74 protein-coding genes and 2 pseudogenes (1 of these 76 running past the window's edge) are annotated in these 83,941 nt (G+C 71.6%); 42 read left to right on the plus strand and 34 right to left on the minus strand.

Features of this window, described 5'->3' with window-relative positions; genetic code table 11:
* Nucleotides 1–708: the 5' portion of an alpha/beta fold hydrolase gene (locus ACBI99_RS32415; RefSeq protein WP_375074202.1), read on the minus strand. The gene continues 90 nt to the left of window position 1, outside the view; the window shows 708 of its 798 coding nt (coding positions 1–708); its start codon is at nucleotides 706–708; its stop codon lies beyond the left edge, outside the window.
* A 118-nt stretch (nucleotides 709–826) separates the two neighbouring features.
* Between ACBI99_RS32415 and ACBI99_RS32420 the strand changes: the two genes are divergently transcribed.
* From ACBI99_RS32420 to ACBI99_RS32440, 5 genes are all read left to right on the plus strand, one after another.
* Complete coding sequence (locus ACBI99_RS32420) at nucleotides 827–1,246, plus strand: nuclear transport factor 2 family protein (RefSeq protein WP_219506419.1); 420 nt, start codon at nucleotides 827–829, stop codon at nucleotides 1,244–1,246.
* Nucleotides 1,247–1,264: 18 nt separating this feature from the next.
* A complete protein-coding gene (locus tag ACBI99_RS32425; protein ID WP_375074203.1) occupies nucleotides 1,265–2,548 on the plus strand; it encodes an FG-GAP and VCBS repeat-containing protein in 1,284 nt (427 codons plus the stop codon).
* A 75-nt stretch (nucleotides 2,549–2,623) separates the two neighbouring features.
* Nucleotides 2,624–4,669 (plus strand): sensor histidine kinase, encoded by a 2,046-nt coding sequence (locus ACBI99_RS32430; protein ID WP_375074204.1) that lies wholly within the window; start codon nucleotides 2,624–2,626, stop codon nucleotides 4,667–4,669.
* Nucleotides 4,670–4,679: 10 nt separating this feature from the next.
* Nucleotides 4,680–4,916 (plus strand): AbrB/MazE/SpoVT family DNA-binding domain-containing protein, encoded by a 237-nt coding sequence (locus ACBI99_RS32435; RefSeq protein ID WP_375074205.1) that lies wholly within the window; start codon nucleotides 4,680–4,682, stop codon nucleotides 4,914–4,916.
* Nucleotides 4,913–5,917, plus strand: a complete 1,005-nt coding sequence (locus ACBI99_RS32440) for an alpha/beta hydrolase (protein WP_375074206.1) — start codon at nucleotides 4,913–4,915, stop codon at nucleotides 5,915–5,917. The genes ACBI99_RS32435 and ACBI99_RS32440 overlap by 4 nt, the downstream gene beginning before the upstream one ends.
* Here the strand turns inward: ACBI99_RS32440 and ACBI99_RS32445 are convergent.
* Together ACBI99_RS32445 and ACBI99_RS32450 are read right to left on the minus strand one after the other, a co-directional pair.
* The gene (locus ACBI99_RS32445) at nucleotides 5,914–6,276 is read right to left on the minus strand and encodes a peptidase inhibitor family I36 protein (protein WP_357585971.1); all 363 of its coding nucleotides are present in this window, start codon (nucleotides 6,274–6,276) and stop codon (nucleotides 5,914–5,916) included. The two genes, ACBI99_RS32440 and ACBI99_RS32445, sit on opposite strands and share 4 nt — an antisense overlap.
* Before the next feature lie 72 nt (nucleotides 6,277–6,348).
* The gene (locus ACBI99_RS32450; protein ID WP_375074207.1) at nucleotides 6,349–7,419 is read right to left on the minus strand and encodes a hypothetical protein; all 1,071 of its coding nucleotides are present in this window, start codon (nucleotides 7,417–7,419) and stop codon (nucleotides 6,349–6,351) included.
* An 82-nt stretch (nucleotides 7,420–7,501) separates the two neighbouring features.
* On the opposite strand from ACBI99_RS32450, the gene ACBI99_RS32455 reads away from it, so the two are divergent.
* Nucleotides 7,502–8,416: an SDR family oxidoreductase gene (locus ACBI99_RS32455; RefSeq protein ID WP_375074208.1), complete on the plus strand. Its 915-nt coding sequence runs from the start codon at nucleotides 7,502–7,504 to the stop codon at nucleotides 8,414–8,416.
* Here ACBI99_RS32455 and ACBI99_RS32460 read toward each other — a convergent pair.
* Nucleotides 8,407–9,816, minus strand: coding sequence for an MFS transporter (locus ACBI99_RS32460; protein WP_375074209.1), 1,410 nt, complete (start codon nucleotides 9,814–9,816; stop codon nucleotides 8,407–8,409). The genes ACBI99_RS32455 and ACBI99_RS32460 overlap by 10 nt on opposite strands.
* Nucleotides 9,817–9,891: 75 nt before the next feature.
* Between ACBI99_RS32460 and ACBI99_RS32465 the strand changes: the two genes are divergently transcribed.
* Complete coding sequence (locus tag ACBI99_RS32465) at nucleotides 9,892–10,512, plus strand: TetR/AcrR family transcriptional regulator (RefSeq protein ID WP_375074210.1); 621 nt, start codon at nucleotides 9,892–9,894, stop codon at nucleotides 10,510–10,512.
* Nucleotides 10,513–10,527: 15 nt separating this feature from the next.
* Here the strand turns inward: ACBI99_RS32465 and ACBI99_RS32470 are convergent, their stop codons facing one another.
* The 4 genes from ACBI99_RS32470 to ACBI99_RS32485 form a co-directional block, all read right to left on the minus strand.
* Nucleotides 10,528–10,704 carry a hypothetical protein gene (locus ACBI99_RS32470; RefSeq protein ID WP_364180675.1) on the minus strand — a complete coding sequence of 59 codons (177 nt, stop codon included), beginning with the start codon at nucleotides 10,702–10,704 and terminating at the stop codon, nucleotides 10,528–10,530.
* Nucleotides 10,701–11,888, minus strand: coding sequence for a hypothetical protein (locus ACBI99_RS32475; protein ID WP_364180677.1), 1,188 nt, complete (start codon nucleotides 11,886–11,888; stop codon nucleotides 10,701–10,703). Before ACBI99_RS32475 ends, ACBI99_RS32470 begins: the two co-directional genes overlap by 4 nt.
* A 165-nt stretch (nucleotides 11,889–12,053) precedes the next feature.
* Nucleotides 12,054–12,380 (minus strand): hypothetical protein, encoded by a 327-nt coding sequence (locus tag ACBI99_RS32480; RefSeq protein WP_357585977.1) that lies wholly within the window; start codon nucleotides 12,378–12,380, stop codon nucleotides 12,054–12,056.
* Nucleotides 12,381–12,497: 117 nt separating this feature from the next.
* Complete coding sequence (locus ACBI99_RS32485; protein WP_308125596.1) at nucleotides 12,498–13,067, minus strand: TetR/AcrR family transcriptional regulator; 570 nt, start codon at nucleotides 13,065–13,067, stop codon at nucleotides 12,498–12,500.
* A gap of 67 nt (nucleotides 13,068–13,134) precedes the next feature.
* Here ACBI99_RS32485 and ACBI99_RS32490 point away from each other — a divergent pair, with 67 nt between their 5' ends.
* The gene (locus tag ACBI99_RS32490; RefSeq protein WP_246643887.1) at nucleotides 13,135–13,596 is read left to right on the plus strand and encodes a DoxX family protein; all 462 of its coding nucleotides are present in this window, start codon (nucleotides 13,135–13,137) and stop codon (nucleotides 13,594–13,596) included.
* A 22-nt stretch (nucleotides 13,597–13,618) separates the two neighbouring features.
* On the plus strand, nucleotides 13,619–14,515 hold the full coding sequence (locus ACBI99_RS32495) for a VOC family protein (RefSeq protein ID WP_375074211.1): 897 nt from the start codon (nucleotides 13,619–13,621) through the stop codon (nucleotides 14,513–14,515).
* 58 nt (nucleotides 14,516–14,573) lie between these two features.
* Here the strand turns inward: ACBI99_RS32495 and ACBI99_RS32500 are convergent, their stop codons facing one another.
* Nucleotides 14,574–15,632 (minus strand): methyltransferase domain-containing protein, encoded by a 1,059-nt coding sequence (locus tag ACBI99_RS32500; protein ID WP_375074212.1) that lies wholly within the window; start codon nucleotides 15,630–15,632, stop codon nucleotides 14,574–14,576.
* Between the two features lie 77 nt (nucleotides 15,633–15,709).
* Complete coding sequence (locus tag ACBI99_RS32505) at nucleotides 15,710–16,942, minus strand: MFS transporter (RefSeq protein ID WP_308125597.1); 1,233 nt, start codon at nucleotides 16,940–16,942, stop codon at nucleotides 15,710–15,712.
* A 91-nt stretch (nucleotides 16,943–17,033) separates the two neighbouring features.
* On the opposite strand from ACBI99_RS32505, the gene ACBI99_RS32510 reads away from it, so the two are divergent.
* A complete protein-coding gene (locus ACBI99_RS32510; protein WP_375074213.1) occupies nucleotides 17,034–17,630 on the plus strand; it encodes a helix-turn-helix domain-containing protein in 597 nt (198 codons plus the stop codon).
* On the opposite strand, the gene ACBI99_RS32515 is transcribed toward ACBI99_RS32510, so the two are convergent.
* The 4 genes from ACBI99_RS32515 to ACBI99_RS32530 are packed head-to-tail and all read right to left on the minus strand — an operon-like array spanning nucleotide 17,622 to nucleotide 20,936.
* Entirely contained in the window at nucleotides 17,622–18,485 is an 864-nt protein-coding gene (locus tag ACBI99_RS32515) for an aminoglycoside phosphotransferase family protein (RefSeq protein WP_375074214.1), read from the minus strand. The genes ACBI99_RS32510 and ACBI99_RS32515 overlap by 9 nt on opposite strands.
* A gap of 36 nt (nucleotides 18,486–18,521) precedes the next feature.
* On the minus strand, nucleotides 18,522–19,037 hold the full coding sequence (locus ACBI99_RS32520; RefSeq protein ID WP_357585982.1) for a VOC family protein: 516 nt from the start codon (nucleotides 19,035–19,037) through the stop codon (nucleotides 18,522–18,524).
* Nucleotides 19,038–19,063: 26 nt separating this feature from the next.
* Complete coding sequence (locus ACBI99_RS32525) at nucleotides 19,064–20,020, minus strand: helix-turn-helix transcriptional regulator (RefSeq protein WP_375074215.1); 957 nt, start codon at nucleotides 20,018–20,020, stop codon at nucleotides 19,064–19,066.
* A gap of 22 nt (nucleotides 20,021–20,042) precedes the next feature.
* The gene (locus tag ACBI99_RS32530; RefSeq protein ID WP_375074216.1) at nucleotides 20,043–20,936 is read right to left on the minus strand and encodes an MBL fold metallo-hydrolase; all 894 of its coding nucleotides are present in this window, start codon (nucleotides 20,934–20,936) and stop codon (nucleotides 20,043–20,045) included.
* 82 nt (nucleotides 20,937–21,018) lie between these two features.
* On the opposite strand from ACBI99_RS32530, the gene ACBI99_RS32535 reads away from it, so the two are divergent.
* From ACBI99_RS32535 to ACBI99_RS32570, 8 genes are all read left to right on the plus strand, one after another.
* A complete protein-coding gene (locus ACBI99_RS32535) occupies nucleotides 21,019–21,894 on the plus strand; it encodes a LysR family transcriptional regulator (RefSeq protein WP_375074217.1) in 876 nt (291 codons plus the stop codon).
* Between the two features lie 30 nt (nucleotides 21,895–21,924).
* A complete protein-coding gene (locus ACBI99_RS32540) occupies nucleotides 21,925–22,524 on the plus strand; it encodes a dihydrofolate reductase family protein (protein ID WP_357585990.1) in 600 nt (199 codons plus the stop codon).
* An 82-nt stretch (nucleotides 22,525–22,606) separates the two neighbouring features.
* Nucleotides 22,607–23,320 carry an ABC transporter ATP-binding protein gene (locus ACBI99_RS32545; protein ID WP_219500027.1) on the plus strand — a complete coding sequence of 238 codons (714 nt, stop codon included), beginning with the start codon at nucleotides 22,607–22,609 and terminating at the stop codon, nucleotides 23,318–23,320.
* Nucleotides 23,317–24,060 (plus strand): ABC transporter permease, encoded by a 744-nt coding sequence (locus ACBI99_RS32550; RefSeq protein WP_219500029.1) that lies wholly within the window; start codon nucleotides 23,317–23,319, stop codon nucleotides 24,058–24,060. Before ACBI99_RS32545 ends, ACBI99_RS32550 begins: the two co-directional genes overlap by 4 nt.
* Before the next feature lie 33 nt (nucleotides 24,061–24,093).
* Nucleotides 24,094–24,456, plus strand: a complete 363-nt coding sequence (locus tag ACBI99_RS32555) for a hypothetical protein (protein ID WP_375074218.1) — start codon at nucleotides 24,094–24,096, stop codon at nucleotides 24,454–24,456.
* Nucleotides 24,457–24,641: 185 nt separating this feature from the next.
* Nucleotides 24,642–26,636, plus strand: a complete 1,995-nt coding sequence (locus ACBI99_RS32560; protein WP_375074219.1) for an ABC transporter ATP-binding protein — start codon at nucleotides 24,642–24,644, stop codon at nucleotides 26,634–26,636.
* 11 nt (nucleotides 26,637–26,647) lie between these two features.
* A complete protein-coding gene (locus ACBI99_RS32565; RefSeq protein WP_375074220.1) occupies nucleotides 26,648–28,465 on the plus strand; it encodes an ABC transporter ATP-binding protein in 1,818 nt (605 codons plus the stop codon).
* Between the two features lie 357 nt (nucleotides 28,466–28,822).
* Nucleotides 28,823–29,500, plus strand: a complete 678-nt coding sequence (locus tag ACBI99_RS32570; RefSeq protein ID WP_357585999.1) for a hypothetical protein — start codon at nucleotides 28,823–28,825, stop codon at nucleotides 29,498–29,500.
* 14 nt (nucleotides 29,501–29,514) lie between these two features.
* Here ACBI99_RS32570 and ACBI99_RS32575 read toward each other — a convergent pair whose 3' ends face one another.
* Together ACBI99_RS32575 and ACBI99_RS32580 are read right to left on the minus strand one after the other, a co-directional pair.
* Nucleotides 29,515–30,894, minus strand: coding sequence for an extracellular solute-binding protein (locus tag ACBI99_RS32575; protein ID WP_375074221.1), 1,380 nt, complete (start codon nucleotides 30,892–30,894; stop codon nucleotides 29,515–29,517).
* On the minus strand, nucleotides 30,891–32,495 hold the full coding sequence (locus ACBI99_RS32580) for a hypothetical protein (RefSeq protein WP_375074222.1): 1,605 nt from the start codon (nucleotides 32,493–32,495) through the stop codon (nucleotides 30,891–30,893). The genes ACBI99_RS32575 and ACBI99_RS32580 overlap by 4 nt, the downstream gene beginning before the upstream one ends.
* A gap of 18 nt (nucleotides 32,496–32,513) precedes the next feature.
* Between ACBI99_RS32580 and ACBI99_RS32585 the strand changes: the two genes are divergently transcribed.
* Together ACBI99_RS32585 and ACBI99_RS32590 are read left to right on the plus strand one after the other, a co-directional pair.
* Nucleotides 32,514–32,852 carry a hypothetical protein gene (locus tag ACBI99_RS32585; RefSeq protein WP_375074223.1) on the plus strand — a complete coding sequence of 113 codons (339 nt, stop codon included), beginning with the start codon at nucleotides 32,514–32,516 and terminating at the stop codon, nucleotides 32,850–32,852.
* 60 nt (nucleotides 32,853–32,912) lie between these two features.
* On the plus strand, nucleotides 32,913–35,498 hold the full coding sequence (locus tag ACBI99_RS32590) for a hypothetical protein (RefSeq protein ID WP_375074224.1): 2,586 nt from the start codon (nucleotides 32,913–32,915) through the stop codon (nucleotides 35,496–35,498).
* Here the strand turns inward: ACBI99_RS32590 and ACBI99_RS32595 are convergent, their stop codons facing one another.
* The gene (locus tag ACBI99_RS32595) at nucleotides 35,499–37,046 is read right to left on the minus strand and encodes a CBS domain-containing protein (RefSeq protein ID WP_375074225.1); all 1,548 of its coding nucleotides are present in this window, start codon (nucleotides 37,044–37,046) and stop codon (nucleotides 35,499–35,501) included.
* Between the two features lie 273 nt (nucleotides 37,047–37,319).
* Between ACBI99_RS32595 and ACBI99_RS32600 the strand changes: the two genes are divergently transcribed.
* A complete protein-coding gene (locus ACBI99_RS32600; RefSeq protein WP_375074226.1) occupies nucleotides 37,320–37,448 on the plus strand; it encodes a hypothetical protein in 129 nt (42 codons plus the stop codon).
* A gap of 162 nt (nucleotides 37,449–37,610) precedes the next feature.
* Here the strand turns inward: ACBI99_RS32600 and ACBI99_RS32605 are convergent, their stop codons facing one another.
* Nucleotides 37,611–38,777, minus strand: a complete 1,167-nt coding sequence (locus ACBI99_RS32605; RefSeq protein WP_375074227.1) for a DUF418 domain-containing protein — start codon at nucleotides 38,775–38,777, stop codon at nucleotides 37,611–37,613.
* A gap of 143 nt (nucleotides 38,778–38,920) precedes the next feature.
* On the opposite strand from ACBI99_RS32605, the gene ACBI99_RS32610 reads away from it, so the two are divergent.
* A complete protein-coding gene (locus tag ACBI99_RS32610; RefSeq protein ID WP_246643891.1) occupies nucleotides 38,921–39,610 on the plus strand; it encodes a ThuA domain-containing protein in 690 nt (229 codons plus the stop codon).
* On the opposite strand, the gene ACBI99_RS32615 is transcribed toward ACBI99_RS32610, so the two are convergent.
* A complete protein-coding gene (locus ACBI99_RS32615; RefSeq protein ID WP_219500044.1) occupies nucleotides 39,611–40,048 on the minus strand; it encodes a DUF1772 domain-containing protein in 438 nt (145 codons plus the stop codon).
* A 148-nt stretch (nucleotides 40,049–40,196) separates the two neighbouring features.
* On the opposite strand from ACBI99_RS32615, the gene ACBI99_RS32620 reads away from it, so the two are divergent.
* The 4 genes from ACBI99_RS32620 (at nucleotide 40,197) to ACBI99_RS32635 (ending at nucleotide 43,945) form a co-directional block, all read left to right on the plus strand.
* Nucleotides 40,197–40,391: a hypothetical protein gene (locus tag ACBI99_RS32620; RefSeq protein WP_357586009.1), complete on the plus strand. Its 195-nt coding sequence runs from the start codon at nucleotides 40,197–40,199 to the stop codon at nucleotides 40,389–40,391.
* Nucleotides 40,392–40,484: 93 nt separating this feature from the next.
* Nucleotides 40,485–40,697, plus strand: coding sequence for a DUF4190 domain-containing protein (locus ACBI99_RS32625; RefSeq protein WP_375074228.1), 213 nt, complete (start codon nucleotides 40,485–40,487; stop codon nucleotides 40,695–40,697).
* A 92-nt stretch (nucleotides 40,698–40,789) separates the two neighbouring features.
* A complete protein-coding gene (locus ACBI99_RS32630) occupies nucleotides 40,790–43,339 on the plus strand; it encodes a polysaccharide lyase family 8 super-sandwich domain-containing protein (protein ID WP_375074229.1) in 2,550 nt (849 codons plus the stop codon).
* Nucleotides 43,340–43,378: 39 nt separating this feature from the next.
* The gene (locus ACBI99_RS32635; RefSeq protein ID WP_219500053.1) at nucleotides 43,379–43,945 is read left to right on the plus strand and encodes a DinB family protein; all 567 of its coding nucleotides are present in this window, start codon (nucleotides 43,379–43,381) and stop codon (nucleotides 43,943–43,945) included.
* Between the two features lie 6 nt (nucleotides 43,946–43,951).
* Here ACBI99_RS32635 and ACBI99_RS32640 read toward each other — a convergent pair whose 3' ends face one another.
* Complete coding sequence (locus ACBI99_RS32640; RefSeq protein WP_219500055.1) at nucleotides 43,952–45,118, minus strand: acyl-CoA dehydrogenase family protein; 1,167 nt, start codon at nucleotides 45,116–45,118, stop codon at nucleotides 43,952–43,954.
* Nucleotides 45,119–45,196: 78 nt separating this feature from the next.
* Nucleotides 45,197–45,361 carry a hypothetical protein gene (locus ACBI99_RS32645; RefSeq protein WP_357586017.1) on the minus strand — a complete coding sequence of 55 codons (165 nt, stop codon included), beginning with the start codon at nucleotides 45,359–45,361 and terminating at the stop codon, nucleotides 45,197–45,199.
* Between ACBI99_RS32645 and ACBI99_RS32650 the strand changes: the two genes are divergently transcribed.
* Nucleotides 45,360–46,007, plus strand: a complete 648-nt coding sequence (locus tag ACBI99_RS32650; protein WP_281426743.1) for a YciI family protein — start codon at nucleotides 45,360–45,362, stop codon at nucleotides 46,005–46,007. The genes ACBI99_RS32645 and ACBI99_RS32650 overlap by 2 nt on opposite strands.
* Nucleotides 46,008–46,032: 25 nt before the next feature.
* On the opposite strand, the gene sigJ is transcribed toward ACBI99_RS32650, so the two are convergent.
* A complete protein-coding gene (sigJ, locus tag ACBI99_RS32655) occupies nucleotides 46,033–46,941 on the minus strand; it encodes an RNA polymerase sigma factor SigJ (protein WP_375074230.1) in 909 nt (302 codons plus the stop codon).
* A gap of 101 nt (nucleotides 46,942–47,042) precedes the next feature.
* Between sigJ and ACBI99_RS32660 the strand changes: the two genes are divergently transcribed.
* Nucleotides 47,043–47,477, plus strand: coding sequence for a hypothetical protein (locus ACBI99_RS32660; protein ID WP_219500061.1), 435 nt, complete (start codon nucleotides 47,043–47,045; stop codon nucleotides 47,475–47,477).
* A gap of 7 nt (nucleotides 47,478–47,484) precedes the next feature.
* Here ACBI99_RS32660 and ACBI99_RS32665 read toward each other — a convergent pair whose 3' ends face one another.
* Nucleotides 47,485–47,613, minus strand: a complete 129-nt coding sequence (locus tag ACBI99_RS32665) for a hypothetical protein (protein ID WP_375074231.1) — start codon at nucleotides 47,611–47,613, stop codon at nucleotides 47,485–47,487.
* An 82-nt stretch (nucleotides 47,614–47,695) separates the two neighbouring features.
* Between ACBI99_RS32665 and ACBI99_RS32670 the strand changes: the two genes are divergently transcribed.
* Nucleotides 47,696–50,878 (plus strand): hypothetical protein, encoded by a 3,183-nt coding sequence (locus tag ACBI99_RS32670; RefSeq protein WP_375074232.1) that lies wholly within the window; start codon nucleotides 47,696–47,698, stop codon nucleotides 50,876–50,878.
* A 24-nt stretch (nucleotides 50,879–50,902) separates the two neighbouring features.
* Here the strand turns inward: ACBI99_RS32670 and ACBI99_RS32675 are convergent, their stop codons facing one another.
* Genes ACBI99_RS32675 through ACBI99_RS32685 form a run of 3 tightly spaced genes read right to left on the minus strand, consistent with a single transcriptional unit; the run spans nucleotide 50,903 to nucleotide 53,926 of the window.
* The gene (locus ACBI99_RS32675; protein ID WP_219500065.1) at nucleotides 50,903–52,408 is read right to left on the minus strand and encodes a tripartite tricarboxylate transporter permease; all 1,506 of its coding nucleotides are present in this window, start codon (nucleotides 52,406–52,408) and stop codon (nucleotides 50,903–50,905) included.
* Nucleotides 52,409–52,428: 20 nt separating this feature from the next.
* Nucleotides 52,429–52,890 (minus strand): tripartite tricarboxylate transporter TctB family protein, encoded by a 462-nt coding sequence (locus ACBI99_RS32680; RefSeq protein WP_357586027.1) that lies wholly within the window; start codon nucleotides 52,888–52,890, stop codon nucleotides 52,429–52,431.
* Nucleotide 52,891: 1 nt separating this feature from the next.
* A complete protein-coding gene (locus tag ACBI99_RS32685; protein ID WP_375074233.1) occupies nucleotides 52,892–53,926 on the minus strand; it encodes a tripartite tricarboxylate transporter substrate-binding protein in 1,035 nt (344 codons plus the stop codon).
* 147 nt (nucleotides 53,927–54,073) lie between these two features.
* Between ACBI99_RS32685 and ACBI99_RS32690 the strand changes: the two genes are divergently transcribed.
* Complete coding sequence (locus ACBI99_RS32690; RefSeq protein WP_219500071.1) at nucleotides 54,074–54,748, plus strand: response regulator transcription factor; 675 nt, start codon at nucleotides 54,074–54,076, stop codon at nucleotides 54,746–54,748.
* A gap of 6 nt (nucleotides 54,749–54,754) precedes the next feature.
* Nucleotides 54,755–56,155, plus strand: coding sequence for an ATP-binding protein (locus ACBI99_RS32695; protein WP_375074234.1), 1,401 nt, complete (start codon nucleotides 54,755–54,757; stop codon nucleotides 56,153–56,155).
* A 5-nt stretch (nucleotides 56,156–56,160) separates the two neighbouring features.
* Here ACBI99_RS32695 and ACBI99_RS32700 read toward each other — a convergent pair whose 3' ends face one another.
* Nucleotides 56,161–57,084, minus strand: coding sequence for a TAXI family TRAP transporter solute-binding subunit (locus tag ACBI99_RS32700; RefSeq protein ID WP_219500077.1), 924 nt, complete (start codon nucleotides 57,082–57,084; stop codon nucleotides 56,161–56,163).
* Between the two features lie 44 nt (nucleotides 57,085–57,128).
* Between ACBI99_RS32700 and ACBI99_RS32705 the strand changes: the two genes are divergently transcribed.
* Nucleotides 57,129–57,641: a hypothetical protein gene (locus ACBI99_RS32705; protein ID WP_375074235.1), complete on the plus strand. Its 513-nt coding sequence runs from the start codon at nucleotides 57,129–57,131 to the stop codon at nucleotides 57,639–57,641.
* A 3-nt stretch (nucleotides 57,642–57,644) separates the two neighbouring features.
* Here ACBI99_RS32705 and prfH read toward each other — a convergent pair whose 3' ends face one another.
* The 3 genes from prfH to ACBI99_RS32720 form a co-directional block, all read right to left on the minus strand.
* Nucleotides 57,645–58,253, minus strand: coding sequence for a peptide chain release factor H (prfH, locus tag ACBI99_RS32710; protein ID WP_375074236.1), 609 nt, complete (start codon nucleotides 58,251–58,253; stop codon nucleotides 57,645–57,647).
* Nucleotides 58,250–59,392 carry an RNA ligase RtcB family protein gene (locus ACBI99_RS32715; RefSeq protein ID WP_357586036.1) on the minus strand — a complete coding sequence of 381 codons (1,143 nt, stop codon included), beginning with the start codon at nucleotides 59,390–59,392 and terminating at the stop codon, nucleotides 58,250–58,252. The genes prfH and ACBI99_RS32715 overlap by 4 nt, the downstream gene beginning before the upstream one ends.
* A gap of 148 nt (nucleotides 59,393–59,540) precedes the next feature.
* Nucleotides 59,541–59,759, minus strand: coding sequence for a hypothetical protein (locus tag ACBI99_RS32720; RefSeq protein ID WP_219500086.1), 219 nt, complete (start codon nucleotides 59,757–59,759; stop codon nucleotides 59,541–59,543).
* A 310-nt stretch (nucleotides 59,760–60,069) separates the two neighbouring features.
* Between ACBI99_RS32720 and ACBI99_RS32725 the strand changes: the two genes are divergently transcribed.
* The 5 genes from ACBI99_RS32725 (at nucleotide 60,070) to ACBI99_RS32745 (ending at nucleotide 68,104) form a co-directional block, all read left to right on the plus strand.
* Entirely contained in the window at nucleotides 60,070–61,398 is a 1,329-nt protein-coding gene (locus tag ACBI99_RS32725) for a cellulose binding domain-containing protein (RefSeq protein ID WP_219500088.1), read from the plus strand.
* A 465-nt stretch (nucleotides 61,399–61,863) separates the two neighbouring features.
* Nucleotides 61,864–62,901 carry a ketoacyl-ACP synthase III family protein gene (locus ACBI99_RS32730; protein WP_219500090.1) on the plus strand — a complete coding sequence of 346 codons (1,038 nt, stop codon included), beginning with the start codon at nucleotides 61,864–61,866 and terminating at the stop codon, nucleotides 62,899–62,901.
* Complete coding sequence (locus ACBI99_RS32735; protein WP_375074237.1) at nucleotides 62,898–63,167, plus strand: phosphopantetheine-binding protein; 270 nt, start codon at nucleotides 62,898–62,900, stop codon at nucleotides 63,165–63,167. The genes ACBI99_RS32730 and ACBI99_RS32735 overlap by 4 nt, the downstream gene beginning before the upstream one ends.
* The gene (locus ACBI99_RS32740; RefSeq protein WP_219500094.1) at nucleotides 63,164–64,207 is read left to right on the plus strand and encodes a ketoacyl-ACP synthase III family protein; all 1,044 of its coding nucleotides are present in this window, start codon (nucleotides 63,164–63,166) and stop codon (nucleotides 64,205–64,207) included. Before ACBI99_RS32735 ends, ACBI99_RS32740 begins: the two co-directional genes overlap by 4 nt.
* Nucleotides 64,208–64,294: 87 nt before the next feature.
* Nucleotides 64,295–68,104, plus strand: coding sequence for a type I polyketide synthase (locus ACBI99_RS32745; RefSeq protein WP_375074238.1), 3,810 nt, complete (start codon nucleotides 64,295–64,297; stop codon nucleotides 68,102–68,104).
* Nucleotides 68,105–68,192: 88 nt separating this feature from the next.
* On the opposite strand, the gene ACBI99_RS32750 is transcribed toward ACBI99_RS32745, so the two are convergent.
* A complete protein-coding gene (locus tag ACBI99_RS32750; protein WP_375074239.1) occupies nucleotides 68,193–68,900 on the minus strand; it encodes a hypothetical protein in 708 nt (235 codons plus the stop codon).
* 325 nt (nucleotides 68,901–69,225) lie between these two features.
* Here ACBI99_RS32750 and ACBI99_RS32755 point away from each other — a divergent pair, with 325 nt between their 5' ends.
* From ACBI99_RS32755 to ACBI99_RS32765, 3 genes are all read left to right on the plus strand, one after another.
* Complete coding sequence (locus ACBI99_RS32755; RefSeq protein ID WP_375074240.1) at nucleotides 69,226–69,768, plus strand: hypothetical protein; 543 nt, start codon at nucleotides 69,226–69,228, stop codon at nucleotides 69,766–69,768.
* Nucleotides 69,769–69,834: 66 nt separating this feature from the next.
* The gene (locus tag ACBI99_RS32760; protein ID WP_375074241.1) at nucleotides 69,835–70,689 is read left to right on the plus strand and encodes a hypothetical protein; all 855 of its coding nucleotides are present in this window, start codon (nucleotides 69,835–69,837) and stop codon (nucleotides 70,687–70,689) included.
* Entirely contained in the window at nucleotides 70,686–74,627 is a 3,942-nt protein-coding gene (locus ACBI99_RS32765) for a CHAT domain-containing protein (protein ID WP_375074242.1), read from the plus strand. The genes ACBI99_RS32760 and ACBI99_RS32765 overlap by 4 nt, the downstream gene beginning before the upstream one ends.
* A gap of 159 nt (nucleotides 74,628–74,786) precedes the next feature.
* On the opposite strand, the gene ACBI99_RS32770 is transcribed toward ACBI99_RS32765, so the two are convergent.
* Together ACBI99_RS32770 and ACBI99_RS32775 are read right to left on the minus strand one after the other, a co-directional pair.
* The gene (locus ACBI99_RS32770; protein WP_375074243.1) at nucleotides 74,787–75,665 is read right to left on the minus strand and encodes a hypothetical protein; all 879 of its coding nucleotides are present in this window, start codon (nucleotides 75,663–75,665) and stop codon (nucleotides 74,787–74,789) included.
* Nucleotides 75,666–75,877: 212 nt separating this feature from the next.
* Nucleotides 75,878–78,898: a DUF3427 domain-containing protein gene (locus ACBI99_RS32775; protein WP_375074244.1), complete on the minus strand. Its 3,021-nt coding sequence runs from the start codon at nucleotides 78,896–78,898 to the stop codon at nucleotides 75,878–75,880.
* Between the two features lie 1,058 nt (nucleotides 78,899–79,956).
* On the opposite strand from ACBI99_RS32775, the gene ACBI99_RS32780 reads away from it, so the two are divergent.
* On the plus strand, nucleotides 79,957–81,417 hold the full coding sequence (locus ACBI99_RS32780) for a S1 family peptidase (RefSeq protein WP_375074245.1): 1,461 nt from the start codon (nucleotides 79,957–79,959) through the stop codon (nucleotides 81,415–81,417).
* 776 nt (nucleotides 81,418–82,193) lie between these two features.
* A pseudogene (locus tag ACBI99_RS32785) lies at nucleotides 82,194–82,379 on the plus strand (IS5/IS1182 family transposase); the annotation flags it as partial.
* A gap of 72 nt (nucleotides 82,380–82,451) precedes the next feature.
* Here ACBI99_RS32785 and ACBI99_RS32790 read toward each other — a convergent pair.
* Nucleotides 82,452–83,685: pseudogene (locus ACBI99_RS32790) on the minus strand (IS256 family transposase).
* Nucleotides 83,686–83,941 lie beyond the last annotated feature (256 nt).

Genomic DNA, 83,941 nt, shown 5'->3' on the forward strand with positions numbered 1-83,941 from the left:
CAGCACGCGGGCCAGGTCGGCGGCGCCGTTGCGGATCCAGGCCGGGCTCTTGCCGCCGTCGATCACCAGCGCGGGCACCTTCACCGCGTCCCACTCGTGCTCGGGAAGCGGCTTGCCCTGCCCGAAGCGCGCCACGAACGCCGCGTCGTAGGCCAGCGTGTGGGCGATCGCCTTCATGCCGGACCAGCCGGGCATGAGCCGCATCATGGCCACCATGATGCCCGGCAGCCCGACGCCCGTGCGCATGAAGTAGCGGATGGCGTCGGCCGGGCGGCCGGCGGCGATGAAGCCGCGGATGCGCTCCTCGTAGTCGTGGGGCATGGGAGCGCGGGTGCCGTCGACCACGAACGGCGGCTCGTACACGGCGACCTTGGTGACCGGGAGCCCGGCGGCGGTGGCGGCCAGGGCCAGCGCCGCGCCGGACGAGATCCCGTACAGGAAGACGGGCTCGCCGATCGCCTCGATCAGCGTGGCGAGGTCGTCGATCTCGCGCTCGACCGCGAACGGCGCGGTGTCGCCGCTGCCGCCGCGCCCGCGCCGGTCGTAGGTGTAGACCGTGTGGCTGCCGGCGAGCTCGGCCGCCAGCGCGGGGTTGGGGCCGGAGGCGCGGTGGCACATCGCCCCGTCGACGAGGATGACCGCCGGCCCGTGGCCGACGCGGGTGTAGGCGATGGTGGTGCCGTCCTGGGAAGTGACTGTGTTCTCCATGCCCTGAGCGTCTCACCGACAAATAAAATTGTCAAGGCGCTTACCTGCGACGTAATGGCGCCCCGGGCCGCGCCCCTGCCAGGCTTTCCAGGTCGTCCAAACGGGGAGGAAGCACCGCATGTCCACACGTGACGTCGTCCAGGAGCTGCTGCGCAGGATCGGCGAGGGCGACCCCCGGCGCATCGCGGAGCTGTACGCCGACGACGCCGACTGGAAGCTCGACTGGCCGGAGGCCGAACACGGCCGCGCCGCGACCCCGTGGATCCGCCACCGCGTCACCCGCGCCGACGCCGAGGCGCACTACCGGGAGATCGCCGAGCACCACGTGCCCGAGGAGGTCGCCACGGTGGTCGAGCGGGTGCTCGTCGACGGGGAGCACGCGGTCGTGCTGGGGGAGATCCGCCAGACCGCCCGCCCGACCGGCCGCGCCTACCGGTCCAGGTTCGCGCTCCACCTCACGGTGGAGGACGGGCTGGTGACGCGGCACCACGTGTACGAGGACAGCCTGGCGGTGGCGCAGGCCTTCGACGGCGCCTGAGCCGTACGATGGGCGGGTATGAGGCGAGTCGTCGGCGCGGTGCTGCTGCTGGTGACGCTCGCCGCCTGCGCACCCCCGCCCGAGACCCGCAACCCGCCCGCCACGTCCGGCCCGCCTGTGACGTCCGGTCCGCCTGTGACGTCCGGCCCGCCCACGACGTCCGGCTCGCCCACGACGTCCGGTCCTGCGACGCCCGGCCCGCCCACCACGTCCGGTCCGCCCGCGACCTCGTCCGGCCCGTCGGCGGGTGAGCCGGTTGACCGGGGCCGGCCCGGCGACCTTGACGGCGACGGCTATGCCGACCTGGTCTTCGCCTCGGGTGACCGCCTCGACGTCGTCCGCGGCTCCCGTACCGGCCTGGACCCCGCCACCCGCGTGTCCGTGCCCGCCGACCGGTTCCGGGTGTGGCTGATCAGCCAGAGCGTCCATGCCGACCTCGACGCCGACGGCTACGGCGACGTCGTGGTGCACGGCGGCCCGCCCGAAGGGGAGATGGCCCCGCACGTCCTCTGGGGCGGCCCGCAGGGCGTCGGCCTCGTCCCCGTGCGCGTGGGCAGGAAGAGCCTGCTGCACCCGGTGACCGGCGACTTCGACGGGGACGGCGTGGCCGACGTGGCGGCCCCGGCCTCGGGGCGCACGGCCCTGGTGCTGCTGTACGGCCCGTTCACGCGCGAGGGCGTTCCGGCCCGCGAGGAGACCCGGCCGTCCCCGTCAGGCGGGGAGTTCTGGCGCCTGGCCGCCGGGCCGATCGGCGCAGGGCGCCGTACCGGGCTGCTCGTGTACGAGGGCGACGACGGCGAGCAGGTCGCGAGCCGGCTCGTCCGGGGGCCGGGGGAGCCGGTCCGCAGGCTGAACGCGGGGATGGCGTCGGCGTTCGGCGACTTCGACGGCGACGGCCGGGAGGACGTCGCGGTCGGCGACGACGGCGGCCGCAACAACGAGCCCGGGTTCGAGACCGAGCCGCCGGGCGTGGACCGGACCCTGACCGTCTACTACGCGGGCGGCCGCGTCGAGAGCCTGCGCGGGGCCAAGGGCGGGGCGGTGGCGGGCGACTTCGACGGCGACGGTGACGACGACGTGGCCTTCGGCGGGTTCTGGCCCGACACGCCGTCGGGGCCGCGCCTGTTCCGGGGTGGTCCCGGGGGGTTGCGGGACGCGGGGCCGATCGGCGCGGGGCGCGGGCTGTCGCCGCTGACCGCCGGGGACTACGACGGTGACGGGGGCGACGAGCTGGTGCTGGCGTCGGAGAAGAGCGTCGCGGTGTCGGACGGGCGGGGGGCGATGAGGTCGTTCAGCAGGTGAGCAACCTTTTTATGACGATTTATCAATACGAAGCCGTGCATAATGCGTCCAGCTCCAGGAGAGGCAGGGACCAGCATGGCTCGGAACGCCATCGTGGCAGCGCGGGCCGCGGCCGTCACCTTGGCGGTGCTGTCCCCGCTGCTCGAACTCGCGGCGCTGGCGATCTGGCGGTCACTGCCGCCCGAGTGGACCCCGGCGCAGACCGCGACCCCGCAGTCGGCCGCCGCCCTGGCGTTCCCCGTGGTCGGCGCCGTCCTGATCTTCCACCGGCCCAAGCTCGGCATGGCGTGGGTCATGTGCCTGGGCGGGCTCGCCGGCGCGGCCAGTGACATCACCAACGCGCTGCTCTTCCACTACGCCGACCTCGGCCGCTACGAGGTGTCGAGCTGGCTGCGGATCGCGACGCTGATCCCGTGGGGGATCTGCGGGGCGACGCTCACCGCCGTGCTGCCGCTCTACTCGCCCGACGGCCGGCTGCTGTCGCCGCGCTGGCGCTGGGTCATCGTCCTCAGCGTCGCCGGGCTCAGCCTGAACATCCTGCGCGCCGTCGTGCGCCCCGACCCGTCCCTCGCCGACTACCCGTACCCGGTCGTCATCACCAACCCGCTGGCGGTGCCCGCGCTCGGCCCGTACCTGCAGGTGATGACCGTGGCCGGGTGGACGCTCATCTACACCTCGATGGCGCTGGCCGCGTGCTCGATGGCGTTGCGGATGCGGCGGGCCGACCCGGTCGGCAGGCGGCAGATCGGCTGGCCGATGTACGCCTTCGCGGGCTACATCGTGTTCCTGGTCGTGGGCGGGGCCGTGCCGGAGCTGATGTGGCTGTCGATCACCTGGGCGGCGCTGATCCCGGTCGCGATGGCGTTCGCGGTGATGCGTTACCGGTTGTACGGGATCGACACCGTGGTCAGCCGCACGTTCGTGGCGGCCGGGCTGCTGGTCGTGGTGAGCGCCGTGTACTTCGGCGTGGGCGCCGTCTCCTCCGTGCTGGTCTCCGGGTACGACCAGATCGCCGGTCTGGCCTCGGCCCTGTTCGCGGGGGCGTTCTTCCAGCCGTTGCGGCGGTGGTTGCAGCGGCTGGTGGACCGGATGCTGTACGGCAGGGTCGGTGACCCCGCCCTGCTGGCCGAGCGGCTGACCCAGGCGATCCGGCGCGGTGATCCCGCCGAGGCGCTCACGTCGGTCGTCGCGGTGCTGAAGGACGGGCTGGCGGTGGAGGGCGTGGCCGTCGAGGTCGCCGACGGCGAGCCGCGCTACGTCGAGAACGGCCGTGTCGGCGCAGCGCCGCGGCGGGTGCCGCTGGTCTGGCACGGTGAGCAGGTCGGCCGTCTGCTGGTGGGCGCGCCCGGTCCGCGGCGTTTCCCGGCCGCGCACAACGAGCGCGTGCTGGCCACGCTCGCCCCGTACGCCGCCGACGTGGCCCACGCCGTGCGCATGGCCGCCGACCTGCAACGCTCACGCGAACGGATCCTCAGCACCCGCGAGGAGGAACGTCGCCGCCTGCGCCGCGACCTGCACGACGGGCTCGGCCAGAGCCTGTCGAGCATGGCGATGATCATCAACATCGCGCGCAGCCGGCTCAAGGACTCGCCCGATTCGGCCGACGCCCTTCTGCAGGATCTGCGTACCGGCATGGACGCGGTGGCCGGTGACGTCCGCGAGCTGGTGCACGGGCTGCGCCCGCCCGCGCTCGACGATCTGGGCCTGGCCCGCGCGCTGCGTGAGCTGGCGGGGCCGCAGGTGCCGGTGCGGGTCGAGGGGGCGCTGTCGGATCTGCCGGCGGCCGTCGAGGTGGCCGTCTACCGGATCGTCCAGGAGGCGCTGACCAACATCCGTCGGCACGCCGAGGCCGAGACCGTCACCGTCACGCTGCGCCGGGAACGGTGCGTGCTGCGGGTGACCGTCACCGACGACGGGCGTGGCCTGCCCGAGTCCCACCGGCCCGGCGTCGGGCTCTCCTCGATGCGGGAGCGGGCGGCGGAACTGGGCGGCATCTGCGTCATCACCGGCGAACCTGGCCGGGGGACGCGGGTGGAGGTGATGCTGCCCCTGCCGACGACGGTCTCGGCGGGGGTGCCGGCCGGGGCGGCGGTGCGTGCAGAAAGTAGGAAAAGTAGGTAAAGTCATACCCATGACCGGAAAAATGATCGAAGGGCCGGACGGCCGGTACATCGTGGGCACCGTGAAGATCAGCGAGAAGGGTCAGATCGTCATCCCCAAGGACGCCCGTGACCTGCTCGGCATCGAGCCCGGCGACACGCTGCTCGTCCTCGTCGACCCCAAGCAAGGCATCGCGCTCGTCGACAACGAGAGGTTCCGGCAGTTCGCCACCGGAGTCCTCGCCGCGCAGAGCGAGCCGGACCAGTGACCCCACCGGTGAACCCCTACCACGGCCTGCGCGAGCCGCTGCCCGCCGCGCTGTCCGGCTTCCGCCAGGAGTCCGCCGAGCTCGACGGCGTGCTGATCAACTACGTCCGCGGCCCCGAGTCGGGTGTCCCGCTCCTGCTGATCCCCGGCCAGATGAGCCTGTGGAGCAGCTACCGCAGCGTCATGCCCGAGCTCGCCCGCCGCTTCACCGTCTACGCCGTCGACGTCCGGGGCCACGGAGCCTCCTCGTGGACCCCGGGCGACTACTCGTGGGACTCCGCCGGCGGTGACCTGGCGCGATTCCTGCGCGACGTCATCGGCAGGCCCGCGATCGTCAGCGGCAACTCCTCAGGCGGCGTCCTCGCCCTGTGGTGCGCCGCCAACGTCCCCGACCTGGTCGCCGCCACCGTCCTGGAGGACCCGCCGATCTTCTCGGTCGAGATGCCGCGCTTCCGCGACCGCGACCGCTGGGTCTACGCCAGCCTCGTCCACACCGCCGAGGTCGCCGAGAACGGCCGCCCGGCCGACATCTTCCGCCAGGACATCCCGATCGCCGAGGACAAGAGCATCCGGATGCCCGACCGGTTCGTCGACCTCCTCGACCGCCTGGTCACCCGGCACGCCCGCCGTCACCCCGGCCGCCCCGCGAGCCTCGGCGTCCGCTGGCTGCCGCGCTCCCTGGACGAGACGATCCGGGCGGTCTCGATGTTCGACCCCGACTTCGCCAGGGCGTTCGTCGACGGCCGCTTCTACGGCGACTTCTCCCACGAGGCCGCCCTCCGGGCAGTGAGCGGCCCCGTCCTCCTCATGCACGCCAACTGGAACCGCTTCGTCAAGCACGGCCTCGTCGGCGCGATGGACGACGACGACGCCCGCCGCGTCCGCGACCTCGCCCCCCAGACCGTCTACCGCCGCATCGACGCCAGGCACGTCATCCACGACGACAAACCCCGCGCCTTCCTCACGGCCCTGACGGACTTCGCCTCACACGCGCGGGTCTAGCACTCCCCGCGCCACGTCACCTTGGTCACCGTACGGATCGAGGCCGGCGGCGCCGAGATGTTCCCCTTGCCGTCCGGGTCACCGAAGTGCACGCACCGCGTCCCGACGAACGCGACCGTGAGGTTGACGTGGTCGTAGCCCTCCTGCGCGTAGGCGTTGTTGAAGTAGGACCGGGCGGAGACGCTGCCGCTCCAGTTCTGGTTCGTCTTGTACGACATGCCCTCGCTCTGGTTGTAGCCGTAGTAGAAGCAGATGTAGCCCTTCGGGCAGCTCTCGGCGGCCTGCGCCGCCGACGGCACCACCGCCAGCCCCCCGAACGCGACGGCGGCGGCCAGTGCGGTGAAGACTCGATTACGCATGTGTCACCCTTCTCGGTAAGAACCCCGTGAGGTGATCTTCACGCGCCCCGCTTCCCCTGTGAACCTGTGTCCTTACAGGGGGATCACCCTGGGCAGGATCGGGGCGTCGAACCAGGTGGGCTTGTGCTTGCGCAGCAGGGCTTCGCCGTCGCGCTGCCAGGAGAAGCCGGGCTTGTTCAGCAGCTTGCGGAAGACCTGGTCGGCCTTGGCCGGGTCCGGGGCGGCCAGGCGGCGCAGGATGCCGGGGCCGGTGTCGGCGCCGCGCAGGTAGCCGCTGATCACGTCGCGGTACGGGCGCCGGACCAGGAGCGACGGGTCGGCGAACGCCGCCTGGGCGAGGTCGAAGCCCGGGAAGAAGCTGAGCCCCTCCTCCTTGTCGAAGACGACCGCGAGGCTGGGCGCGCCGGACAGGCCGAGGTCGGGCAGCTCGGGCTCACGCCATGCGCCGGGCTCGCCGCCGTTGCGTTCGTGGTCGTGGCGGTAGAAGGCCAGGATCGTCTCCTGGACCGCGTCGCCGGCGACGATGACCAGGTCGCTGCCGTACAGGTCGATGAAGGAGGCGCGCTGCCGCGCCTGGAGGGCGCGGGCCTGGGCGAGCTTGTCCGGGTTGCGGAAGACCATGCGCGGGTTCTGCAGCTGGAGGGTGCGCACGCCGGCGAGGACGGCGGCGACGTCGTCGGCGGAGTAGGCCGTCGCGGCGCCGCTGATCATCCAGTCGTCGCCGACGGGCACGAGGCCGCCGACCATGACGACGCCGGGCGTGAGCTGTTCGACGCCCTCGGCGCCCATGTTGGACCTGATCCGGTAGGTCAGCTCGTCGACGTGGTTGACGGCGATGACGCCGTCGTCGCCGTACGGCTCCTTGATCTCGAACACGCCCTGGACGTAGTCGGCCCACGACAGCAGCAGCGCCCGGTCCGCGCCGGTGAAGCGCTCGGCGAACGAGCTGAGGACGGTCTGGCCGCCTTCGAGGCGTTCGGTGAGGACGAAGGCGTCGAGAGCGGTCGAGAAGACCATCTCGTCACTGACCCCGTCGGGGAACGCGCGCTGGATCATGTTTCTGGTGGCCCGCTGGAACCTCGGCGACCTCGCATACTCCGACAGCTCGCCCTTGAGCTCCCCGGCCCGCTGCATCAGATCCATGCGCCCAACCTAGCGCCGGGCCGTCGCCGAAGTCCGGGAAAAGATGACAGACGCTGTCGGGTATCGCGGTTACGTTCGGCTCATGCACAACACGTTGAAGGGCAAGGTCGCGCTGGTCGCCGGGGGGACGCGGGGCGCCGGTCGGGGCATCGCGACAGAACTCGGGGCGGCGGGGGCGACGGTGTACGTGACCGGCAGGACCACCGGCGAGAGCCGCTCGGAGTACGGCAGGCCGGAGACCATCGAGGAGACCGCCGCCCTGGTGACCGAGGCAGGCGGGGAGGGCATCCCCGTCCGGGTGGACCATCTCGAACGCGACGAGGTGCGCGCCCTCGTCGAGCGGATCGAACGCGAGCAGGGGAGGCTGGACGTCCTGGTCAACGACATCTGGGGCGGCGAACTGCTGGCCGAATGGGACACGCCGCTGTGGGAGCACGACCTGGACAAGGGGCTGCGGCTGCTCCGTCTGGCCATCGACACGCACATCATCACCAGCCACTACGCGCTTTCGCTGCTGATCCGGCGGCCGGGCGGCCTCGTGGTCGAGATGACCGACGGGACGAAGGCGTACAACGACGACAACTATCGGGTGTCCTTCTTCTACGACCACGCCAAGAGCGCGGTGATCAGGCTCGGCTTCGCGCAGGCGCACGAGCTGCGGCAGCACGGCTGCGCGGCGGTGACGCTGACGCCGGGCTGGCTCAGGTCGGAGATGATGCTGGACCTGTTCGAGGTGACGGAGGACAACTGGCGCGACGCCACCGCCCGCGAACCGCACTTCGTGATCTCCGAGACGCCCCGCTACGTTGGCCGGGCCGTCGCCGCGCTGGCGACGGACCCGGACGTGATGCGCTGGAGCGGCCAATCGCTGTCCAGCGGGCAGCTCGCCCGCGAGTACGGGTTCACCGACGTGGACGGCTCCCAGCCGGACTGCTGGCGCTACCTCGTCGAGGTGCAGGACCCGGGCCGCCCCGCCGACGCCACCGGCTACCGCTGAGCGGGCAGGGTCAGGATCACCAGCACGAGCGCCAGGGCGGTGATGCCCAGGCCGACCGTGAAGGCGGCTCCCATGCCGTCGGCGACGGCGACGGCGCTCCCCGTGCTTCCGGCGCTTCCCGTGTTCCCGGCGACCGAGGCGTACACGCTGGACAGGATCGCGATGCCGAGTGACGCGCCGGTGAGCATCGCGGTCTGGAGCACCCCGGCGGCCGCGCCCGTGTCGGCGGGGGCGACGGTGGACATGATCGCCAGGTTGAACGGCACGACGACGAGCCCGAGCCCGGCCCCCACCAGCAGCAGGGGGCCGGCGATGCCGGGGACGTACCCGGTCGTCGCGGAGATCGGGACCAGCCAGGCGACGCCCGCTCCGATCAGGGCCACGCCGGTGATCGCGACGGCCCTGGCGGTGAGCCGGGTGATCACCCTGGGCGCGCTCTGCGCGGTCAGCAGCATGCCGAGCGCCATGGGCAGGAACGCCAGGCCCGCTTGCAGCGCGTTGTGGCCGAGGACTTCCTGAAGGAACTGCACGATGAGGAACTGCGTGCTCATCGTCACCATGGGGAGCAGCAGGAGCCCGGCGAAGGCGCCGGCGCGGGCGCGGTCGGCGAACAGCCACAGCGGCAGGATCGGCTGCCGCGCCCGCGCCTCGACCCGGACGAAGGCGGCCAGCAGCCCGGCGCCGCACGCCAGCGCGACGAGCGCGGCGGCGTCCCGCCAGCCGTGCTCGGCGGCGCGGGCCAGCGCGAAGGCCACCGCGCCGAGCCCGGCGACCGAGGTCAGCGCCCCTGCCACGTCGAAGCGCCCGGGCCGGCGCGGCGCCTCGGCGAGGACGCGCGGCGCCAGCGCGATCACGACCAGCCCGATCGGCACGTTGACGAACAGCACCCAGCGCCAGGACAGCGCCGTGGTGATGATCCCGCCCAGGACCAGCCCGAGCGTCATGGCCGACGCGGTGACCGACGAGTAGACGCCGAGCGCCTTCGCCCGGCCCTCACCCTGGAAGTTCGTGGTCAGCAGCGCGAGCGTGCTCGGCGCGGCCAGCGCGGCGCCGAGTCCTTGCAGGGCGCGGGCGGCGACGAGCCATCCGGGAGCGGTCGCCAGCCCGCCGGCCAGGGAGGCGACGGTGAACACCGACATGCCCGCGAGGAACATCCGGCGGTGGCCGAGGATGTCGCCCGCACGGCCACCCAGCAGCAGCAGACCGGCGTAGACGAGCAGGAAGGCGTTGCTGACCCACGACAGCCCGGCCGGGGTGAACCCGAGCCCGCCCCGGATCTCGGGCAGCGCGACGTTGACGATCGTCGCGTCGAGCATCAGCACCAGTTCGCAGGACACGATGACGGCCAGCGTCACCGCGCCGGCGCTGCGGACGGCGGTTCTTTCGCGCAGGCGGGACACATTCACTCCTCAATAGGGAACCAGGTGGTTCACTATAGAGCGAGGGTAGGGTGGGATCGCAAGGAGGAGGTGCTGATGGCCACCACGGCCGAACGGTCCGCCCGGCCCGAGCCCGCCGAGCCGCCCGAGCCGCCCGCGTCACGGCGGCGCGGCGAGGAGCTCCGGCGAGTGATCTTCGATGCGGTCATCGAGCAGCTCGGGACCGTCGGCTACGCCAAGCTGAGCACCAACCGGATCGCCGCGGCGGCGGGCACCGGCAAGGCGGCCCTCTACCGGCGCTGGCGCAACAAGGACGAGCTCATCCGCGACGCGCTGCGCGAGCTGATCCCCGGCCCGCCCGAGGTCACCCCGGCCACGCCGCTGCGCGACGGCCTGGTGATGCTGCTCTCCTACCTGAACCGGGTGCTGTACGACTCCAACGGCGCGGCCTTCCAGGCGGTCGCCGCCGCGGGCGTGGCGCAGACCACGCAGCTACGCGCCCTCTTCCGCGAATCGGCCACGGAGCCGTGCGAGAAGCGCATCGCCGAGCTGATCGGCATGCACGGCGGCGCCGCCCCGGGCCGCAACGAGACGGCGATCGCCACGGCGGGGCCCGCGATGATCTTCTACCACTGCCTCAGCGGTCAGCCCAGGAGCACCGACGAGCAGATCGAAGCGATCGTCGACGACCTGCTGCTGCCCCTCATCGGCGCCTGACGCCGCCGCCTCCGCTCAGTCGAAGTCGAAAATGGAGTGCTTGTCGTAGAAGTGGAGGATGTAGCGGCAGCGCGTGCAGATCATCAGCGTCATCCGGTGGGAGGTCATCCCCCACCGGCTGTCGAGGCGGCCCTGCTCCTGCTGGAACTCGGTGCCCTGGCAGAGGGGACAGGCGAGCTGAGGTCTCGTCATGTCCGGTGAACGCGCGGCCTGGGCGCCCGGGTTCCGGGCCGCTTGGTGGCCCAGGCGATCCGCTCCTTGGCCGTCCCGCGCAACCCCGGCTTGGCCCGGCGCGCCACGTACTCGAGCTGGGCCAGCGCCGTGGCCGTGCCGATGTCGCCGAGCACGCCGGTGACGTCCTTGGAGATGTTCGCCGGGCCGTTCAGCGCCAGGCAGCCGAGCCGGCCGGTGACCTCGTCGTCGGCCAGCCAGATGAGCTGATCGACCACCCAGCGGTTGCCGGACGGCGCCCCGGCGGCCTCCCACGCCTCGTACACCGCCCAGCCGAACGCCGCCAGCGACGTGCGTTCGCACAGGTCGAGCACGTCCTGCAGGCCGGGATAGATCTCGGCCGGGGCGTTCCACTGGACGCCGGGCGACAGCGTGAGCGCGCCGACCAGGTTGCGCACCGCGTCGGCGGGCAGCGGCCGGCCGTCGCGCAGCCTGACCTCGGGCAGCGTGTCCACGTCGAGCCAGGAGAGGGCGCGCGGCCTGCTGGTCGGTGCGCCCCCGTCCAGGATCAGCGTGACAGCGTCCGCGACCTCGTCGCCGTAGGTCCTGGCGGCCGCCACCACGGCCGCCCTGCCGTGCCCGGAGACGATGTGGAACAGCGCCGCCCCCGCCTTGTCGCGTGCGGCCCGCCTGGTGCCGAGCGCGTCCGGCACCAGGTACGGCACCGCCGCCGTCCCGTGCCGGGCGAACCACTCCCGGGCATGGTGGCGCGTCGCCGCCCTGCCGAGCCAGGCGGCCATCAACCGGGCCACCTCGACGTCGCGGAACGGCATCAGCGCCCAGCCGGACCGGTGCGTCTTCGCGTTGGGGAACACCACGGGAAGGGCGTCGGCCTCGAACCGCACGGTGACGGTCCGCAGGATCGAGAAGTCGGACGAACGCCTGAGCTTCAGCTTCCAGCTCCCCAGCAGCGGCCGGACCAGCTCCTCCGGAGCCAGCTCGAACAGCGAGAACTGCGCCGATTCGCGGACGATCCGCCCGTTCACGAACTCCCGTACGACACCCTCCCACCCCTCCCGCTGGAGGACCTCCTTGAGCTCGGCCGTCAGATGGGAACGGCCGGGCAGTCCTTGCCTGAGCTCCTCGCGTTCCCCCGGTAACCAGTCGACCACCCGTCCCGCGGGAGGCAGCAGCCCCGGGATCACCGGGGGCTTCCGCTCCCACGGGGGAGTGACCAGAAGGGGAGGAAGCGCGTCGCGCATATGTCAGCCTTTCGAGCACAGGACTTCGGCGACGGCATTCCTACCGAAGCCCGGTATGTCGCGAGCATGTCGTCTCCGGGGCACGGCTCCACCGGTGGGGACGACCGCCTACAGAGGACAGGTGCCGCCGGCGTAGACACGAATACCGGAGATCTTGCGCGGCTGCGAGTAGGTTTCCGTCTCGCCCGGCTGCAGACAGCCGATGTTCACGCCCTCGGCGGGGACCAGACGCGCCGCGTACGGGCTGCTGTTACGCGCGGACGTGATCTCGCGCGCCAGCGGGATGTAGCCGGGCGACGGGGTGACGCAGACGGACTGGATGCCGGAGTAGAGGCAGATGGAACCGCTGGTGGCGGCGGCGGGTGCAGCCATCCCGATCGCGGCCAGGAGCGCGGCGGCGGCGATGCCCGCCGGCAGGTGTTTCCGTGCTCGCATTCTCGGACCCTCCTCATCGGATTCGTGGTCGTGAGAAACGATAGATCGGGCCGCTTTACTTTTGATTTCACCGCACTTTCGGCACCGGGTCGGCTCCCGCCCGCTGCCCGGAATTCTTCAGCGAAGGGCGCCGAAGACGAGCCGGATCATCGAACGGGCGAGCGCCTCCGGGTCGCCGCCGGAGCTCTCCGGCAGGGCGCCGCTCAGCCACAGACTTGCGAAGCCGTGGGCCAGCGACCAGGCGGCGATCGTGGTCATCCGGTCGTGCTCCGCGCCGGGTGACAGCGTCCGCGCGCTGTCGACGAGCACCCCGGCCGCCCGCTCCTGCGCGCTCCGCACGCCCGGGTCGTCGGCGCGGTAGAGCTCGGGCCGGAACATCACCTCGAAATAGGGTCGATGGTCAATGGCGAACCGGACATAGGCGACACCCACCTCCCATACGTCGGCCGCCGCCGCCTCTAGCGCGTCGGAGAACAGTGTGAAGCCCTCGACCGCCACGGCCGTCAGCAGCCCCTGCTTGTCGCCGAAGTGGTGGGCGGGGGCGGCGTGCGAGACGCCCGCGCGGCGTGCCAGCTCGCGCAGGCTCCACCCGGCCGGGCCGGACTCGCCGATGGCCTGGAGCGCGGCGTCGATGATGACGCGCCGCAGGTTGCCGTGGTGGTAGGACGGCTGGCTGATCTCCCTCACCTCCGCTGTGACGCTCTCACCCTATCTTGACGTTGACAAGATAGCGACCTGTCCTCCAATCTTGCCGATGACAAGATTGGAGGACGGGATGGTTCCGTTCATCGCCCTCACGGGCGGCTTCGTCGTCCTGCGACTGCTCGGCGTGGCCGGTGTCGACGCCCTGGACGCCTGGCAGCCCGCCCTGCGCGGCGCGCTCGCCCTGATGCTCGTCTTCACCGGGGTGCCGCACTTCCTGCCCTCGTGGCGGCGCGACTTCGCCGCGATGGTCCCGCCGGTGTTTCCGCGCCCCGCCCTGCTGGTCACCCTCACCGGCGTCCTGGAGCTGGCCGGCGCCGCCGGGCTCCTGATCCCGCGCCTGGCCCCCTACGCGGGTGCCTGCCTGGCCCTGCTCATGATCGCCATGTTCCCCGCCAACGTCTCGGCCGCCCGCCGCGGCCTCACCCTCGGCGGGAAGCCCGTCACGCCACTGCCCGCCCGTACGGCCCTGCAGGTGCTCTTCGTCGCCGCCGCCATCGCCTCGGCCGTGTGAGCCCGCACCGAAGGACATCGCCATGAACCATTGCGAAGCCCCCGACATCGACTACATCGACCACACCGTCCTCATCACCACCGACCTCCCCGCCGCCTCGGCCCGCTTCGGGGCGCTCGGCTTCACCCTCAGCCCCGCCTCGCCCCACCACCTGGCCGAACACCCCGGGGGCCCGCTGATGCCCACCTGCACCGCCAACCGGTGCGCCTACTTCGGCCGCTCGTTCATCGAACTGCTCGGCATCGTCGACCCTGCCGCCCCCGACCCGTGGGGCGTACACCACCTGCGGCGCACCTACCGCGGCCTCTTGATGACGCTCGGCTCCCGCGACATCCGCACCACCGCTGCCCGGCTCAACGCCGCCGGACTCGCCTCCACCGGCATCCGCGCCCTCGAACGCCAGGTCGACACCCCCGACGGCCCCCGCACCGTGCGCGCCGACAGTGTCCGCGTCGACCCCGCCCACACCCCCGGCGGCGCCCTCCAGGCAACCCAGCAGCTCACTCCCCAGCACGTCCACCAGCCCCGTTACCTCGACCACCCGAACGGCGCCGTGGGCCTGCACAGCGTGCTGCTGGTGGTGCCCGACGACGAGCTGGACGTGCACGAGGAACGCCACGCCCGCATCCTGGACGCCGACGTATGGATCGACGGCACCCGGCGGGTGCTGCCCCTGCGGGAGGGGCGCGTCGAGATCATCCCGCACTCAGCCCTGGACGAGGTCCTCCCCGGGCACGTCCTGCCCGGCCTGCCCCTGCTGGCGGCCCACACCGTGGCCGTACGCGACCTGGGGCACGCCCGCAAGCTCGTCGAGGGCAACCAGATCGCCACCCGCGCCACGCCGGACGGCTTCTACGTCCCGGCCGACGACGCCTGCGGCGTCCCCCTCGCCTTCACCCAGGCCGGGACCACCGGCTGAGGCGCGGGGAAGGCGCCTGCCCGCCACCCGGTTCCGGTGGCGGGCGGGCGATCTCAGGTCACGCCGGGGACGAGGGGCCGATGACGTGGTCCGGGGTGTCGAGCCAGATCTGCTGCCCTTCGCCGGTGACCGTGACGCCGTAGCGGTCGCGGGCCGGCCGGCCCCATTCCACCCAGGTCAGGTACGCGTCGGTGACCTCGTCCCACAGCCGTCTAGTCCCATGGCTCGCCACGGCGAACCCGCGGCGGCCCTGTCGGTAGCCGGTCGTCGCCCATGATCCGTCGCCGTCCCATACCCGTACCTCCATCGTGTCGTCACCTTCACTGGTCGTCGTGCTCACCACGCCGGGCACAAGGGCGGCTATGGCCACGTCGGCTCCGTAGTCGTCCCAGGCGACGTCGCGGGGGTCGATCGGCGTGGTGCGGTGTTCGGGGCGGTCGCCGAGGCGGTCGGGGGCCGGGTGGCGCTGGGCGCGCATCATCATGGAGCCGGCCGATCCCACGAGCCGTCCGACCGTGCGGTCGCGGCCCACGGTGAGCCGCAGCAGGTGGCCGTACGCCCAGCCGGGTGACCACGGCGTCACGATGACGCCGCCGGGGCGGGTCTGCTCGACCCACGCCCACGGGACGCGCTGGACGCCGCAGGTCGCGTGCACGCGATCGTACGGAGCTCCGGCCGCGTGGCCGAGCGCGCCGTCGCCGACCACCAGGTGCGGGCTCCGGCCGCTGACGGCGAGGTTCTTGGCGGCCTGGTCGGCGACCGCCGGGTCCACCTCCACGGTGGTGACGTGCTCGTCCCCCAGCCGGGCCGACAGCAGGGCCGCCGTCCAGCCGGTGCCGGTGCCGACGTCCAGCACCCGCTGCCCGTCGTGGACGTACAGGTGGGCGAGCGAGGCGAACACGGCGCCTGGGGCCGAGAGCGACGACGTCCACGAGCCCTCGCCCGTCGCAGGGTCGCCCGCGCCGTCGTCGGCCTGGGTGATCAGGGAGGCGTCGGAGTAGACGCTCTCCCACCAGGCGTCGGGGTCGGTGTCGTACGCCTTCCGCCACTCGGGCGGCAGGTCACCGGCCGCCTCGAGCCGCTCGGCCAGGAGCCCACGGAGCCCGGCCTCGGTCATGTCGATCTCCCTCGCCTGGACGGACGCCCAGCGTGACCGTATGACTACCGCGGTGGTTGGGCAAGGCGTCCGTCAGGCTAGACATGCGTGGCCCTGCGGGAGGTTGTGCGGTCGAGGAGGATGAGCGGGATGAGGGCGGCGGCCAGGGCGGCGCCGATCCAGGGGACGGCGGTGAGGTCGGCGCCGGTGTTGAGTGCGGCGCCGGCGAGCACCGGGACGAGGCTGATGCCGAGCTGGAACGCGGACACCGTGGTCGCTCCGGCGAGCGTCGGCGCGGCGGAGGCGATGGCGAAGACGCGGGCGTAGATGGCCGGGTTCAGGACGAACCCGGCGATCCCGAGGAGCAGGACGAGGGGGACGACGGCGAGCGCGTACCGGGCGAGAAGGGCGAGCAGGACGGACACGACGAGGATCCCGATCGCCCCGGTCAGCAGCGCGTGGAAGGGGCGCCGGTCGGCGATCCTGCCGCCGGCGGACAGCCCGGCGAACGCGCCGATGCCGAACAGCGCGAGGACCGCGGGCACCCAGACGCCGGGCAGGCCGGTGACGCCGGTCAGCAGCGCCGCCAGGTAGTTGAACGAGATCATGTACGCGGCGGTGCTGAGGATGGTGGCGGCGAAGACCGTCCACAGCTGTGGGCGGCGCAGGGTGCGCAGCTCGCGGCGTACGCTCGGCTCCACGCCCGCGCTGGTGGCGGGCATCGCGACCAGGGCGGTGACCGCTCCGGCGACGGTCAGGGCGACGACGAGCCAGAAGCCGCCGCGCCAGCCCGCGAGGTGGCTGACCAGCGCGCCGGCCGGGCCGCCGGCGATCATCGCGAGGCTGAGCCCGCTGACGACGACGCCGGACGCGCGCGCGGTGCGGTCGGGTGTGACCAGGCCGACGGCGGTGACGGCGGCGACGGCCCAGTAGCCCGCGTAGGCGAGGCCGCTGGCGAAGCGGCTGGCCAGCAGCACCGGGTAGTCGTCGGTCACCAGCCCGATCGCCACCGAGGCGGCGAAGACGGCCTGGGTGGTCACCAGCGTGGTGCGTCGCGGCCAGCGCAGGCTCAGGATGGCGAAGGGCGGCCCGCCGACGACGACGCCGATGGCGAAGGCGGAGATCAGCGCGCCGGCGGCGGGCAGCGTGATGCGCAGGTCGTCGGCGACCGCGGGCAGCACCCCGGCCAGCAGGAACTCCGCGCTGCCCATCGCGAACAGGCTGAAGGCCAGCAGGTAGACGCCGAACGGCAGCCTTCCCCGCGGGGCCGGTGGGGGACCGTCGGCCTGCCGTGTGCTGTCGCCGCCCGGTTCCTCGGTTGTCTTGATCACGGTGATCACCTCCGCGCCGATGGTGCTGGGGACGCGGATCGGGCAGCAACTTACGTTGCCATTTCTGGGACGTCGGCGGTGGAATAGGTCTATGGACGAGCAATCCCCGGACCGGCCGCCGATCGCCGCGACGCTGGCCGAGGTCGGCCCCCGGCTCCGGCGCATCCGCGAGCGGCGCGAGGTCAGCCTGTCGGCGCTGGCCGAGGCCACCGGCATCTCCAGGAGCACGCTGTCCAGGCTGGAGACGGGCCAGCGCCGCCCCAGCCTGGAGCTCCTGCTGCCGATCGCGCTGGCCCACCAGGTGCCGCTGGACGAGCTGGTCGGCGCGCCGGCGGTCGGCGACCCGCGCGTCCACGTCAGGCCGCGGGTGCACAACGGCCGAACGGTGATCCCGCTGACCACCGAGCCGGGGCCGCTGCAGGCGTGGAAGTCGATCATCCCGGCCGACCAGAACCGGCCCGAGCTGGTCACGCACGAGGGTTACGAGTGGCTGTACGTGCTGTCCGGGCGCATGCGGCTCGTCGTGGGCGATCGCGACCTGGTCATGAAGGCGGGGGAGGCGGCCGAGTTCGACACCCGGCTGCCGCACTGGTTCGGGCCCGCGGGGGAGTCGCCGGTGGAGGTGATCAACCTGTTCGGCCGCCAGGGGGAGCGCATGCACGTCCGCGCGAGGCCGCGTTCACGCTGAGGGGTCCAGGGCGGCGGTGATCTGGCGGGCGGTCTGCGCGGCGACGCGCGGGCTGGTGGCGGCGTACGCGGTGTAGGCGTTGAGGCCCGTCGCCAGCGCCCAGCCGCGCCCGCGCAGCCAGGTGGCGTCGTCCACGCCGAGCGCCGCGCGGAAGACGGCCCGGCTGCCGGGTGACATCAGCGTGAAGGCGATCATCAGGTCGCAGGCCGGATCGCCCACGGCGAGCCCGCCGAAGTCGATCACCGCGCTCAGCCGCCCGCCGTCGACCAGCAGGTTGCCGGTGTGGAAGTCGCCGTGCACCCACACCGGCGGACGGTCCCAGGCGGGCGCGGCCAGCGCCGCGTCCCACAGCGCGGTCATCGCGGCGGCGTCGAACACGCCGCCGGTCGCGGCGATCGCCGCCCGCGTGTCGCGGTCGCGGCCGGACAGCGGCTCGGTGCGCAGCCCGGCGCGCGGCGGCACGGGGGTGAGCCGTTGCAGCGCGGTCAGGAACGCCGCCAGCTCGACGGCGGCCTCGGCGGAGTCGCCCAGCGTCTCGACGGTCGCCACCTCGCCGGTCAGCCAGCGCGACACCGCCCACGGCCACGGGTAGCCGAAGGCGGGCTCGCCGACCGCGACCGGCGCCGGGACCGCGAGCGGCAGGTGCGGGGCCAGCCGGGGCAGCCACGCGGCCTCCTTCGCGGCCTGCCCGATGGCGCCGTCGTGGCGGGGCAGCCGTACGGACAGCTTCTCGCCCAGCCGGTAGATCACGTGGTCGGAGCCGGCCGGGTCGAGCAGCTCCAGCGGCAGCCCGGCCCACTGCGGGAACTGCGTGTCGACCAGGCGTCTGGCCAGCTTGTCGTCGATCAAGGGCACGTACGGCTCCTGCGGTCGGGACGGGTCCGGACCATCTCAGCCCGTACGCGGGCCCCTTGTCGACCGGATTTCGCCGCCGAAGAAGTCGGTCTCCGGGTTCTGCATGTACTCCATGGCCGCCGCGAACCCGGGGTCGCTCCAGCGGCGCTCCAGCTCCTCGGCCGTCACGTCCTCGATGCGGGTCTGGATCCACCACAGATTGCCGTACGGGTCGCGCACCCGGCCCACGAGGTCGCCGAAGGCCAGGTGGGTGACCTCGCTGACCACCACGCCGCCGGCCTTGACCGCCTGCCGCAGCACGGCCCGCGCGTCCTCGACGTACAGGCGCAGGAACGCGGGCGTCGGCGGCCAGCCGGGGGGCGAGTCGAACAGCATCACGATCGCGTCGCCGATCCGCACCTCGGCGTGGCCGATGACGCCGCTGTCGTCGACGACGCGGCCCAGCTCCTCGGCGCCGAACGCCTCCGTCAGGTAGTCGATGAGGGCGGCGGTGTCGGGGGAGATGATCCACGGCGTCACCGTCGTGTAGCCCTCGGGCTTGAAGTTCGTCATGCCCTCGACCGTAGGAGCCGTATAGGTCAGTTTCTGTCCTGAGCGGCACGCAGGGTTCTGGCGGCCAGGGCGCGCAGGTGTTCGACCAGCTCGGGCGGCTCGTGCACGTCGAACTCGCAGCCGATCGCCAGCAGCCGGAACGCCAGCCAGTCCAGCGTGTCGCCGCGGCTGCGGATCAGGCAGCGGCGCTCGTCCAGGGGCTCCAGCTCGGTCGCGTCGCCGAGCCGCACCGCGACCTGCTCGATCGGCGCGTGCAGCGTGGCGACCGCCTGGTAGGTGGGCGCGAGCGCGTTCAGCCGGGAGGTGACGAAGTCGGCGGCGTCGTCGGCGGGGAGCTGCCGGGGCGTGGCGCGGGCGCCGGTCGGCCGGGGCTCCTCGACGCGGTCGACGCGGAACGTGCGCCAGTCGTCCCTGTCCAGGTCGTACGCCACCAGGTACCAGCGGCGGCCCACCGTGACCAGGCGGTGCGGCTCCACGTGACGCCTGCTCTCCCGCTCCGCCCGGTACAGGAAGCGCAGGCGCTCGCCGTGCGCGGCGGCCGTGGCGAGCACGGTCAGGAGCTCCGGGTCGATGCCCGGCCCGGAGAGCTGCGGCGCGGGCGCGGTGGCGGTGTTCAGCGCGCCGACGCGGTGGCGCAGCCGCGACGGCAGCACCTGTTGCAGCTTGGCCATGGCGCGGACCGACGCCTCGTCGATGCCGTCGACGGCGTGCCGGGTCACGGTGCGCAGGCCGACCGTGATGGCCACCGCCTCCTCGTCGTCGAGCAGCAGCGGCGGCATCGCGGTGCCCGCGACCAGGCGGTAGCCGCCGTCGCCGCCCCGGGTGGCCTCGACGGGGTAGCCGAGCCCGCGCAGCCGTTCGATGTCGCGGCGAATGGTGCGCCCGCTGACCCCCAGACGTTCGGCCAGCTCGCTGCCGGGCCATTCGCGCGGGGACTGCAGCAGGGACAGGAGCTTCAGCAGTCGTGCGGAAGTGCCGGACATGCTCCCCAGGATGCCACCGGGGTCAGGCGGCGCACATGCAGACGACGCCCTTCTCGATCCACTCGCGGCCCTCCCAGTCCGGATGCCGTTCGATCATCAGGGCCGTGATCTCGGCGACCATCGTCTCCTCGCTCATCGCGGAGTCGCGGCGCGCCCAGGTCTCGTCGCGCAGCAGCCGCAGGTAGTCGCGCACGTCGGCCAGCAGCTCCGGCCCGCCGCAGTCGCCGTGACCGGGCACCACCACCCGCGGGCGCGTGGCGATCAGCCGTTCCATCACGCCGATCCAGCCGAGGCCGGACACGTCCGTGTCGTGCGGCGGGAACCACGGGAAGATCGCGAACTGCCCCGCCTCGACCAGGTCGCCGGTGAACATCACCCCGGCGTCCGGCACCGTCACCACCTGGTCGCCGCGGCTGTGCGCCCGCCCGGTGGCCTCCAGCCGCACCGTCCGCCCGCCCAGGTCGAGCTCGTACGAGCTGTCGTAGACCAGGTCGGGCACGGGCAGCTCGACGCCCTCCAGCTGCCGGGCCACCGGCTCGCCGAGCCCCCGGAACATCTCCAGGTAGCCCGCGCCCTTGGCGGCCAGGTCCTCAGCCTGGGCCCGGTTGATCAGGTACGTGGCCTCTCCCGCGAACGCCTGGGCGCCGAAGGCGTGCTCGGGGTGGAAGTGGGTGCTGGTCAGGTAGAGCCTGCGGCCCCTGGCGTACTCGGCGGCGAAGCCCAGCACGGTCTCGGCGTTGCGCGGGCCCATTCCGGTCTCGATCACCAGCACGGAGTGCGTACCGCCGACGAGGCCGACGTTGGGCACGAGCTGGACGCGCCGGTCCGGGATCACCACCAGGTCGCGGGCGAGTTCCCGCACGTCGGTGAGCTGCACGACGGGTTCGGTCATGGGGCCGGTCATGGAGTCGGTCATGGGTCCAGTGCAGCGCGCGGCGTGCGGCGGCGTCCAACACCGGTCGCGCAGCGCCGATACCGTCCGGGTATGGTCGCCGGTGATGGACCTGCGTTCGCTGCGCTACTTCGTGGCGGTGGCCGAAGAACGACACTTCGGGCGCGCCGCCGCGCGGCTGCACATGACCCAGCCGCCGCTGAGCCGGGCCGTCCAACGGCTGGAGGCCGATCTCGGCGCCGTCCTGCTGCACCGCACGCCCACCGGGGTCACGCTCACCGACGCCGGAGCCGTCCTGTACGACGAGGCGCGGGCGCTGCTGGAACAGGCCGAGCGGCTGCGCGCCAGGGTCTCCACCGCCACGCTCACCATCGGCACGCTGGCCGACAGCGTCGAACAGGCGGGCGACCGGCTCGTCGCCGGGTTCCGGGCGCGGCACCCGGCGGTCCGCATCCACATCCGCGAGGCGGACTTCACCGACCCGACCGCCGGGCTGCGGGCCGGGCTGGTCGACGTCGCGCTCACCCGGACCCCGTTCGACGAGACCGGCATCGCGGTGCGCGTGCTCCGGACCGACCCCGTCGGAGTGGTCCTGCGCGCCGACGACCCGCTCGCCGGGCGCGACAGCCTGCGCCTGCGCGATCTCGACGGGCGGCGCTGGTTCCGGCTGCCCGAGGGGACCGACCCCGTGTGGCGCGCCTACTGGGTCCGCGGCGACGGCCCCGTGGTGCGCACCGCCCAGGAGTGCATGCAGGCCGTGCTGTGGAACGGCACGGTCGGGCTCACGCCGCTGGCCCACGAGCTGCCCGACGGGCTCACGTCCGTCCCGCTCACCGACCTGCCGCCCAGCCGTCTCGTCCTCGCCTGGCGGCGCGGCGACGCCAACCCGCTCGTCAGGTCCCTCGTCGCCTTGCCGGATTTTCTTCAGAAAAAAGCTCCCGGCCGTGTCAAGGACGCGCAAGCGGCTACGACCTCCTCATGAAAACGAGCCTCACGAGCTGAAGGAAAGACCATGAGCAAGGTGACCTGTGACCTGGCGATCTCCCTCGACGGCTACGCCGCCGGGCCGAACCAGACTCTGGAGAACCCGTTCGGCGACGGCGTCGGCGACAGCCTGCACGAGTGGATGTTCGCCGACCCCGAGGCCGAGGAGGTCAAGGCCATCACCACGGCCGGCGCGTACATCATGGGACGCAACATGTTCAGCCCCGGCCGCGGCGACTGGGACCTCGACTGGAAGGGCTGGTGGGGCGACGAGCCGCCCTACCACGCGCCGGTCTTCGTCCTCACCCACCACGGGCGCGAGCCGCTGGAGATGCTCGGCGGCACCACCTTCCACTTCGTCACCGACGGCATCGAATCTGCCCTCGACCAGGCACGCAAGGTCGCGGGCGCGGCCGACGTCGCCATCGCGGGCGGCGCCCGCACGGTGAACCAGTATCTGGCCGCCGGGCTGATCGACGAGCTGCGGCTGCACATCGCGCCCGTGGTCATCGGGGCGGGGGAGCGGCTGTTCGACGGGGTGGGGCCGATGACGCTCGAACCCGTCAAGGTCTCCGGCAACAGCATGGTCACCCACGTGACCTACCAGCGACCTGGGTCTACGGCCTGACATACCCAGGTCTACTTTCCGGTCGGCAGCGCTCGACCCGGGACTGATGAGGTACGCGCCCGAATTCGATGAACTTGGGCGCATGATCGAGCTCAGCAACCTCACCAAGGCCTACCGGGATGTGAAGGCGCTCGACGACGTGTCGTTCACCGTCGAGGCGGGCAGCGTGACCGGGTTCCTCGGGCCCAACGGCGCGGGCAAGTCGACCGCGCTGCGCATCCTGGCCGGTCTCGCGCGGCCCACCTCGGGCTCCGCCACCGTGCTCGGGCAGCCCTACGCCGCGCTGCCCAACCCGGCCGCCCAGGTCGGCATGCTGCTCGACGCAGGAGCCCAGCATCCTGGCCGCACCGGGCGGGAGGTGCTCACGCTCGGCGCGATGACGCTCGGGCTGCCCGGAAGGCGCGTCGAGGAGGTGCTCGACCTCGTCGGCCTGTCACGCAAGGAGAGCCGCCGCACCGTGGGCGGCTACTCTCTCGGCATGCGCCAGCGGCTCGGCATCGGCCACGCGCTGCTCGGCAGCCCCCGCGCGCTCATCCTCGACGAGCCCGCCAACGGCCTCGACCCGCAGGGCATCCAGTGGATGCGCGGGCTGCTGCGCGGCCTCGCCGACGCGGGCTGCGCCGTGCTGCTCAGCTCCCACCTGCTGCACGAGGTGGAGCAGGTCGCCGACGACCTCGTGCTGATCGGCCGGGGCCGCGTCCTCGCCCACGGCAGCCCCGCCCAGCTCAGCCAGGGCCGCACCCTCGAAGAGACCTTCCTCGACCTGACCTCCCACGCCGACCGGAGCCACGCATGACCGCCACCGCCGCGCCGATCCCGTTCCCCAGACTGCTGGCCGTCGAGACGCGTAAGCTCTTCGACACCCGCAGCGGCAAGGTCATGACCGCGATCCTGGCCGCCCTGACCGTCGCCGCCATCGCCGCCCGCGGCCTGGTCGCGGGCCCCGACTACCAGTTGCTCCTCGGCACCGCCGGGATCGGCTACGGCACGCTGCTGCCGGTGCTCGGGATCCTCACCGTCACCGGCGAGTGGAGCCACCGCACCGCGCTGACGACGTTCGCGCTCGAACCCCGGCGGTGGCGGGTGATGGCGGCCAAGTGCGTTCCGCCGCTGGTCACGGCCGTGGTCGCCGTCGCGTTCGCGATGCTGGTCGCGGTCCCGGTCACCGCCGTGATCGCCGGGGTCGAGGGCGTGGCGGCCTCCTGGGAGATCGACGTGGCCGCCCTGCTCGGCTGGACCGTCAGCTGCGTGCTCGGCGTCGCCATGGGGCTGGCGCTCGGGCTGCTGCTGCTCAACGCGCCCGCCGCGATCGTCATCACCCTGACCTCGACCCTCGTGTGGAGCACTGTCCGCCTGCTCGGCGACGTCGGCGCGACGCTCGCCGAATGGCTCGACCTCAACACCGCCGCCACGCCTCTCATGGACGGTGAGCTGACCGGTGGTGACGCCCTGCGGCTCGCCGTGGCGGCGACGTTCTGGATCGTGCTGCCGGGGGTGGCCGGGATGATCCGGGTGGCTCGCAAGGAAGTGACCTGACATGGGGTGGCTTGAGGTGGTTACGATCACCGGATGTCCAAGAAGGCGCCGATCTCCCGCCGGGTGCTGCGGGTGATCGCTGCGGGGGTCAGCGTGTGCGCCCTGGTCGCCGGGGCGCTGGCCGACTACGACGAGCTGGCCGGGTTGCCGGTCGGCACGCCGTGGACCAAGCGCTACGCGTTCGGGCTGATGCCCATCGGTGACGCCTTCCTGGCGTGGTCGAAGACGGCCCTGCCGTGGGTGACGCCGCCGCCGTCCCCGCCGGAGGCGACCGTCTCGCCCTGGTGGCGGGCGCTGTTGCCGGCGTTGCTGCTGGCGATCGGGGCCGCCCCCTGGCTCCCGGCCGTGATCCGCCGCCGCCGGGCGTCACGGGCGGTGCGCGCAGTACGACGGTGAGCCCGCCAGCGGGGCTTCCGGAGCGGTGCGGATTCCCTGACCCGGGCCCGCCGGGGATGGGCGCTGGGCCTAGGGAAACGCGGCGTACCAGGCATTTCTGGGTGGAAAAGCGTTGGGATTCTGTCGGTGCCGAGTGGTAGAAAACAGGGTCGTTGTCCGCCATACCGCGGCCGGGGGGCTTGCACGTGACCACCACGAGTTCGGAGTTCTCCGTCGACGGTCCCCGCTACAACCGGCGCGGCCCGGTGCGCTGGCTGTGGTCACACCTGCGCCGCCACCCGCTCCAGCTGCTCGGCTTCCTCGGCGGGTCGCTGGTCATGGTGGTGCTCAACGCCATGGTGCCGCAGTTCACCGGCGGGGCGTTCGACGCCGTGCTGGGGGAGCGGGCCGAGGCGATCCACGCGCTCGGGATGATCGCGCTCACACTGCTGGCCGTGGTGACCGTTCGGGGGCTGTTCGACCTGGTGGCGCGGCTGTCGAGCGAGGTGCTGGCCAAGCGGCTGGAGCGCGACGCGCGTGACGAGCTCTACGTCAGCCTGCTGGGCAAGAGCCAGACCTACCACAACCGGCAGCGCGTCGGCGATCTGATGGCCCGGGCGGCCAACGACATCCGGCAGCTGTCCATCATGATCACGCCGGGGGTCGACCTGATCGTCGACTCCGGGCTCACCGGGCTGGTGCCGCTGTTCTTCATCGGCGCGATCGATCCGCGGCTGCTGCTGGTGCCGGGGGTGTTCGCGGTGCTGTTCGCGGGCGCGCTGTGGCACTACATGCGGCAGCTCAACCCGGTGGCCACGCGGATGCGGGAGGAGTTCGGCGACCTCAACGCCGGGCTCAACCAGGCCGTGCGCGGCATCGAGGTCATCAAGGTGACCGCGCAGGAGGGACAGGAACGGCGCAGGTTCCAGGTGAACGCCCGCCGCTACCGCGACTCGTTCGTACGCAACGGGCTGGTGCAGGCCCGCTACCTGCCGACCCTGCTGTTCGCGTTCGCGATGGCCGGAGGGCTGTGGCACGGCCTCCACCTCCAGGGCACCGGCGTGATCACGCTGGGCGAGCTGGTGTCGTTCATGGGGCTGCTGGCCATGCTGGGGTTCCCGACGCAGATGTCGATCTTCACGTTCTCGCTGGTGCAGCTCGGCATCGTGTCGTCCCGGCGCATCCTGAACGTCATCACCTCGGAGACCGAGCTGGAGCAGCGGGCCGACGCCCACAGCGCGCCGATCACCGGCGAGATCGTCTTCGAGAACGTGACCTTCGGGCACGACGAAGGCGACCCGGTGCTGCGCGGCGTGACGTTCACCGTGAAACCGGGCGAGACGGTGGCCATCGTCGGCGAGACCGGGTCCGGCAAGAGCACGCTGACGAAGCTGGTGCCCCGCATCTACGACGTCACCAAGGGTCGCATCCTCGTCGACGGGGTCGACGTGCGCGACTGGGACCTCGACTCGCTGCGTTCGCAGATCTCCACGATCGAGCAGGACATCGTGCTGTTCTCCCGCTCGGTCGCCGAGAACATCGCCTTCAGCCTCGGGCAGCGGGCCGAGCGTGAGGCCGTCGTCCGGGCGGCCGAGGACGCGCAGGCGGCCGAGTTCATCGCCGAGCTCGACGACGGTTACGACACCGTCATCGGCGAGCGGGGCGTCACGCTGTCAGGCGGGCAACGGCAGCGGCTGGCGATCGCGCGGGCGCTGCTGACCGACCCGGCGATCCTCGTGCTCGACGACTCGACCAGCGCCATCGACTCCGCCACCGAGGACAAGATCCAGCAGGCGATCGGGCGCATCCTCGACGGGCGCACCACGCTGCTCATCACCCACCGGCTCTCGCAGATCCGATGGGCCGACAAGGTCCTGCTGCTCAGGCGCGGCGAGCTGGTCGACTACGGCACCCACGACGAGCTCATCGAGCGCAGCCGCCTCTACCGGCGGATCTTCTCCCACTACGACGAAGTCGGCGTGAACGACGCTCCCGTCCACGAGACGACCGAAGCGACCGGTACGGCCTCCCCAACGGGAACGGCGGAAGCGGCTGACACGGCCTCCTCGCCCGGAGCGGCCGGGACGGCGGAAGCCTCCGAGGCGGCCGGAGCCACCGAGGCGGTCGGCGCTGCCGAATCGGCCGATGCCGCTGGGATGACTGAGAACGTCCAGGGTGGGGCGTGGGGAGGGCAGCGCTGATGGGGTTCCTGATGGACGGCCTTGAGGCCGAGGACTACGACCGCACCTACAACGACCGCGATCTGCTTCGCCGCATCCTGTCCTACTTCCGCCCCAAGCTGGGCGCGATGTTCGTGGTCGCGACGATGATCGTGCTGACGTCGATGACGCAGGCGGCGATGCCGCTGGTGGCGAGCTGGGCCGTCGACGCGATCAGCGACGGGACGATCGGCGAGGTGGGCTGGCAGCTCACGCTGGCCCTGCTGCTGGCGGGGGCGCTGGGCTGGGCGTTCAACTACGTACGGCAGCGCAACAGCTCCAGGGTCACCGGGGATGTGGTGCTGCGCCTGCGTGAGGACGCGTTCGACGCGGTGCTGGAGCGTGACCTGTCGTTCTATGACGAGACGCCGTCCGGCAAGATCGTCAGCCGGGTGACGTCCGACACCGACGATTTCGCGACGGTGTCGACGTTGACGATGGACCTGATCAGCCAGGTGCTGATGGTGGGGTTCGTCACGGTGCTGCTGTTCGTCCGGAGTGTGGAGCTGGCGCTGCTGACGCTGCTGGTGGTGCCGGTCGTGATGGGGCTGGCGCTGCTGTTCAGGCGGCTGGCGCGGGCCAGCACCCGTAAGGCGCAGCGGTCGCTGAGCCGGGTCAACGCCAATCTCCAGGAGACCATGGGCGGCATCGCCGTGGCCAAGAACTTCCGCCAGGAGCAGCAGGTCTACGACGAGTTCCGGCCGATCAACCGGCAGAGCTATCAGGTGACGCTGCGGCAGGGGTTCGTGTTCTCGGCGATCTTCCCGGTGCTGTTCCTGGTGGCGGGGCTGGCGTCGGTCGCGCTGGTGAAGTTCGGCGGTGACGCGGTGCTCGGCGGCGGGCTGACGGCCGGTGACTGGTACCTGTTCCTGCAGGGGGTGTCGCTCTTCTGGTTCCCGCTGACGTCGATCGCGGCGTTCTGGTCGCAGTTCCAGCAGGGGCTGTCGGCGTCGGAGCGGGTGTTCGCGCTGATCGACGCGCCGCCCCGGGTGGTGCAGACGGCGGCGGACGACCCGGGCAGGCTGGCGGGCCGGATCGAGTTCCGGAAGGTGACGTTCGGCTACGACGCCGCCCACCCGGTGCTGCGTGACTTCGACCTGGTGATCGAGGCCGGCGAGACGGTGGCGCTGGTGGGCCACACGGGCGCGGGCAAGTCGACGCTGAGCAAGCTGATCACCCGGTTCTACGAGTTCCAGGCGGGTGAGCTGCTGATCGACGGGCGGGACATCCGCAGCCTCGACCTGCCCGCCTACCGCAGGCAGATCGGTGCGGTCCCGCAGGCTCCGTTCCTGTTCAGCGGCACGGTGGCCGACAACATCCGCTATCCGAGGCCGGCGGCGACCGACGAGGAGGTGCTGGCCGCGGCGACGGCGGTGGGCGGCGGCGACTGGGTGGACGCGCTGCCGCACGGGCTGCGGACCGACGTGGGCGAGCACGGCAGCGCCCTGTCGATGGGCCAGCGCCAGCTCGTCGCCCTGGCCAGGCTGCTCGTGCAGGACCCGGCGATCGTGGTGCTCGACGAGGCCACGGCCAGCGTCGACCCGCTGACGGAGGCCCAGATCCAGGAGGGTCTCGACACGGTGCTGGCGGGCCGTACGTCGATCGTGATCGCCCACCGGCTGTCGACGATCGAGCACGTCGACCGCATCATCGTGCTCGACCACGGCCGGATCGTCGAGGAGGGCGACCACGCGACGCTGCTGGCGCGGGGTGGCCGCTACTGCCAGGTGTACAACACGTACTTCCGTCACCAGTCGCCCAACTATCGGGCGGGCACCGGCTTCGTCCCCGTGGGAGCCCCAGTCGATTGAATGATTCATGTTTCCGTTCCGGTGTTTTCCCCCGGTCAGCGGAATTTCCGAAGCATTCTGTAGTGGGATGATTACGGGGAATTTCAGGCTTGACAGGCGCTTTGTTGGGGCCGAAGCTTCATGAAGACGGCGCTGATCGAGCGTTTGTCAGCCGCCATTCGCAGCGTTCGCGGAATTTCCTGTGGCGTTCTGTTGGACGCTCGGTGGCTGGGGGGTGGAAGGGTGTTGCGGCGGCCTCTTCGGGGGTCGCCGCAACGCCTATAAATCGGAATAAATTCCCCCGATATAATCGCCGGGCGCCCTCTTTTACCCGGGGCATGCGTTTGCCGGGCGGACCCGTGGCAGAGAACAACGGGCATGAGAAGAATCGCAGCCGCGCTGCTCGCTGCCGCCTGCGCGGGGCCGGTATTCCTTCCCCCGCCCGCCGCCACCGCGCACACCGCGCACACCGTGAAACCGGAGCGCGCCGCATTCACCCAGCCGCCGGAGCCGAAACTCCGCGCCGACCGCGCGGGCCGCACCGGCCGCCACGACCACGCTGACCGCGCCGGTCGCCACGGCCGCTCCGATCGGCTGGATCGGTTGCGGCGGGCGATGGCCAAGTTCCGCGATCCCCCGGTCGCCGAGCGGTACGGCTATCGGCCCACGGACAACTGCGCGGAGCATCCGTACAAGGACGCGAGCGGCAGGCGGCTCGGCGGGATGGGCTATCACTACGTCAACCCCGCGCTGGCCGGGGACCAGGACATCGACCTGTACCGGCCGGAGGTGCTGGTCTACGTCCCGGACGGGCGCGGCGGGCGCAGGCTGGGGGCGGTCGAGTATTTCAAGAACGACCGTGACCAGCTCATCGCGACGGCCGACGACCGCCCCCGGCTGCTCGGCCGCCCGTTCCAGGGGCCGATGGAGCCGCACGAGGACGGCATGGCGATCCACTACGACCTGCACGTCTGGCTGTTCAAGCGCAATCCCAAGGGCCCGTTCGAGCCGTGGAACACGCGCGTGACCTGCCCGGCGCAGGACGTCCGGAGCTGACGAAGGCGGCCCGGTCAGCAGGCCGGGCTGTCGCCGGTGACCCTGCCGTCCAGGGCCTCCCGCAGCATGTCAGCCGACGACAGGAACGTGTCGCGTACCACCTGCTGCTCCCACACGCCGCGCGCGCACCGCCGGAACGACTCGCTGAACTGGGCGTAGTAGGGCGACTTGGGTCTCGGCTCGGCCCGCTCGACCGACTGCCTGGTTGCGGCGGCGAGCTGGGCGAGCTCCTGCGCGGTCGGTGCGATGATCTCCGCGCCGCCCTCGTACCGGCACGGCGCGCCGCGGCCCGCCTGGAAGCCGTCGTAGACCGAGGCCAGCACCGGCCCGTAGCCGCCGCAGGCGAACAGGTGGGACTGCACCTCGTCACCGGTGAGGTGCTCGATGAGGTGTTTGGCCGGTTGCAGCTTGTCCGGGGGGATGTGCGCGGAGATGGCCAGCACCGAGCCGCCGAGGACGCCGCCGCGCCCCGGCGGGGCGTGCACCTGGAAGCGCAGCTTGCCGTGCTCGTCGCGCATGCGCGGGTCGGCCGCGAGCTGGTGGTAGGCGATCGGCCAGTTGCGCATGTAGGAGACGGGCCGGACGCCGACCCAGCCGTCCTTGAACGCGGTGGTGCTCGCGTCCTCGTCCAGGTGGAGGGATTCGCGCAGCACGGGCACGTCGGCGCCGGTGCCGAACGCCTTGCGGGTGGGCGACTTCAGCGCTCCCCAGCTCGCCTCGTCGAGGACGACGCCGGTGCGCTCGGCGCCGTCGAGCACCCGCCCGCCGCCGAACTCGATCGTCTCCAGGAAGTTGATCGTGCCGGCCTCCTTGTCGCCGAGCTGCAGCAGGTAGCCGCCGGAGGTCACGTCGGTCCGGCGGTACTCCAGCGGCGCGTCGGCGGCGAACGGCACGCCGTACTGCTTCCCGTCGATCTGGGCCGCCCGCAGCGGGCCGGGCAGGAACGTGCCGGGGTCGTCCAGGTCGATCGGCCGGATGTAGCCGTGCCTGGCGAACTCGGCCACCCACGCCAGGTCGAGCACGAGCACGTGATACTGGCAGCTGCCGGCCTGGGCCAGCGCGGCCATCTGGGCGCGCCGCACGTCGGTGCTGCCGGACAGCTCCAGGAGCTTGGCGGGCGGATGGCCGGGCGGCTTCCTGACGCGGTTCCACTCGTCGAACTTCTCGCGCCGGACGCTGCCGGTGCTGATGTCGTCGCCGGTGGCCACGAGCAGGGCGCCCTCGTCGCCGCAGTCGGCGGGGGCCGTCGTCGGCACCGGGACCGGCGTGACGGGCGGCGTCGGCTTGGCGGCCGGCGGCGCGGCGCCCGAGGGCCAGAACACCCGCATCGTGAACGCCACCACGAGCGCGCACGCGAACAGCACCGCGAAGGGGCGCAGGTCCTCGCTTCTCATCGCCAGCTCCGAACCGTGATGATCGCCCGGGTGATCGTCTCCGTCACCCGGTCGCCCGCCAGCACGCAGTGGTACGGCTTGCCGGTGCCGATCAGCTCCGGCACCGCGCACCGGTTCTGTCCGAAGACGACCACGTACAGGCCGGAGACCGAGGAGGCGTCCTGGAGCGCCCTGCCGATGGCCAGGGCCGCGCCGTCGCCGTTCTCGTTGTCGAACAGGCGGCCGTCGGTGAGCAGCACGACGGGCGAGGCCGCCGACGCGCCCCGGTCACCGAGCCTGCGGAGCGCGGCGGAGACGGGCGCGTCCCAGCGGTCGAACGGGGTGTCCTCGATCATGGCGGACACGGCGCCGAGCTGTTTGCGCGTGCTCTGGGCGGCGATCGCGGTCACGTCCGCCCGGCCGCCGGCCTCCGGGCTGCCCAGCGCGAGCACCTCGACGTGGTCGCGCGGGCCGAGGATGCGGCTCTGGCCGCGCAGCGCCTCGGCGGCCTGGACCCGTACGGGCCGGTCCGCCGAGCCGGAGGTGTCGACGAGCAGCCGCAGGTCGAGCTCGGGCCGCAGGTGGTCGAGCAGCCGGGTCTCCAGCTGGGCGAGCCTGCCCTTGTCGGCCTTGACCGTGCCCGCTACCTGGGTGCCGGGGAAGAGCTGCCGCGCCTTGAGCCATTCGCCGAACTTCCTGACGAGCTCCTGCCGCCCCTTGGACGCCTGGCCGCGCAGGCTCACGCCGACGTAGTGGTATTCGAGCTTGCTGAACGCCGGGTGGTGGACCGCGATGAGCCGTTCGCCGCCGCCGGTGCCCGCGCAGCCGGGCACCCGGCCCGCGTTGTAGTCGTCGACGCTGTGGCTGGGGACCAGCAGGGCGATCTTCGGCCCGCCGGGCAGCTCCCGCGCGGCGGCGTTGGGCGCCGACAGCCGGCTGAACTCGCACAGCAGCGCGGTGACGGTGTCGGCGCCGAGCCCTTCGGCGACGAGCTCGTTCTCCAGCTTCTCGTACGCGCCGGGCGACAGCTTCAGCCCGCGGACCAGGTCGTCGGTGCCGATCAGCGCGCTCATCGAGGTCTCGGGGAACGGCCGGGCGATCGTCATGCCCATCTTGTCGCGCAGCGTCGCCCACACCTCGGACAGGGGATAGCGGTCGGGGTACTTCTGGTGGTCGAGCAGCTCCTCGCGGCGGCTCTCGGTCATCGCCAGAACCAGCTCGTCCTGGCCGACGACGAGGTCGGAGCCGCCGTCGCCGAGCCAGGGGACGCCGTCACCGCGCAGCTCGTCGGGGCCGGTCGAGGAGGTGGCCACCCAGGCGTCCGGCTGGAGGTCGTACAGGCGGGCGTAAGGGCGGCCGCGCCGGTCCTCGACGCGCTCCCAGTTGTTGGCGAACGCGTCACGCAGGTGGATCGGGGGAGGCGCGGCGGCCACCGTCATGTGGACGGCCGGGCATCCCTCGGCGTCGCGGTTGTCGTGCACGTACTGCCTGGTGAGCCGGTCGAGCCCGGCCAGGTTCTCGGGGGCGGTGATCAGCCGCAGCTCGGTCGGGGCGGGGCAGGCGCGCTCGGGCTCCGGGCTGATCAGGAAGCCCGCCCACAGGCCGGTGAGCGCCACGAGCACGCCCGACGCGATGCGTGAATGCCGCCTGACGAATATCGGAATGACTCTAATGAGAGATATGGCAAGAAAAAAGAGCGCGATGCCGCCGATCGTCAACAGGGACACATAGGGCGGCAGCGTGTCGTAGAAATTGATGAGCGGCTGAAGAAGGAAGCCCAGGACGGTGCCGACGACGGCCGCGATCATCGGCTCTCCGATGCGCTCCCACCGTCTTCGGTTATCTGGCTGATTATCGCCAAAACGTGCCATATGAGGGGATGCCTTCATGTGATCCGGGATACAGCCGAGCCTAATCCCAAACGAGCACCCGCACGCCCCGGTTCGCCGACGGCTGTTTTCCCGATTTCCGGCGGGTGACCTTCGAAGCCTTTACAGTCCTCACCACCTGCACATGTCGAGGGCTCCACGGGGGCGGCGGTGGAACTGCAAGAGGTGCTGGCGGAGCTCGCGATCAGGGACCGCCTCCGGCGCGGCAGGATCCGGTACGGCAGGCGTACCGGCCCCCTGGTGCTCCAGATCGAGGGCGGCGAGGCCGAGACCCGGGCGTGGCTGGAGGAGTTCCACCGGTCCTACTCGGGCGTCGCGCCCGTCAACGAGCCGGCCGACGTGCCCGCCGCGCCCAAGCAGGTCGCCGACGAGCTGCTCGACATCGCCCAGGGCTGCGGCTACGACGGGCGGCCCGCCTACCACCTGCCTATCGTGTTCCCCCGGTTCGCCGTCGCCTACACGGTGCTCGTCGCCTGGGAGCCGGACGAGTCGCGGCGCACCAGGGCCGACCTCAACGCCGAGCTGGAGGAACGGGTCAAGCAGGCGATCGGCGAGGCCCGGCGTGACGTGCTGCGCCGGGTGCGCCAGCGCTTCGGCGGCCTGACCCGCGACCCGTACGTGGAACAGCAGCTCGGCGGGCTGGTGGGGTTCGTGCTGCGGGTGGCGGGGGCGTGCCGGTTCCCGCACTTCCGTACCGTGCGCTGGTATCGCACCAAGGGATTCGGCACCCGGCCGCTGCGCACCACCCGGGTGCTCATCCGCGAGCTGGCCACCTGGCGGAAGAAGGAGGCGCACGAGCAGGAGCTCCTGCTGGTCGACGCGATGCTGGCCGACATCGACGCCCACTACGGGCTCTTCCGCCGGCTCAACCGGGCGCGCCGGCCCGTCGTGCTGCTGCCGGCCGTGGACCGGGTGCCCGCCCGGCGCGTGATCAGGGACACGCTGCTCGCCGCCTACGACGGCAAGTCACGCGGCCTGCGCGTGCATCCCGTCGTCATCGCCACCTCCGCGCCCGGCGGGGCGCCGCCGCCGCGCGGCGACAACGAGCCCGTCGCGGCCGGCGCGCTGGCCGAGGCCGTTCCCGCGCTGTTCGCGCGGCGGCGCGAGGTCGCCGAGGAACGCAGCCGCGACCGCGACGTACCGCTGCCCAGCAGGCTGCTGCGGGTGACGCTCGGCGCCGGCGCCCCCGCCAGGAAGCAGCGCGTCGGGCGCGTAGGCCCGGTCACCGCCGCGACCGTCGCGCTGGCCGGGGCGGGCCTGCTCGGCTACGCCGCGTTCGTCGTGTCCGGGCCCGAGAGCTGCGGCGAAGGGCTGGAGCTGATCGGCGCCGAGTGCGTGGGCGTCTCCGACGGCACCGACGTGTTCATGCCCGCCGTCAAGGGCATGCGCGAGGTGTTCGGCAGGATCGAGGCGGAGAACGAGCGGATCGCGACCGCCGAGCACGCGACCGTCGCGCTGATGATCCCGATGGAGTCCGGCATCCCGGCCGTACGGGAGCAGATCCTCAGCGAGGTGCAAGGCGCCTACCTGGCCCAGCTCCGCGTCAACGGCCCCGAATCCGCCAAGCCGCCCATCCGCCTCGTCCTGGCCAACCCCGGGAACGGCTACGCCCACTGGCGCGCCGCCGTGGACAAGCTCGTCACCCGCGAACCCCGGCTGCGCGTCGTCGCCGGGTTCAACCTGAGCCTCGGCGACACCCGTGCGGCGATGGCCCACCTCGCGCAGCAGGGCATCCCCGTCGTCGCCGGCCTCGTCACCTCCGGCGACTTCGCCAACCCCGAATCCCAGAACCGGGCGGCGGACCCGTTCCCCGGGCTGACCCGCGTCGTCTCGACCGCCCGGCAGCAGGCCGACGCCCTGCTCCGCGCCGACCCCGCCCTCGCGGGCGCCGGGACCGCGCTCGTCGCCGACACCCGGCCCGGCGACAACTACAACGCCTCCCTGCGCCAGGCGTTCACCGAAGCCAGGAAGGGCAGGACCGGCTCCGGGGTGCAGGACATGACCTTCGCCTCACCGGGGCTGGAGGAAGCCGGCATCACCCCGAACAAGTTCGCCGACTTCGCGCTCAACCTCTGCCAGTCCAACGCCCGATTCGTCTACTTCGCCGGCCGGGCCTTCCACCTGAAGCTCTTCATCAAGACCCTCGCCGGCACGTACTGCGCCGGCAAGAAGTCCTACACCGTGATCACCGGCTCCGACGCGACCACGCTCGCCAGCCGCCTCAGCGACGCCGAACGCGCCCTGCTCCGCGGCGACCCGGGTGTCGGCAGGCCCGCCGTCTCCGTCGAGTACGCCGCCCCCGCCCACCCCGACGCCTGGACCGCCCAGGGCCCCGACGTACCCCGCTACCTCGCCGAACCCCGCCAGGCCATGCTGGAGCTCCGCGAGTCCGCCGCCGCGCTCGGCAACGTGGACCTGACCGACGGCCGCGCCATCGTCACCCACGACGTCATCCTCACCGCCGCCCGCGAACTGGCCAAGGCCGTCGCCCTCTACGGCACCGAGCTCCCCACCACCGACCAGATCAAGGACGGCCTCCCCAGCCTGCACGCCGCCTACCGCATCCAGGGAGCCAGCGGCTGGATCTGCCTCACCAACGCCGGCAACCCGTACAACAAGGCGCTCCCGGTCGTCCGCCTCGACGCCGCCACCGGCCGCCCCCACCTCAAGACCGTGGCCTGGCCCCTGGGCACACCCCCCGAGAACAACTGCGTCGTCCCCCAGACCACCCCCTGACTAGGGTCGCGGGTCCACAATCCGGAGCATCTCGATGAACCCCTCCACCTTGTCGAGAGTCTCCGCGTCGAGCGGATCCGGGGCAAAGTGCATGAGCTCGTTCCGGACGCCACGTATGACCTCGAGCAGTTCCAGGAACAGCGCGTGATCGAGCGGCCATTCCATGCGATCCCAGTGCGCCGGTGACTTCAGCAGGTGCTTGTACGCGCCGAACGTCAGATCGTTCGCTGAGGTGATCTTGGAAGGCTTGAGCGCGGACGCCCGCAACTCGTCGAGGGTGAAGACCTCGTCGGCGCGCCTCCGCAACCGCCGCTCGGCCTCCTCGACCAGGACGAAAGGCCGGGCCAGCTGACCGAACTGCTGGGTCAGATCGGCCGCCGTGATGATGCCGATGACCCTCCTGTCCGAGTCACAGACGAAGACGAACCCCTTGTGGTAGATCTCCGTCACCTGGCTCAGCAGATCCTGGTGATGATCCACCGATGCGGCGGCACGGTCGATCACGTCGGAGACGGTCTGGACCGCCGTCTTCCGCATGGTGGCCTTGCCGATCGACTCCCAGCTCACTGCCCCGAGCAGGATCCCGTTCTCGTCGATCACCGCGAGCTGCGAATACTTGCCGCTCAGCATCTTGGTGTGCGCGATGCTGATCCCGTCCTCGGCGCGTACGCAGACCACACCCTTGTTGGCCGACTCCAACTGGCCGACCCGCAACGTGATGGCGGGCAGATCGGGCGCATCCTCGACGTCGGCGCGCAGCGCCTGTGAGGGGACCGGGCTCGTACCGTCGGGCTCCTCACCGACGGGAAGGAGCTCGATGACGTGGTCGAACCACCCCTCGGTGAAGGACGGCCGCGTCGTCACCCCCATGGCGGCGAGGTCCGCCTCGATGCGCGCCACCGAGGCGGCGGTGCGGCGCGTCACTCCCCACCGCTTGAGGAACTCGCGGATGGTCAACCGGATCGGCTCTCCCGAACCGCTGGAGACGACCCCGCTCAGGAGCTCGTGCGGAGTCGCGAAGCCTTCCAGCATGGTCATCTCGTCCGAGGTGGGCCCGGGATCGACACCATCCTCGACGAGGCGCCCGATCCGGCGGGCAGCCCCGAAGCGGCTAAGTGCGCACACCGTGAGCAGGGAGCTCATGCTGTTGCGCAGATCCTGCTCCACGGCGCTCTTCGGTACGTCGGCACGCAGCCACTGCACCGGCCTCACCTGGCGGAAGCCGGGCTCAGCCTCGCCTCGATAGGTGTAAGGCCCGGTGACCCGGCCGATGGCGACCGCCTGCTTCGTCTTCAGAGGGCACACGACGAAGTCGCCCTCCTGGATCTCCCGCAGGAACCGCCACAACTGTCCGGTCCAGTTGGACAGCGTCGCCTTGCCCTCACCTTGGTAGGCCTCCTGCAGCATCTTCGCGATGTCGGTGCGGTCCTGGCATGCGCTGAGATCGCCAAGTTTCGACCATCCCAGAATCGCTTGCCCCTTCTCCAGGGCCGCGCTCTCCCGCTGCCCTGTTTCGCCGAGCCGGACCAACCATGCGCGAGACGCCATGGACACTCACTTCCCCGAGCGGATGCTGTCTGGGCTTATCGGCCAGAGCTGCGGCAGCGTTTCGGTAGGCATCCGTTCCTATCGGTTGGGATATGCCAGCATCCGGTGGAGGAAATCGCACCCTGGGAGGCTGTGGGGGTCGCAGGGGCTGGAGGGCTTGCCACCAAGGCACAGACAGCGCGGCCCATCGTGGCGAGGTGGGCTTCTTCCGGCTATCCGCGAAGGCAGGGGTACGTGGACGTTGAGGCGGAGATTCTCAGCCTGAAGCTCCGTATGAGCAATGTCGAGTCGGTGCTGCGCACTGGCGAGGTACGGCCTGCCGACATGCAGGAGATCCGCGAGCGGCTGCGCGGAATCGAGGCCGACGTCGCTGCCACGTGGATGGGCGTCACCCGGGTGTAGGCCGAGGTGGCGGCGGCGCGGGGGAGCTGGACCAGGAGTTCGCGGCGCTCGGCGTCGAGCTGCCCGGGGCGCGATTGCAGATGGGGGAGCAGTTCAGGTCGGCCCAGCCGGAGATGCGGGAGAAGTACGACTCGCTGCGGTGTGAGCTGATCGAGCTGGGGCTCAGACTCGATCGGCGGCTCGATCAGGGCGGGCAGCCGCCGCCGGAGCCCGGTAGGCCAGGCGGCGCAGCAGGATCTCGGCGGGGCCGCGGTGCCCGGCCCGGCGCATGAGCTCGGCGGCGGCGATCGACGCCACCCAGGTGGCGACCGCCACGCCCGAGGCGCCCGCGAGGCCGAGGTCGTCCTGGAGGCCGAGCCCGTACGGGAAGAAGACGGCGACGAACACGATCGACTGGAAGAGGTAGAAGCTCATCGACCGCTGGCCGAGCGCCTGGACGGCGGTGGACACGGCGTTGCCGGGCCGCAGGGCGACGAGGGCGATGATCGCGGCCATGCCGATGCCGCCCGCGTAGCCGGTGAGCGGCTGGGCGATCGCGGCGGCCCACAGGGCGGCGGCCGAGGGGCCGGCCCAGAGCCCGGTCTGCATGAGCGCGGCCGGGAGGGCTCCGGCGACGGACACGACCGTCGTCACCCAGGCGGCGCGGACGAGGAACGGCCGGTCGGGCTCCTCCAGCAGCCGTCGCCGGGCGGCCCAGACGCCGGCGAGCACCCCGGGCACCACCATGAAGACGCCCGCGACCAGCGCGAACGGCCAGGCCGTCAGCCGTTCCGCGAGCAGCTCGGCGAACCCCTTGGTGCCGGCGGCGATGCTTCCGGCCTCGTACGTGGACCTGCCCTGCGACATGGGGAACCACATGGCGAGCGCGACCAGGGCGGTGCTGGGCACCAGGACGATCCCGGCGGTCACCAGGAGCGTCGAGTCCTTGGCCCGCACCAGGCCGGCGAGGAGCACGGACGTGATCCCGTACACGGCCAGGATGTCGAGCGGCACGAGCACCGCCACGTGCGCGAACCCGATCGCGACCAGCCACCACCCGCGCCGGCGCAGCAGCTTGCGCACGGCCGCCGGCTCGCCGCCCCGCGCCGCCTGCCGCTGCGACAACTGCACCAGCGCGTAGCCGAACAGGAACGCGAACAGCGGCCGGGCGTGGTTGTTGACGAAGAACTGGTGGAAGACGCCGACGACGTCGTTGAGCAGGCCGGGCCCCCGGCCGACCGTCTCGACGTAGAGCGGGGCGTGCGCGAGCGCGATGGCCAGCAGCATGATCCCGCGAGCCAGGTCGGGCGCGGGCGCCCGTTCCGCCGATGATGTGGGAATGCCCTGCATGCCTTGGTCCTCCTCAGCCGGATACCCCTGGACGGTAACCGGCCAGGTCAGGAGGCTGGAATGCTGCTGGGCTCAGAATGGGGGTGCAGCTAGCTGCACTCCCGCTCTCGCCCGGGCACGCCCGGTGGTGCGACGATCGGCGCATGAGAGCACTGGTGGTCAGGGGCGGCTGGACAGGGCACGTGCCGGTCGAGGCGACGGAGCTGTTCATCCCCTTCCTGGAGAAGAACGGGTACGAGGTGCACCGGGCCGAGTCGCCGGCCGTTTATGCGGATTCGTCGTTCATGTCCGGCGTGGATCTCGTCGTGCAGTGCTACACGATGGGCACGATCGAGCCGGACGAACTGCGCGGGCTGGAAACCGCCGTCCGCGCCGGGACCGGGCTGGCGGGCTGGCACGGCGGCATCGCCGACTCCTTCCGCGCCTCCTCCGACTACCTGCACCTGATCGGCGGCCAGTTCGCCTGCCATCCCGGCAGGCACCCCGACGAGGAAGGCGCGGGCACCGAGGAGCACAACTTCGTCCCGTACACCGTGAACATGCTCCCCGAGGCCGCCGACCACCCCATCACGGCCGGGATCGCGGACTTCGACCTGGTCACCGAGCAGTACTGGGTGCTGACGGACGACTACGTCGACGTGCTCGCCACCACCACGCAGCGGGTCCGGCCGTGGGACCCGTGGCACCGGGAGGTCACCTCGCCGGCGATCTGGACGCGGCGGTGGGGCGACGGCCGCATCTTCGTGGCGACCCCCGGGCACAGCCTCGACGTGCTGCGGCACGACAGCGTCCGCACCGTCATCGAACGCGGCATGCTGTGGGCCGCCCGCTGATCACAGGTTGACCAGGCCGACGCCGACCAGGACGAGGCTCGCGAAACAGGCCACGGCCCGCACGGTGTTCCAGAGCACCCAGCGCGGCGAGTAGTCCTTCCACGGCAGCGTGCCCGCGTCGACGGCGTTGTTCATCGGCACGTTGATGCCCGCCGTGACCAGGAACGAGCCGACGAAGTTCACCCCGGCGGCGACGAAGAACCACATCGCCGCCGGGCCGTCCGCCAGCAGCCCCGCCACCAGCGTCACCAGCGGCGCCCCGATGAACGCGACATAGAGCCAGGGGTTGAGGATCTTGCGGTTGATGCTGCGCATCACCGTTTCGGCCTGCGCGGGCTCGACGGCGTTGAGCGCCGGCATGACGGACATGGAGAAGGCGTAGAAGAGGCCCGCGAGGGCGCCGTGCAGCACGAGAGCGAGGAGAGGCAGAACGAGCATGCTGGAATCATGACGCACCTGGGATGAGACGGTCCATGCACACCCCGCTCAATCCCATACGCGAGAGTCCACGGGATGACAGTTGTCATTCGCAGCCGGTGACAGCATGATCTATTTCCGGGACTGCGCGCCGGGCGAGGATATGGGCATGACGAACAAGCAGACCACCTCCCCCAACTGGAAGCTCGGCATGGCGGCCGGCACGGCGATCGGCCTCGGCTTCGGCACCACCATCGGTGACCTCCTGCTCGGCGTGTCGCTGGCGCTCTGCTTCGGCGTCGCGCTCTCGTACGCCTTCGGAGCCAAGGACGCGCAGCGGGCCGAGCAGGCCGAACAGGGCTGACGGAGCCGGTGCCGCGCTCGCGGCGGGCTCTTGAACGGGTGCCCGAAGTGGTGGACTCTGGCGGCCTGATGGTCATTCCTGATCGGAGGCCGCATGAGTTCCGTCTACGAGGGCGATCCGCACGGCCGGCAGGCGCCGACGTCGGGACTCGCCACCGCCAGCCTCGTGTTCGGGATCATCGGGCTGATCGGCTGCGGGTGCCTGTTCGGCATCCCGTCGATCGTGGCCATCGTGCTGGGGCACGCGGCCACCGGCAAGACGAGGCCGGGGCTCAGGGGCGGGCACGGCCTGGCGGTGGCCGGGTGATCCTCGGCTACGTGGTGCTCGTGCCGGCCTCTTCTCGGCACTGGGCGCATGATGGCCCCTGCCTGCCGCTTCTGGGCGGGCAAATGTAGATCATGTATGGTGAGCGCGGCATATCCACCAACGGCCTGGAGCCCGCCGTGCCGCACATGTCCCGCCGCCAGGTTCTCTCCCTGCTCCCCGCCGCCGGCCTCCTCTCCCTGACCTCTCCCGCGCGTGCCTCCGCCGTGTCCGCCCTCGCCGGTACGGATCACGCGCGGCTGCTGGCCAACACCGTGTCGATCTTCGCCGGCACCCCGGACGTCAACGCCCGCCCCGAGGTCGTAGGCAAGGTCGCCGCGATCGTCAGGACCGCCGCGCAGCGGCTGACCGCGATGGACCAGGCGGGCGACGGCGAGCTGTTCGCCGGTCTCGCGCTCGGCTCGAACGACGTCAACCTGCGGCAGGCGTACCAGTATCTGTACGAGATCGCGCTCGCGGCCCGCACCCCGGGCGGCGAGCTCGACGGGGACGCCACGGCGCAGCGCCGCGTCGCCGACGGCCTGCGCTGGTTGCACGAGCGCCACTTCGGCGACCAGGCGGCCGGCTACTACGGCAACTGGCACAACTGGGAGATCGGCATCCCCACCCACGTCACCCGGACGCTGGTGCTGCTGCCCGAAGCCGTGCGCGGCGACCTGACCGCCACCTACCTCCCGACGATGGACGCCTACCTGCGCAACGGCAAGAACGGCGACGTCGACCTCGACTCGCGCTTCCACACCGGCGCGAACCTGGCCGACATCACCGCCAACCGCATCCTCCAGGGCGCGCTCACCGGCGACGACGTCCGCGTCGGCAAGGCCGTCGCCGACCAGGCCACGGTCTTCGCCACGATCGACCCGTACGCCCTCAAGCACGGCGTCACCGACGGCTACTACCGTGACGGCTCGTTCATCCAGCACCATTCGGTCGCGTACACCGGCTCCTACGGCCGCATCCTGCTCACCCGCGTGGTGCAGACGCTCAAGATGCTGGAGGGCGCGACCGGCGACGGCGGGGCCGGGCTGGCCCAGGTGGTGTACCGGTGGGTGGCCGACGGGTTCGCCCCGCTGATCTTCGAGGGCTGGATGATGGAGATCGTCAAGGGGCGGGCGGTGTCGCGCACCACCACCGGCTACACCGACGTCGGCGTGATCGTGGAGGCCATCGCCGACCTGACCGGCCACGTCGGGGCCGCCGAGGCGCTCGCGCTGAAGAAGTACGTCCGCCACCTCCCGGCCGCCGACACCGCCGCGTTCGTCTCGCCGGTCAGCCTGGCCCGTTACGCCGACATCCGCGCCGACACCGCCGTCCCGGCCGCCGACCTGAACGCGCCGGAGCGCTCGGTGGCGTTCAACGCCATGGACCGCGCCGTCCACCGCCGCCCCGGCCACGCGTTCGCGCTGGCGCGCAGCTCGGAGCGGATCAGCAAGTACGAGTACATGAACGGCGAGAACCTGATGCCCTGGTTCCAGGGCGACGGCGCCTACTACCTCTACCTCGCGGGCGAGGACCAGCGGGAGGTGTTCGGCGTCGACTACTACACGGCCGTCTCCCCGTACCGGCTGGCCGGGGTCACCGCGCCGGTGGAGGAGCGGCGGACGGTGCCCGACCTGTACGGGCGGTTCTGGTACGAGAACCCGGGGCACCCGCTCGGCTTCACCTCGTCGTCGGAGTCGCAGAACACCTACGTGTACTTCCCGCGCGGCGGCAACGCGTTCTCCGGCGGGGCCACGCTGGGGGCGTACGGCGTGGCGGGCATGGTGCAGTCGGACGACGTGGCCTACACCGCCAAGCAGGAGGGCGTGCTGCCCGCCGACTTCGTCGCCTACCGCAACGCGCGGGCGACCAAGTCGTGGTTCATGCTGGACGACGAGGTCGTGGTGCTGGTGGCGGGCGTCTCGGGCCAGGGCGGGCGCGGCGCGGTGACCACGGTCGACAGCCGCATCGCCGCCCCGGGCGACACCGTCGCGCTCACCGGCGAGGGCTGGGACGGTGGCGCCTGGCAGCCGGGCGCCGCGACGCCGCCGCGCTGGCTGCGTTACGCCAACGCCGCCCGGGGCACCGCGATCGGCTACGCCTTCCTCACCAGGCAGCCGGTCGCCGCCGGGCTGGAGACGGTGACGCGCAGCCGCCGGGTCGTCCGCGCGTCCAACCCGGACACGGCGGTGACCAAGAACGTGTTCACCGCCTCGATCACCCATCCCGCCGACGGCGGCGTCCCGGCCGTCGCGTACGCGCTGGTGCCGAACGTGACCGAGGCCCGCATGCGCGGTTACGCGCCTCCGGAGGTGCTGGCCAACGACCGGCACGTGCAGGCGGTCAAGCACGAAGGGCTCGGCCTCGTCGCGGCCAACGTGTTCGCCGACGGCCCTCGCCACGCCGAGCGCCTGGTCGTGGACGGCCCCGCGTCCGTGATCGTCCGGCGTGGCAGCCGTACGACGGTCGCCCTGTCGGACCCGACGATGAAGCGCGACAGCGTCTCCGTCGTCATCCACGGCCGGTCGCTGCGGCTGGTCACCGCCGACGAGGGCGTCACGGTGCGGCGGGTGCCCGGCGGCACGCTCGTGCGGGCGGCCACCCGCCACGCCTACGGCCGCACGTTCACCGCCACCCTCCACTGACCTCCGGACCTGTCCGCGGCGCCCGCTACGGTGGACGCCATGACCGACGCCACGACCGATGCCACCGCCGGCCCGCCGTGGGAGCCGCCCCTCGCCGGCACCGAGGCCGAGCACCTCGTCGGCGCGCTCGACCGGCTGCGCACCACCTTCCGCTGGAAGGCCGACGGCCTCGACGCCGCCGGCCTGCGGGCCCGCGTCGGCGCGTCCTCGCTGACGATCGGCGGCCTGCTCAAGCACCTCGCCGTCGTGGAGGACTACACGTTCACCCGAAAGCTGCGCGGCGAGCCGTTCGACACCGGCGAGTGGGACAGCCCCGAGTGGCCGTTCACCTCGGCCGCCCGTGACACCCCCGCCGAGCTCTACGCCCGGTGGGACGCCGCGGTCGAGCGCTCGCGCGAGCGGCTGGCCGCCGCCCTGGCCGACGGCGGCCTCGACCAGCTCGCCCACGTCTCCACCCCCGACGGCCGGCACGCCAGCCTCCGCCGCCTCCTCTGCGACCTCATCGAGGAGTACGGCCGCCACACCGGCCACGCCGACCTGCTCCGCGAGTCCGTCGACGGCCTGGTCGGCGAGGACCCGCCGGAGGGGTGGAAGCCGATCAGCTGACCGGTCTCACGGCTCCAGCGCGAAGATCACCCACGACTCGCCCGGGGCCAGGCCGGCCAGCTCGCGCCCGCACTCGCGCAGCACCTGGGGGCCCGAGGTGATGTGCGCCGTGCCGGCGTGGACGTCCCTGAACAGCCGCTGGACCAGCCCGTCGCGCAGCGCCGAGGTGCCGCCCGACGCGTAGACGAACCGGGCCACCTCGGCGACCGTCGAGGTGACGTGGTTGAGCGCGAGCCGCACCATCGTCTCCTGGCGCACGTCGAGCGTCCCGCCCGAGTCCAGCGTGCGTTCGGCGTCGGCCCACGTCTCGTGCACCAGCGCCTTCGCGGCCCGGTACGCGGCCTCGGTCCTGGCGAAGTCGGCGTGGAAGGCGTCGCTGCCCGCGATCTGGCCGGGCCGCCCGGCCCGCGCCCCGGCGTAGCCGATCAGCTCGTCCAGCAGGCGGCGGCCGACGCCGAGCGCCCAGCCCGAATGGCAGATCAGCGCCTGGTCGAGCAGGCCCAGCCGATAGAGGGCGCCGCCGCGCAGCGGCTCGCTCTGCGTGAAGAGGTGCGTCTGCGACTCCGGCACGAAGGCGCCGTCGATGGCGTAGTCGATGCTGCCCGTCGCGCGCAGCCCCAGCACGTCCCAGTTGCCGAGCTGCTCGGCGTCCTCGATCGGCGTGATGAAGATGCGCACCTCGTCGGTGCCCTCGACGGCGCCCAGGCTGTGCACGTACTGGGCGTGCCGCATGCCCGAGGCGAAGCTCCACCGGCCGCTCAGCCGGAACCCGCCGTCCTCGCGCACGGCCGCGCCCGGCCGGGTGCCCTGGCCTGCGAAGAGCGGCATCCGGGGGCCCTTGAAGATCCGCTCCACGGCCTCGTCGCCCAGGTAGGCGCCCGCCGTGCCGTTCTCCAGCGTGGTGGCCATGACGACCCAGCCCGTCGACGGGTCGGCGTAGGAGAGCTCGGCGAACACGTCGAGCAGCTCGCGGGGTGACAGTTCCGCGCCGCCGAGCGGCACGGGCACCCAGATCCCGAAAAGTCCTGCTTCGTGGAGGGCGTCCACGACCGGCTCCGTGAGCTTCCCCTGCGCCTCGGCCGCGGCGGCGTCACGCTCGATCAGCGGGCGCAACGCGCGCGCCCGGTCCAGTACGTCGGTTCCGGCGGTGTGCAGTCGCGGCGTGTCGCTCATGTCCAGGTGCTCCTGTTCGTGATCGTCGGCCTCTCCCTCCGTCAGATCACGTAACGCCCCCCTTGTCCAGAGCCCGCCCTACGTGAGCTCCAGCACGAGCGCCACCAGCAGCACGATCACCAGGGCGGCGGCGCCCATGGCCACCTCGGCCTTCCTCAGCGCCCGTCGCACCGCGCGTTTGTGCCGCGTCGCCCGCCGCACGGCGCGCCGTCCGCGAAGCCTCGCGATCTCCTGCCGGTCCATGCTGTCGATTCTGCGGCATCGGCTGACCAGGTCATATGATCCGTTGGTGGAATATTTCATATATTGCCGGGACCGGACCGGTTCGATGCCTCGGCGGATGGAACTGGTCGAGGCGCACTGGTCGTTCATGGACCCGTACGGCGACGCGATGATCGCGCGCGGGCCGACGCTGTTGGATGACGAGACGGCGACCGGCAGCATGCACGTCGTCGACCTGCCGGACGCCGCCGCCGCGCGGGCGTTCGCGTTCGACGAGCCGAACTACCGGGCGGGCGTGTACGGCGACGTGCTGATGCGCCGCTGGCGGACGATCGCCGGCGGCCGGATGTGGGACTACACCGGCGGCGTCGACGGCTACGAGCGCTTCCTCGTCATCGGTCACGCCAGGCTGGGCCAGGGCGCCGCCCGCGAGAGCCTGGACGACGACTACCGCCGCTACCTGACCGGCCCCGGCCTGGGGGATCGGGTGATCGTCGCGGGCACGCTGCTGTCGGAGGACGGCGCCGAATGGATGGGCACCGCTCTCATGGTCGAGCTGCCGGACCGCGAGGCCGCCGAGGCCATGCTGCCGCAGGGCCCCGGCGGGCGGGCCGGGCTGTACGAGAGCGTGGAGGTGCACAGCTGGGAGTTCGGCGGCAGGCGCTAGGCGGGCGCCGGTCAAGTTCGGGTCGCTAGCCGGTGGTCCAGGGGCGGAGCTTCTCCGGGTTCCGGACCGCCCAGATGTGCTTGATCCGGTCGCCGACGACCTCGAACGCCACGACCACCACGATGACGCCGTCCAGCTCCGCCACCAGGCCCGGCTGCCCGTTGACCGTGCGCTCCAGGACCGACAGGCCGCGGTTGGCGAGCCTGGCGAACGTGTGCGCGATCTGCTCGTTGCCGTGGATCGGCCGGAGGATGGCGCTGGCGAGGCCGCCGCCGTCGGCGATGCCCGTGGCGTCCGGGTCGAGGAGCCCGATGAGCGCGTCGATGTCCTGGCGCTCCCACGCCTCCTTGAACTTCCTGACCACGTCGGCCTGCCGGGCGGGCGGGGTCGGCGGGTCGGCGGGGGAGCGGGCCGCGCGGACGCGCCGCCGCGCCGACGAGGCGAGCTGGCGGCAGGCCGCGGGCGTGCGGCCGACGATCTCGGCAACCTCCGCGAACGGGTAGCGGAACACGTCGTGCAGGATGAACGCCACCCGTTCGGCCGGCGTCATCGAGTCGAGCACGACGAGGAAGGCCATGTTGACCGATTCGTCCAGCGTCACCCGGTCGGCCGGGTCGCCTCCGGCGGGGGTGCTGGTCCACTCGCTGCTGTCGGGCAGCGGCTCGGGAATCCACTCGCCCACGTACCGCTCCCGCCTGGCCCGCGCCGACCTGAGCAGGTCGAGGCAGATGCGGCTGGCCACCTTCGTCAGCCACCCGCCGGGGTTGCCGACCTCCTCCTGCTGCTTGCGCGACATGGCGTACCAGCGGGCGTACGTCTCCTGCACGACGTCCTCGGCGTCGGCCAGCGAGCCCAGGAGCCGGTAGGCGAGGTTGATCAGCTGACGCCGCTCGCTCATGATCGCGCTGAGGCCCGGGTCGGGCGGGCTGGTCATCCTGGCTCCCTCGGTCGCTACTGCCCTCCCTACCCCGACGCGGCAGCGGGCCCGAATGTGAGGTGCTTTGCGGAGAACGTCACATCAGTAGCATGTGCCCCATGCATCCCCCCGCACCGCACCAACAGTGGACCCAGCCGGGGCAGGCGCACCTGGCCCTCGACATCAAGGCGCACGCGCTCGGGTTCATGCTCAAGATGATCTCCCCGGTGATCGTCCTCAACGGCCACCGGATGCTGGGGCGGTGGGGGCGCAACGTGATCCCGCTCCCGCCCGGCCAGTATCACCTGCACGTCCACCTGCCGTACCTGATGCCGGCGCAGATCGGGCCGGCGGACGTGTCGATCTGGCTGCAGCCGGGCGGGACGCTGGACGTGGAGTACCGCGCGCCCCTGTTCGCCTACTCCAAGGGCGCCCTCGGCCCCGCGCCCCAGCCGTGGAACGGCCTGGGATGCATGATCGGCCTGCTGGCCGTCGCGGGTGGCCTGCTGCTGGTGCTCGTGCTGGTGATCATCTCGGCTGTCGTGTTCTCCTGAGCCGCCGTCATCGGTGCTGCAGCCACCAGACCGCCAGCCCGACCAGCGCCGACCCGGCCGCGGCGGCGAGCCCGCGTACGAGGGCGAACAGGGCGGTGCGGCTGAGCCTGGCGATGGTCGCGCGCTTGCCGGCCATGGGGTTCTCCTTGCTCTCGTCCGGAAGTGGATGAAGCGCAACAATGGATCAGGAACGCGGCGGCGCACCGGGAATGGGGGCGATGAGGGCAGAAGACGTGACGCGGCTGGTCGGAGGCCCGCCCGCGGCGCCCGCAGCGGGCGCCGGGCAGCGGCTGCGTGACGAGCTGGCGGCACTGGAGGAGCGGGCGCGGCGGGCCCGCAAGGCCGACGGCGAGCCGGCCTCGCGCAAGGCGGCCGTCCGCGAGGTGCGCCGCCGCACCGGGGCCATCCTGCACGACCAGCGCATCGCCTCGTGGCTGCACCCCGACCCGGCCAGGAGGCGCGTGCCCGGCGACTCCGACCGCGTCTGGGACCTCATCGAGATCTGGAGCGAGTGGGCCCGGGTGCGGCCGAACCGGCAGCGGTGGAACGACCTCGTCGAAGCCGCCCACGACGAGCGCCGTCCCGTCGCGACCGCGGCCGCGCCGCCGGGCAGGCCGCTGTCCCGGGTGGCGGACCCGTTCGCGCTGGGCGTGCACCAGGCCGTCGAGGTCAGCGGCCACGGCGGCCTCCCGGAGCTGCCGCCGTACCTGCCCCGCGAGCACGACCGGCGGCTGGGCGAGGTCGCGCGGCGCGCGGCCGGAGGCAGGAGCGGGCTGGCCGTCCTGGTCGGCGAGTCCTCGGTGGGCAAGACCCGCGCCTGCTGGGAGTGCCTCAGGGCGCTGCCCGCGAGCTGGCGGCTGTGGGCGCCGGAGTCCGCGGAGGCGCTCCTGGCCGAGCTGGACGCGGTCGCGCCGCGTACCGTCGTGTGGCTGAACGAGTCGCAGCGGTTCCTGCTCAAGTCCGACCACGTCGCCGGCCGGCTGCGCGAGCTGCTGCACGACCCCGACCGGGCGCCGGTCCTGGTGCTGGGGACGCTGTGGCCGCAGCACTGGGACACGCTCACCACGCCGCCGCCGCAGCCCGAGGCCGAGGACCCGTACGAGCGCAGCCGCCGCCTGCTGATCGGCGGCGCGATCCGGGTGCGCCCGGCCTTCTCCACCGCCGAGCTGTCCGCGGTCCGGGCCGCCGCCGACGCCGGCCCCCAGCTCCGGCAGGCCCTCGACGGGGCCGAGCGGGGGCGGATCACCCAGTATCTGGCGGGCGTCCCGGTGCTCATGGAGCGCTACGACAACGCCCCCGCGGCGGCCCGCGCGCTGATCCACGCGGCCATGGACGCCCGCCGCCTCGGGGCCGGGGTCGCGCTGCCGCTGGGGCTGCTCCGCGACGCCGCCCCCGGCTACCTCACCGACCAGGAGTGGAACGAGGCCGGCGACGACTGGCTGGAGCGCGCGCTGGTCTACACGTCGGCGCCGTGCCGGGGTGTGGCCGGGCCGCTCACCCTCAACCGCCCACGTCCGGACGAACCCGCCGGAACGCCGAGCTGCCGGCTGGCCGACTACCTCGAACAGCACGGCAGGCAGAGCCGCCGGTTCGCGGTGCCGCCCGAGGCGTTCTGGCGGGCGGCGGCCCGGCACGTCACCTCGGCGGACGACCTCCACGCCCTGGCCACCGCCGCCCTGGAGCGGCTGCGCTACCGCCAGGCGGCCCTGATCGCCGGCCGGGCCGCGTCCGCGGGACGGTTCGACGCGCTGTACAGGGTCGCGCTGGAGCTGGAGACCGGCGGCAACCGGGACGGCGCGGAACGGCTCTACCGGATCGGGGCGGAGGCCGGGGACCCCAGCGGCTTCTACGGGCTCGCCATGCTCCGCGAGGAGGAGGGCGACCAGGCCGAGGCCCAGCGGATCGTCCTCGCGGCCGGCGACGAGCTGGTGGAATGGTACGTCGAGGCCCACTGGCGGTTCGGGAACACCGCCCACGCCGAGCGGTTCGCCGTCCGGGCCTACGGTCTCGGGCATCGGCGCGGGCTCTGGGCGGTCGCCGCCCGCATTCCGATCGGTGATCGGGAAGGTCAGCGCCGGTTGTACCAGGTCGCCGCCGACGCGGGGGAGACGGACGCGTTGGCGCTGCTGGCGGCGGTGACGGACGATCCGGCCGAGGCGGAGCGGCTCTACCGGGCCGCCGCCGACGCGGGCGTCGTCGCCGCGATGTGGGAGATGGCCTGGCGCTCGGACGCGGAATGCGAGCATTACGTCACGCAGGCCCTGGCCGCCGGCGACTATCTGATCCCGCCCCACGCGCACGCCGAGAGCCTGGTGATCAGGCGCGAGCAGGCAGGCGACCGGCAGGGCGCCGAGCGGCTGAACGCCGTCCTCGCGGCGGCCGGGCTCAGCGCGCTCGACCGGATCGCCGAGCTGCGGATGGACGCCGGGGACGACGCGGCCGTCATGCCGCTGGCGCCGGAGCTGGCCGCCGGGGGATTCACGGGGCCCCTGGGACGGCTGGCGCTGCGCCGCGCCGACGCGGGCGACGCACCCGGCGCGGAACGGGTCGCGCTCCTGGCCCGCGACGCCGGTGACGTACGGCCGCTGCGCACGCTGGCCCGGCGGGCCGGGTCCGGGCGGGAGGCGGAACGCCTCTGCCTCCTGGCCGGGGACCACGCCGGGCTCCGGGCGATCGCCAGGTGGCACGAACGGCGCGGGGATCCCGGCGAGGCGGCGCGCGTCCACCAGGCGGGCGCGGACGCGGGCGACCTGCTCGCCCTGCAGGCGCTGGCCCGCCTGCGCGAGGCCGCGGGGCACCCCGACGAGGCCGAACGCCTGGCCGCCAGGGCCGCGGCGATGGGCGACCCGCGGGCCCTGCGCACGCTCGCCTGGATGCGGGAGCGGCGCGGCGACGGCCGGGCGGCCGAACGGCTCGCCGCCGAGGCCGCGGCACGCGGGAGCACGGCCGCCCTGCGCTCCCTGGCCGTCCTGCGCGAGCGTGCGGGCGACCACGCCGCCGCAGAGTCGCTCGCGCACCGCGCGGCCCGTCACGGGGACGGCCACGCGCTGGCGGTGCTGGCGCGCCTGCGGCGGCGAGCCGGCGCCCGCGAGCAGGCGGTCCGGCTGGCGGAGAGCGCGGCGGCGGCGAAGCCGGCCGCGCCCACGCCCCGCCGGGCGGTGGCCGAGCCCGCCCCACGGCGGAAGGTGGCGCTGCCACCCCGCGACCCCTTCGCCGACGAGGTCAACTCGCTCCTGGACCTGGCCTGGCGCAGCCCCGAGGCCGAGGCCGAGGAGCTGATCCGCCGGGCCGCCGACGCCGGCCACGGTCACCCGCTGCTGCGCCTGGCCGCGGAGCAGGGGTGGGACCTGCTGCCGCGCTACGGCCTCGACGCCGACGGGCGGACCGCCGAGCCCTGGTGAGCCCGGGGCCGTGCCCGGCGGCTCCTAGTCCTCCTCGGCGAACACCACCTCGCGGCGCTTGCGGATCGCCGGCAGCACGGCGACCACCAGCGCCGCTGCCGCCAGGGCCAGCAGCACCGCCGAGATCGGCCGCGTCAGGAACACCGTCGCGTCGCCGCGCTCGATGATGAGCGCCCGCCGCAGGTTCTCCTCCAGCAGCGGCCCGAGCACGAAGCCGAGCAGCAGCGGCGCCGGCTCGCACCCGCACTTGATCAGCACGTACCCGAGCAGCCCGAAGAACACGATCGCGTACACGTCGTAGGCGTTGAACCCGAGCGAGTACGTCCCGATCGCCGCGAACAGGATGATCATCGGGAACAGCACCTGGTACGGGATCCGCAGCATCCGCACCCAGAGCCCGATCAGCGGCAGGTTCAGCAGCACGAGCAGCACGTTGCCGATCCACATCGACGCGATCAGGCCCCAGAACAGCGCGGGCTCCTCGGTGATGACGTTCGGCCCGGGGGTGATGCCGTGGACGATGAACGCGCCGATCATCAGCGCCATCACGGGATGGGCGGGCAGCCCCAGCGTCAGCAGCGGGATGAACGACGTCTGCGCGGCGGCGTTGTTGGCCGACTCGGGCCCGGCGACGCCTTCGATGGCGCCGTGCCCGAACTCCTCGGGCCGCTTGGAGACGCGCTTCTCGACGGCGTAGGAGGTGAACGAGGCCAGCACGTGACCGCCGCCGGGCAGGACGCCGAGCGCGGCGCCGAGCCCGGTGCCGCGCAGGATCGGGCCGACGATCCGGCGCCGGTCCTCGCGGGTCGGCCACAGGTTCTTGACCTTGCTGACGATCGCGGTGCGGGTCTGCTCGTTCTCCAGGTTGCGCAGGATCTCGGCCACGCCGAACATGCCGACGGCGACGGACACGAAGTCGATCCCGCCGTACAGCTCGCGCTGGCCGAACGTGAACCGGGGCGTACCGGTGTAGATGTCCTGGCCGACGGTGCCGAGCAGGACGCCCAGGAAGATCATGGCCAGGGCCTTGAGCGCCGAGCCGCGCGCCAGCGCGATCGACACGATCAGGCCGAGCAGCACCAGCGAGAAGTACTCCGCCGGGCCGAACTGCAACGCGACCCTGGCCAGCGGCGGGGCCGCGACCGCGAGTACGACGGTGGCCACGGTCCCGGCGATGAACGAGCCGACCGCGGCCGTGGCCAGCGCGGCGCCGGCCCGTCCCTGCCGGGCCATCTCGTGCCCGTCGAGCGCGGTGACGGCCGCCGACGACTCGCCGGGCAGGTTGATCAGGATGGCGGTCGTCGAGCCGCCGTACTGCGCGCCGTAGTAGATGCCCGCCAGCATGATCAGCGCCGTGACGGGCTCGAAGCTGAACGTGATCGGCAGCAGCATCGCCACCGTCGCCGTCGGCCCGATGCCGGGCAGCACGCCGACAGCCGTCCCGAGCAGCACACCCACGAAGCAGTAGAGGACGTTCTGGACGAGCAGGGCGGTCGAGAGGCCCAGCGCGAGGTTGTCGAGTAGTTCCATGCCTCAATCCGGATTCCGCGTCAGAATCCCAGCCACGGGCCCCAGAGCGGGAGCCGCAGTTGCAGTCCGACGACGAAGATGAGCGTGGCCGCGACGGTCAGCCCGGCGGCCACCGCCACGGCCATGAGCGGCCGTACGCGCTTGCTGGCCACCGTGGTGAGCAGGGCGGTCACCAGCGACGCCGGGACGAACCCGAGCCCCCGTACGGTGAAGCCGAAGAACACCAGCGCGAGCACGATGACGCCGACCGCCCGCCACGGGATCGGCCCGAACGCGATCACCTCGCCGGCCACCAGGCCCTTGACCACGATGGCCAGGCCCAGGGCCGCCACGACCGCGCCGACCAGCAGCGGGAAGGCGCCGGGGCCCATCCGCAGCGGGGTGCCCAGCTCGTAGCCGAGCGACCCTGCCACGAACGCGCCACCGATCAGGATGAACACGACCCCGGCGAGGACGTCCGGGAAGGACCGGCGACGCTCCACGTCAGGACGCCTTGATCCCGGCGTCGGCGATGACCTTGCCCCAGGTGGTGAGCTGCTCCTCCAGCTTGGCGCGGTGCGCCTGCGGGGTCGCCGCCTCGGCCGCGACCGGCGCGGTGCCGAGCTTGGCCATCTGGTCGATGACCTTCTGGTCGGCCAGCGCGGACTTCAGCGCCTCGGACAGCTTCTGGACGACGTCCTGCGGCGTGCCCTTCGGGGTGTACAGGCCGTGCCACACGCTGACCTTGAGCCCGGGCAGTCCGGCCTCGGTGGTCGTGGGCACGTCGGGCAGGCTCTTGACCCGCTCGGGCGTGGTGACCGCGTACGCCTTGACCTCTCCGGCGGAGATCTGGCCGCTGGTGTTGGTCGTCTGGTCGCACATGAAGTCGACCTGGCCGCCGACGAGGTCGGTCAGCGCGGGCCCGGTGCCCTCGTACGGGACCTCCTGGAGCTTGACCCCGGTGGCCGTCTGGAACAGCAGGCCGCACAGGTGGGAGGCGGCGCCGATGCCGGCGTTGGCCATGGTGACCTTGTCGGCGTTGGACTTCACGTGCGCCACGAGGTCCTGGAGCGTCGCGGGGGCGAAGTCCTTGCGGGCGACGACCGTCATCGGCACCTCGGTGACGAGCCCGACCGTCTCGAAGCTCTCCAGCGGCTGGTAGCCGAGGTCCTGGTAGAGGGCGGGCGCGGTGGACATGCCGATGTGGTGCATGAGCACGGTGTAGCCGTCGGGCTCGCCGCGGGCGACCTCGCCGGCGCCGATGGTGCCGCCCGCGCCCTCGACGTTCTGGACGACGATCTTCGCGCCGAGCTTGGCGGCCATCGGCTCGGCGATCATGCGGGTGACGGTGTCGGTCGGGCCGCCCGCGCTGAACGGCACGACGAACGTGATGTTCTGGCTGGGGTAGGCGCCGCCCTCGCCGCCTCCGCCGGTCGCGCCGCTCCCGCCGCCGTTGCCGGAACAGGCGGCGGCGAGCGAGACGACGCCGATCATGGCGATCATCCGGGCGGCGGCTGGATACCTGCTGGTCGTTCTCATATCGGGGCTCCTCGTCAGTGCGCGGCCTCAGTCTGGGGTGACAAGGGCGCGCATGGTGTCAGAGGAATCCCAAGGAATGCGGTGAATGTCAGAGAAATCCCAAGAAACGGCATGGCCCGGCCGCTGACCCCGGCCGTACAATCCGGTATGCGGATCACCATCATCGAGGATGACGACCGCGTGGCGCGGGGTCTGGCGACCGTCCTGGCCCAGGCGGGCTTCGAGGTGCACCGCCTCGCCACGGCGGCCGAGGCCGTGCGCGCGGCCCCGTCCGACGTCGTCCTCGTCGACCTGGGCCTGCCCGACGGCGACGGCCTCGACGTGATCCGCAAGCTGCGCGACCGCCCCGAGACCGCCGTCATCGCCGTGACCGCCCGCTCCGAGGAGCACGAGCGCGTCCGCGGGCTGCGCGCCGGGGCCGACGACTACATCGTCAAGCCGTTCGGCGTCCCCGAGCTGCTGGCCAGGATCGACGCCGTCCTGCGGCGCACCCGGGTCGCCCGCGCGATGAGCCACCCCGACGGGCCCCTCGTCGTCGGCCCGATGCGCATCGGCGTCGGCACCCGCGAGGTCACCGTCGACGACGTCCCGGTGACGCTGACCCGCAAGGAGTTCGAGCTGCTCCTGCTGCTGGCCCGCCGGGCGCCCAACGTCGTCAGCCGCGACGTCATCCTCGACCAGATCTGGGGCGCCACCTGGGAGTCGTCGAGCCGCACCCTCGACACCCACATCGCCGCGCTCCGCCACAAACTGGGGCCCGCCACGCTGATCCGCACCATCCACGGGGTCGGCTACCGGCTGACGGCGGAGCCGGACGGCTGACGTCCCGTGCACCGCCGCCTGCTCGTCGTCCTGGTGCCCCTCGCGGTCCTGCTCGTCGCGGCCCTCGGGGTCCCGCTCGGCGTCACCGTCGCCGAGCGCGAGATGCAGGAGACGTACGTGGACCGGCTCAACGACGTCGGCAGGTTCGCGTCGCTGGCCGAGACCGCGCTGTCCACCGGGCGCACCGAGGCCCTCCAGCAGGAGCTGGCCCGCTACCACGAGCTGTACGGCATCCCCGTCGCCGTGATCGACAAATCGGGCGCCGTGCTGCTCGGCCCGGCGGACGCGTACCGGCAGGCGGCGTGGGCCGAGCCGGCCCTGCCCCGGATCGTCACCGCCGCGCTCGCCGGGGCCAGGCCCGAACCGTCCGGGGAGTGGGCGCCCTGGGACGACTCCGCCTTCGTCGTCGCCGAGCCGGTCGGCCGCGACAGCGAGGTCGTCGGCGCCGTCGTGACGATCTCCGACCTGGCCAGGACGCGCTCGCGCATCCTGCTGCGCTGGGCCCAGCTCGCCGGCCTCGGGCTGCTGCCGCTGATCGCGCTCGTCGCCGTCGCCTGGCCGGTCTCGGCGTGGGTGCTGCGGCCCGTACGCGAACTCGACGCGGCCAGCTCGCGCATCTCCCAGGGCGACCTCACGATCCGCGCCGACGCCGAGGCCGGGCCGCCCGAGCTGCGGCGGCTGGCCGGGTCGTTCAACACGATGATGGACGCGGTCGAGAACGCCGTGCAGCGCCAGCGCGCGTTCGTGTCGGACGCCTCCCACCAGTTGCGCAACCCGCTGACCAGCCTGCGGCTGGCCGTGGAGAGCCTGGAGCCGCACCTGCGGGCGGGTGACGACGGGCGGCAGGCGTACGACGTCGCGGTCGACGAGCTCAAGGCGATGCAGCGGATGCTGAACTCGCTGCAGGCCAGCGCCCGGATGGAGAGCATCCGCACGGCCTCGCCGGTGGACCTCGACGCGGTGCTGGCCACCCGCGTCGACCGGTGGCGGGCGCTGACGGCGACCGCCGGGCAGAGGCTGGCGGTGGAGGTGCCGCCGGGGCTGCGGCTGCTTGAGCCGTCCGGCGGGCTGGGCAGCATCCTGGACGAGCTGATCAGCAACGCGCTGCGGCTGTCGGACGCGCGGGTGGTGCGGGTGAGCGCCGCCGAGGCGGGCGGCGTCGTCGCGATCGCCGTCCGCGACGACGGCCAGGGCATCGAGCCGGCCGAGCGCGAGCAGGCGCTGCGCCGGTTCTGGCGCGCGCCCAAGCACCAGAACGTCACCGGCACCGGCCTGGGGCTGGCCATCTGCGCCGACCTCGTCGGCGCGGCCGGGGGCGAGCTGCGGCTGGAGGACGGCCTGCCGCGCCCCGACGGCACCGGCCACGGCTTCGCCGCCGTGGTCGCGCTGCCCCTCGTGCCCGGCTGACCCGCTCAGCGCTTGCGGTCGCGGAACCAGGCCGCCGCCCCCGGATGCAGCGGCGCCGTCGCCGTGGAGATCCCGGTGCGCACGTTGATGTGCCACGCCTCGGGCACCGCCGCGGGCCCGGCGCGGGTGAAGATCGTGTCGGTGATGGCGTGCACCAGCTCGTCCGGCAGGTCGTTGCGGACGAGCAGCACGTTCGGCACCGCGACCGTGCGCGCCGCGGGCACCCCCGCGTAGGCCGTCGACGGGATCATGGCAGGCGTGTACGGGCCCGGGAACGCCGTGATGAGCGCCCCCGCCTGGGCGGCCAGCGGGATCAGCCGGATCGCGTGCTTCTGCGCCAGCTCCGTGATCGCCGGCGTCGGGACGCCCGTCAGCGAGAACATCGCGTCGATCCGGCCGTCACGCAACGCCGCCGCCGACTCCGCCTGGCTCAGGTACAGCCACTCCAGCTCCAGCCGGGCCAGCTCCAGCGCCCGCCGCGAGGTGAACTCCGTGCCCGAATCGCGGGCCCCCAGCGACACCCGCCTGCCCGCCAGGTCCGCGAACTCGCCGATCGGCGACCCGGCCATGACCACCAGGTGCAGATGGCTGTCGTACAGGCGGCAGATCGCCGAGACGCCGTCCGGCGCGCGCCCGTCGGTCGTGATCAGCGCGTCCAGGCTCGTCAGCCCGAGCTGCGCCTCACCGGCCCGCAGCATCCGGATGTTGTCGGTCGACGCCCCGCTCGGCACCGTCGTCACCGTCACGCCCGGCACCTGCTCGGAGACGCGCCCGGCCAGCACGCCGCCGATCCGCCGGTACACCGCTCCCTCCGGGCCCGTGGCCAGCCGCAGCCGCGCCGGCTCCACCTCCGGCCGCCGCGCGCAACCGGCGGCCAGCCCTCCGGCGGCGAGCAGCACCGCCCGCCGGCTGAACGTCGGCTGCACCATGCCGAGATGATGGTGGGCCCGCCCGGCGTGATGCAATATGCCCCGTGAAGCAGATGAGACGGCTGACCGGCGAGATGCTTCTCTACTGCTTCGCCGTCGTCCTGGCCACCGGCGCCTACCTCGCCTGGTTCCGGCCCGACGGCGGCACGGTCGTGTACGACGGCCCCTACGAGCCGTTGCGCGGCGTCGAGCTGAGCTCCGCCTACGCGGCCGCGCTGGAGACCGGGCTCGCCACACCGGGCGGCCTGGCGATCCGCCACCTGCATCACAGCTCCTCGATGCTGCTGGCGGCGGGCGTCGCGGTCTGGGTGCTGCTCGGCCTGTTCCGCTACGTGCCGGCGCTGCTGGCGGCGGGGCCGGCCGCGCTCGCCGTCGTGACCGGCGAGCGAGCCGGTGACGTCGAGGGGCACGTTCCGCACCTGGCCGCCGCCCTGGCCCTGGGGGCCGCGCTCGCGTTCTCCGTCCGCCGTGAGTCGGCCCGCACGGCGCGGGCGCCGGCGTACGTGCTGCTGGTCGCCGCGCTCGCCGTGTCGGTCGTCCTCTGGCAGGGCTGGTGAGCGTCAGGGGCGTTCGACGCGGGTGGGGTTGCCGCGGACGAGCTCGTCGTGGACACGGTGCCGGGCGGCGACGAGGGCGCGGCCGGCCGCCTCGTCGTCGCGTTCGAGGCGCTCGCGCAGCAGGCGCATGGCGATGCGGCGGTTGAGGCTGAACTGGCGCTCGGTGTCGACCACGACGACGATCCCGGTGGGCCGGTGGGTGGCCCGCACGGCGGTGCTGGCCTTGTTGCGGTGCTGGCCGCCGGGGCCGCCGGTGCGGCAGGGCACGACGTCGACGTCGTCCTCGGCGAAGGCCGTGCGCGGGGCGTCGACCTGGCACGGCCGGGCGGTCACGTACCAGTTCTTGCGCCCGGCGGAGGCCCGGTAGGGGCTGGGGGCCTGCCAGCACAGGGTCCCGGTCCAGGAGGCGGCGAACGTCTCGGCGTCCGCGCCGGTGATCCTGACCAGCACCGACCGGTACGTGCCGGGCCGCTCGCCGGGGACGGTCTCGGCGCGGTGGGTCTCCAGCTTGTGCCGGGCGGCGTCGGCTTCGAGCCGGCGCAGCAGCCGGGCGAGCGCCCACGCGCACTCCTGCGGGCCGCGCCCGGCCGACAGGAGCAGGTGGACGGTCACGACCGGCCCCGCTTGCGGCGGCGCTCGGGCGCGGAGCCGAGATCGGCCGTCTTGTACGTGACCAGCGGGACCGTCGTGGCGATCGGGGTGGCCAGGTCGTGCTCGACCAGGTCGGAGATCACCTGCTCGATGCGCTTGTAGGCGGTCGGCGCCTCCTCGAACAGAAGCTGGCGGTCGCCGCAGACGACCAGCGAGCCGAGCGGTGTGCGGCGCAGCTCCTCGACGGTGTGCTTGGCCCGGCCCCGGCGCAGCGCGTCGGCGCGCGACATCTTGCGGCCCGCGCCGTGCGCGACGGAGTGGCCGGCGTCCGGCCCGGAATGGGCGGCCACCAGGTAGGAGTGGGTGCCTCGGGTGCCGGCGATGAGCACGTCGCGGCCGTCGCCCGGCGCGGCCCCCTTGCGGTGCAGGTAGAGGCCGTCGCGGACCTCGACGAGGTTGTGGCACTGGTCGACGACCGGCTCGGCGGGCCGGGCCCCCAGGGCGTGGGCGACCCGGGCGGCCAGCAGCCGCCGGTTGAGCGATCCCCAGCGCACGGCCTCGTCGTGCATGGCCAGGTAGGCGTCGGGGTCGGGGGCCGGGCCCGCGCCGTGGACCTCGGTGTGCGCCCGCAGGATTCGCTCGCCCAGCCCCCGCGAGCCGCTGTGGACGATGAGCACCAGGTCGCCGGCGGCGAGCCCGAGGCGGTCGGCGTGGTCGGGCTCGAAGACGGTGCCGATCCGCGCCAGCTCGACGAAGTGGTTGCCCCGGCCGACCGTGCCGAGGCCCTCGTGGTGACCGGCGGGGATCTCGCCGTCGAGCACGTCCCAGGCCGGGTCGTCGGCGTCGCGTACGGGATCGAGCGGGCGGTCGAGGTCGGGGAAGCGGGCGGCGAGCTTCTCGGGCACGGCGCGCTTGAGCCTGAAGGGGAAGACGGCGATGCCGCAGCCGATGTCGGAGCCCACCAGGAACGGGTAGAGCACGCTCGACGTCATCGCCGCGCCGATCGGGGCGCCCTTGCCGGGGTGCAGATCGGGCATCGCGGCGACGTGCCTCATGCCGTCGAGGGCGGCCACTTGGTGACACTGGGTGAGGGCGTCGGACTCGATCCAGCTTGCGGGGGAGGCGAACACGGAGACCGTGGCCGGGTGGTGGTGCGACAAAGACGCTCTCTTCGCTGAACGGGTGCTGGCATTTCGGAATGGCAGCACCACGGTCGCCGAGCAGTGCCGCGAGAGGCAAACGATTTTCCGCCAGGCACGCAGGAGCCCCCTGGCTCAAAGAGCCGGGGGGCGCCCAGGTCTCAGCGTGTCACGCGTAGAGGAAGTAGTAGTGATACTGGCTCTTCCACTCGCATCTATACCCGTTCCACCAGCCCTGCTCGTCGCCGTAGTCGCCGTATCGCTGGCATTCCGAGTGCTCCCGGTAGATGCCGTTGAGCGTTTCGGCCTGCGCCGGAGTGGCGCCGAGCGATAACGACAATCCGAGGGCCAGAACGGCCGGGACGAGAACTGCGCGAACCTTGCGCATCAATCCTCCTAAGACGGGGTGGATCACGGCGGTCAAGATATCACTGACCGTGTGCCAGGAAAAATGTCATTCTGTGCTGCGTTGTCGCCGCGTAATACGGCCTTCTGGGCCCTTCTTCATGTTTTGTTCCCGTCTAATGCCGGATGAGCTGTTTCGCCCATCGGTAGGGGTGCAAGTCACCAGGATCGAAACGGTTCGCCGAAAACTTTGACCACCGTCACGTACGTGTCATATCGTCGCCTCGCCCACATCGAGGCGAGGCCAAGCCGGCGGGGAAAACGGCGATCATCCGAACACCGGAGGCTCACCTATGCATGCTCGAATCCGCCCGGCCGCCGTCCTCGGCATGGTCCTCACCATGCTGGCGACCTTCGGTGTCTCACTCGCGCTCTCACCACCGGCCCAGGCCGCCCAGGTGATCGCCGACATCCCGTACGCCTCCGAGGACCCCGTCGGCTCCCGGGGGCACCTGCTGGACCTCTACCTGCCGACCGGCGGCCTCACCCCCAGGCCGCTGCTGATCTGGCACAAGGGCTCGGCCTGGTCGAGCGACGAGGGCAAGAGCGGCGCCGCCGACATCGCCGCCGTCTTCAACGCCAAGGGCTGGGCGGTGGCCGGCGTCAGCGTCCGCTCCAGCACCCAGGCGGTCTTCCCGGCGCAGGTGCACGACATCAAGGCGGCCATCCGCTGGCTGCGCCACAACGCCCCCGCCTACCAGCTCGACCCGAACCGCTTCGCCATGATGGGCGACTCCTCGGGCGGCTGGCTGACGGAGATGGCCACGTTCACCGGCGGCGTGGCGGCGCTGGAGGGCACCGTCGGCGCGACCGGCGTCTCCAGCTCCGTGCAGGCCGGGCTCGCCTTCTTCAGCCCGACCGACTTCCTCCAGATGAACGCCCAGAACCTGCCCGGCGGCGGGCTGGACCACAACTCGCCGATCTCGCCCGAATCCCTCCTGGTCGGCTGCGCCATCCAGACCTGCCCCGCCACGGTGGCGCAGGCCAACCCGATCAACTACGTCGACGCCAACGACCCGCCGGTGCTGTTCCTGCACGGCCAGGCCGACTTCCTGGTGCCCCACGGGCAGAGCGTGCTGCTCTACAACAAGATCAAGTCGGTCTGCGGCAACGGCCAGTTCATCTCCATCCCCGGCGCCGACCACGGCCGGGCCGACGTCATGGACCCCGCCCGGTTCGGCACCCAGACCAGCTACGCCACCACCAACTGCGGCGAGGCCATCCTGGCGGGCGGGGGCGCCCCCAACCCGACCTGGGACACCTTCGAGATGTTCCTGCGCGGCGCGCTCAAGATGGGCACCTCGTGCCAGGTCACCTGGCAGGCCAGCAACTGGAGCGGCGGCTTCAACGGCACCGTGACCATCAAGAACACCGGCACCACGCCCATCAGCGGCTGGCGCCTGTCGTGGAACTGGGCCGGCAACCAGCAGGTGACTGCCTTCTGGAACACCAACCTGACCCAGACCGGCACCCAGGTGGTCGCTCGCGACGCCGGCCACAACGCCAACATCGGCCCGAGCTCCAGCGTCAGTTTCGGGTACGAGGCCAGCGTCACCGGCACGAACGCCCCGCCCGCCGAGTTCAGGCTCAACGGCATCCCCTGCGCCCGCGTCATCGTGTGAGCCCCGGCGCCCGCGGCCCAGGTCGCGGGCGCCAATTTCGGAAAGCCGTAATGGAACCGTCCAATCGGCGGAACCGCAGCTCGGCCGAGAAATGTGCATTTCAAAAATGAACACGTTCCGCCGGGTTGCGGTCACGGAATGAGGCCGTCCAGATTTCGGACCTTATATTGCTTTACCCGAAGGGCGGCCCTATCCTTTCCCCTGTGATCGCCGAGGACAGAGAGAGGGCGCTCGTGACGGCATCGACCGGCGGGAATCGCGCAACTCGACATCGCAAAAACGCCTGACCGCCGACTTCCGAAATTCACGACGCTCTCGTCCGCCGGCCGCCTTTTCCGGCCTCACGCGCCGACTCGCTGCCGCTGGCCGGCTGACTCCGCTTTCCCCTGGTGCTCCGTCCGCACGACGGCGCCCTTGCCGTGCCATGCCCTGCCCAGAGTTAGGGGACGTGTGCGTACTTCCAACATGTTCGTCAGGAGCCTCGGCGTTCACGTGCCGGACGCCGTGACCGTCGAGCAGGCGGTCAGCGAGGGCCTGTACCCGGCCGACGAGGCCGAGAAGTTCCAGCAGATCGGCGCCGCGGTCGCCGGCGACATGCCCGCCCCGGAGATGGCCAGGCGCGCCGTCGTGGACGCCTACGAGCGCTGGGGCGAGTCCTCCCCGCGCGAGCTCGACCTGCTGCTCTACCCGTCGGTCTGGCACCAGGGCCCCAACGGCTGGCAGCCGCAGCACTACCTGCAGATGCACCTGCTCGGCGGCGGCGTGCCCGCGTACGAGATCCGCAGCGGCTGCGTCGGCATGATCAGCTCGCTGGAGCTGGCCGCCAGCTACCTCCAGGCCGACCCGGGCCGCGAGACCGCGATGGTCGTCTCCGCCGACAACCACGGCACCCCGCTGGTCGACCGCTGGCGCATGACGCCCGGCGCGCTCATCGGCGACGCCGCCTGCGCGCTCGTCCTCGGCAAGGACTACGGCATGGCCCAGCTCCTGTCGGTGAACGCCACGACGATCCCCGAGGCCGACGCGGTCAACGACGGCGCCTACCCGCTGTTCCCCCCGGACGCCACCGTCGGCCGGGGGCTCAGCTTCGGTGACCGGCACGAGGAGTTCCGCCAGCGGCTCCTCAAGGAACGCGGCACCGGCATCCACCTGACGATCCAGAAGACGATGATGCAGCAGGTCGAGCAGACCCTGGACGAGGCCGGGATCGAGCTGTCGGACATCACCCGGGTGGCCTTCCCGCACGGCCGCCGCGAGGACCTGGACGGGCAGATGTCCTGGCTCGGCATCGAGGTCGAGCAGACCACCTGGGACTACGGCAGGCGCGTCGGCCACTGCGGCGCCGTCGACCAGTTCATCGCCTTCGAGCACCTGATCGCCACCGGCGGGCTCGTGCCCGGCGACCACCTGCTCGTGGTGGGCTTCGGCTCCGGGACGTCGGTCGCCGCGGCGGCGTTCAAGGTGCTCGCGCCCGCCCCCGTGACGAAAGAGGCACGCGCATGACGATCGGACAGACCACCGGCGAGACCACGTACCGGCTGGTCGCCTTCATCCAGGACAACCTCGTCCCGGACGACGCCGGCCTGGAGGTCGACGAGGCCACCCCGCTCCTGACGTCCGGCCTGCTGGACTCCCTGCGGACCGCGCGCCTGCTCAACTTCATCCGGAAGGAGCTCGGCGTCCCGGTTCCGGCCGCGAAGCTCGACCCCGAGAACTTCCGCGACGTCACCACGATCGTCGCGATGCTCGACGAACTCGCCTCGGCATGACCCCGCCCGGCACGTACGTCAGCGGGGTGGGAGCCTTCGTCCCCCGCACGGTCGTCAGCGTCGAGAAGGCCGTCGCCAAGGGCTGGTACCCGGCCGAGGAGGCGGAGCTGCACAACCTGGCCGGGGCCGCGGTGGCCGGCGACCTGCCCGCGCCCGAGATGGCGCTGCACGCGGCGCAGAGCGCGCTCAAGCGCAGCGGGCGCGCCCCCGCCGACCTCGACCTCCTGCTGTACGCCTCCACCTGGCACCAGGGGCCCGACGGCTGGCCCCCGCACTCCTACCTGCAACGCCACCTCGTCGGCGGCGACGTCCTGGCCACCGAGATCCGGCAGGGCTGCAACGGGATGTTCACCGCCCTGGAGCTCGCCGCCGGCTACCTCGGCGCCGACCCCGCCCGGCAGGCCGCCCTGCTCGTCGCCGCCGACAACTACGGCACCCCGCTGATGGACCGGTGGCGCATGGGCCCCGGCTACGTCGGCGGCGACGCCGCCAGCGCGCTCGTGCTCACCAGGGAGCCCGGCTTCGCCCGCCTGATGTCGGTGCGCACGGTGACCGTCGCCGAGGCCGAGGAGCTGCACCGGGGCACCGAGCCCCTGTTCCCGCCCGGCGTCACCGTCGGGCGCAAGTTCAGCTTCGCGGCCAGGAACGACCAGTTCCGGAACCAGGTCATGCCCCAGGGCGAGAGCACGGCCGCCCTGTTCAAGATCCAGCGGGCGCTCATGGAGATCGTCGAACGCGTCCTCGACGAGAGCGGGATCGAGGCCCGCGACCTCACCCGGGTCGCCTTCATGAACTACTCCGAGGAGATCGTCGAACAGCGCTGCATGGCCCTGCTCGACCTGCCCATGTCACGTTCCACCTGGGAGTACGGGCGCACCATCGGCCACTGCGGGGCCAGCGACCAGGTCCTCGCCCTCGACCGGCTGCTCACCACCGGGCAGCTCGGCCCCGGCGACCACCTGCTGATGCTCGGCACCGGCCCCGGAGTCACGGTCTCCGGCGCCGTGATCAAGATCCTCGACACGCCTCCGTGGTGCTGAGAGCCGTCACCGAAACCGCGTAGTCATCGAAGGGAAACGAGCGCGATGGTCGATAGTCCGAGCGGGATCCGGCCGGAACCGGTGGCGGTGATCGGGATCGGTTGCCGCTTCCCCGGCGACGCCGGCTCACCTGACGCGTTCTGGGACCTGCTGTGCGACGGCCGCAACACCACCCGGCCGCTGCCCGCCGAACGCTGGCTCCCGTACGAGAACCGCAGCCCCGAGGACGCCGCCGCGCTGCGCGACGCCGTGCGCCACGGCAGCTTCCTGAACGACGTCGAGGGCTTCGACGCCGAGTTCTTCGGGCTGTCGCCGCGCGAGGCCGAGCTGATGGACCCGCAGCAGCGGATCCTCATGGAGACCGCGTGGGAGGCGCTCGAACACGCCGGCCTGCCCCCGCACGAGCTGGCCGGCACCGACGCCGGGGTGTTCGTCGGCGTGTGCACCGCCGACTACGGCAGCCGCCTGCTGGAGGACCTGCCCCAGATCGAGGCGTGGACCGGCATCGGCGCCGCGACCTGCGCCGTCGCCAACCGCATCTCCTACTCCCTGGACCTGCGCGGGCCCAGCATGGCCGTCGACACCGCCTGCTCGGCGTCGCTGGTCGCGCTCCACCTCGCCGCGCAGAGCCTGCGGCTCGGCGAGAGCGACGTCGCCCTGGCCGGCGGCGTCAACCTGCTCGTCACCCCCGGCCAGACCCTCACGCTCGGCACCGCCGGAGCCCTGGCCCCCGACGGCCGTTCCAAGTCGTTCGACGCCGCCGCCGACGGCTACGGGCGCGGCGAGGGCTGCGGCGTCGTCGTGCTCAAACGGCTGTCCGACGCCCGCCGCGACGGCGACCGCGTCCTCGCGCTCGTCATCGGCAGCGCCGTCAACCAGGACGGGCACACCAACGGCATCATGGCGCCGTGCGGCGAGGCGCAGGAACACGTGATGACCAGGGCGCTGCGCCAGGCGCGCGTCTCGCCCGCCACGGTCGGCTACGTCGAGGCGCACGGCACCGGCACCCGCCTCGGCGACCCGCTGGAGGCCGGCGCCCTCGCCGCCGTCTACGGCACCGGCCGCGCGCCCGGCGACCCGTGCCTCATCGGCTCGGTCAAGTCCAACATCGGCCACCTCGAAGGCGCCGCCGGCATCGCCGGGATCATCAAGGCGGTGCTCGCCCTCCACCGCGGCGAGATCCCGCCGACCGTCCTGACCACCCCGAACCCGGCCATCGACTGGGAGAGCTCCGGGCTCAGCGTCGTCACCGAACGGACGGCCTGGCCCGAGAGCGACCACCCCCGCCGGGCGGGCGTCTCCAGCTTCGGCTACGGCGGCACGGTCGCGCACATCCTCCTCGAACAGGCTCCTGCGGAAGCGGCGAAGCCGCCGGCGGGCGAGCCGGCCGGGGTGCGGCAGGGGGAGCTGTCTGCGGCGCGGCAGGGGGAGCTGTCTGCGGCGCGCCTGTTCCCGGTGTCGGCCGCGTCGGAGGCGGCGCTGCGCCAGTACGCGGGCACGCTCGCCGAACAGCTCAAGCGCCTCGACCTCGCCTCGGCCGGGCACACGCTCGCCCTGCGGCGCACCCACCTCGGCCGCCGAGCCGTCGTCATCGGCGCCGGCCACGACGAGGTGACCACCGGCCTGCGCAGGCTCGCCGACGACCTGCCGTCCGAATCCGTCCTCACCGGCGACGTGCTGCCCGACCTGGGCCCCGGCCCCGTCTGGGTGTTCTCCGGGCAGGGATGCCAGTGGCGCGGCATGGGCCGCGACCTGCTCGCCGAACCCGAGTTCGCCGCCGTCGTCGACGAGATCGAGCCGATCTTCGCCGAGGAGATCGGCTTCTCCCCCCGGCAGGTCCTCACCGAGGGCGCCCTGGACGGCATCGACCGCGTCCAGACCATGATCTTCGTCATGCAGCTGGGACTCGCCCGGCTCTGGAACGCGCACGGCGTGCGGCCGACGGCCGTCATCGGCCACTCCGTCGGCGAGATCGCGGCGGCCGTGACAGCCGGCGCGATGAGCGTCGCCGACGGCGCGCGCCTGATCTGCCGCCGCTCCCGGCTGCTGCGCCAGGCCGAGGGCAAGGGGGCCATGGTGATGGCCGGACTGTCGTTCGAGGAGGCGGCCGAGCGGCTCGCCGGCCGTACCGACCTGGTCGCCGCCATCGCCTCCGCGCCCGGCTCCACCGTGCTGTCCGGCGACGTCGCCGCCGTCGAGGCGGTCCTGAACGAGTGGCCCGCCGAAGGCATCGTGGTCCGCCGGGTCGCCTCCGACGTGGCCTTCCACAGCCCCCAGATGGAACCGCTGGCCGTCGAGCTCGCGGCCTCGCTCGCCGACCTCCCGTTCGGCGCGCCCCGCATCCCCATGTACACCACCGCGCTGCCCGACCCCAGGTCGACGCCCGTCCTGGACAGCGCCTACTGGGCGGCCAACCTCCGCGACCCGGTACGCCTCGCCGCTGCCACGACCGCCGCCGCGCAGGACGGCTACCGGGCGTTCCTGGAGATCTCCCCGCATCCCGTGGTCGCCCACTCCGTCACCGAGACGCTGGAGGAGGCCGGGTTCGAGGACGTCTTCGTCGGCACGACGCTCCGCCGCAACCAACCCGAGCAGGCGACGTTCCTGACCGCGCTGGGCCTGGCGCACTGCCACGGCATCGACGTGGACTGGCGGCGGCTGCAGCCCGGCGGCGGCCTGGCCGACCTGCCGCCCTACGCCTGGCAGCACCGCCGCCACTGGCGCGACGCCTCCGGCGGCGACGACAACCGCGGCCACGACGTACGCTCCCACACCCTGCTCGGCGCCGGCACGACCCTCGCGGGCAGCGCGACGCGCCTGTGGCGCACCAGCCTGGAGGACGCGAACCGCCCCTACCCGGGCAGCCACGCCGTCAGCGGCATCGAGATCGTCCCTGCCGCGGTCCTGGTGAACACATTCCTGGAGGCGGCCGGTACGGGAGCGGCCGGTTCTGGGGAGGGCGCATCGCCGCCCGTACTCTCCGACGTGGAGATGATGCACCCCCTGATGACCGCCGAACGCCGGCAGATCCAGGTCGTCCACGAGCCTCCCGCGATCCGGCTCGCCGCCCGCACGCCCGCCACCCCCGGCGAACCCGAACCCACCTGGCTCGTCCACGTCACCGCGTCGACCGGCGCGGCCACCTGGGCCCCGGACGGCGCACTGCCCGGAGCGGACGCGGCCGGACTCACCCCGGTCGACCCGGGTTTCGTCCACGCCCGGCTGGCCGCCGTCGGCGTCCCCACCACGGGCTTCGACTGGACGATCGAGACGCTGCTGGGCCGTGACGGCGCCCTCCGCGCGACCGTCCACACCCCGCACCCCGCCGACACGCCCCCCACCTGGGCGCCGGCGCTCGACGCGGTGATGTCCGTGGCCCCCTGCGTGTTCCCCGGCGACCCGGTGCTGCGCATGGTCGTGCACATCGACGAGGTGGCGCTGACCGGCGCCCCGCCGGCCACCGTCATCATCGACGCCGCCGTGGACCCGGCAGCCGACGACACGGTCCTCGCCCTCCTGGCCGACGCCGACGGCCACGTGATCGGCCACGTGATCGGCCTGCGCTACCCGGTCATCGACGCACCCGTGGCGGCCGAGGACGACCTCCAGGAGCCCGCGGAATCGCTCGCCGGGCTGTCACCGGAGAAGCTGCGCGCGTACGTCCTCGACGAGACCCGCGCGGAGATCGCGTCGGTGATGCGGCTCGCCCCGGCAGACCTGGCGATCCGCCGCCCACTCGTCGAGCAGGGGCTCGACTCGGTGATGACCGTCATGGTCAGGCGCCGCCTGGACAAGCGCTTCGGCTGCCGCCTCCCCGCGACCCTGCTGTGGCAGCAACCCACCATCTCCGCCATCGCCGACCACCTGACCACCCTGCTCACCCCCGCCCAGGACTGACCCGCCCGGCCGACGCACCCGCGTCGGCCGGCGTCAGGTCGTCAGCTCGCCCCGGGCGAAGGTCATGCCGTCGTGCCCTCGCCCAGAATCAGCCGGCCGAGCCAGGGGAGAGCGGACCATACCGCAAGTACGAATAGAGGGCATCGGTCGGCAACGCAGCCCAATTACCCGGATAAATCTCCCCATGCTCCGGTTCAGAACAGCAGGTGATGTAATGCGTCATGAACCGATGAATCTGAACCGGCGTACGAATCTCCACGGCATTCGGAGGTATCTGCAGTTCTTGGAACGTGTGCCCCGAGTATGAGTAAGCGAGCCGCCGATCACGCGAACGCGCCTCGTTGGCCGTACGCGCGTTCCACACGCTGACCCGCAGGGACAGCGAATCCACCAGCCACAACTCGTAGTCGTCGCGATGATCGGCGAGGTAGGTGATGTAGCGGCCCATGACGCTCCGCGCGACCACCTCGGCCCGCTCGGCGAACGTGATCCCGTCGGAGTGCTCGCTGGGCGCCGGGTGCCAGCCCTTGGCATGCTGGTCGGTGTATTCGACCAGGTAGACGAACTCGTCGGCGATCTCGGGTGCGCCCGACTCGTCGAGTTGATCGGCCGCGATCGCCGAGAGCCGAGCCCAGTCAGCGATGCCCGCATACAGCGTCGCCTGCTGCCTGGATGGCGGGACCCCGTCCTGGGGGGTGGTCTCGTCCAGGTTCGGCATGTTGAGCAGGGCCGCGACCTGGTGGAGCCGGCGAGGGGGAACCAGACGGTCCCGCGCTTCGGTGAGATCGTTCGTCACGGCCTTCAGTGTGGCGTGGCGCCCAATGGTGAGTCATAGGAAAGCCCAAAAGATCTTCCTAGCGCTCTTCTCCATAGACGCAATGCGCGCTCCAGAAGCCCTTTTATCTGGAAATATCCGGGCAGCCCGGAAGTCCTTCCGCCCAACCCCGAAACCTTGCCCTGTACCCGGGACCCCGACCTGCCATTGATCACGCTCTGGCCGAGTTTTCCCGGATCGCCCCTCGGCCAGGCTTCCTGCGTCATCCTAGGCATACGGTCAGCGTCGCCGTCTCCACGGAGGGTCACGCATGTCGCTCTTCCCCTCGTCGGCATCCGACTCGCAAGTGTCGCTACGCAAGCTGGCGACCACCGACTTCCTGGTGGTCGGCGCACCTCCCGCCGCGGGCGCGGCGCAGGAGGTCAGGTTCCTCGTCGTCCGTACTTCCAGGGACGGCATCGTCGGGCTGCTGCGCGGCGGTTCCACGGCAGGTCCGGATCAGGCCCCGGCGGCGGGGGCGCTGGTCGTGCCGGAGGAGACCCCGATCGGGGACCTGCTCGCGCCGGGCGCGGCGAGCCTGTTCGACATCGATCCCGACCCGGCGGGAGTGGTGCTCGTCTCGCCCACGGGAGCGCCGACGGCTGTCGTGCCCCAGGAGGTCATCGACGACTTCTTCGCCACGCAGGCCGCCGAGCGCTCGCTCGGTCCCGGTGGAGAGGCGGGCGACAACCGGTTCCCCGACCTGCCGGATCAGGGCCGGCCGCACTACCGGCTGCTGTGCCGGGAGCCCGGGTGCGGCTGGCCGAACGAGATCACCGAATGGAACCGGCTCCGCCCGCTGAAATGCGGCAACCCGGTCATGGAGCACGACATCCGGCTGTACGCATAACCCGGGGCGACGCTGATGCTGCCGTTGCTGACAGGCCCGGTCGATCGCCGTTTCATGCTGACCGCGGTGCTCCCCGCGCTCCTCCTCTGCGCCGGGCTGTTACTCCTCTGGGCGTACGTGACCGGCCTCTCCCAAGCCCTGGCCGGGTGGAAGGCGCTCGACGCCACCGTCCAATGGCTGGGCTGCGGAGCGTTCGCCGTCGTCGTCGCGTTCGTCTCGCTGCTGCTCACCGCGGCGCAGCCCAAGCTGGTCGAGCTGTTCGCCGGCACGTGGCCGACACCTCTCGGGCGGGCCGCGGCTCGCGTCTGGTCCGCCTACCACAGGGCGCGGCTGCGGCGCTGGAAACGCCTCAGCCGCACCGGATCGCGGCACAAGCAGGCCCGCGCCCGCAGGGCGCTCTCCACCGTCTACCCGTCCCCCGACGTGCCCGAAGAGGTGCTGCCGACCCGGTTCGGCAACGCGCTGCGCCGCTCCGAGCAGTACGCGCGCGCCCGCTACGGCATCAGGCCGAGCTCGGTGTGGCCCCGCCTGCAGCCGATGCTCACCCAGCAGTCCCTCGTCGACCTCGCCGCCGCCCGCACCAACATGATCCTGATGCTCACCCTCACCGTGGTCGCCTGCGTGTTCACGGTCGCCGCGCTGGCGGCCCTGGCGCTCTCCGGCCGCGAGAGCCTTCCGACGGCCGTGTGCGCCGCGACGGGCCTGGTCGTCGCCCTGGCCGCGCACCGAGCCGCAACCCCCGCGGCGGTGCTGTACGGCGGGCATGTCGAGGTCGCGTTCGACCTGTACCGGCGCACCCTGCTCGGGCAGCTCGGGATCGAGCCGCCGGACACGCTGCAGGACGAGATCGTCCTCTGGGAGCGGCTCGCCGCCTTCTGGGACGGCGGCATCCCCTTCGACGTTCCCTGGAGTGCCGGATGACCCTCGCCGACCCGCTGTGGTGGTGCTGTTTCGGCGTCGCCGTGGCCATCTGCGTGGCCGAACACCGGCGGACCCGGCCGCGTCGCCGCAGCAGGATGCCCGCGTGGCGCCGCAGGGCCGTCCGCAACAAGCAGGCGCTCTCAGCACTGCTCGTCATAGCGATCTTGGCCGCCGTCCTCCTCGTCCTCACCCCGGTCCTGCGGCCCGTAGCGGACACGGCGGCCGGAGCCGTCGTGCTCGGCGTGCTGCTGGGGCTGCTCTCCTTCGCCGGCCTGACGTACCTGCCGGTGGCGGCCACGATCACGTACGGCCCCGTCCTGGGGGACGAAACGCTCTGGGCGGCTGTGGCGCTGCCGGTCGTCGCCGCCGGAGCGCTCGGCGAACTCGCCGACTGGTGCATGACCTCCCGGGGCTGGAGCCGGGATCCAGGCTGGCGACTCGAACGGCTCCGGTGGGCGACCTGGTCACTCCGGTCACGCAACGAGCAGCGTACGGCCGACCGCGAGCAAGGCAGAGCGGACCAGATCGCCCGTCAGCGGACGATTCTCACCGTCCCGCCCAGCCGCTGGGGGGCTTTCAGCCGGACGCTGCTGTGGTCGCTGATGATTCTGCCCGGCGCTGTGGTCGTGCTGGTCTCGGCGGGGGCGTTGGCAGGGGCGGTGCCGTCCGGGCTGCCGCCCGGCTTCCTGATGGCCTCGCTGCTGGGAGGCTGGCTCGCGATCCTGGTGGTCGCCGCGTTCATCACCGTCACCAGCGGTGACGCACCGCTCGCCCGGGAGGCGCTGTCCACCGGAGCCGTCGCCGAACTGGCCCTGATGGCGTATCTCGTCGCGGGCCCGTTCGGTGACTGGCTGGCCTCGGCCTGGCCACGGGACGGGTCGCCGCTGTGGACCCTGGCCGTCGTGGGCGTCTACCTCCTGGACTCCCACGCCCACAGGCCGCTCCGCACGTCCGTCCCGGCGATCAACGCCGCGTACGCGGTGGTCATGTTCCCGGTCGGGCTGCTGGCGCTCACGCTGTCGGACAGAGGACTGACGCTGCTGCTCATCGGCACGCTCGTGCACCCCCATCCCGGCATCGTCATGGCCGGGCTGACGCTCAGCATGATCTACGTGTTCCGTGCCGGGCTGGTGATGTGGCGTCTGCCGAACCCGAGGGTGACGATCGCCCGGCTGCGCCGCAGCCCTGAACTGCAGCGGCTCAAGCTCTGGGGATCGTGGCTGCACACGTGGGAGAGCGGACTCCCGCGGCGCAGAGGCATGGATCTCATCCGGTGGCTGGGGATCGTCCCGCTCCAGATGAGCCAGGGCGTGCCCGTACACCGCCGGGGCGCGGTCCACCAGCAGCCGGGGCTGTCCGAACAGCACATGCTGCCGCTGTTCGACCTGGTGGAGGAAGGGCTGGAGCTGGCCGGGCGGGTGGCAGAACGCCAGCCGGACACCGTCCAGGACAAGATCTTCGAGGCCATCCGCGGGGAACGGGGATGGGCGACGCTGATGCACTCCCAGACCCTGCTCGCCCTGCGCCGGATCGAGGAGGCGGAGATCCTCGGCGCGCAGGCCGTGGAGCTGTTCGACCGCACCGAGCGGCGGTCCGCCGCCGCACTGGCCCGGGTCGCGCACGGCATGACCCTGGCCGAGCTCGGCAGGGACGGCGACGCGCTGCGGCTCCTGCGCGGCGTGGCCGACGACGCGGCGATCGATCCCGGGGTGCGAGAGCTGGCGGCCCGCCGCGGGGTCCCCCTTGCCCCGCCCGGGGCGGACCAGGCCTCCTGGCTCGAGCTCGCGGGAAGCGTACGGTCCCCGGCGGCATTCAAGGCGTTGCTGAGCGAGGACGAGGAGCCGCGCGGTGAGCGATATCCGCCGCTCACCCGGCACGCGATCCTCGCCGTCGGCCGGCGGATACTCAAGCGGCTGCGCCGGTCGGCCGCCGACGGGACGGCGCTCTATCCGACACCGTTCACCGCGCACCTCGAACTGCTCGCGGGCGCCCGCGAGGACGCGTCCGACGGCCGGACCCGACGGGCGCGGCGGGAGCTGCGTAGAGCCTTGGCCTGGGCCAAGGCCAACGGTCAGCGGCTGGCGGCGGCCGAGACCGGCATCGAGCTCGCCCGCCTGGACCGCATGGTCGACCCCGGCAGCGCCTACCGGCTGCTGTCCGAGGCGCGCGCCACGCTGGAGGAACTGCGCGCCGACTACCTGGAGCCCGACGCCCGGATCACGCAGGGCAGGCTGCTCGCCGAGGCGTGCGCCATGACGGTGGACCTGCTGACCGCCGGTGTGCCCGGCCCGGCCCGGCTGTGGCCGGCGGATCCCGCCGCCGCCGCGCTGGAGGTGAGCGAGCTCGGGCGGGCGCGTGTCCTGCTGGAACTCCTGGGCGACGGCGTGCTGAGCAGGGCGAGCGGGCACTGGGCGGCGGCCGAGCGCCGCGCGGTCGAGGCCGAGAGCGCGGCGCGTACCAAGGTGTCCGGCACGGACGGCGCCGCCAGGGCCGCGGCGATCGGCACGTGGCGCACCGCGCTGCGGGAGCTGAACGAGGTCTGGGCAGGCATGGAACGCCAATCAGCCGCACCGGAGCTGGCCGAGTACGCGGCGCTTCGCCGGGGCACCCCGGCCGGGACGAGCGAGATCCGCGCGCTCCTCACCGGGTCCGCGACACTTCTGCTCGCCTTCCACGTCACCGAGGGGCCCGTGGTCACCTTCGGCGTCACCGGTGCGTACGACGGGGTCCGGGTGATCCGCGACCCGCACTCCGGTCTGAAGGCACGGACCCCGGATCAGCGCCCGGGCCAGGCTTCGGGCACGCCGAAGGAGCTGGCGAGCCGGTTCCTGGCCGAGGCCGGGGAGAACTACGCGGGCCTGCCGGCCCCCGCGCTCCGCTGGAGCGAACCGGGTGACGTCATCTGCCTGGTCCCGCACGGCCCACTGCACCAGGTGCCGCTCGGCGCGCTCGACCTCGATCTCGGCGACGGGGTCACGGGCCCCCTGATCACCCGCAACCCGGTGGTCTACCTGCCCAGCGCCTCGGCGCTGCGGCACGTCCGAGCACGTACGAAGCCGCGTACGAGTCCGCGTACGAGTCCGCGAACAGGGACCCGGCGCGCCGGGGCGATCGTCGTGGCGGACTCGATGGCCGACGCGCCCGTGGTGCACGGCCGCCTCCAGGCCGCCGATCTGGCCGCCCGGTTCGGCGCCCGCGTCCTCAGCGGAACCGAGGTCACCAAGGAGCGGGTCCTCGCCACCCTCGCCGAACAGGGCCGCCTCGACCTGCTGCATCTGGCCTGTCACGGGTTCTTCGACTCCGAGGAGCCGCTCAGGTCCGGCGTCCATCTGGCGGCAGGCGACCTCCTTACCGCGGCGGACATCCTCGACCTGCGCCTGGACGCCGACCTGGTGACGCTCGCGGCCTGCGACAGCGGGCTCGGCAGGCACCGCCCCGGCGACGAGCTCATCGGCCTCACCCGCTCGCTCCTCTACGCCGGAGCGGCGTCCGTGCTGGTCACGCTCTGGAAAGTGGAGGAGATCTCGACCGTGCTCCTGCTGCGCGAGTTCTACGCCCGGTGGGCGTCCGGCACGTCGAAGGCCGAAGCGCTTCGCCAGGCCCAGCTCTCGCTCGCGGCCCTCCGCCCGGACCGGCTGATCTCCTACCATCAGCAGATCCGCGCCGAGCTCGGCTCATCGGACGCCGGCACGCGACGACAGCTCGACCGCGGATTCGCCGACGCGCTGCTCAAGGCCCGCCGGTTCGCCGAGGCGTACGCGGCCTACGAGGAACTGCTCGCGGCCGCCGCGCCGGACTCGCCGGAGGCCCTGGAGCTCACCGCCCTGCTCGCGCGCTCCCGCCGGGCGAGCCGGGCAACGCCAGCGCCGACCGGCTACCGGCCTTACGCCGATCCGTACTATTGGGCGGGGTTCACCCTGGTGGGCGCCTGGGAGTGACCTTGGGCCGCCGGTAAGTGGACGGCCATCGCGTGATCCTTCGAACGGTGTGCATCCACGAAGGAGGCCAGGCGATGGCCGCAGATCACAGTCTGACGGCCGAGCAGTCGCCGGCCAGGCAGATCGGGACCGGGGACTCCGACTTGTTGCACGCGGGCCTCAGGTCTGATCGGCGGCTGCCGAGCCGTCCGAATCCTGGGTCACGGGTTCCGGGCCGTTGCGGAACCGGTAGCCGGTCGACCGGAGATGCCGGTATTCGAGCACGGCCAGCACCAGGGCCGTGGCGGCGCCGCAGAGGTTCAGCGTGAGCCACAGCCAGTCGGGCACGCCCTTGGTGTCGCGCGTGATGAGCTCCTGGCCGCTGATCAGCAGCATGAGCACCGTAGTGCCGATCGGCGCGAGCAGCGGATGGACCTCGCCCATCCAGAACCCGGTGCGCGCCGCCCAGTAGATCGTGCAATACCAGAGGCCGAAGAACCAGGGAACGAGGACGATCGCCGCGAGTATCGCCACGAGAACCCAGAGTGCCGCGCTCCCTGAGGCGTTGATGTCGATGTCACTGGTGAACTCGGCCTCACCATTGGCCAGCGAGGCGAAACTGAGGTTGCCGGCCGCGGCGAAAATCAACACGATCGGCAGGTAGAAAAGGGCCAGCGCGAGCACCGAACGCCCTATCAGCCGCAACACGCCGGGCAGCAGCTGGGCGCGGAGCCCGGAGCGCGTGACGACGAATATCGCGAGCAGCGCCAGCGGCAGCAGGATGACGGCCAGCCGCCCGGTCTCCATCGCCTTCTGGATGATGTTGCCCCAGACGTCCTGGTAGTGGGAGGTCGCCACCAGGATCACGCCGAGGCCGACAATCGACCGCCAGAACGCCAGCCGGTCCAGCATCCGGTCCTTGGGCGACGGGCCGACCCGGGGCTTGTACAGGAACTTCGCGGTCATCCAGGGAAAGAGCACGGTGGCGATGACGCGCCAGGTCGATTTGCGGCCACCGGGCTCGAGCCTCTGACCGTCGTTCGTCTGCACTGCGGACATCTGGCTCCTCTGCGATATCAACCCGGTACCGCGGACCCCTCGTCTAGCAGGTTGACCGTATAACCAGCGAGTTGGTTCGCACATCCGGTCAAATGTGAGTGGAGTCACAAAGTGCTTGGCGAGCCGACCAACTCGGACAGCATTGCAGGGCATTCCCCGTAGCCTGACTGCTCTATGCCTGATCTGAGCGACTGAGGTGAGGACCGGGTGGCTCAGCCGGCGGTTGCCTTGGCGTAGTGGAATACCTCAGGTGGGAGCCGGTGGTCCAGGCGCCAGACGAAGCGGACGGGTCGCTCGCCCTCGTGGCTCACGTACCGCATCGGCCCCGCGTACGTGTACGGCGGGGCGCCCAGTCCCTCGTCGCGCTTGGACTGCCTGATGAGGAGGTGGATCGTGGATTCGCCCGTCACGTAGCGGCGGGCGGTGGCAGCCGACGAGCGGAGGGTGCTCTGCGACTCCCACTGGAACAAGTCCTCGCTGATCGCCCGGTCGGCGTAGAGCGTGGTGGGGGAGTAGTGGTCCTCCACCTTGTCGATGGTGACGAAGAACAGGTCCGCCCGGTGCTCCTGCACGTATTTGACGCCCTCCCGCATGTGCGCGGGCTTGTCGATGCCGAAGGCGGCCAGCACCTCGTTCTTGCTGTAGCGGGCGTGCACGTGCAGAGGTACGACGGGGTCCAGCGGCGGGGCCACGTGTCGCAGGCCGGAGCGGAGCACGTTCGCCAGCTCTTTCAGCTCATCCGCGCGAGCACCCGTGAGGCGAGCGAACCGGGTCTCCATCCCGGAGATCGGTTCGGTGCCGCCCCACAGCATCGCGTCCAGCATCGCCATCAGGCGTAGCTCGCGTGGCGATTGCGGAGCCTTTCCGGCCAGCACCTGGGTGAGAAAGGCCAGGCGTTCGACGTCGTCGATGTGCAACATACGGCCGAAGGCCCGTCCGAGCGCCTCGTCACCCGGCGTGCTGCTGAAGCCTGCCGCGTGCCGCAGTGAGGCCCAGCCCTGGCGGCTGCGACGGTAGAGGTCTTCGACGTCCAGCCCGGTCTCCTGCAGGAACGTGGGCAGATTGACGTCTCCGAGGTCGCGGAGTTCTCGTGCCAGGTCCCGCCAGCTGAGGTTGAGGGCCTGCCGGACATTGTCGAGGACGAGCCGGCGTACGTCCCGGTCCAGGTCGATCACGCAACCTGCCGGCAGCGTGGGGAAGCCCTGCTCGATTTCCCGGGCGATGCCGGTACGGCTGGCGCCGGTGAGCGCTCGATAGCGCCGGTCGAAGCGGAACTGTTTGTGCTGGTGGCCGACGAAGTCGAGCACGGTCAAGCACGGCTTGTCCTCGGCCAGCCGTAGCCCACGGCCGAGCTGCTGCAGGAAGACGGTGGCGCTGTCGGTAGGCCGCAGGAACAGCACGGTGTCGATCTCCGGGACGTCAACGCCCTCGTTGAAGAGGTCGACGGTGAACACGGCGTTGATCTTGCGGTCTCGCAGGTCACGTAGTGCCTGGTCCCGCTCGTCACGCAGGCTGTGCGCTGTGACGGCGACGGAGGGGAGCCCGGCTCGGGTGAAGCGGTCGGCCATGAAGCGGGCATGGTCGATGCTCACGCAGAAGCCGAGGGCGCGCATCCGCCCGACGTCGCCGATCTTGCGTTGCAACGCCTCCAGAACCACGGCGGCGCGGCGGTCGTTGCCGGTGTAGACGTTGGAGAGCTGGCCCACGTCATACCCCTGGCCCCGGCGCCAGCCGATCTGGCGCAGGTCGGTGCCGTCGTGGACGCCAAAATACTGGAACGAGGCCAGCAGCCCGCGTTCCAGCGCCTCCCACAGGCGGAGTTCGGCGGCGATACGGCCACCGAACCAGTGCTTGATGTCCTGCCCGTCGGCGCGTTCCGGCGTGGCGGTCAGGCCCAGGAGCACCTTGGGCCGAACTCCGGTGAGCAGTTTCCGGTACGTGGCGGCCTCGGCGTGGTGGAACTCGTCCACGATCACCATGTCGTAGCGGTCAGGCTCGAGGAGCGGGTTGGCGTCCAAGGTTTGGATCGAGGCGAACACGTGCCGCCACTGCTCGGGGCGGGCGCCGTCCACGTACAGCTCGCCGAACGTCTCGTCTCGCATCACCTGCCGGAAAGTGAGCAGGCTCTGCCGCAGAATTTCCTTGCGGTGAGCGACGAACAGCACCGACTCCGCCTGCCCGGCCGCGCGCAGCCGCCGGTAATCGAGCGCGGCGACGACGGTCTTGCCGGTGCCGGTGGCCATGACGACGAGGTTGTGCCACCGGTTGTGGATCTGCCGTTCGGCGTCGAGCTCGTCCAGGATTTCCCGCTGGTAGGAGTACGGCCGGACGTCCACGTGCGCGAAGTCGAGCACGACCGGCCGCCCGCCGGCCCGTTCGGCGGACAGGGCGCGGTCCAGCCGCTCGGCGTCATGCTCCGGGTCGTAGGGCTCGAACGACGGATCGCCCCAGTAGTCGTCGAAAGTGGCGGCGAACGTGTCGATCAGGTGTGGCTGTTCGGCCTGGGCAAGGCGGACGTTCCACTCAAGGCCGTGACTGAGAGCGGTGCGCGACAGGTTGGAGGATCCGACGTAGGCGGTGGACAGGCCGTTGCCGCGGTGAAAGAGCCACGCCTTGGCGTGCAGCCTGGTCATCCGGGTGTCGTAGGAGACGCGGATCTCGGCACCCATGGCCGCCAGCCGGTCCAGCGCAAGACGGTCGGTGGCGCCGATGTACGTGGTGGTAACCACGCGCAACCTGCCGCCACGCTTTAGGAATTCGTGGATCTCCTCGGCCAGGACGCGCACGCCGTTCCACTTCACGAACGCGCACAGCAGGTCGACGTGATCGGCGGAGGCCAGCTCCCGCTTGAGCTCATGGCCGATCTCCGGCTGTCCGCGGCCGTTGACCAGCAAGGCGCTTCCGGTGAGAGGGACCACCGGCCGCGCTGGGAAGCGCACGCGCCCGCCCGCGTCCCGGCCCCTGGCGATGCCCAGCAACTCATCTGCGGCTTCAACGAGTTCCTCGGGCGAAGCGGCCTCGGGCACCAGTTCACCGATCAAGTCGGCGACCCGGTTGACGATCTCCACCTGCCGCGCCAGCCGCACCGTGTCGCTCTCACCCCGCACCGAGCGGAGCGCCCGGCGAGTGAGGGCGGCCAGATGCCGGGCCAGTGTCTCGTGAGAGTCGGCGAGATCCAAGGACCGGCGGTCGATCAAGTCGCGATCGGACACCGCATGCAGCAGGGCGCCCATCTCGCGGGTGATCAGATGCTGGTAGACACCCGGCTGAAGATCGCTCACCTCGGCGACTATAGGACGCGGCCGGCCAGAGCGGTATGCCTTTGCCGAGGTCGAAAAGTGCCTCCCTACTGCGGCTGATGGTGAACTGGATCGAGTGGTCGCATAGATCTGGCGCTGGGGCAGGGGCGATGAGCGCACCTGTACGAGTGGCTGCTTCTTCTGTACGTCCTGGGACATTCCCAGCGCACGACAACCCGTCGAGGCCGAGCCTGGCAACTGCTTAAGGAGTACGGGCCGTCCTGTGGCACGAGTTCCGACTATCCCGTCTACCTCGTGATCGACAGCCTCTGGCTGTAGAGACTCGCCGTGGGGCAGAGAGTCAGCGCCCGAAGCTGGGCCGCTGGACGAGGGCCAGGCCGCCGGACGCGTACACCCTGATCTGGCCGGCGCCATGTCGGAGGAGCCTGGCCTGCTGTGCGCATCGCCGCTACCTCTGGACGCCAACTTCGCTTCGTCTCTCTACCAGGACCTGCTGCACAGGTCGCCGCGTGTGCAGGCCACAGCGCGGAGATCCACTTGCGTGTCTACGCCAAGTGCATCGTCGGGTACAACGAAGGGGCCAAGCGTCGCATCCCTCTGAGTACGTGGGAGCGCTATCGCCGACCTGCACATTACCCCAGGCGGCAGAGGCCGTTCTGAAGCACTTCTATGAACCGGACATTACGGGCTTGCTGGGGGCTGGAGCGTGGAGGCGGTGCAGCACATCTGATCGTGGCAACAGTGTGGCGTGTCCAGAGTCGTGCGCACGTACAAGACTGCAGCGTCCCCCTAAATATGTCGAGCAAAAATATGTTCTTTGTTTGAGTACGCGATCGCCCACAGTCTGCGGAGGGCGACTGTCCAGATGCAATGCCAGCCCCACAGAATGAAAGAAATATCAAGCCTTACTCGTAGAAAAAGGCCATGTTAACTTCACCCCGGAACTCCCTCAAGTGCGTGGAGGTAAAGTGGCGGATCATTCTTCACAGTTAGCAGGCGGGACCGCGGCAAGGCGGATAACGTTCCTGGCCATGGTGGCGCTACTGCTGCCGTTATCGGCGTTCAGCCTCGCGGGTTCCCCCGCTGCAGCATCTCCCGCTCGGACCGAGTTCATGGTACTGGCCGCAGAGTCGCAACCGAAGGTCCACCGTCCAGCACTGGAAAGACTCAAGCGAAACGCGGCTCGCAAGGGGATCTCCCTGGAGCACGCCGTGGCCGCTTACATCGCGAACAAGGCAAAGACGGATCCGGCGGCGACCGCGAACTGGCCAGACGGCCCCGTCGATATCCCCGACGTCACCATCGATGATCTTTCCGCCGCGCACCTCGAAGTCCTGAAGGGTATGGCGCAGGCCCAAGGCGTCAGTTTCAGCGAGGCCATCGAGCGCCACGGATCATGGCCAGCGGCCAAACAGAAGCTGGTCCAGCTCCAGCGCACCTTCAAGGGCGATTTTGCTGGTGGCGAGCGCGCCGCCGACGGCTCACACGTCTGGCTCGGCTTCAAGGGGGATATCCCGGCGCCGGCCGTAGAAACTGCCAAAACCCTGCCCTTCCGGGTGGAGCTACAGGGCCGCCTGGGCTACACCGAGGCCGAGCTGAACGACACGAAGAAGCGTGTGCACCATGCCCTACGGGACGACCCTCGCTTCTCTGATGTGGCCAGCTACTACGACGCCAAGACCGGTACTGTGCACAGCCTCGTCGTCCCCGCAACCGCAGCTAAAGCGTCCGTCCAGGAGGACGCCGTCAGTTCGGCGGTGACCTCGCTGGTGACCAATCCGTCCATCACCGTGGACGTGACGGTCACGGAGAAGCCTGTCGCATCCAACTTCTCATCCACCACCACCGCCTCGGCCTCCACCTCTGCCGTGGACCCGTACATTCGGGGTGGGGGGAACCTCGGAGACTGCACGTCCAACTTCAATGTGGTAGCCACCTGGGACTATGAGACGCGGCGCCATGCCACGGCTGGGCACTGCTCTAATGGCGCACCGACGAGAACATACTGCAACTATCCCGTTGACGGAGGCAACTGCACCGGGATCAGCTTGACCAACTCATGCTGGTTGGGTTGCGACTACGGTGAAGCTGCGCTGTACACCCGGGGAGGTCTAACGCTCACCCGGACCTTCTACTGGAGTTCCAACCAGAAGGCATACGTGGATGCCGAGGATCCCATCCAGTGGGTCGGTGATGCCGTATGCAAGTGGGGGAAGAGCACCGGGACAACTTGCGGTACTGTGCAGAGAACCAACTGGTCCAACGGCACCGTAGATAATCTCTACGTCACCAGCGAACGTGCCGGGACCAAATGTGACGGTGGTGACAGCGGCGGCCCCGCCTTCACGGGAGGCCCGTCAACAGGCTTCACCGCATATGGCATCGTCGTCGGAGAGGGTGCACTCGCTGGCGAGACGGCACTGTACTGCGCGTACAGCCACGTGACGGTGTACCGCGACGCCTTCGGCTACAGGATTTGGAACCGCGAATAGAGGGGCTAGGAGTAGCGTAGAGGGTTGGACCGCGGCCTTATAAGGCGGTCCAACCCTCCTTGCCAGAAGGGTGGTCTCCGTGAGACGAGTGTCCGCAATCGCTGCGATGCTTGTGGCGGCCGTGAGTCTAGTGGCCTGCACTGCAGACGCTCGCCGAAGCGGGTCATCCGCTGCCGCTCCGCCTGCACCGTGCCCGTCGGACAAGGTATGCCACGTCGTTATCGGCACCGATCCGGCCATCGCTGTATACCACGGGGAGTTCTACTCCACCTTGATGCCGTTGACGGCACGGCTTGAGTGGGTGGAGAGTGAGTCGTGTCTTGTGGTTACGAGACATGGCGATCACGATCGTCAACTCAGGACGCTGATTCCCCTATGGCCCGAGGGGACGAAACCGGTCCGAGCGTCAGACGGCAGACGAGGCATCGAGATTCGCCAAATTGGACAGATTTTCGAGGGTGCATTATTTACGGCAGACGGCTCGGACTATCCGCCTAACCTCAAGCCGCCCGTCCCTGGAATCTCTACGCTTACTCAGCCGCCTGGCACGTGTACCGCCCATGATGGATTCTTCATCGTCGAGCCATCTGGGATTGGACGTTTGAAAAGTTAGTTTCGCGGGCCCTCTACGTTAGATGCGGCGCATAGTGAGCCATTTCCATCCTGAAGCGCCAGGTCACAAGCATGTTGCAGGCTCTCGATCTTGACCTACAAGCAGAGAAGCCCCTGGTAGATGCGTTGTCGACCAAGAGCAACAGCATCCCCAGGAGCTTCGTGTGCTGTTCTATCGTGCTGCGCTGCCGTTGTCACGCCGGACGTTGACGTTCCTGTCCGGCCTCATCCGTCGTCATCGTAGGAAGATCGGCTCGCGCTGGCGCAGGCTCAACCCCGGCCAGCAGGCCATGCTCGCACTTGTCCACCTGCGCAAGGGTGAGCCGCTCACCGAACTGGCGGAAGGCTTCGGCGGGGTGGGCGTGGGCGGTCACGTCCCACTGAGTGGTGTAGTTCGGCTCTCGCGTGAGGCTCTGATTTGACTATGCCGTCATGAGTTCGGTGTGCGCCACCTCTTCCTGGTTGGTGCCGGGTGGGGTGAGCAGGGCCATGGAGCTTTCGGACAGGTAGCGGCGGTCGGCGACTTGCCATTCGTCGTGGGCTTCGACCAGGACGGCGCCGGCCAGCCGGAGCAGGGCTTCGGGATTGGGGAAGACGCCGATCGACGTCGGTGCGGCGTTTGATCTCCTTGTTGAGCCGCTCCAGCGGGTTGGTCGACCAGATCTTCTTCCAGTGCGCGGGCGGGAACGCGGTGAAGGCCAGGATGTCGTCGGCGGCCTCGTGCAGCATGGCCTCGACCTTGGGGAACTGGCGGCCGAGCATGGAAGCGATCACCGTGAGCTGGTCGCGGACCATGTCGGGAGTGGGCTGGGCGAAGATGGTGCGGATGGCGGCGGCGACCATCTCGGCTGACCCCTTCGGGACACTCGCGAGCACGTTGCGCAGGAAGTGTACGCGGCATCTCTGCCAGGCCGCGTCGAGCAGGACGGCGCCGATGGAGGCGACGAGGCCGGCGTGGGCGTCGCTGATGACCAGTTGCACTCCGGCCAGGCCGCGGGCCTTCAGCGAGCGCAGGAACGCGGTCCAGAACGCGCCGTCCTCGCTGTCGCCCACGGCGAAGCCGAGCACTTCGCGGCGGCCGTCGGCGGTGACACCGGTGGCCACGACGACGGCCTGGGAGACCACCCGGCGGTTGACGCGGGCCTTGCAGTAGGTGGCGTCCAGGAACAGATACGGGAAGCTCTGGCCGGTCAGCGAGCGGTCGCGGAAGGCGGACACCTCGCCGTCCAGGTCGGCGCAGATGCGTGAGACTTCGCTCTTGGAGATGCCGGAGTCCGCGCCGAGGGCCTTGACCAGGTCGTCGACCTTGCGGGTGGACACCCCGTGCAGGTAGGCCTCCATCACCACCGCGAACAGCGCCTGGTCGACGCGGCGGCGGCGTTCCAGCAGCGAGGGGAAGAACGAGCCGGTGCGCAGTTTGGGGATCTGCAGCTCCAGGTCCCCGGCGGTGGTGGTCAGGGTGCGGGGCCGGTGGCCGTTGCGCTGCGCGATGCGGTCCGGGGTGCGCTCGTTCGGGGCGGCGCCGATCACCGCGGTCAGCTCGGCCTCGATGAGGGCTTGGTAGATGGTCTCGGCGGCGTGCCGGATGCGCTCGCTCGCCTCGGAGTTCTTCAGTACCGAAAGGACTTCTAACAGGGCAGACTGGTCCAGGGCCATCGTGTGCTTCTCCTCTGGGTGTCACTTGGCGGTTTCACACAGAGACTCACGCGATGGCCTTCTTCGTTGAAGGCGACGCGCCGATGAGGGCTGGTTCTACACCACTCGACGGGACGTAACCGCGTGGTGGGGCGCCACCACGGCATGGCGCTACATTCGTGAGGCCATCGGACTGCTGGCCAGCCGTGCGCCTCGTCTCGACCAGGCGTTACGCGCGGCTCAACGCGCTGGATACGCCTTTGTGGTGCTTGACGGC

The sequence above is a fragment of the Nonomuraea sp. ATR24 genome, assembly GCF_041950485.1.
Taxonomy (GTDB): domain Bacteria; phylum Actinomycetota; class Actinomycetes; order Streptosporangiales; family Streptosporangiaceae; genus Nonomuraea; species Nonomuraea ceibae.

What these genes read in the sequence shown, in the direction of transcription:
- ACBI99_RS32420 (WP_219506419.1), top strand. Translation starts at nt 827, where the DNA reads ATGTCCACACGTGACGTCGTCCAGGAGCTGCTGCGCAGGATCGGCGAG.
- ACBI99_RS32425 (WP_375074203.1), top strand. Translation starts at nt 1,265, where the DNA reads ATGAGGCGAGTCGTCGGCGCGGTGCTGCTGCTGGTGACGCTCGCCGCC.
- ACBI99_RS32430 (WP_375074204.1), top strand. Translation starts at nt 2,624, where the DNA reads ATGGCTCGGAACGCCATCGTGGCAGCGCGGGCCGCGGCCGTCACCTTG.
- ACBI99_RS32435 (WP_375074205.1), top strand. Translation starts at nt 4,680, where the DNA reads ATGACCGGAAAAATGATCGAAGGGCCGGACGGCCGGTACATCGTGGGC.
- ACBI99_RS32445 (WP_357585971.1), bottom strand. Translation starts at nt 6,276, where the DNA reads ATGCGTAATCGAGTCTTCACCGCACTGGCCGCCGCCGTCGCGTTCGGG.
- ACBI99_RS32450 (WP_375074207.1), bottom strand. Translation starts at nt 7,419, where the DNA reads ATGGATCTGATGCAGCGGGCCGGGGAGCTCAAGGGCGAGCTGTCGGAG.
- ACBI99_RS32455 (WP_375074208.1), top strand. Translation starts at nt 7,502, where the DNA reads ATGCACAACACGTTGAAGGGCAAGGTCGCGCTGGTCGCCGGGGGGACG.
- ACBI99_RS32465 (WP_375074210.1), top strand. Translation starts at nt 9,892, where the DNA reads ATGGCCACCACGGCCGAACGGTCCGCCCGGCCCGAGCCCGCCGAGCCG.
- ACBI99_RS32470 (WP_364180675.1), bottom strand. Translation starts at nt 10,704, where the DNA reads ATGACGAGACCTCAGCTCGCCTGTCCCCTCTGCCAGGGCACCGAGTTC.
- ACBI99_RS32480 (WP_357585977.1), bottom strand. Translation starts at nt 12,380, where the DNA reads ATGCGAGCACGGAAACACCTGCCGGCGGGCATCGCCGCCGCCGCGCTC.
- ACBI99_RS32490 (WP_246643887.1), top strand. Translation starts at nt 13,135, where the DNA reads ATGACAAGATTGGAGGACGGGATGGTTCCGTTCATCGCCCTCACGGGC.
- ACBI99_RS32495 (WP_375074211.1), top strand. Translation starts at nt 13,619, where the DNA reads ATGAACCATTGCGAAGCCCCCGACATCGACTACATCGACCACACCGTC.
- ACBI99_RS32500 (WP_375074212.1), bottom strand. Translation starts at nt 15,632, where the DNA reads ATGACCGAGGCCGGGCTCCGTGGGCTCCTGGCCGAGCGGCTCGAGGCG.
- ACBI99_RS32510 (WP_375074213.1), top strand. Translation starts at nt 17,034, where the DNA reads ATGGACGAGCAATCCCCGGACCGGCCGCCGATCGCCGCGACGCTGGCC.
- ACBI99_RS32520 (WP_357585982.1), bottom strand. Translation starts at nt 19,037, where the DNA reads ATGACGAACTTCAAGCCCGAGGGCTACACGACGGTGACGCCGTGGATC.
- ACBI99_RS32525 (WP_375074215.1), bottom strand. Translation starts at nt 20,020, where the DNA reads ATGTCCGGCACTTCCGCACGACTGCTGAAGCTCCTGTCCCTGCTGCAG.
- ACBI99_RS32530 (WP_375074216.1), bottom strand. Translation starts at nt 20,936, where the DNA reads ATGACCGACTCCATGACCGGCCCCATGACCGAACCCGTCGTGCAGCTC.
- ACBI99_RS32535 (WP_375074217.1), top strand. Translation starts at nt 21,019, where the DNA reads ATGGACCTGCGTTCGCTGCGCTACTTCGTGGCGGTGGCCGAAGAACGA.
- ACBI99_RS32540 (WP_357585990.1), top strand. Translation starts at nt 21,925, where the DNA reads ATGAGCAAGGTGACCTGTGACCTGGCGATCTCCCTCGACGGCTACGCC.
- ACBI99_RS32545 (WP_219500027.1), top strand. Translation starts at nt 22,607, where the DNA reads ATGATCGAGCTCAGCAACCTCACCAAGGCCTACCGGGATGTGAAGGCG.
- ACBI99_RS32550 (WP_219500029.1), top strand. Translation starts at nt 23,317, where the DNA reads ATGACCGCCACCGCCGCGCCGATCCCGTTCCCCAGACTGCTGGCCGTC.
- ACBI99_RS32555 (WP_375074218.1), top strand. Translation starts at nt 24,094, where the DNA reads ATGTCCAAGAAGGCGCCGATCTCCCGCCGGGTGCTGCGGGTGATCGCT.
- ACBI99_RS32565 (WP_375074220.1), top strand. Translation starts at nt 26,648, where the DNA reads ATGGACGGCCTTGAGGCCGAGGACTACGACCGCACCTACAACGACCGC.
- ACBI99_RS32570 (WP_357585999.1), top strand. Translation starts at nt 28,823, where the DNA reads ATGAGAAGAATCGCAGCCGCGCTGCTCGCTGCCGCCTGCGCGGGGCCG.
- ACBI99_RS32575 (WP_375074221.1), bottom strand. Translation starts at nt 30,894, where the DNA reads ATGAGAAGCGAGGACCTGCGCCCCTTCGCGGTGCTGTTCGCGTGCGCG.
- ACBI99_RS32585 (WP_375074223.1), top strand. Translation starts at nt 32,514, where the DNA reads ATGCCGCCTGACGAATATCGGAATGACTCTAATGAGAGATATGGCAAG.
- ACBI99_RS32595 (WP_375074225.1), bottom strand. Translation starts at nt 37,046, where the DNA reads ATGGCGTCTCGCGCATGGTTGGTCCGGCTCGGCGAAACAGGGCAGCGG.
- ACBI99_RS32600 (WP_375074226.1), top strand. Translation starts at nt 37,320, where the DNA reads ATGAGCAATGTCGAGTCGGTGCTGCGCACTGGCGAGGTACGGCCTGCC.
- ACBI99_RS32605 (WP_375074227.1), bottom strand. Translation starts at nt 38,777, where the DNA reads ATGCAGGGCATTCCCACATCATCGGCGGAACGGGCGCCCGCGCCCGAC.
- ACBI99_RS32610 (WP_246643891.1), top strand. Translation starts at nt 38,921, where the DNA reads ATGAGAGCACTGGTGGTCAGGGGCGGCTGGACAGGGCACGTGCCGGTC.
- ACBI99_RS32615 (WP_219500044.1), bottom strand. Translation starts at nt 40,048, where the DNA reads ATGCTCGTTCTGCCTCTCCTCGCTCTCGTGCTGCACGGCGCCCTCGCG.
- ACBI99_RS32620 (WP_357586009.1), top strand. Translation starts at nt 40,197, where the DNA reads ATGACGAACAAGCAGACCACCTCCCCCAACTGGAAGCTCGGCATGGCG.
- ACBI99_RS32625 (WP_375074228.1), top strand. Translation starts at nt 40,485, where the DNA reads ATGAGTTCCGTCTACGAGGGCGATCCGCACGGCCGGCAGGCGCCGACG.
- ACBI99_RS32630 (WP_375074229.1), top strand. Translation starts at nt 40,790, where the DNA reads ATGTATGGTGAGCGCGGCATATCCACCAACGGCCTGGAGCCCGCCGTG.
- ACBI99_RS32635 (WP_219500053.1), top strand. Translation starts at nt 43,379, where the DNA reads ATGACCGACGCCACGACCGATGCCACCGCCGGCCCGCCGTGGGAGCCG.
- ACBI99_RS32640 (WP_219500055.1), bottom strand. Translation starts at nt 45,118, where the DNA reads ATGAGCGACACGCCGCGACTGCACACCGCCGGAACCGACGTACTGGAC.
- ACBI99_RS32650 (WP_281426743.1), top strand. Translation starts at nt 45,360, where the DNA reads ATGCTGTCGATTCTGCGGCATCGGCTGACCAGGTCATATGATCCGTTG.
- ACBI99_RS32645 (WP_357586017.1), bottom strand. Translation starts at nt 45,361, where the DNA reads ATGGACCGGCAGGAGATCGCGAGGCTTCGCGGACGGCGCGCCGTGCGG.
- sigJ (WP_375074230.1), bottom strand. Translation starts at nt 46,941, where the DNA reads ATGACCAGCCCGCCCGACCCGGGCCTCAGCGCGATCATGAGCGAGCGG.
- ACBI99_RS32660 (WP_219500061.1), top strand. Translation starts at nt 47,043, where the DNA reads ATGCATCCCCCCGCACCGCACCAACAGTGGACCCAGCCGGGGCAGGCG.
- ACBI99_RS32665 (WP_375074231.1), bottom strand. Translation starts at nt 47,613, where the DNA reads ATGGCCGGCAAGCGCGCGACCATCGCCAGGCTCAGCCGCACCGCCCTG.
- ACBI99_RS32670 (WP_375074232.1), top strand. Translation starts at nt 47,696, where the DNA reads ATGAGGGCAGAAGACGTGACGCGGCTGGTCGGAGGCCCGCCCGCGGCG.
- ACBI99_RS32675 (WP_219500065.1), bottom strand. Translation starts at nt 52,408, where the DNA reads ATGGAACTACTCGACAACCTCGCGCTGGGCCTCTCGACCGCCCTGCTC.
- ACBI99_RS32685 (WP_375074233.1), bottom strand. Translation starts at nt 53,926, where the DNA reads ATGAGAACGACCAGCAGGTATCCAGCCGCCGCCCGGATGATCGCCATG.
- ACBI99_RS32690 (WP_219500071.1), top strand. Translation starts at nt 54,074, where the DNA reads ATGCGGATCACCATCATCGAGGATGACGACCGCGTGGCGCGGGGTCTG.
- ACBI99_RS32700 (WP_219500077.1), bottom strand. Translation starts at nt 57,084, where the DNA reads ATGGTGCAGCCGACGTTCAGCCGGCGGGCGGTGCTGCTCGCCGCCGGA.
- ACBI99_RS32720 (WP_219500086.1), bottom strand. Translation starts at nt 59,759, where the DNA reads ATGCGCAAGGTTCGCGCAGTTCTCGTCCCGGCCGTTCTGGCCCTCGGA.
- ACBI99_RS32725 (WP_219500088.1), top strand. Translation starts at nt 60,070, where the DNA reads ATGCATGCTCGAATCCGCCCGGCCGCCGTCCTCGGCATGGTCCTCACC.
- ACBI99_RS32730 (WP_219500090.1), top strand. Translation starts at nt 61,864, where the DNA reads ATGTTCGTCAGGAGCCTCGGCGTTCACGTGCCGGACGCCGTGACCGTC.
- ACBI99_RS32735 (WP_375074237.1), top strand. Translation starts at nt 62,898, where the DNA reads ATGACGATCGGACAGACCACCGGCGAGACCACGTACCGGCTGGTCGCC.
- ACBI99_RS32740 (WP_219500094.1), top strand. Translation starts at nt 63,164, where the DNA reads ATGACCCCGCCCGGCACGTACGTCAGCGGGGTGGGAGCCTTCGTCCCC.
- ACBI99_RS32765 (WP_375074242.1), top strand. Translation starts at nt 70,686, where the DNA reads ATGACCCTCGCCGACCCGCTGTGGTGGTGCTGTTTCGGCGTCGCCGTG.
- ACBI99_RS32770 (WP_375074243.1), bottom strand. Translation starts at nt 75,665, where the DNA reads ATGTCCGCAGTGCAGACGAACGACGGTCAGAGGCTCGAGCCCGGTGGC.
- ACBI99_RS32775 (WP_375074244.1), bottom strand. Translation starts at nt 78,898, where the DNA reads ATGGGCGCCCTGCTGCATGCGGTGTCCGATCGCGACTTGATCGACCGC.
- ACBI99_RS32780 (WP_375074245.1), top strand. Translation starts at nt 79,957, where the DNA reads ATGGTGGCGCTACTGCTGCCGTTATCGGCGTTCAGCCTCGCGGGTTCC.